Annotated in this window: 70 protein-coding genes, 1 tRNA gene, 32 pseudogenes and 1 other annotated feature (1 of these 104 running past the window's edge); of the genes and pseudogenes, 70 read left to right on the top strand and 33 right to left on the bottom strand. The window is 53.0% G+C overall.

What is annotated here, in order from left to right:
- A protein-coding gene (locus tag ACMZI0_RS06210; RefSeq protein WP_415672294.1) for a GrxA family glutaredoxin crosses the window boundary here: on the bottom strand, window positions 1-151 show its 5' portion. It extends 113 nt beyond the left edge of the window; only the first 151 of its 264 coding nucleotides appear in the window; the start codon lies at window positions 149-151; its stop codon lies beyond the left edge, outside the window.
- A 263-nt stretch (window positions 152-414) separates the two neighbouring features.
- Here ACMZI0_RS06210 and nfsA point away from each other — a divergent pair, with 263 nt between their 5' ends.
- The 6 genes and pseudogenes from nfsA to ACMZI0_RS06180 all read left to right on the top strand — a co-directional run bounded on the left by nfsA (window position 415) and on the right by ACMZI0_RS06180 (window position 5,411).
- On the top strand, window positions 415-1,137 hold the full coding sequence (gene nfsA / locus ACMZI0_RS06205) for an oxygen-insensitive NADPH nitroreductase (protein WP_415672363.1): 723 nt from the start codon (window positions 415-417) through the stop codon (window positions 1,135-1,137).
- A gap of 79 nt (window positions 1,138-1,216) precedes the next feature.
- Window positions 1,217-1,447, top strand: a pseudogene (locus ACMZI0_RS06200) (30S ribosomal protein S6--L-glutamate ligase); the annotation flags it as partial.
- 107 nt (window positions 1,448-1,554) lie between these two features.
- Window positions 1,555-2,031 carry a YbjN domain-containing protein gene (locus ACMZI0_RS06195; protein WP_415672362.1) on the top strand — a complete coding sequence of 159 codons (477 nt, stop codon included), beginning with the start codon at window positions 1,555-1,557 and terminating at the stop codon, window positions 2,029-2,031.
- 385 nt (window positions 2,032-2,416) lie between these two features.
- Window positions 2,417-3,526, top strand: coding sequence for a spermidine/putrescine ABC transporter substrate-binding protein PotF (potF, locus tag ACMZI0_RS06190; RefSeq protein WP_415672293.1), 1,110 nt, complete (start codon window positions 2,417-2,419; stop codon window positions 3,524-3,526).
- Window positions 3,527-3,712: 186 nt separating this feature from the next.
- Window positions 3,713-4,342: pseudogene (locus ACMZI0_RS06185) on the top strand (ATP-binding cassette domain-containing protein); the annotation flags it as partial.
- A gap of 22 nt (window positions 4,343-4,364) precedes the next feature.
- Window positions 4,365-5,411: a glycosyltransferase gene (locus ACMZI0_RS06180; RefSeq protein WP_415672292.1), complete on the top strand. Its 1,047-nt coding sequence runs from the start codon at window positions 4,365-4,367 to the stop codon at window positions 5,409-5,411.
- 29 nt (window positions 5,412-5,440) lie between these two features.
- Here ACMZI0_RS06180 and ACMZI0_RS06175 read toward each other — a convergent pair.
- Window positions 5,441-5,609: pseudogene (locus ACMZI0_RS06175) on the bottom strand (2Fe-2S iron-sulfur cluster-binding protein); the annotation flags it as partial.
- A gap of 333 nt (window positions 5,610-5,942) precedes the next feature.
- Between ACMZI0_RS06175 and ACMZI0_RS06170 the strand changes: the two are divergent.
- Window positions 5,943-7,606 (top strand): annotated as a pseudogene (locus ACMZI0_RS06170) (DUF2813 domain-containing protein).
- A gap of 108 nt (window positions 7,607-7,714) precedes the next feature.
- Here the strand turns inward: ACMZI0_RS06170 and cspD are convergent.
- Window positions 7,715-7,936 (bottom strand): cold shock-like protein CspD, encoded by a 222-nt coding sequence (gene cspD, locus ACMZI0_RS06165; RefSeq protein ID WP_415672291.1) that lies wholly within the window; start codon window positions 7,934-7,936, stop codon window positions 7,715-7,717.
- Between the two features lie 356 nt (window positions 7,937-8,292).
- Between cspD and ACMZI0_RS06160 the strand changes: the two genes are divergently transcribed.
- Both ACMZI0_RS06160 and clpA read left to right on the top strand, forming a co-directional pair.
- Window positions 8,293-8,430, top strand: coding sequence for a hypothetical protein (locus ACMZI0_RS06160; protein ID WP_415672290.1), 138 nt, complete (start codon window positions 8,293-8,295; stop codon window positions 8,428-8,430).
- Window positions 8,426-10,601: pseudogene (gene clpA / locus ACMZI0_RS06155) on the top strand (ATP-dependent Clp protease ATP-binding subunit ClpA). The gene ACMZI0_RS06160 and the pseudogene clpA overlap by 5 nt, the downstream one beginning before the upstream one ends.
- Window positions 10,602-10,780: 179 nt before the next feature.
- Here the strand turns inward: clpA and infA are convergent.
- From infA to trxB, 5 genes and pseudogenes are all read right to left on the bottom strand, one after another.
- Complete coding sequence (infA, locus tag ACMZI0_RS06150) at window positions 10,781-10,999, bottom strand: translation initiation factor IF-1 (RefSeq protein ID WP_415672289.1); 219 nt, start codon at window positions 10,997-10,999, stop codon at window positions 10,781-10,783.
- Window positions 11,000-11,130: 131 nt separating this feature from the next.
- Window positions 11,131-11,827: pseudogene (gene aat, locus ACMZI0_RS06145) on the bottom strand (leucyl/phenylalanyl-tRNA--protein transferase).
- A pseudogene (cydC, locus tag ACMZI0_RS06140) lies at window positions 11,827-13,415 on the bottom strand (thiol reductant ABC exporter subunit CydC). The pseudogenes aat and cydC overlap by 1 nt, the downstream one beginning before the upstream one ends.
- A gap of 19 nt (window positions 13,416-13,434) precedes the next feature.
- Window positions 13,435-15,127: pseudogene (gene cydD / locus ACMZI0_RS06135) on the bottom strand (thiol reductant ABC exporter subunit CydD).
- A 234-nt stretch (window positions 15,128-15,361) separates the two neighbouring features.
- Entirely contained in the window at window positions 15,362-16,321 is a 960-nt protein-coding gene (gene trxB, locus ACMZI0_RS06130) for a thioredoxin-disulfide reductase (protein WP_415672288.1), read from the bottom strand.
- Window positions 16,322-16,886: 565 nt separating this feature from the next.
- Between trxB and lrp the strand changes: the two genes are divergently transcribed.
- From lrp to ACMZI0_RS06075, 11 genes and pseudogenes are all read left to right on the top strand, one after another.
- Complete coding sequence (lrp, locus tag ACMZI0_RS06125; protein ID WP_195312891.1) at window positions 16,887-17,381, top strand: leucine-responsive transcriptional regulator Lrp; 495 nt, start codon at window positions 16,887-16,889, stop codon at window positions 17,379-17,381.
- A 117-nt stretch (window positions 17,382-17,498) separates the two neighbouring features.
- Window positions 17,499-18,150 (top strand): annotated as a pseudogene (locus tag ACMZI0_RS06120) (DNA translocase FtsK 4TM domain-containing protein); the annotation flags it as partial.
- 479 nt (window positions 18,151-18,629) lie between these two features.
- A pseudogene (locus ACMZI0_RS06115) lies at window positions 18,630-20,891 on the top strand (DNA translocase FtsK); the annotation flags it as partial.
- Between the two features lie 132 nt (window positions 20,892-21,023).
- Window positions 21,024-21,635 carry an outer membrane lipoprotein chaperone LolA gene (gene lolA / locus ACMZI0_RS06110; protein WP_415672287.1) on the top strand — a complete coding sequence of 204 codons (612 nt, stop codon included), beginning with the start codon at window positions 21,024-21,026 and terminating at the stop codon, window positions 21,633-21,635.
- Between the two features lie 7 nt (window positions 21,636-21,642).
- Entirely contained in the window at window positions 21,643-22,986 is a 1,344-nt protein-coding gene (locus ACMZI0_RS06105) for a replication-associated recombination protein A (protein ID WP_415672286.1), read from the top strand.
- Between the two features lie 212 nt (window positions 22,987-23,198).
- Entirely contained in the window at window positions 23,199-24,494 is a 1,296-nt protein-coding gene (gene serS, locus ACMZI0_RS06100; RefSeq protein ID WP_415672285.1) for a serine--tRNA ligase, read from the top strand.
- A 164-nt stretch (window positions 24,495-24,658) separates the two neighbouring features.
- A pseudogene (locus tag ACMZI0_RS06095) lies at window positions 24,659-24,814 on the top strand (MFS transporter); the annotation flags it as partial.
- A 25-nt stretch (window positions 24,815-24,839) separates the two neighbouring features.
- Window positions 24,840-25,349 carry a DUF917 domain-containing protein gene (locus tag ACMZI0_RS06090; protein WP_415672284.1) on the top strand — a complete coding sequence of 170 codons (510 nt, stop codon included), beginning with the start codon at window positions 24,840-24,842 and terminating at the stop codon, window positions 25,347-25,349.
- A 33-nt stretch (window positions 25,350-25,382) separates the two neighbouring features.
- The gene (locus ACMZI0_RS06085; protein WP_415672283.1) at window positions 25,383-25,508 is read left to right on the top strand and encodes a hypothetical protein; all 126 of its coding nucleotides are present in this window, start codon (window positions 25,383-25,385) and stop codon (window positions 25,506-25,508) included.
- Between the two features lie 14 nt (window positions 25,509-25,522).
- Window positions 25,523-25,951: pseudogene (locus ACMZI0_RS06080) on the top strand (hypothetical protein).
- 9 nt (window positions 25,952-25,960) lie between these two features.
- A pseudogene (locus ACMZI0_RS06075) lies at window positions 25,961-26,820 on the top strand (hydantoinase/oxoprolinase N-terminal domain-containing protein); the annotation flags it as partial.
- 57 nt (window positions 26,821-26,877) lie between these two features.
- Here the strand turns inward: ACMZI0_RS06075 and pflA are convergent.
- The 4 genes and pseudogenes from pflA to ycaO all read right to left on the bottom strand — a co-directional run.
- Window positions 26,878-27,536, bottom strand: a pseudogene (gene pflA / locus ACMZI0_RS06070) (pyruvate formate lyase 1-activating protein); the annotation flags it as partial.
- A 251-nt stretch (window positions 27,537-27,787) separates the two neighbouring features.
- Window positions 27,788-30,038, bottom strand: a pseudogene (gene pflB, locus ACMZI0_RS06065) (formate C-acetyltransferase).
- A gap of 54 nt (window positions 30,039-30,092) precedes the next feature.
- Complete coding sequence (gene focA / locus ACMZI0_RS06060; protein WP_415672361.1) at window positions 30,093-30,950, bottom strand: formate transporter FocA; 858 nt, start codon at window positions 30,948-30,950, stop codon at window positions 30,093-30,095.
- 477 nt (window positions 30,951-31,427) lie between these two features.
- Window positions 31,428-33,179 carry a 30S ribosomal protein S12 methylthiotransferase accessory factor YcaO gene (ycaO, locus tag ACMZI0_RS06055; protein WP_415672282.1) on the bottom strand — a complete coding sequence of 584 codons (1,752 nt, stop codon included), beginning with the start codon at window positions 33,177-33,179 and terminating at the stop codon, window positions 31,428-31,430.
- Window positions 33,180-33,468: 289 nt separating this feature from the next.
- Here ycaO and serC point away from each other — a divergent pair, with 289 nt between their 5' ends.
- From serC to ACMZI0_RS06025, 6 genes are all read left to right on the top strand, one after another.
- The gene (gene serC, locus ACMZI0_RS06050; protein ID WP_415672281.1) at window positions 33,469-34,554 is read left to right on the top strand and encodes a 3-phosphoserine/phosphohydroxythreonine transaminase; all 1,086 of its coding nucleotides are present in this window, start codon (window positions 33,469-33,471) and stop codon (window positions 34,552-34,554) included.
- Between the two features lie 152 nt (window positions 34,555-34,706).
- Window positions 34,707-35,993, top strand: coding sequence for a 3-phosphoshikimate 1-carboxyvinyltransferase (gene aroA, locus ACMZI0_RS06045; protein WP_415672280.1), 1,287 nt, complete (start codon window positions 34,707-34,709; stop codon window positions 35,991-35,993).
- Window positions 35,994-36,179: 186 nt separating this feature from the next.
- On the top strand, window positions 36,180-36,869 hold the full coding sequence (gene cmk / locus ACMZI0_RS06040; RefSeq protein WP_415672279.1) for a (d)CMP kinase: 690 nt from the start codon (window positions 36,180-36,182) through the stop codon (window positions 36,867-36,869).
- Between the two features lie 145 nt (window positions 36,870-37,014).
- Complete coding sequence (rpsA, locus tag ACMZI0_RS06035) at window positions 37,015-38,670, top strand: 30S ribosomal protein S1 (RefSeq protein WP_415672278.1); 1,656 nt, start codon at window positions 37,015-37,017, stop codon at window positions 38,668-38,670.
- Window positions 38,671-38,770: 100 nt separating this feature from the next.
- Entirely contained in the window at window positions 38,771-39,055 is a 285-nt protein-coding gene (gene ihfB / locus ACMZI0_RS06030) for an integration host factor subunit beta (RefSeq protein ID WP_195312909.1), read from the top strand.
- 237 nt (window positions 39,056-39,292) lie between these two features.
- Window positions 39,293-40,909: a methyl-accepting chemotaxis protein gene (locus ACMZI0_RS06025; protein ID WP_415672277.1), complete on the top strand. Its 1,617-nt coding sequence runs from the start codon at window positions 39,293-39,295 to the stop codon at window positions 40,907-40,909.
- Window positions 40,910-40,973: 64 nt separating this feature from the next.
- Here the strand turns inward: ACMZI0_RS06025 and hisIE are convergent.
- The 9 genes and pseudogenes from hisIE to hisL form a co-directional block, all read right to left on the bottom strand.
- Window positions 40,974-41,587 (bottom strand): annotated as a pseudogene (gene hisIE, locus ACMZI0_RS06020) (bifunctional phosphoribosyl-AMP cyclohydrolase/phosphoribosyl-ATP diphosphatase HisIE).
- Window positions 41,581-42,357, bottom strand: a complete 777-nt coding sequence (gene hisF, locus ACMZI0_RS06015) for an imidazole glycerol phosphate synthase subunit HisF (RefSeq protein WP_415672276.1) — start codon at window positions 42,355-42,357, stop codon at window positions 41,581-41,583. Before hisF ends, hisIE begins: the two are co-directional and overlap by 7 nt.
- A complete protein-coding gene (gene hisA, locus ACMZI0_RS06010; protein ID WP_415672275.1) occupies window positions 42,339-43,076 on the bottom strand; it encodes a 1-(5-phosphoribosyl)-5-[(5-phosphoribosylamino)methylideneamino]imidazole-4-carboxamide isomerase in 738 nt (245 codons plus the stop codon). Before hisA ends, hisF begins: the two co-directional genes overlap by 19 nt.
- A 5-nt stretch (window positions 43,077-43,081) precedes the next feature.
- Window positions 43,082-43,672, bottom strand: a complete 591-nt coding sequence (gene hisH / locus ACMZI0_RS06005; protein ID WP_415672274.1) for an imidazole glycerol phosphate synthase subunit HisH — start codon at window positions 43,670-43,672, stop codon at window positions 43,082-43,084.
- A complete protein-coding gene (gene hisB, locus ACMZI0_RS06000) occupies window positions 43,672-44,739 on the bottom strand; it encodes a bifunctional histidinol-phosphatase/imidazoleglycerol-phosphate dehydratase HisB (RefSeq protein ID WP_415672273.1) in 1,068 nt (355 codons plus the stop codon). Before hisB ends, hisH begins: the two co-directional genes overlap by 1 nt.
- A gap of 15 nt (window positions 44,740-44,754) precedes the next feature.
- Window positions 44,755-45,825 (bottom strand): histidinol-phosphate transaminase, encoded by a 1,071-nt coding sequence (gene hisC / locus ACMZI0_RS05995; protein ID WP_415672272.1) that lies wholly within the window; start codon window positions 45,823-45,825, stop codon window positions 44,755-44,757.
- On the bottom strand, window positions 45,822-47,141 hold the full coding sequence (hisD, locus tag ACMZI0_RS05990; RefSeq protein ID WP_415672271.1) for a histidinol dehydrogenase: 1,320 nt from the start codon (window positions 47,139-47,141) through the stop codon (window positions 45,822-45,824). Before hisD ends, hisC begins: the two co-directional genes overlap by 4 nt.
- 5 nt (window positions 47,142-47,146) lie before the next feature.
- Entirely contained in the window at window positions 47,147-48,046 is a 900-nt protein-coding gene (gene hisG, locus ACMZI0_RS05985; RefSeq protein WP_415672270.1) for an ATP phosphoribosyltransferase, read from the bottom strand.
- Between the two features lie 95 nt (window positions 48,047-48,141).
- Window positions 48,142-48,263, bottom strand: a sequence feature (His leader region).
- On the bottom strand, window positions 48,239-48,289 hold the full coding sequence (gene hisL / locus ACMZI0_RS05980; protein ID WP_415672360.1) for a his operon leader peptide: 51 nt from the start codon (window positions 48,287-48,289) through the stop codon (window positions 48,239-48,241). (Overlaps the previous feature by 25 nt.)
- A 363-nt stretch (window positions 48,290-48,652) precedes the next feature.
- Between hisL and ACMZI0_RS05975 the strand changes: the two are divergent.
- A pseudogene (locus tag ACMZI0_RS05975) lies at window positions 48,653-49,499 on the top strand (SDR family oxidoreductase).
- A gap of 53 nt (window positions 49,500-49,552) precedes the next feature.
- On the opposite strand, the pseudogene ACMZI0_RS05970 reads toward ACMZI0_RS05975, so the two are convergent.
- Window positions 49,553-51,476, bottom strand: a pseudogene (locus tag ACMZI0_RS05970) (methyl-accepting chemotaxis protein).
- 618 nt (window positions 51,477-52,094) lie between these two features.
- Between ACMZI0_RS05970 and ACMZI0_RS05965 the strand changes: the two are divergent.
- The 3 genes and pseudogenes from ACMZI0_RS05965 (at window position 52,095) to ACMZI0_RS05955 (ending at window position 56,147) form a co-directional block, all read left to right on the top strand.
- A pseudogene (locus ACMZI0_RS05965) lies at window positions 52,095-53,488 on the top strand (2-hydroxycarboxylate transporter family protein).
- Between the two features lie 194 nt (window positions 53,489-53,682).
- Window positions 53,683-54,435: pseudogene (locus ACMZI0_RS05960) on the top strand (flagellar brake protein).
- 347 nt (window positions 54,436-54,782) lie between these two features.
- Entirely contained in the window at window positions 54,783-56,147 is a 1,365-nt protein-coding gene (locus tag ACMZI0_RS05955) for an APC family permease (RefSeq protein WP_415672269.1), read from the top strand.
- An 87-nt stretch (window positions 56,148-56,234) separates the two neighbouring features.
- Here the strand turns inward: ACMZI0_RS05955 and sbcB are convergent, their stop codons facing one another.
- Complete coding sequence (sbcB, locus tag ACMZI0_RS05950) at window positions 56,235-57,662, bottom strand: exodeoxyribonuclease I (RefSeq protein WP_415672359.1); 1,428 nt, start codon at window positions 57,660-57,662, stop codon at window positions 56,235-56,237.
- 248 nt (window positions 57,663-57,910) lie between these two features.
- Between sbcB and ACMZI0_RS05945 the strand changes: the two genes are divergently transcribed.
- The 9 genes and pseudogenes from ACMZI0_RS05945 to ACMZI0_RS05905 all read left to right on the top strand — a co-directional run bounded on the left by ACMZI0_RS05945 (window position 57,911) and on the right by ACMZI0_RS05905 (window position 65,848).
- Entirely contained in the window at window positions 57,911-58,771 is an 861-nt protein-coding gene (locus ACMZI0_RS05945; protein ID WP_415672358.1) for a siderophore ABC transporter substrate-binding protein, read from the top strand.
- 72 nt (window positions 58,772-58,843) lie between these two features.
- Window positions 58,844-59,683, top strand: a pseudogene (locus tag ACMZI0_RS05940) (ABC transporter permease); the annotation flags it as partial.
- 120 nt (window positions 59,684-59,803) lie between these two features.
- Window positions 59,804-60,461, top strand: a pseudogene (locus ACMZI0_RS05935) (ABC transporter ATP-binding protein); the annotation flags it as partial.
- A gap of 65 nt (window positions 60,462-60,526) precedes the next feature.
- On the top strand, window positions 60,527-60,991 hold the full coding sequence (locus tag ACMZI0_RS05930; RefSeq protein ID WP_415672268.1) for an MBL fold metallo-hydrolase: 465 nt from the start codon (window positions 60,527-60,529) through the stop codon (window positions 60,989-60,991).
- Window positions 60,992-61,028: 37 nt separating this feature from the next.
- The gene (gene msbA / locus ACMZI0_RS05925) at window positions 61,029-62,777 is read left to right on the top strand and encodes a lipid A ABC transporter ATP-binding protein/permease MsbA (RefSeq protein WP_415672267.1); all 1,749 of its coding nucleotides are present in this window, start codon (window positions 61,029-61,031) and stop codon (window positions 62,775-62,777) included.
- Window positions 62,774-63,766, top strand: a complete 993-nt coding sequence (gene lpxK / locus ACMZI0_RS05920) for a tetraacyldisaccharide 4'-kinase (protein WP_415672266.1) — start codon at window positions 62,774-62,776, stop codon at window positions 63,764-63,766. Before msbA ends, lpxK begins: the two co-directional genes overlap by 4 nt.
- Before the next feature lie 43 nt (window positions 63,767-63,809).
- Window positions 63,810-63,992: a Trm112 family protein gene (locus ACMZI0_RS05915; protein WP_291971880.1), complete on the top strand. Its 183-nt coding sequence runs from the start codon at window positions 63,810-63,812 to the stop codon at window positions 63,990-63,992.
- Window positions 63,989-64,735 carry a 3-deoxy-manno-octulosonate cytidylyltransferase gene (gene kdsB, locus ACMZI0_RS05910; protein ID WP_415672265.1) on the top strand — a complete coding sequence of 249 codons (747 nt, stop codon included), beginning with the start codon at window positions 63,989-63,991 and terminating at the stop codon, window positions 64,733-64,735. The genes ACMZI0_RS05915 and kdsB overlap by 4 nt, the downstream gene beginning before the upstream one ends.
- 231 nt (window positions 64,736-64,966) lie before the next feature.
- A pseudogene (locus ACMZI0_RS05905) lies at window positions 64,967-65,848 on the top strand (YcbJ family phosphotransferase).
- 5 nt (window positions 65,849-65,853) lie between these two features.
- Here ACMZI0_RS05905 and elyC read toward each other — a convergent pair.
- Window positions 65,854-66,642 (bottom strand): envelope biogenesis factor ElyC, encoded by a 789-nt coding sequence (elyC, locus tag ACMZI0_RS05900; protein WP_415672264.1) that lies wholly within the window; start codon window positions 66,640-66,642, stop codon window positions 65,854-65,856.
- A gap of 19 nt (window positions 66,643-66,661) precedes the next feature.
- On the opposite strand from elyC, the gene cmoM reads away from it, so the two are divergent.
- From cmoM to ACMZI0_RS05865, 7 genes and pseudogenes are all read left to right on the top strand, one after another.
- Window positions 66,662-67,405: a tRNA uridine 5-oxyacetic acid(34) methyltransferase CmoM gene (gene cmoM, locus ACMZI0_RS05895; protein ID WP_415672263.1), complete on the top strand. Its 744-nt coding sequence runs from the start codon at window positions 66,662-66,664 to the stop codon at window positions 67,403-67,405.
- The gene (mukF, locus tag ACMZI0_RS05890) at window positions 67,402-68,724 is read left to right on the top strand and encodes a chromosome partition protein MukF (RefSeq protein WP_415672262.1); all 1,323 of its coding nucleotides are present in this window, start codon (window positions 67,402-67,404) and stop codon (window positions 68,722-68,724) included. Before cmoM ends, mukF begins: the two co-directional genes overlap by 4 nt.
- Window positions 68,705-69,427 carry a chromosome partition protein MukE gene (mukE, locus tag ACMZI0_RS05885; protein WP_415672261.1) on the top strand — a complete coding sequence of 241 codons (723 nt, stop codon included), beginning with the start codon at window positions 68,705-68,707 and terminating at the stop codon, window positions 69,425-69,427. Before mukF ends, mukE begins: the two co-directional genes overlap by 20 nt.
- Window positions 69,428-69,429: 2 nt before the next feature.
- Window positions 69,430-73,863, top strand: coding sequence for a chromosome partition protein MukB (gene mukB / locus ACMZI0_RS05880; RefSeq protein WP_415672260.1), 4,434 nt, complete (start codon window positions 69,430-69,432; stop codon window positions 73,861-73,863).
- Window positions 73,864-74,193: 330 nt separating this feature from the next.
- Window positions 74,194-75,925 (top strand): annotated as a pseudogene (ldtD, locus tag ACMZI0_RS05875) (L,D-transpeptidase).
- 181 nt (window positions 75,926-76,106) lie between these two features.
- Window positions 76,107-76,644, top strand: a pseudogene (locus tag ACMZI0_RS05870) (DUF882 domain-containing protein).
- 82 nt (window positions 76,645-76,726) lie between these two features.
- Window positions 76,727-77,359 carry an MBL fold metallo-hydrolase gene (locus tag ACMZI0_RS05865; protein ID WP_415672259.1) on the top strand — a complete coding sequence of 211 codons (633 nt, stop codon included), beginning with the start codon at window positions 76,727-76,729 and terminating at the stop codon, window positions 77,357-77,359.
- A gap of 43 nt (window positions 77,360-77,402) precedes the next feature.
- On the opposite strand, the gene ACMZI0_RS05860 is transcribed toward ACMZI0_RS05865, so the two are convergent.
- The 4 genes from ACMZI0_RS05860 to pncB form a co-directional block, all read right to left on the bottom strand.
- A complete protein-coding gene (locus ACMZI0_RS05860) occupies window positions 77,403-78,593 on the bottom strand; it encodes an amino acid aminotransferase (protein WP_415672258.1) in 1,191 nt (396 codons plus the stop codon).
- A 230-nt stretch (window positions 78,594-78,823) separates the two neighbouring features.
- The gene (locus tag ACMZI0_RS05855; RefSeq protein ID WP_415672257.1) at window positions 78,824-79,915 is read right to left on the bottom strand and encodes a porin; all 1,092 of its coding nucleotides are present in this window, start codon (window positions 79,913-79,915) and stop codon (window positions 78,824-78,826) included.
- 311 nt (window positions 79,916-80,226) lie between these two features.
- Window positions 80,227-81,627 carry an asparagine--tRNA ligase gene (asnS, locus tag ACMZI0_RS05850; RefSeq protein WP_415672256.1) on the bottom strand — a complete coding sequence of 467 codons (1,401 nt, stop codon included), beginning with the start codon at window positions 81,625-81,627 and terminating at the stop codon, window positions 80,227-80,229.
- Window positions 81,628-81,789: 162 nt separating this feature from the next.
- Window positions 81,790-82,995 (bottom strand): nicotinate phosphoribosyltransferase, encoded by a 1,206-nt coding sequence (gene pncB, locus ACMZI0_RS05845; protein WP_415672255.1) that lies wholly within the window; start codon window positions 82,993-82,995, stop codon window positions 81,790-81,792.
- Between the two features lie 243 nt (window positions 82,996-83,238).
- Between pncB and pepN the strand changes: the two are divergent.
- The 3 genes and pseudogenes from pepN to ACMZI0_RS05830 all read left to right on the top strand — a co-directional run bounded on the left by pepN (window position 83,239) and on the right by ACMZI0_RS05830 (window position 87,647).
- Window positions 83,239-85,686 (top strand): annotated as a pseudogene (pepN, locus tag ACMZI0_RS05840) (aminopeptidase N).
- A 159-nt stretch (window positions 85,687-85,845) separates the two neighbouring features.
- Window positions 85,846-86,856 (top strand): quinone-dependent dihydroorotate dehydrogenase, encoded by a 1,011-nt coding sequence (gene pyrD / locus ACMZI0_RS05835; RefSeq protein WP_415672254.1) that lies wholly within the window; start codon window positions 85,846-85,848, stop codon window positions 86,854-86,856.
- Between the two features lie 224 nt (window positions 86,857-87,080).
- Window positions 87,081-87,647, top strand: a complete 567-nt coding sequence (locus ACMZI0_RS05830) for a cell division protein ZapC (protein ID WP_415672253.1) — start codon at window positions 87,081-87,083, stop codon at window positions 87,645-87,647.
- Between the two features lie 12 nt (window positions 87,648-87,659).
- Here ACMZI0_RS05830 and ACMZI0_RS05825 read toward each other — a convergent pair.
- Window positions 87,660-88,762: pseudogene (locus ACMZI0_RS05825) on the bottom strand (YcbX family protein).
- A gap of 117 nt (window positions 88,763-88,879) precedes the next feature.
- Here ACMZI0_RS05825 and rlmKL point away from each other — a divergent pair.
- From rlmKL to ACMZI0_RS05750, 15 genes and pseudogenes are all read left to right on the top strand, one after another.
- Complete coding sequence (gene rlmKL, locus ACMZI0_RS05820) at window positions 88,880-91,021, top strand: bifunctional 23S rRNA (guanine(2069)-N(7))-methyltransferase RlmK/23S rRNA (guanine(2445)-N(2))-methyltransferase RlmL (RefSeq protein ID WP_415672357.1); 2,142 nt, start codon at window positions 88,880-88,882, stop codon at window positions 91,019-91,021.
- A gap of 3 nt (window positions 91,022-91,024) precedes the next feature.
- Window positions 91,025-92,953 carry an ABC transporter ATP-binding protein gene (locus ACMZI0_RS05815; RefSeq protein ID WP_415672252.1) on the top strand — a complete coding sequence of 643 codons (1,929 nt, stop codon included), beginning with the start codon at window positions 91,025-91,027 and terminating at the stop codon, window positions 92,951-92,953.
- A gap of 184 nt (window positions 92,954-93,137) precedes the next feature.
- The gene (gene pqiA, locus ACMZI0_RS05810) at window positions 93,138-94,376 is read left to right on the top strand and encodes a membrane integrity-associated transporter subunit PqiA (RefSeq protein WP_415672356.1); all 1,239 of its coding nucleotides are present in this window, start codon (window positions 93,138-93,140) and stop codon (window positions 94,374-94,376) included.
- Window positions 94,363-96,012, top strand: coding sequence for an intermembrane transport protein PqiB (pqiB, locus tag ACMZI0_RS05805; protein ID WP_415672251.1), 1,650 nt, complete (start codon window positions 94,363-94,365; stop codon window positions 96,010-96,012). Before pqiA ends, pqiB begins: the two co-directional genes overlap by 14 nt.
- Window positions 96,009-96,572: a membrane integrity-associated transporter subunit PqiC gene (pqiC, locus tag ACMZI0_RS05800; RefSeq protein ID WP_415672250.1), complete on the top strand. Its 564-nt coding sequence runs from the start codon at window positions 96,009-96,011 to the stop codon at window positions 96,570-96,572. Before pqiB ends, pqiC begins: the two co-directional genes overlap by 4 nt.
- Before the next feature lie 235 nt (window positions 96,573-96,807).
- Window positions 96,808-97,710: a MurR/RpiR family transcriptional regulator gene (locus ACMZI0_RS05795; protein ID WP_415672249.1), complete on the top strand. Its 903-nt coding sequence runs from the start codon at window positions 96,808-96,810 to the stop codon at window positions 97,708-97,710.
- Window positions 97,711-97,722: 12 nt separating this feature from the next.
- On the top strand, window positions 97,723-98,301 hold the full coding sequence (gene ddpX, locus ACMZI0_RS05790) for a D-alanyl-D-alanine dipeptidase (RefSeq protein ID WP_415672248.1): 579 nt from the start codon (window positions 97,723-97,725) through the stop codon (window positions 98,299-98,301).
- A 47-nt stretch (window positions 98,302-98,348) separates the two neighbouring features.
- Window positions 98,349-99,901: pseudogene (locus ACMZI0_RS05785) on the top strand (ABC transporter substrate-binding protein).
- A gap of 116 nt (window positions 99,902-100,017) precedes the next feature.
- A pseudogene (locus tag ACMZI0_RS05780) lies at window positions 100,018-101,015 on the top strand (ABC transporter permease).
- A complete protein-coding gene (gene ddpC / locus ACMZI0_RS05775) occupies window positions 101,015-101,911 on the top strand; it encodes a D,D-dipeptide ABC transporter permease (protein ID WP_415672355.1) in 897 nt (298 codons plus the stop codon). Before ACMZI0_RS05780 ends, ddpC begins: the two are co-directional and overlap by 1 nt.
- Window positions 101,911-102,897, top strand: coding sequence for an ABC transporter ATP-binding protein (locus ACMZI0_RS05770; protein ID WP_415672247.1), 987 nt, complete (start codon window positions 101,911-101,913; stop codon window positions 102,895-102,897). The genes ddpC and ACMZI0_RS05770 overlap by 1 nt, the downstream gene beginning before the upstream one ends.
- On the top strand, window positions 102,890-103,846 hold the full coding sequence (locus tag ACMZI0_RS05765; RefSeq protein ID WP_415672246.1) for an ABC transporter ATP-binding protein: 957 nt from the start codon (window positions 102,890-102,892) through the stop codon (window positions 103,844-103,846). The genes ACMZI0_RS05770 and ACMZI0_RS05765 overlap by 8 nt, the downstream gene beginning before the upstream one ends.
- Window positions 103,847-104,116: 270 nt before the next feature.
- On the top strand, window positions 104,117-104,284 hold the full coding sequence (gene rmf, locus ACMZI0_RS05760; protein ID WP_415672245.1) for a ribosome modulation factor: 168 nt from the start codon (window positions 104,117-104,119) through the stop codon (window positions 104,282-104,284).
- 260 nt (window positions 104,285-104,544) lie between these two features.
- Window positions 104,545-104,811, top strand: coding sequence for a hypothetical protein (locus ACMZI0_RS05755; RefSeq protein WP_415672244.1), 267 nt, complete (start codon window positions 104,545-104,547; stop codon window positions 104,809-104,811).
- 61 nt (window positions 104,812-104,872) lie between these two features.
- Window positions 104,873-105,295: a hypothetical protein gene (locus tag ACMZI0_RS05750; protein ID WP_415672243.1), complete on the top strand. Its 423-nt coding sequence runs from the start codon at window positions 104,873-104,875 to the stop codon at window positions 105,293-105,295.
- A gap of 61 nt (window positions 105,296-105,356) precedes the next feature.
- Here ACMZI0_RS05750 and ACMZI0_RS05745 read toward each other — a convergent pair.
- Window positions 105,357-105,446: transfer RNA gene (locus ACMZI0_RS05745), tRNA-Ser, on the bottom strand.
- Between the two features lie 244 nt (window positions 105,447-105,690).
- Between ACMZI0_RS05745 and ACMZI0_RS05740 the strand changes: the two genes are divergently transcribed.
- A complete protein-coding gene (locus ACMZI0_RS05740) occupies window positions 105,691-106,428 on the top strand; it encodes a phosphatase (protein ID WP_415672242.1) in 738 nt (245 codons plus the stop codon).
- A 51-nt stretch (window positions 106,429-106,479) separates the two neighbouring features.
- Window positions 106,480-107,061, top strand: coding sequence for a TorD/DmsD family molecular chaperone (locus tag ACMZI0_RS05735; protein ID WP_415672241.1), 582 nt, complete (start codon window positions 106,480-106,482; stop codon window positions 107,059-107,061).
- 38 nt (window positions 107,062-107,099) lie between these two features.
- Here the strand turns inward: ACMZI0_RS05735 and ACMZI0_RS05730 are convergent.
- Together ACMZI0_RS05730 and mdtH are read right to left on the bottom strand one after the other, a co-directional pair.
- Window positions 107,100-107,660: pseudogene (locus tag ACMZI0_RS05730) on the bottom strand (lipoprotein).
- 183 nt (window positions 107,661-107,843) lie between these two features.
- Window positions 107,844-109,049 carry a multidrug efflux MFS transporter MdtH gene (mdtH, locus tag ACMZI0_RS05725; protein ID WP_415672240.1) on the bottom strand — a complete coding sequence of 402 codons (1,206 nt, stop codon included), beginning with the start codon at window positions 109,047-109,049 and terminating at the stop codon, window positions 107,844-107,846.
- Window positions 109,050-109,404: 355 nt separating this feature from the next.
- Between mdtH and rimJ the strand changes: the two genes are divergently transcribed.
- From rimJ to murJ, 4 genes and pseudogenes are all read left to right on the top strand, one after another.
- Entirely contained in the window at window positions 109,405-109,989 is a 585-nt protein-coding gene (rimJ, locus tag ACMZI0_RS05720) for a ribosomal protein S5-alanine N-acetyltransferase (protein ID WP_415672239.1), read from the top strand.
- A gap of 11 nt (window positions 109,990-110,000) precedes the next feature.
- A pseudogene (locus ACMZI0_RS05715) lies at window positions 110,001-110,653 on the top strand (YceH family protein).
- A 41-nt stretch (window positions 110,654-110,694) separates the two neighbouring features.
- Window positions 110,695-111,628 (top strand): annotated as a pseudogene (locus ACMZI0_RS05710) (Gfo/Idh/MocA family protein).
- A gap of 113 nt (window positions 111,629-111,741) precedes the next feature.
- Window positions 111,742-113,277 (top strand): murein biosynthesis integral membrane protein MurJ, encoded by a 1,536-nt coding sequence (gene murJ, locus ACMZI0_RS05705; protein WP_415672238.1) that lies wholly within the window; start codon window positions 111,742-111,744, stop codon window positions 113,275-113,277.
- A gap of 48 nt (window positions 113,278-113,325) precedes the next feature.
- Here murJ and argS read toward each other — a convergent pair whose 3' ends face one another.
- Entirely contained in the window at window positions 113,326-115,056 is a 1,731-nt protein-coding gene (argS, locus tag ACMZI0_RS05700) for an arginine--tRNA ligase (RefSeq protein ID WP_415672237.1), read from the bottom strand.
- Window positions 115,057-115,343 lie beyond the last annotated feature (287 nt).

The raw sequence follows: 115,343 nt of genomic DNA, 5'->3' as shown, positions 1-115,343 counted from the left end.
TTTTAGACAGGTCGTCTTTAGTGATTCCCTCTGCGTGAATATCAACGTAACGGAAACTGAAGTCGTCACGTTGTTCCGTCAGCTTTTCCGCCAGCGCTTTAGCGCGAACACAGTAAGGGTAGCCAGGGCGGCCAAAAATAACAGCAAACATGTTAACTCCTTATCAAAACAAAAGGCGGTAAAACGATATTGTCCTCGTCTTTATGTGGGTTACTATGCCCCTATCCGCAGTGAAAAAAAAGCAGTAAATCCCTGTTGCAATAATATGTGATGGCTATCAAACTTCATAACCTGAGGTTAGGGGCATTGGTGCGCCGCCACGGCTGGCTTATGCTGCCTGTTAAGCGCCTGGCTATCCGGTTCAGAGAGCCAACCTCGCGATCTTCAGGACACACCATCAGAAGGACAGGAAGAGTGACGCCAACCATCGATCTGCTGCTTAATCATCGATCCATTCGTTCTTTTAGCACGCAACCTATTGCACTGGATGCGCGTGCTGTCATTATTGCTGCCGCCCAGAGCGCTTCCAGCTCGAGCTTTTTGCAATGCAGTTCCATTATTCGTATTACCGATCCCGCGTTGCGCCAGACGTTGGCCGACTATTGTGGCGATCAGCAGCACGTCGCTGACGCGGCGGAGTTCTGGGTGTTTTGCGCCGATTTTCACCGCCACCTGCAAATCTTTCCTCAGGCGCAAACCGGGCTGGCAGAGCAATTGCTGCTGGGGTGTGTTGACACTGCGCTGATGGGGCAAAACGCGCTGGTCGCGGCGGAATCGCTGGGGCTGGGCGGTGTCTTTATCGGCGGTATTCGTAACCATATTGCCGACGTCACGTCGCTGCTGTCACTGCCGCAGCAGGTTTTACCGCTGTTTGGCCTCTGCCTGGGTTACCCTGCCGCCACGCCCGATCTTAAACCGCGTCTGCCCGCGTCGCTGGTGGTACATGAAAACGGTTATCAGCCGTTGGACAAAGCCGTGTTGGCTCAGTATGACCAGCAGTTGGGCGATTACTACCAGCAACGTGGTAGTAATCGCCGCCGTGACACCTGGAGCGAGCATGTGCAGCGCACGCTGCAAAAAGAGTTGCGGCCCTTTATTCTGGACTACTTGCATCAGCAAGTGTGGGCAATCCGCTAAAGGTGGGTGAAAAACTGATGAAAATCGCCATTTTATCGCGGGACGGCAGCTTGTACTCCTGTATGCGGCTGCGCGAGGCGGCGGTACCGCGCGCGCTGTCACGACTATCGCTCGTGAGCGTGCGATTGCCGTGAAGGCGACCAAAACGCTGGGGCTAAGTGTGGCTGGGGTGGATATCTTACGCGCGGCGCGCGGGCCGTTAGTGATGGAGGTGAACGCTTCGCCCGGTCTGGAAGGGATTGAACGTACAACTCAAATGGATATCGCTGATATGATGATGGCGTTTATTGAGCAGCATGCGCGCGGTTGAGTGTGGCCAGCAAGTGGGCTAATCCCGCTTTTCTATGGGTATCGAGCGCGAATTTTACGTAAGCTAGTAAGGTTTTCACGTTACAGGCACAAATGAGGCACATTATGATGGATTCACTCATCGTTCCGGATCTGAATCTGCTGCTGCGGTGGTTGGATCAACTCAATATTCTCTATTTCGAATGTGACTCTTGTCAGGCGTTGCATTTGCCCCATATGCAGAATTTTGACGGCATCTTCGATGCCAAAGTCGATCTGGTTGACGGTGTCATTCTGTTTTCTGCGCTGGCGGAAGTGAAGCCCAGCGCGTTGATTCCGTTGGCCAGTAACCTGAGCCAAATCAATGCCAGTTCATTGACGGTGAAAGCTTTTCTTGATGTGCAAGACGATAATCTGCCGAAGCTTATTGTGTGTCAGACGGTAGGCGTGGCGGCAGGCATTACCATTGAACAGTTCCGCCACTTTATGCGGCAGTCTGAGGAGCAGATCTCCATGGTTATTCTGGAAGCTTGCGCCAACAATATGCTGTTTCTTGGTGAAGAAGAGGCCTCTCCTGCGCGTGGCGTCTCTCACAGCCTGCATTAATCCTGTTGCTGCCTGCGGGCAGCAATCACTTTTTCTTATTTGCTGGTTATCTTTGGTTTATGCTGCCAGTGAGTAAGTTTTCGATATATTCCACCGGTCAGAGTAAAGACTTCCCGTGCACCGCGCCAACTCCTGCATAATTAATCGATAAAAGCCGTTTTTTACGTTACGCATATAGCACCGCGAAGACGAGGCGGTTATGCTAACTTCCTGTGACCGTCAGGCGATAGTGATGCATTTATGTCTGTGTGTACTATGATTATTTTTAGTGCATAGCCATTCAACGTCCCCGCCCATCGGCGCAATAAGTTCAGGTATGTGTCCGGTATCGTCCTGATACGGATTTTATTCCATGATTCACCCCCTGGTATGGAGGAAGGAACGGATGTTCACCCAACGTAAAACATGGCTCTCGGGTGTTGTTGCCGGCTTAATGATGGCCGCGTCCGTCACCGCATCTGCGGAAGAAAAAACGCTGCATGTGTACAACTGGTCAGATTACATTGCGCCGGACACTCTGAGCAATTTCCAGAAAGAAACAGGCATCAAAGTCGTCTATGACGTGTTTGACTCAAATGAGGTTCTGGAAGGCAAATTGATGGCGGGCAGCACCGGTTTCGATCTGGTCGTGCCTTCTGCCAGCTTCCTGGAGCGTCAGCTTGCGGCGGGCGTCTTCCAGCCGCTGGATAAAAGCAAACTGCCTAACTACAAAAATCTCGATCCGGAATTGATGAAGCTGATTTCTCAGCACGATCCGGACAATAAATATGCCATTCCGTATCTGTGGGCTACCACGGGTATTGGCTTTAACATTGATAAAGTCAAAGCCGCATTGGGCACTGATGCACCGCTTAACAGCTGGGATCTGGTACTGAAACCGGAAAACCTGGAAAAACTGAAAAGCTGTGGGGTTGCATTCCTGGATGCACCGGAAGAGATTTTCGCCACTGTGCTGAATTATCAGGGTAAAGATCCGAACAGCACCAAGGCAGATGATTACAGCAAAGGCGCAACTGACCTGCTGTTGAAATTGCGCCCGAGCATTCGTTATTTCCACTCTTCCCAATACATCAACGATCTGGCTAACGGCGACATCTGTGTGGCTATCGGCTGGGCCGGAGACGTGCAACAGGCGGCTAACCGTGCCAAGGAAGCGAAAAATGGCGTTAACATTGGTTACAGCATTCCGAAGGAAGGGGCTCTGGCATTCTTTGACGTGCTCGCCATGCCAGCCGATGCCAAAAATACCGATGAAGCCTACCAGTTCCTTAACTACCTGATGAAACCGGAAGTGATTGCCAATATCAGTAACTATGTGTTCTATGCCAACGGGAATAAGGCCTCCGTTCCGCTGGTTGATGAAGCAGTACGTAACGATCCAGGTATCTTCCCGCCGGCTGATGTGCGTGCCAAGCTGTTTACGCTCAAAGTGCAATTACCGCAGATTGACCGTGCGCGTACACGCGCCTGGACCAAGGTAAAAAGCGGCAAGTAAGCGTTTTTATACGTTGAGATTGTGTGATAATCCGCAGGCGGCTAATCCCCGCCTGTTTGTGCTGTATGTGGTGTAACCCATGGCTGGATAAAGGGGGGAGGGCGAATCGCACGGCGTGCGTGTCGCGCATCCCTTTTTCACTGTGGGTTATTCGTTTGTTCTGCTTTTGCCGGAGAGCAATGCTAAGTGAATGATGTAATTTCCCGTCCTCAGCCTAAAACCCAAAAGGCCGTAACGCCACTGTTGGAAGTGCGCAATTTGACCAAATCATCTGACGGTTAGGCGGCCGTGGATGATGTGAGTCTGACTATCTACAAAGGTGAGATTTTCGCGCTGCTGGGGGCTTCCGGCTGCGGTAAATCCACGCTGTTGCGTATGCTGGCTGGTTTTGAACATCCCACCCAGGGGCAGATTGTGCTGGATGGACAGGATCTATCGCTGGTGCCGCCTTATCAGCGCCCCATCAATATGATGTTTCAGTCCTATGCGTTATTCCCGCATATGACGGTTGAGAAGAACATCGCCTTTGGTTTGAAGCAGGACAAGCTCTCCCGCGCTGAAATTAAAGATCGGGTTGAAGAAATGCTGACGCTGGTGCATATGCAGGAGTTTGCCGGACGCAAACCGCACCAGCTTTCCGGCGGTCAGCGGCAGCGTGTAGCACTGGCGCGTAGTCTGGCGAAGCGCCCTAAACTGCTGCTGGATGAGCCAATGGGGGAGCTGGACAAAAAGCTGCGCGATCGTATGCAGTTGGAAGTGGTTGATATTCTTGAGCGCGTAGGGGTGACCTGCGTGATGGTGACCCACTATCAGGAATTGCAGGCAATGATGCAATTACATGCCTTGCAACAAACATTTGGGGTTCGAGGTGCTGCTGGCGTGTCGGCCTGACAGTGAAGTTGCTACACTTGCTGCTGAAAAGCATATTCCAATATATCCCATTACATTTAGAAATAGTTATCATTTCCCGTCGCTGTGGCGGATAAGAAAGCTTATTAACGAATATCATCCTTTATTCATTGTTAGTCACAGCGGACATGACGCAAATATTGCAGCACTGGCAACCAGGCTGGTCTGGAATAAACCGACATTGGTACGGCAAAAAACCTATCTAACCAGCCGGATTAAACCGTTTAGCACCAATTATCTGGCCGATCAGGTGATTGTTCCCAGCAGCGGCATGAAGCGTGCAATGGTGGCAGGTGGGTGTCGAGACGAAAAAATTGAGGTGGTAGCACCAGGATTTGACTTTGCCGCATTATATGCCCAAAGCGAGCAGGCTTTGCTTGTTGTGCTGCAACGCTGGCTGAGTGCCGATACTTCGCCGGTGATTGCTCAAGTCGGCATGCTACGCGGCGAAAAAGGACATGATACTGCGTTGGCGGCGTTGGCTGCGCTCAGGCAGGCCGGTTATGTGTTTCGTTACCTGATCGTAGGTGATGGCCCTGAGAACAAGGCCATTGAGGCGACGATTACACGTTACGGTTTGCAAGATAACGTCATGATGGCAGGTAAGGTGTTTCCAGCATCGGCCATCTATCGGCATGCGGATTTGGTGCTGATGCCTTCACGTAACGAGTCATTTGGGATGGCGTTGGTAGAAGCAATGTTTTTCAACGTGCCGGTGATGGCGAGCGCGGTGGGGGGCATCCCTGATGTTATCCGTCATCAGGAAAACGGTGTGTTGTTGCCTTGTGACGATGTTGCAGCCTGCCAGGCTGCCATTGCAGATTTCCTTATACATCCTGAGCCTTATCGCCAGAGAGCTCGCCACGCCAGTGATGATGTCGTGTTGCGCTATTCTATCGATGCCTGTGTGAAAAAAATTATCTCGCTGGCCCATAAGGGGCCCACACCCGCGGTTGCGGGTGTGGCAACGCCTTAACCTTTTTTGCGCCCCACATTTTCTGTGCGTTATGCCAGCACAGTATCCCTGTGCAGTTGGCAACTGCACGCCAACACATAGCCCTGAGCGATCGATCTCTTCTGATGTTAATGTCATGGTGCTGCTGGTGGTGTAGTTGCCGGAAAGCAACTTTGTTTTGCAACTGCCACATACGCCTGCGCGAACCAACTCTACGACGAATTCACTATTGCACAACGCATTTTCCTGACAGCCATGATGGTCAAATTACATCAATTCTGGCAGACATATCCGCCCGCCAACCTTGACAGGCAGGAGGTCGATAAGGTTATAAGGTCGTACGTCACGCTGCTTCGATCAGGGAATGATGTGTTAGCGAAATGTAAGGCAATGAAGATAAACAATGCTTATAAAACAATTACTAAACCGTAAGGGATCACAGAAAAGACATCTTGTGGATGACACATCTGTCTTGGTGAAGCACGCTCGTTATGGTTTAAAATGAAAACGTAGGCCAGCGGATCCGTGTTGCGTAAACATCAGGAGGTGTGCATATACCTTGAAAATGTTGAGATTCTTGGCTTTCGCGGCATCAACCGGCTGTCGTTGGTACTGGATCAGAATACGGTGTTGATTGGCGAGAATGCCTGGGGGAAATCAAGCCTGCTGGATGCGCTTTCACTGCTGCTGTCACCGGCCTTGCCGCCGTACCATTTCTCTTTGCAAGACTTCCATTTTACTCCTGGTGATGAAACCAGCCGGGAACGCCACTTGCAGGTTATTTTTACATTTTGTGAAAGTGGCGTAGGGTATCATCTTGGGCCGCGTTATCGTGGGTTGGCACCCGTTTGGGTTAAAGGAGAGGGGCGATTGCAGCGCATTTTCTATCGCCTGGAAGGTGAAGTGGATGAAAGCAGTGCGGTGTGCACCTGGCGCAGTTTCCTCGACGCCGATGGGCAGCCGTTGGTACTGGCTAACATTGATGTGCTGGCGCGTGAGCTTATCCGTTTGCATCCGGTTTTGCGACTGCGTGATGCGCGTTTCACAAGACGCAAGCGGGCCGATGTCGTGCCATTGCCGGTGCGGGATAATAACAGCGAAGACCTGACTCAGCACCTAAACCAACTGATGCAGGAACTCATCCGCAATCCGCAACGATTGACCGATCAAGAGCTGCGTCAAGGGATTGTGGCGATGCGTCAGCTGTTGGAACACTATTTTGCCGAGCAGGGAGAGGAAGATTTCACCCCGCGCCACCACCACCACGCGCGCGCAATGGAAAATCCTGGCGCTCTCTGGATAACATCAACTGGATGCTGAGCGACCCCAACAGCCGTAGCCGTCGTATCATTCTTTTGGAGCTCTTCTCAACGCTGCTGCAGGCCAAAGGTGCAGTATCGCTGGATACGGAATCTCGGCCGCTGTTGCTGGTGGAAGATCCTGAAACTCGATTACATCCGATCATGCTATCAGTCGCCTGGGAACTGCTGATGCATTTGCCTTTGCAAAAAATCACCACCACCAATTCCGGCGATCTGCTGTCGCTGGTGCCCGTCGAGCAGGTGTGCCGTCTGGTGCGGGAATCCTCGCGTGTGGCAACCTATCGTATTGGGAAGCAAGGCATGAATCCTGAGGATAGCCGCCGTATTGCGTTCTATATCCTCTTTAATCGCCCGTCATCGCTGTTCGCACGCTGCTGGCTGCTGGTCGAGGGTGAGACCGAAGTCTGGATGCTCAGTGAGCTGGCGCGCCAATGTGGACATCATTTTGAAGCGGAAGGGGTGCGTGTTATTGAATTTGCGCAATCCGGGCTACGACCGCTGCTGAAATTCGCGCACCGTATGGGCATTGAGTGGCACGTGCTGGTAGATGGTGATGATGCGGGGAAAAAGTATGCGGCAACGGCGCGCAGCCTGCTGACCCAGCAGGGGGAAAGCGAGCGCGACCACATCACCATGCTCTCTGCGCCCGATATGGAGCATTTCATGTATCGCAACGGCTACAAGGATGTTTTTCACCGCATCGCGCAGGTGCCGGAAAATGCGCCGCTCTCGGCCGCGAAAGTAATTGTGAAGGCGATTCATCGCGCTTCAAAGCCGGATCTGGCGATCGATGTGGCAATGAGCGCTGCTGAACGCGGCAATGAGGCCATTCCAGTTTTGATCCGCACGCTTTTTTCACGCGTACTCTGGTTGGCGCACGGGCGGGCAGATTAAGCGGCTTTGATGCAATCTGTTTTCAAACCGCCTTTTCTGACGTCAGAATAAATAAAAATGCCGGTCGTGAAACCAGCATTTTCTTCTGTAAAGAATAGGGTGACTTGCTCAGACCACCGCTTCGGCTATCAGCGGGACGATCAAACTGGCGTGGTTTCCTTTGGGGCCTTTATGAACATAAAATCTGACCGCCTGGCCTGCCTTCAGCGTGCGATAACCGTCCATTTGAATCGTCGAGTAGTGAGCAAAGATATCTTCACCCCCACCTTCGGGACAGATAAATCCAAAGCCTTTGACATTATTGAACCATTTAACAGTACCTGTCTCCATGCATTTACGTCCTTCGCAAGAGTGTTATCAAAACTAGAGGTGAGGTTATTTGGTTGACATGCATGCGAATTGATTAAAACCCAGTCAATTCACCTGTACACTCTAGTGAAATCGAAAAGAGCGTCAAGCCATCCCACGCGGGGAGGGCGAAACAGTTTGTCAAAGTTTGATGCAGGTAACGCAATTGGTGATTTCCATGCACGGTTGTTGCGCCAATACGTGTGCTGTTACCGATGACATAACCTGACGATTTCTTGCTTCCTGGCAACACAGTGCGCGTGCAGGTGATAAAATAAAGAGTAAATGGCTGGTGTGGGCAATCAGCACGTCGTCGCATTAATCAAGATGGAAGAATAATGGGTAAGCGCAGTTTGGAGATTGAAAATGAGTGGGTGCGACAGCCTCACCTTGATGCAGCAGCGGGGATCAGTATGGAAAGCCGCCCCTGGACGCATTCTGACAGCGATCTGTTAGAGAAACGGCAGAAAAATTAGCAACTCGGCGGCGCGTGAAGCGTTGGAGGCTTGCTCGGTGGATTTGGCGGCATTGCGCCAGGAACTGGAAACGTTCATCGAACAGACCACCCCGACGTTACCGCGAAATAATGAAGAACGTGAAACGCAGCCGACGCTGAGTTTTCAGCGCGTACTGCAACGCGCCGTGTTTCACGTTCAGTCTTCCGGCCGCAGTGAAGTGTCAGGCGCTAACGTGCTGGTGGCGATTTTTAGCGAGCAAGAGTCGCAGGCTGCCTATCTGTTACGTAAGCATGATGTGAGTCGGCTGGATGTGGTGAATTTCATTTCCCACGGCACGCGCAAAGAAGAGTCCGGTCAGGCACCGAATTCGGAAAACCCTGTCAATGAAGAGCCGGTAGGAGGGGAGGATCGTATGGAGAACTTCACCACCAACCTCAATCAATTGGCTCGCGTTGGCGGCATTGACCCGCTGATTGGTCGCGAAAAAGAGCTGGAACGCACCATCCAGGTGCTGTGCCGTCGCCGCAAGAACAATCCGCTGCTGGTCGGGGAGTCTGGGGTAGGGAAAACGGCTATTGCTGAAGGTCGGGCCTGGCGCATTGTTCAGGGTGACGTGCCGGAAGTGATGGCGGGTTGCACCCTCTATTCGCTTGATATCGGCTCGCTGCTGGCGGGCACCAAGTACCGTGGGGATTTTGAAAAACGTTTTAAAGCACTGCTCAAGCAGTTGGAGCAAGATCACAGCGGCATCCTGTTTATCGATGAGATCCACACCATCATTGGTGCGGGCGCGGCTTCCGGTGGGTAGGTTGACGCGGCCAATTTGATCAAGCCGTTGCTCTCCAGCGGTAAGATTCGGGTTATCGGTTCTACCACCTATCAGGAATTCAGCACTATTTTTGAGAAAGACCGTGCTTTAGCGCGCCGTTTCCAGAAAATCGATATCACTGAGCCGAGCATCGAAGAAACCGTGCAGATCATTAACGGGTTAAAACCGAAATATGAAGCTCACCATGACGTGCGTTACACGGCAAAAGCTGTGCGCGCCGCCGTTGAGTTGTCGGTGAAATACATCAACGATCGCCATCTGTCCGATAAAGCTATCGATGTGATTGACGAAGCTGGGGCGCGTAGTCGCTTGATGCCCGTCAGCAAACGCAAAAAGACGGTTAACGTCTCGGACATTGAATCGGTGGTGGCGCGCATCGCCCGTATTCCGGAGAAAACCGTCTCGGCCAGCGACCGCGATGTGCTGAAAAACTTGAGCGATCGCCTGAAGATGCTGGTGTTCGGTCAGGATAAAGCCATCGAAGCGCTTACGGAAGCGATCAAGATGAGCCGTGCTGGATTAGGCAGCGAGCGCAAGCCAGTTGGCTCTTTCCTGTTTGCCGGACCGACTGGCGTTGGGAAAACTGAAGTGACAGTGCAGTTAGCCAAAGCGATGGATATTGAGCTGCTACGCTTCGATATATCTGAATATATGGAGCGTCACACCGTGAGTCGCCTGATAGGTGCGCCACCGGGATACGTTGGCTTCGATCAAGGCGGGCTGTTGACGGATGCCGTGATCAAACATCCGCAATTCGGTACTGCTGCTTGATGAAATAGAAAAAGCGCACCCGGATGTCTTCAACCTGCTGTTGCAGGTGATGGATAATGGCTCGCTGACTGACAATAACGACCGTAAGGCCGATTTCCGCAACGTGATTGTTGTCATGATCACCAACGCGGGTGTGCAAGAGACTCAGCGCAAGTCTATTGGCCTGATTCAGCAGGACAACAGCAGCGATGCGATGGAAGAGATTAAAAAGATCTTCACGCCGGAGTTCCGTAACCGTCTGGATGGCATTATCTGGTTCAATCACCTGTCAACGCAGATTATCCAGCAGGTGGTGGATAAGTTTGTGGTCGAACTGCAAGCACAGCTGGATGCCAAAGGCGTTTCACTGGAAGTCAGTGAAGACGCGCGCAACTGGCTGGCAGATAAAGGCTATGACAAAGCGATGGGCGCGCGCCCAATGGCGCGAGTGATACAGGAAAACCTCAAGAAGCCGCTGGCGAACGAACTACTGTTTGGCTCGTTAGTGAACGGTGGTTCCGTGAAGGTGGAACTGGATAAATCAGCACAAACGCTGACTTACAGTTTTCACAGTGCGCAAAAGCAAAAAGAGGAAGGGACTGTGCACTGATAGTGGCTGCTGAGCGGTGAAGGAAAAAGCAGTGCGAGAGCACTGCTTTTTTTGTCTGGATTGCTACAAGTACAACCGTTTGCAACGAGTACCAAAAAACAAAAGCCCTCACCTGAACAGGAGAGGGCATAAGGAAGGGACATCCTCAGGTGTCGCAGCTTCTGCGACAGGCAAACCGATTAACGGCTACGGAAGACAATGCGGCCTTTACTCAGGTCGTACGGGGTCAGCTCTACAGTCACTTTGTCACCCATCAGGATGCGGATATAGTTTTTACGCATTTTACCGGAGGTATGAGCGGTAACCACGTGCCCGTTTTCCAACTCAACGCGGAACATGGTGTTAGGCAGTGTATCAAGCACGGTGCCTTGCATTTCAATATTGTCTTCTTTGGCCATCGAATCCTCTAGGGTTAACTACCTTTACTTTTTGACGGGCACGATAATGCCGAAAAACCGGCATTATGTAAAGGAGCGTTGATGATCTCAACAGCAACTGTCGGATAAGAGGGGCGCAAGGGCATGCTTTATCATTCGCCGATCGGCGCAAGCGCTTGTGGCTGCCAGCAGGATAGGGCGATGGGCGTATCCTGTAATGCGCGTAGCGCCGTCAGATACGTCGAGCGCGGCACCTCTGTCGCGCCCGAGAGGCCGTATGCGCGTTGAGTACCAATTGCCCTCCATATAGCGCATAAAATGCGTTACCAGGGCAACCAGCGCGCATTTGGAAGCGTTATCGCGAGTGCTGAACATGGATTCACCGCAAAACAGCGTACCTTGCGCAATGCCGTACAGCCCACCGACCAGTTCATCCTCGTACCACACCTCAATCGAATGCGCATACCCCAGCTCATGAAGCTTGCAGTATGCGGCGATCATCGCGGGGCTGATCCAGGTACCTTCCTGGCGCGCGTTGGCGCAGGCGTGTATCACAGAACTGAATGCGTAATTGAGCGTAATATGAAAGAGCTGCTTGCGCATGAACTTGCGCAGACTGCGGCTGATATGAAGCGCTTGGGGATGCAGTACTGCTCGTGGGTCCGGAGACCACCACAAGATGGGGTCGCCGGGCGAGTACCAGGGAAAAATGACGTGTCGGTACGCCGCCGCCAGTAATCTGTCTGGCGAAAGATCGCCACCAAAGGCCAATAAACCGTTGGGGTCAGCCAACGCTTTTTCCACCGGAGGAAAAAGCGTGGTATTCGGTGAGAGTTGAAATAACTGCATTATATTTGCCGGGCAGCGTGTTGATGGAACTGCCAATAGCGACCTTGAGCCTCCAGCAGCTCGGCGTGGCACCCTTGCTCGACGAGGCGACCGTTATCCAGTACGCAAATACGATCCAGATACGCCATATCGTGCAGGCGATGGGTAATGATGATAACCGTTTTGCCCTGGGTATTATCACGCAGCAGATGCAGAATTTTTTGTTCGGTATCGGCATCCAACCCTTCGGTGGGTTCATCCAGCAGCACCAGAGGGGCTGGGTGGAGCAGTGCGCGTGCCAGCCCGAGTCGACGCTGTTCCCCGCTAGACAGTTGGCGTCCGCCTTCACCGATCCAGGCATTGAGGCCTTCTGGCGTTTTCAGCAGATTACCTAATCCTACCTGTTCCAGTTGCTGACTCAGTTGGGCATCGCTGTCCCAGGCGCGGGTCAGCAATTGTAATAGCGTTGATTTACCACAACCTGTACGTCCCAGTAGCGCGATATGTTCGCCCGGGCGATATCCAGCGTAATGTCCTGCAATACCGACTGCGGCTGGACTGGATAGGTGAAGCTCACCTGCTGTAATGACAGTATTGCGGTCGTGGTTAAGGCTGAGGCGGGGGGCGTCGTGAAAGCCACCGCAGGCTGCTGACGTAAAATCTGATCAACGCGTGTGGCCGATGCGATGACCTGGCCCATGTGCTGAAACGCGCCGGTGACCGGGCCTAATGCTTCAAACGCAGCCAGTGAGGCAAACACGAACAAGGCGATCAATGCTCCCGGTTGGGAGGCTCCGCCAATCCCTGCCGCAGCCAACCAGAGAATGGTGGTAACGGTAAAACCGGTACAAAGCAGCATAAGCGCCTGCGACATGCCGGTCAGACGCGCCTGTCGCTGTTGCTGTGTTAACCAGGCTTGCTCGGTGTCCGCAAGCTGGCGGCGAACGGTTGCCTGTGCACCAAACAGGGTTAATTCGGCTTGCCCCTGTAACCAGGTGGTTAACTGTGTACGATAACGTGAGCGCAGTTGCGTGAGGTGGATGCCGATCAGTTTGCCTGCACGATAGAACACGGGAGGGAGCAGGGCTAACAGTAGCAGCATGATTGTGCCGAGGATCAACGCTAGCGAGGTGTCCAGCCAGCTCAGTCCGTAAGTCACCACCAGAATGACGACCAACGCGCTGACCAGCGGTGAAATAACACGCAAGTAAAGGTGATCGAGTGTATCGACGTCAGCGACCAGGCGGTTTAGCAGGTCGGCCTGACGAAACCGGGCTAACCCACCCGGTGAAAGCGGAAGAATGCGCGAAAAGGTAAAAACGCGCAGATGTTGCAGTACGCGAAACGCCGCGTCATGGCTCACCAGACGCTCGGCATAGCGCCCGGCGGTACGCAGGATGGCCGCGCCGCGCACCCCCGCCGCAGGCAACATATAGTTGAAGGTAACCAACCCGGCAAGACCCGCCAGTGATGCATCCGCGAGAAACCAACCGGAGAGCGTCAGCAGCCCAATGCTTGCCAGTAGAGTGATAATGGCCAGCACAACGCCGATGCTGAGACGCCAAATGTGGCGGCGATACAGCAGGAGAAAAGGTTTTAGTACCTGCAACGGTGTATTCTGCGACATATCAATAAACTCCATGACGCTGTGCCAGAAGATCGGCAAACGGTCCCGGCTGTTGGCTCAGCGTGTTGTAGTCCCCCTGCTGTGCCAGTTGTCCTTTTTCCATCACCCATACGCTGTCGTAATGGCGCGTGTCATCAAGGCGATGCGTCACCAGTAACGTTGTGTGCTGATGTGCGGCGTTTTCCAACGCTTGCATCACGCGTTGTTCACTGTGAGCATCGAGGCTGGCCGTCGGTTCATCCAATAGCAGCAGTTGTGAGGGTTTTAGCAATGCCCGAGCTACCGCAACGCGCTGCGCCTGTCCGACAGAAAGTCGTGCTGCGCCATCGCCAACAGCGGTATCAAGGCCTTGTGGCAACAGGGGAAGAAACTCGTGTACGTAGGCCTGTTCGACCGCATTTTGCAGCGTGTCGTCGGTGGCTGCTGGATTCCCCAACAAAATATTGCTGCGCAGCGTTTCTTCTGGCAGATGCGGATTTTGCCCCAACCAACTGATGTGTTTACGCCAGGCATCGGTATTCAGCGAATGCAGTTCCTGTCCGTTAATACACAGCGAGCCGCGATAGGGTAAAAAACCGAGCAGCGCGTTAAGCAACGAACTTTTACCTGCACCGCTGACGCCGACCAGCGCCACGCGCTGTCCCGGTTCGATCGTAAAAGTGAGCGGTTGGGTTAATGCGGTGCCGGTGGGGGAGAGCACCACCCATTGTTCGGCACGGATGGCAATGGCGTCCGCTTGAAAAGGCTGTGTGCCCAGGCCCACTTCTTCTGCTTCGGCAGTAAGGAAGCTCACCAGAGACTCCGCTGCGCCAACGGCTTGTGCTTTAGAGTGGTAAAAGGTGCCCAGATCGCGCAAGGGTTGGAAAAACTCTGGCGCAAGGATTAAGACCAGGAAGCCGGCAAACAGCGTGAAGCCGGTGCCATAATGGCCGAAATCCAGCTCGACGGAGGATAGAAACGCCATGCGCAGCACTTCCATGGTTCGGCTGCGAAAATCTTCCGATGCCCAGCGAATGTCATCGACTTCTGCCGCACCGCGATGAAACAGCCGCAACGTTTCCATACCGTGCAGCCGATCGAGAAAGTGACCACTCAGACGGGCCAATGCCTGAAAATTACGGCGATTGGCATCGGCCGCCCCCATGCCGACCAGTGCCATAAACAGTGGTATTAACGGAGCTGTGACCAGCAAGATCAATGCTGCGGCCCAGTTGATGGGAAAAACAGCGGCCAGAATCAACAGCGGAATCAAGGCGGCAAGATACATTTGTGGCAGATAGCGCGCATAGTAATCCTGCATATCTTCGACTTGTTCAAGAATAAGCGTTGCCCAGCTTCCCGCAGGTTTTCCCTGTACCCAGGCCGGCCCTAACCACTGTAATTTATCCAGTACCAGATGACGGATTTGTCGCCGTGCCGCTTCACCACAGCGAAAGCCGACTTGCTCACGCAGCAGATGATTGAGCGCGCGCGGTAAACAGCCCAATAAGCAGCATAAACTCGTTGATAAGCGCCTGACGCGGAACATGCTCGATGATTAAGGCATGCAGCAATGTTGCCAAAACCCACGCCTGCGCCACGATCAGAAGGCCGCTGATAAAGCCCAGCAGTAATGAAAGGAGGAGCCAGCGTTGTGCCAATTTGCTCTGCTGTTTTAACCAACGTGCGAGTTGTTGCTGTCGAGTCTGTTTCATAGAGTATCAGGCCGCGCTAGGGAAAAAGGGAATACCAAAAACCAACCTTTATGTAACTGTTATATAACAAAAAGCGGGCGGGTATTCAGCGTGGGCCCATGTTACCGCGCTAAAGTGCAGGAGCAAACCAAAGGGAGAAAATGCGGGGAGAGATCAATTTTTCCCAAAAGGAAGAGAAATGAATCTCCCTTATTCCGACAGATATGACCTGAATAAGGGAGACAGGGCAGTGCATTATTTGGCGGCGAGACCGTCCAGATAGCGTTCTGCATCCAGCGCAGCCATACAGCCTGTACCCGCTGAAGTAATGGCCTGACGGTAGATATGATCCATCACATCGCCTGCTGCAAACACGCCAGGGATACTGGTTTGAGTGGCGTTGCCGTGGATGCCGGATTGTACGTTGATGTAACCGTTTTCCAGCGCCAGTTGACCATCGAAAATGGCGGTGTTAGGGCTGTGGCCGATGGCGATAAAGACACCCGCCAGCGCCAGTTCTTCGCTCTCATCGGTGCGGGTGTTGCGTAAACGGACGCCGGTTAGGCCCATTTCATCGCCCAGCACTTCATCCAGGGTGCGATCGGTATGCAGCACGATATTGCCGTTTTGCACTTTGTCCATCAGACGGTCGATCAGGATTTTCTCCGCACGGAAGCTGTCACGACGGTGAATCAAGTGTACTTCTTGCGCGATGTTGGACAGGTACAGCGCTTCTTCCACCGCAGTATTGCCGCCGCCGACCACTGCAACGCGCTGGTTACGGTAGAAGAAACCGTCACAGGTTGCACACGCAGAAACCCCTTTACCTTTAAAGGTGTCTTCGGAGGGTAAGCCGATATAACGCGCAGATGCGCCAGTCGCGACAATCAGGGCATCGCAGGTGTATTCATCGCTGTCGCCAAACAGGCGGAATGGACGCTGTTGCAAATCAACGCGCTGAATGTGATCGAAAATGATCTCGGTGTTGAACTTCTCTGCATGAGTATGCATGCGGTCCATCAGCAACGGTCCGGTAAGACCTTCCGTGTCGCCTGGCCAGTTTTCCACTTCCGTCGTGGTCGTCAACTGTCCGCCTTTTTCCATCCCGGTAATCAGAACCGGGTGCAGGTTGGCGCGCGCGGCATACACCGCAGCGGTATAGCCCGCAGGGCCAGAACCTAAAATCAACAGCTTGTGGTGCTTGACGGTACCCATGTCTTCCTCTTTTTTGCAACGGTCTACTTTATGGCGATTGTAAGGAAATTACCCGGCTAAAAAAAGTAGGCAGCAAAATTGTTACCTATTTGTTTAATCGGTTAGGCCTATAACCCATACAATTCACTGATGACACAGCGTCATTTATTAGAAAAATGATTGAAAATGGTCTTAGCCAGCGAGCAGTAGGGTTTTATTTGGCAGTTTCTTCTGATTTTCATTGTTTTGCTTTGACAATCGGCTACCGTTTTGCGAAAACATCTAGGGAAGAGGAAACTATTTGTATGTGAATAGAATGGTTGAAAGCTCGGTTTTTCTTTATGTTGTGGCTCTCACCGTGCGACCAGTCGATGGTGTGTTTATAACAGGACAGACAGGGTATTATGAACGCCGGGATGACATCGCAGTGTGTCGTGGCGGTGAGAGGAAAGCGATGTAAAGCGACCCTTGATATACAAAATAGCCAGCACGTCTTCTTTTAGGGCTGCTCTGATACATTGATGTGGGTCGGAGTGTAGCAAGGGCAAGGAAGTAGTCAAGGAAGTAGTGAAGAGAGACAATAAGAATGGTAGACACGAAAAAACGACCGGGAAAAGATCTTGATCGCATCGATCGCAATATCCTGAATGAATTACAAAAAGACGGCCGAATCTCCAACGTTGAACTTTCCAAACGCGTGGGTCTTTCTCCTACGCCGTGCCTGGAACGCGTTCGTCGCCTGGAGCGCCAGGGATTTATCAATGGCTACACCGCATTGTTGAACCCGCATTATCTCGACGCTTCACTGTTGGTGTTCGTTGAGATCACGTTAAACCGCGGTGCGCCGGATGTGTTCGAGCAGTTCAATGCTGCCGTACAGAAACTGGAAGAAATTCAGGAGTGCCACCTGGTCTCCGGAGATTTTGACTATCTTCTGAAAACACGCGTACCGGATATGTCCGCATACCGCAAACTGCTTGGTGAAACGTTGCTGCGCTTGCCGGGGGTGAACGATACCCGTACCTACGTGGTGATGGAAGAAGTGAAACAGAGCAATCGTCTGGTCATCAGAACACGCTAAACGCAGGGGTGCAAAGCCCGTTAATTTCAGCTATACTCCTGTGAATATATACAGTCACAGCGCCGAGTTCGCCTCGGCGTTTTGTCATGAACATGAACAGGACCCCTGGAGAGACGCTTGAGCCAGGAATATACCGAAGACAAAGACGTGACGCTGAAGAAACTCAGTGGCAGCCGTCGTTTATTGGAAGCGATTTTCATCGTTGTGGCGCTTTTTGCCGTTTATCTGAGCGTTGCGCTGTTAAGCTTCAGCCCTTCTGATCCGAGCTGGTCGCAAACCGCCTGGCATGAACCGATTCACAATCTGGGCGGCGGCGTTGGTGCATGGCTGGCCGATACGCTGTTTTTCATTTTTGGCGTGCTGGCCTATGCCATACCGCCCATCATGCTGTCGCTGTGCTGGGTGGCCTTTCGCCAGAGTGATAACCAAAGTGCCGTAGATCTCTTTACCCTTTCTTTGCGCCTGATCGGCACATTGGCGCTGATCCTCACCTCCTGCGGTCTGGCTGCACTCAATGTGGACGATCTCTACTATTTTGCCTCGGGTGGGGTGCTGGGGAGTTTGCTGAGCAGTTCCATGGTGCCGCGTTTCAACAGCATGGGGGCAACCCTGATTCTGCTGTGCGTCTGGGTGGCCGGATTGACGCTGTTTACCGGCTGGTCGTGGCTGACCATTGCGGAAAAAATTGGCGGTGCAGTATTAGGCTGTCTGACCTTCTTTTCTAATCGCTCGCGCGCGGAGGATATTTACCGCGATGATGATGCTCGCGATGATGCAGAACGTGAAGATGAACTGCCGCAAGCGCTAGCCTCTTCTGCCGATGCGAGAGCGGTCACAGATGACGCGGATGCCGATGATATTTTGCTGGCACCTGCTGTGCGTCAGCACGCACCTGATAACGTAGCGCAGAGCAGCACGGCCAGTGGTACTGGCGATGCGGACAAAGCTGCTCATACCCATGAGTCAGCGCCGGTTGATGCGCTTCAGGGCCAGGAGGCTGCGCTCAACGCATTCAATCCTGCGCTCAGCAAAACGACACTCAGTGATGACAGTCACACGCAGGATGCCTTGCCGCCGCTTTACGCATTTGAGTTGCCCGGTGCTGCTGTTCTAGAAAATAAACCGCTGTCGACATTTTCACCCACGGTAGCGCCGGATCGCGATCGCACGCCGCCGCTGGGTTCTTTGCATGAGCAGGGTGCTCCTGCTATTGCCGCCGCTACCACAACGGCTAGCGATCCTGCGCCTTTTATGCCCGCTTTTACTGCTGCGGGTGACGATAATCCCCAAGTGAAACAGGGAATGGGACCGGAATTGCCGCGTCCGAATCCGGTGCGTATTCCTACCCGACGCGAACTAGCCTCTTATGGCATCAAGTTGCCGTCACAGCGCCAGGCAGAAGAGCAGGAGCGTGAAGCGCTACGTCAGGCACAGTCCATCCCCGAAACGGTCGAAATGACGGCTCCAGGCGATGATGAGGTTGACGATGCAGCACAAGAGGCTGCGTTGCGTCAGGCCTATCTGGAACAGCAAGAGCAGCGTTACGGTGAGGCCTATGCTGAACGTGAGCAGGATGAAGAAGCGCTGTTGCAGGCACAACTGGCACAGGCGTTTGCTCAGCAGCAACAGGTACGCTATGGCGCAAGTGCCGAGCCAGAAAGCCCGGTTGTTGCGCCTGCCGTGAAGCCAGTGCTTTCAAACGAGATTGCCCCAGCCAGTGCTGCGGACGCGGCGGCCTTTATGGCTGGCATCACTGCCGATGCTGATGCCGATGAACCGGCGTTCTCTTTCTCGCCGTTTATCGATCTGGTGGATGAGTCGCCGAAAGAGCCGCTGTTTACCCTGTCGCCTGCCGATGAGGATGCTATTGCAGCAGCGCCCGTGCATCAGGCGTTACAACCTCAACAAAACGTGCATTCTGACTCTGATGACGAGCAAGAGAATGATGCCGCGCCTTCGCTGATGGATAGCCTGATTCACCCCTTCCTGATGCGTAACGATCAGCCGCTGCAAAAGCCAACGACGCCGCTGCCTACCTTGGAATTGCTCACGGCGCCGCCGGAAAGTGAAGCGCCGGTTGATCATTTTGAACTTGAGCAGACGGCGCGTCTGATTGAAGCGCGTCTGGCGGATTACCGTGTTTCCGCAAGCGTAGTCGGTTACGACGCAGGCCCGGTGATCACGCGTTTCGAATTAGACTTGGCTCCCGGTGTGAAAGCCGCGCGCATTTCTAACCTGTCGCGAGATCTGGCGCGTTCGCTGTCAGTTGTGGCGGTACGCGTAGTGGAAGTTATCCCCGGCAAGCCGTATGTGGGTCTGGAATTGCCGAACAAACTTCGTCACACCGTTTATCTGCGCGAAGTGCTCGATTGCAAGGCATTCCGTGATAACCCGTCGCCGCTGGCGGTGGTATTGGGTAAAGACATTGCCGGTCAGCCGGTGGTCGCCGATTTGGCGCGCATGCCGCACCTGCTGGTCGCAGGGACGACAGGTTCGGGTAAGTCTGTCGGCGTGAACACCATGATTATCAGCATGTTGTATAAAGCAATGCCCGAAGATGTGCGTTTTATCATGATCGACCCCAAAATGCTGGAACTCTCGGTGTATGAAGGTATTCCACACCTGCTGACCGAAGTGGTCACCGACATGAAAGATGCCGCGAATGCCTTACGCTGGTGCGTCGGTGAAATGGACCGGCGTTATAAGCTGATGTCAGCGCTGGGTGTGCGTAATCTTGAAGGTTACAACGAGCGAGTGAAAGCGGCGGAGGCGATGGGGCGTCCGGTGCCCGATCCGTTCTGGAAGCCCGGCGATAGCATGGATACCACGCCGCCGGTGCTGGAAAAGTTGCCTTTCATCGTGGTGATGGTGGATGAGTTCGCTGACCTGATGATGGCAGTCGGCAAAAAAGTGGAAGAACTGATCGCCCGTCTGGCACAAAAAGCGCGTGCAGCGGGGATCCATCTGGTGCTGGCGACGCAGCGGCCTTCTGTTGATGTTATCACCGGCCTGATTAAAGCCAATATTCCGACGCGCATCGCGTTTACTGTATCGAGCAAGATCGATTCGCGTACCATTCTTGATCAGGGCGGCGCGGAGTCGCTGCTGGGGATGGGGGATATGCTCTATATGGCGCCCAACTCCTCCATTTCGGTGCGTGTGCACGGTGCATTCGTGCGCGATCAGGAAGTCCACGCCGTGGTGCTGGATTGGAAAGCGCGTGGGCGTCCGCAGTATATTGACAATATCACCAGCGCCAGCGCCAGCGATGACGGTGAAGGCGGTAACCTTGAGTTTGGTGGTGATGAAGAGCTGGATCCGCTGTTCGATCAGGCGGTGGCCTTTGTTGTAGAAAAACGACGAGCCTCAATTTCAGGCGTGCAACGCCAATTCCGCATCGGTTACAATCGTGCCGCGCGCATTGTGGAACAGATGGAAATGCAAGGTATCGTCAGTGAACCGGGGCATAACGGCAACCGTGATGTTTTGGCTCCACTGCCAATGGAATGATGCCATTTACAGACAATTCGCCTACCGAATCCCAGGATTCTCTGGCAATAGTGACTGTAGTGCGGCATGTGCAGAATACGATAGTCAGACCGCGATGGCGGTCTTTTAAATCGACAGCAAAGGATGTAAATAATGAGACCAGGCTTAGTGGCAGGCGTGCTGATCGCCGGGATGACGTCCAGTTCGGTTTATGCCGATGCGGCGAGCGATTTACAGAGCCGACTGAACAAAGTGAACAGCTTCCACGCCACGTTCACACAGAAAGTCACTAGTGCTGAAGGGATGGCGGTGCAGGAAGGCCAGGGGGAACTCTGGTTGAAGCGACCGAATCTGTTTAATTGGAAAGCCACTGCGCCGGATGAAAGCGTCCTGATTTCTGATGGCAAAACGCTATGGTTCTATAACCCGTTCGTTGAACAGGTGACGGCGACCTGGTTGAAGGATGCCACCGGCAATACCCCCTTTATGCTCATCACCCGTAATGATGCCAGCGAATGGGGACAGTATAACGTGCGCCAGCAAGGCGATGATTTTGAGCTGACGCCTAAAACCGCCAAGGGCAATCTGAAACAGTTCGCGATCAATGTGAATGCGACTGGCACCATCAAGAGCTTTACGGCGACGGAACAGGATGGTCAACGCAGCAGCTATACCCTGAAAAATCAGCAAAACGGTGCCGTTGATAGCAGCAAATTTACCTTTACGCCGCCAAAAGGCGTAACGCTGGACGATCAACGGCAGTGAGGCCATCGTGAGTAACCTGTCGCTGGATTTCTCGGACAACAGCTTTCAGCCACTGGCCGCACGTATGCGGCCAGTGACGTTAGCGCAATATATCGGTCAGCAGCATCTGTTAGGGGCTGGCAAGCCCTTGCCACGAGCGATAGAGGCCGGGCAGTTACACTCCATGATTTTATGGGGACCGACGGGCACTGGGAAAACCACGTTAGCTGAGCTGATTGGCCGCTATGGACAGGCAGATGTGGAACGGATCTCCGCCGTGACTTCCGGCATCAAAGAGATCCGCGAAGCGATAGAACGCGCCCGGCAGAATCGCGATGCTGGGCGGCGCACGATTCTGTTCGTGGATGAAGTACACCGCTTCAACAAAAGTCAGCAGGATGCCTTTCTGCCGCATATTGAAGACGGCACCATTACCTTCATTGGCGCAACCACCGAAAACCCTTCTTTTGAGTTGAATTCGGCGCTGTTGTCGCGTGCGCGTGTCTATTTGTTGAAAGCGCTCACCGCAGAAGACATCGAGCATGTGCTGCAACAGGCGATGACGGACACGGCGCGGGGTTTTGGCGGGCAGAACATCGTCTTGCCGCTAGAGACGCAGCGTATGCTGGCAGAGCTGGTGAATGGCGATGCGCGGCGCGCGTTAAACAGTCTGGAAATGATGGCAGATATGGCTGAGGTCGATGCGCAGGGCAACCGCGTGCTGACGCCAGAACTGCTGCGTGAAGTGTCAGGCGAGCGTAGCGCACGCTTTGATAACAAAGGCGACCGCTACTATGACCTGATTTCCGCGCTGCATAAATCGGTGCGCGGCTCAGCCCCTGATGCAGCACTCTACTGGTATGCACGCATTATCACCGCTGGTGGCGATCCGCTCTATGTCGCACGCCGTCTGTTGGCGATCGCCTCTGAAGATGTGGGCAATGCCGATCCGCGCGGAATGCAGGTGGCGATCGCTGCATGGGATTGCTTTACGCGCGTAGGCCCGGCTGAAGGCGAGCGTGCCATCGCGCAGGCGATCGTCTATTTGGCCTGTGCACCGAAAAGTAATGCGGTCTATACCGCGTTTAAAGCGGCGATGCAGGATGCCAGAGAAAAGCCGGATTATGACGTGCCGGAGCATTTGCGTAATGCGCCCACCAAACTGATGAAAGAGATGGGGCTGGGGGCTGAATACCGCTATACCCATGACGAACCCAATGCGTATGCGGCGGGTGAGAATTATTTCCCTCCTGCCATGGCGCAAACGCGCTACTATCAGCCAACCTCTCGGGGGCTGGAAGCCAAAATTGGTGAAAAGCTGGCCTGGCTGACCGCCCAGGATCAAAATAGCCCGACAAAACGCTACCGCTGAACTAGGCGTTGCGGTAAGGTTATTTCTGCCGCGCGACGGGTGTCGCGCAACGTAATATTTTACCAAGTTACCCTAAATAATTCGCGTTGTAGGAAGGCGGAAAGCGAAGAAATCCCGATGAGCTTATAACCGTAAGTGATTCGGACGAATGCGTGCAGCCAACGCACCTGCAGCGTGAAGTATGACTGGTAAATCACTAAAACAGGATTAGCATGCTTGACCCCAATTTACTGCGTAATGAGCTAGACGCAGTTGCCGAAAAGCTACTGGCTCGCAGAGGTTTTAAACTGGATGTGGACACGCTGCGTCAACAAGAAGAACGCCGCAAAGTGCTACAAGTAGAAACGGAAAGTCTGCAAGCAGAGCGTAACTCCCGATCGAAAGAGATTGGTGCTACTAAGGCCCGTGGTGAAGATATTGAACCGCTGCGTCGTGAAGTAAACTCGCTGGGTGAAAAGCTGGATGCGGCCAAAGCAGAGCTGGATGCGCTGCAAAATGCCATTCGTGAGTTGGCGTTAACCATCCCGAACATGCCGGATGATTCTGTGCCGTTGGGTAAAGATGAACACGATAATAAGGAAATCAGCCGCTGGGGAGAACCGCGTCAGTACGATTTCCCGGTGCGCGATCATGTTGATTTAGGCGAACTGGCAAAAGGCGTTGATTTCGCTGCGGGTGTGAAACTGACTGGCGCACGTTTTGTGGTTATGAAAGGGCAGATTGCCCGCCTACAACGTGCATTATCACAGTTTATGCTGGATCTGCACACCGAGCAGCATGGCTATCAGGAAGCCTATGTACCTTATCTGGTCAACCATGCCACGCTGTACGGCACAGGACAATTGCCAAAATTTGGTGAAGACCTGTTCCACACCCGCCCGTTGACGGAAGAAGCGGGCAGCAGCAACTACGCGCTGATCCCGACGGCGGAAGTGCCGCTGACCAATCTGGTGCGTGATGAAATTCTGGATGAAGAGTCGTTGCCGATCAAAATGACGGCGCACACGCCGTGTTTCCGCTCCGAAGCTGGCTCCTACGGGCGTGATACCCGTGGCCTGATTCGCATGCACCAGTTCGACAAAGTGGAGTTGGTGCAGATCGTGCGTCCAGAAGAATCGATGGATGCGCTGGAAACGCTGACAACCCACGCGGAAACCGTATTGCAATTGCTGCAACTGCCTTATCGTAAAGTGCTGCTGTGCACCGGTGACATGGGCTTTGGCTCCTGCAAAACCTACGATCTGGAAGTGTGGCTGCCGGCACAAAATACCTACCGTGAAATTTCCTCTTGCTCCAACATGGGGGACTTTCAGGCTCGACGCATGCAAGCGCGTTGTCGCAACAAGAGCGACAAGAAAACACGTCTGGTGCATACGCTGAACGGTTCCGGTTTGGCGGTTGGCCGTACACTGGTTGCAGTGTTGGAAAACTTCCAGCAGGCGGATGGTCGTATTGCCATTCCTGACGTGTTACGTCCTTATATGGGCGGGTTGGAATTTATCGGCTAACACGTCATTGCGCCGTTGTCAAAAGCGCCTCTCGGGGGCGCTTTTTGTATTACCGGCTGGAATATCACAAAACGTGCGGCCAGCGAGAGCACCGATTGACTTTTAAATGCGCAGTGGCATGATGCGCTCACACTTCTCTGCTGTATTGGTTACCCACGCCCACTATGTCTGCTTTCTCACGCCCAGTGCTGCTATTGCTCTGCGGCCTTATGCTGCTGACGATCTGTATCGCCGTTCTAAATACACTAGTCCCGTTATGGCTCAACTATCAACGTGCCTCCGTGTGGCAGGTGGGCGTAGTGGGGCCATCTTATTTTGCACTGTAAAAATATGTGAGAATGTGCAATGACGAAATACGTCGATGAGCAAATGATCGATGATATAGCATTGGGTGCATCCGTATTGGGTACAGGGGGCGGGGGCGATCCTGTCATCGGTGTACAGATGGTGAAATACGCATTAAAGGTGTTTGGACCGATTATGCTCACACCACTTTCTCAAGTACATGATGATAAGACGTTTGTGCCTTGCGGTATGATTGGCGCGACAACCGTGATTATGGAAAAAATCATGACGCCCGGTCAGTTTTTACGCGCCATTGATGCGATGGCCTGTACGTTAAAAGAACGTATCGCGGGGACATTCCCTATTGAGATAGGTGGGGTGAATGCTTTAATTCCGTTTATCGTCGCTGCGCAAAAGCAGATCCCTGTGGTTGATTGCGATGGTATGGGACGCGCGTTCCCTGAAGCGCAAATGGTTACCTTCTATCTTAATGAACTTCCTTCGGGGCCAAATACCCTTGCTGATGAAAAAGGTAATACTCTCGTTTTATACCCGATTGATGGTATGTAGTCCGAACGCTTTGCCCGCGTCATCACGGAGCAAATGGGCGCGGCGGCGGCAATGTGCGATTATCCATTAGCAGGGAGGGCGTTAAAAAAGAGCGCAATCCCCGGCACCCTCACCTTGGCGCAACATATCGGACAAACGTTACGTCTGGCGTTGCAGTAGGGCAGCAATCCCCCATTCAGGCCATCACCCAGGCGCTTAACGGCCATGTTATTGCTTCCGGCAAGATTGTAGACGTTAAGCGCCAGACCTCGGGCGGTTTTGCGCGTGGCAACGTGCATATCGAGGGGATGCGCAACCATAAGGGTGAACACTTTACCGTATTGTTTCAGAATGAGTTGTTACTGGCATACCGCGCATCTGCCACCTGTGAACCCACGCCGGAGAATCTGCTGGCGGTGGTGCCTGATCTGATCTCGATTCTTGACAGTGAAACTGGTCGCCCCATCGTAATCGAGTACCTTCGTTACGGGTAGCGAGTTGATGTGGTGGCATCACCTTGCCACGCCAAGTGGCGCAGTGTAAGAGGTTTGTCTGTCGTTGGCCCCAGATATTTTGGCTATCCCGTAGACTATGTCGCTATTGAACAGTTAGTGAAACGATAAGGCGATGTTATGGTGCTAAGAAGTCACTATCGTCTCGGTATTGATGTGGGTGGGACTCACACCGATGCTGCCATTCTGGATGGCGAACTGCGCTGTGTGGCCAGCGCGAAATCTCCGACCAGCGAGGATGTGTATAGCGGTATCTTGTCAGCAATTGCACAGGTATCCGTTATGCTATGCTCGGCACCACTCAGTGCACCAACGCTGTGGTATCACGTCACAGGTTGAACCGCGTAGGCTTGCTGCGGCTTAGCTTGCCGAGCCGCGATAGCGTCCCTCCCTTGTGGGGATGGGACGCAGCATGGCGAGCGATTGTGGGAGAGCATCGCTATCAGTTGCACGGCGGTTATGAGATTGATGGACGAGAGATTCATTCTCTTATCTACGAGGAGGTGATCGCTGCCTGCGAAAAGATGCATGGGCAGGTAGACTGCATCGCAATTTGTGGTGTGTTTGCACCAATCAATGCGAGTCAGGAGCAACAGGTAGCTCGGTGGGTCAGTGAGGCGCTGCCCGGTGTCGTGTTATCGTTGTCGCACCGTATTGGCAACATAGGGCTGTTGGAACGCGAAAATGCTACTGTCCTTAATGCAGCACTGCATACTACAGCGGATCGCTTCGTTAATGGCTTTATTGATGCATTAGGGCACCACGGTATCTCGGCCATGCCTTATTTTAGCCAAAATGACGGAACGCTACTGTCGATGGAGGCTGCTAAACTCTATCCCATCCTGACCATGGCCTGTGGACCAACCAATTCTCTTCGCGGTGCGTGTCGCTTGTCGGGGCTGAAAGAAGCGCTGGTGATTGACGTGGGCGGTACCACGACCGATATCGGGGTCTTGACCAATGGTTTTCCGCGAGAGTCCTCCCTCGCGGTGAATATCGGTGGCGTACGTACGCATTTTCGAATGCCGGATATTCTCTCCATCCAACTTGTACTCTTCACCCATGGCGACCCACTTATGCTTGCCCAGTTCATGGTAGGGCAGCATTTCGATTTTCTCGATGTTGGTCATGTCTTTGGTGAAATCTCCCAGCAGGTGCGCAGAGGCATCATCGTCTGACCAACCGGGCACGACCACGTAGCGGATCCAGGTGCGTTGGTTACGTTTGGCCAGGTAGCGCGCAAACTCCAGCGTGCGATGGTTAGAAACACCCACCAGATTTTGATGGATGCTGTCGTCCATTTGTTTTAAATCCAGCATCACCAGATCGGTAACATCTAAAGTTCATCAATCACCGGGTCGTAACGACGTACGAAACCGTTGGTGTCGAGGCAAGTATTGATTCCTTCTGCCTTGCAGGCCCGGAACCAGTCGCGCACAAACTCAGCCTGAAGGATGGCTTCGTCGCCCGATGCCGTGACACCCCCGGATGCATTCATAAAGTGGCGATAGGCCACTACTTCTTTCATCAACTCTTCAACTGTGATCTCTTTACCGCCGTGTGTATCCCAGGTATCGCGGTTATGGCAATACAGGCAACGCATCAGGTATCCCTGGAAGAAGACGATAAAACGGATGCCGGGACCATCGACGGTTCCGCAGGATTCAAATGAGTGAATGCGACCGATTACTGACATTGCAAGGGGTTCTCCAAATGTGGCCGATCAATAGCAGCCGGTGTTAACACGAACAGGGAAACGCAACGGTGTGTCATCGCTATGTAAGACGTGTAATAAACGAATGGCATACCGTATCGCCAATGTCGTGTTGAATCTGTTTTGCCAGCCCGCCACGGTGGAAGGAGCAGGCTGGCAAAACAGGTTATGAGGGCGGGGTGAGAAAAAGGCCCCACCAGTGTGGAGCCTTTATTTTACGACTTTTCAAACCATTACATTGACTGAGTGAAAGTACGGGTAATAACGTCTTGCTGCTGTTCTTTGGTCAGCGAGTTGAAACGTACGGAGTAACCAGAAACACGGATGGTCAACTGCGGATATTTTTCCGGGTGTTCCATCGTATCCAACAGCATTTCACGGTTCATCACGTTCAGGTGTTGACCACCTTCGATGCTGGATTCGTGGTGGAAGTAACCGTCCATCAGACCTGCAGGTTGGTCTTACGCACGCCATCATCTTTACCCAATGCATTAGGCACGATGGAGAAGGTGTAAGAGATACCGTCTTTCGCGTAAGCGAACGGCAGTTTAGCAACAGACGTCAGAGAGGCAACAGCACCTTTCTAGTCACGGCCGTGCATCGGGTTAGCACCCGGTCCGAACGGTGCGCCAGCGCGACGGCCATCCGGTGTGTTACCGGTTTTCTTACCATATACCACGTTAGAAGTGATGGTCAGAACAGACTGAGTCGGAGTAGCACCACGGTAAGTAGTCAGTTTCTGAATTTTCTTCATGAAACGTTCTACCAGATCACATGCCAGGTCATCAACGAGCGGGTCGTTGTTACCGAACTGCGGGTATTCGCCTTCGATGTCGAAGTCAATAGCCAAGCCGTCTTCGTCACGAATCGGTTTCACTTTCGCGTATTTGATAGCAGACAGGGAGTCAGCGGCAACGGACAGACCGGCGATACCACAAGCCATGGTACGGAATACGTCACGATCGTGTAGCGCCATCAGCGAAGCTTCGTAGCTGTATTTGTTGTACATGTAGTGGATGATGTTCAATGCAGTGACATACTGCTTGGCCAGCCAATCCATGAAGTGGTCCATACGGTCCAGCACCACGTCAAAGTCTAGCACATCGCCTTTGATCGGTTCAGATTTCGGTCCGACCTGCATCTTCAGTTTTTCATCCACGCCGCCGTTGATGGCATACAGCATGGTTTTCGCCAGGTTGGCACGCGCACCGAAGAACTGCATTTGTTTACCAACAACCATCGGGCTTACGCAACAAGCGGTAGCGTAGTCATCGCTGTTGAGGTCCGGACGCATCAGATCGTCATTCTCGTATTGCAGAGAAGAGGTGTCGATGGACACTTTGGCTGCGAACTTCTTGAAGTTCAGCGGCAGTTTTTCAGACCACAGGATAGTGATGTTCGGTTCCGGAGACGGCCCCATGGTGTACAGAGTGTTCAGGAAACGGAAGCTGTTTTTGGTAATGTACGACCGTCCAGGCCCATACCTGCCAAGGATTCAGTTGCCCAGATCGGGTCACCGGAGAACAGTTCATCGTATTCAGGCGTACGCAGGAAGCGCACCATACGCAGTTTCATCACCAGGTGGTCGATCAGTTCCTGAGCATCTTGCTCAGTGATTTTACCGGCTTTCAGGTCACGTTCAATGAAGATATCCAGGAAGCTGGATACACGACCGAAGGACATGGCAGCACCGTTCTGAGATTTCACCGCAGCCAGGTAGCCGAAGTAAGTCCATTGAACAGCTTCTTTTGCGTTGGTAGCCGGACCAGAGATATCGCAGCCGTATTTGGCAGCCATTTCTTTGATCTGAGCCAGCGCGTGGTGCTGGCCGGCAATTTCTTCACGCAGACGGATAGTCGCTTCCATGTCTTCGCCGTTTTCCAGTTTGGTTTGCAGAGAAGTGAACTGAGCAAACTTGTCTTTCATCAGGTAGTCGATACCGTACAGCGCAACGCGACGGTAGTCACCGATGATACGGCCACGGCCGTAGGCATCCGGCAGACCGGTCAGTACGCCAGATTTACGGCAGTGCAGGATATCCGGGGTGTAAACATCGAATACGCCCTGGTTGTGGGTTTTGCGGTATTTGGTGAAGATTTTTTTCAGTTGCGGGTCAGTTCACGGCCATAAACCTTACAGGAACCTTCAACCATTTTGATGCCGCCAAACGGAATCAGCGCACGTTTCAACGGCGCGTCAGTTTGCAGACCAACGATTTGTTCCAGGCTCTGGTCGATTGATGGTGGCTGCAACGTTAGTATCGAAGTCAACCGGCGCGTGAGTGCGGTTTTCCTGTTTGATACCTTCCATAACAGCATCCCACAGCTTGGTGGTTGCCGGAGTAGCGCCAGCCAGGAAGGACTCGTCACCTTCATACGGTGCGTAGTTCTTCTGAATGAAGTCACGTACGTTGACGCCATTCTGCCATTCACCTGCGCTGAAACCTTCCCACGCATTAGCCAATTTTTCATTCAGTTCGGTCATATTACACCTACCTTTGGTTTGGAATTCATAACCCGATTTGCAGTTGGCGACAGATTAATGTTTGTCGCCACCGCGCAAATAAATTACCCAATATGTTAACCCTACCAGAAAACCACCGCCGACGATGTTGCCGAGCGTGACAGGAATCAGGTTGTCGACCACAAAATTGTGGGGGGTAAGGTGCTCAAATTGGGACGGCGCTTTGCCAATGGCTTCCCAAAATTCGGGTGCTGCGAAATTCTTGATAACAATCCCCATAGGGATCATAAACATATTAGCAATACTGTGCTCAAAGCCGCTGGCAACGAACATGCCGACCGGCAGGATCATCGCAAACATTTTGTCTGTCAGTGTCCGGCTCGAGTAGCTCATCCATACAGCCAGGTAAACCATCAGGTTGGCCAGCACCCCGAGGCAAAACGCTTCAACAAAAGTGTGTTCCATTTTGTGCTCAGCGGTTTGCAGTACGTTCAACCCCCATGCACCGTTGGCGACCATGTGCTCACCAGCAAACCAGATCAGGGCGACAAAAAACAGTGCGCCAAACAGGTTGCCAACATAGACGTTACACCAGTTGCAGGCCAGTTGTTTCCAAGTGATACGGCCGCTTGCTTTGGCAATCACCGTGAGTACCGTTGAGGTAAACAGGTCAGCGCCGCAGACAACAACCAGCATCAGGCCGAGTGAGAAGCAGATCCCACCAATCAGTTTAGCCATACCGTAAGGCATGGACGCGGAACCGGTTGTGGCTGTGATATAAAAAACGAAGGCGATCGAAATAAAGACACCAGCGGTAATCGCTAAAAAAAACGTGGTCAGGGGTTGTTTCGTAGCTTTATAGACACCAGCATCTTCGGCGACTTTCGCCATGGCTGCCGGTAGTAAAAGTGTAAAGGGGTTGTCAGCTTTCACACTAACGTTCTCCAAGATTTATCCGCGAGAGAATACTAACAAAGCAGTATAAAGCAAAATTTGACTTGGATCATATCGTGAAAATTTAGTGGGGTAAAACCTTCAGTGAAAACCCCTTAAATTCAAATTAACTTATTGAATATAATAAATAAAAAATATTTTAAAAATTATAAAAAATAGTTGAGTGTAGGGGGTAGAATACGGTGAAAAAGAGTTAAATGAAATACGTTTTTGTATCATTTCGGTGTTATGAGTTGCTGCAAATTAATTAAAAATTTACACATTGATAACAATAAGGACATTATTCTTCATTTTTTGAGAAATGCCGAATTATTCGAATTACACAGGCATAAGATAATGGGATGGCTAAATCCACCGTAACGCTGAGAAAATGATCGAAAAAGTGGGGTGGTGCACTTAAGGCGTGGAGTCGGAGTCTCCCCGGCATAAACCGGGGAGAGCGAGCTAGGTGGTGATTTAGCCCCAGAAACGACGCTTCGCGGCTTGCAGTTTTTCGTATGCCGCTAGCAGCGACTGGTGTGCGGGCAACGTGGAGAAAGTGTCATCGACGTCAAACAGCCCGTAGAAGCTCTGCTCACCGACAATAGCCGCACTCGCTGCTTCGACGGTGTCACTGCCGTACATTTTCACAAACGCATCGTAATACTGCGATGGCTCACGCTCTTCGTCCAATGCCAGCTTCAACAGCGTCTGCAAACAGCGGTAGTAGTTGCTGCGCGACGGGCTGAAGACGGAGCCGTTGAAGTCCTGCGTCCATTCGGCCCAGATCAATGCCTGCTCCAAATCGCCGCCTGCCAGTGCCAGCATGGCTTTCAATTCGCCAATGCGCAGCGTGAACCAGCCGTTATCCTTACCGGTTGCCAACCCCAGTAATTCGCGCACACGGGTGAAATCATCAAAACCTTCGTCATCCAACTGAGCGATCAGATCAAGATACGCTTGTTTCTCCCACTGATTGCCGGGCAGAGAGAGAATAGTCTCGCGCAAATGAACGCCCATGTTGTTGTTTGCCAGCAGCAGATCGTCTGCCGGATAAATATCAGACATCCTTGGCACGATAATGCGGCAGGCATAAACTGACAGGTGCTCGTAATCGGCGATATACACCTCTTTGTTCTCTTTGTGGAAAATCGCCATCAAGGTGGCAAATTCCTGCTCGGTGCTGCCTTTAAAGCTCCAGTCGACAAAGGGATAATCCGCATCGGTTTTAAACAAATCCCAGGAGATCAAACCGCTGGAGTCGATAAAGTGGGTTTCCAGATTGGCATGATCGGCCACGTCGTCATTGTCAAAACTCGGCGGGGTAAATACGTCGAGATCTTTCAATCCACGCCCTTGCAGCAGTTCGGTTACGGTACGTTCCAGCGCCACGCCGAAGTCAGGGTGCGCGCCGAAAGAGGCGAAACAGGTGCCGTTGCTGGGGTTAAACAACACCACGCAAATGACCGGATAGTTGCCGCCCAGAGAGGCATCGTAGGCAAGGATCGGGAAGCCCTCTTTTTCAAGCGTTGCGATGGCTTCAACCACGCCAGGGTAACGTTGCAGTACGCTATCCGGGACGGTTGGCAGGCTGATGGCTTCAGCAATAATACGGTTTTTGATATGGCGTTCGAACACTTCAGACAACCCCTGTACACGTGCTTCATTGGCCGTGTTGCCGGCGGACATGTAGAGGTTGCCGATGCCGATAATGTTCATCGGGATGTAGACGGTAGCGTCATCGGATTGCCGAGTAAAGGGCAGGGCGCAGATGCCGCGTTCCGCGTTACCGGATTGCAGATCCACCAGCATGCTGGCGCTCAATTCGTTGTCAGGATCGTAAAACGCACGCAGGTGAGCATCCAGAATCCCCTGCGGCAAGCTGTCGTCGTCGGGCTGTGGGAACCACTGCTCGTTCGGGTAATGTACGAAGTCGCCGTTGGCGATCGACTTACCCAGATAATAGTCGGCAAAAAAATAGTTAGTGGAAAGACGCTCAAAGTATTCGCCTAACGCTGAGGCGAGGGCTGCTTTTTTACTTGCGCCTTTGCCGTTGGTAAAACACAGCGGGCAATCTTTGTCGCGAATATGCACGGACCAGACGTTAGGCACCGGGTTTAGCCAAGAGGCTTCTTCGATGTTGAACCCCAGGTCACGGAGTTGTTGTTGAAAACGGGCGATGGAGTCTTCCAGGGCGGCGTCTTTGCCTGGGATGAACGTTTGGCTCATGATTGTCACTTTTCTCTTTTATGGAATGTGCATCTCTCTTTTATGGAATGTGCATCATACGGACTTTTCACCGACAACTCCACGTTGTCATCGTGCGGGTTTTATCAGGGAAAGCGTAATAAGCATTGCAGCGGGAGGGAGCCAGTGATAAAAACAAATGATGACGGTTGCTGCAAAAACGAGATGGCTACAGCAAAAAGCCAGGACGGTTGTTGCAAAAAATCATAATAGTCGCTGTAAAACAGACAAAACGTTAAAAATAGTCGTACTAAATACGTGGTGAAGGGAAATGACACAAGTTTTCAATTTTAGCGCCGGTCCAGCCATGCTGCCGGTTGAAGTGTTGCGTCGTGCCGAGCAAGAGCTGTGTAACTGGCGTGGTCTGGGGACTTCTGTAATGGAGATCAGCCACCGCAGTAAAGAATTCATGCAGGTGGCGGCGGAAGCCGAACAGGATCTGCGCGATCTGTTAAAGATCCCCTCCAACTATAAAGTGCTGTTTTGCCAGGGTGGCGCGCGCGCGCAGTTCGCCGCGGTGCCATTGAACCTGTTGGGCGACAACAACAAAGCTGACTATATCGACGGCGGCTACTGGGCACACAGTGCGATCAACGAAGCGGAAAAATATTGCAAACCGAACGTCATCGACGTGAAAACCCGCGTTGACGGTTTGCGCGCGGCCAAGCCAATGCGTGAATGGGCGCTGTCTGACGATGCGGCGTTTGTGCACTACTGCCCGAACGAAACCATTGACGGTTTGGCCATCGAAGAAACGCCTGATTTTGGCGACAAAATTGTGGTGGCTGACTTCTCCTCCAGCATCCTTTCTTGCCCGATCGATGTCAGCCGTTTTGGCGTGATTTACGCCGGTGCACAGAAAAACATTGGCCCGGCAGGGCTGACGTTGGTAATTGTGCGTGATGATCTGCTGGGCAAATCCCGCAGCGTACTGCCTTCCGTGCTGGATTATAAAATCCTGGCAGACAACGATTCCATGTACAACACACCGCCGACCTTCGCCTGGTACCTTTCCGGTATGGTGTTCAAATGGCTGAAAGAGCACGGCGGCCTGGTAGAGATGGAAAAACGCAATCGTGAGAAAGCGGATCACCTCTACGGAGCCATCGACAGCAGCGATTTCTATCGTAACGACGTGCTGGCCGCTAACCGTTCACGCATGAATGTTCCGTTCCTGCTGGGCGACGATGCGCTGGACAAACTGTTCCTGGAAGAGTCCAAAGCTGCCGGGCTGCATGCGCTGAAAGGCCACCGCGTCGTGGGTGGCATGCGTGCATCTCTGTACAACGCCATGCCGCTGGAAGGCGTGCAAGCCCTGACCGCCTTTATGGCTGATTTTGAGCGTCGCCACGGTTGATGCAACGGCGATTGACGCCGTAGTCTGACTGCGGCGTTGACAGTGTGCTGTTGGTATTATCGTTGCCGCTGCGCGGGTAGTGGCAACCCGTTTCCAGTAAACCCCGGTTTGCACCGGGGTTTCTTATGTTGATGACCGGAGTTGAGTGTTACATGCAGGAATCCCTTACCCTACAACCTATTTCCTTGATTGACGGTGTGATTAACCTTCCCGGTTCGAAAAGCGTTTCCAACCGCGCTTTGCTGCTGGCCGCATTGGCAACGGGAACGACGCGTTTGAAAAACCTGCTTGATAGTGATGACGTGCGACACATGTTGGACGCGTTACAGGCGTTGGGTGTGCAATACCAGCTTTCGCCCAGCCGTACCGAGTGTGATATCACCGGGATTGGTGGCCCGTTCACCGCAACGCAGCCATTGGAGCTGTTTCTCGGCAATGCGGGCACCGCGATGCGCCCGCTGGCGGCCGCGCTGTGTCTGACGCAGGGGGATATCGTGCTGACCGGCGAGCCGCGCATGAAAGAGCGCCCGATCGGTCATTTGGTTGATGCATTGCGCCAAGGTGGCGCGACCATTGATTACCTCGAGCAGACCAACTATCCACCCTTGCGCCTGCACGGAGGTTTTCAGGGTGGCGAGATCGCCGTGGATGGCAGCGTGTCCAGCCAGTTCCTGACCGCGTTGCTGATGACGGCACCGTTGGCGCATAAAGACACCCGCATCAGTATCAAAGGCGAGCTAGTGTCCAAACCTTACATCGACATCACGCTGCGCATGATGAAAGATTTCGGCGTGGACGTACGCAACGAAAATTATCAGCACTTCAGCGTACAGGCTAACCAGCAGTACCGCGCGCCGGGAGAGTACCTGGTAGAAGGTGATGCATCTTCAGCTTCCTACTTCCTGGCTGCCGCTGCGATCAAGGGCGGTACGGTGAGCGTCACTGGCGTGGGGCGTAACAGCGTACAGGGTGATATTCGCTTCGCCGATGTGCTGGAGAAAATGGGCGCGATTATCCGCTGGGGTGATGATTACATCGAGTGTCAGCGCGGTGAGCTACATGCCATTGATATGGATATGAATCATATTCCGGATGCGGCCATGACCATTGCCACCGCAGCGCTGTTTGCCCAGGGCGGCACCACGACGCTGCGCAATATCTATAACTGGCGCGCGAAAGAGACCGATCGTCTTGCAGCGATGGCGACAGAGCTGCGTAAAGTCGGTGCCACGGTGGAAGAGGGTAATGACTACATTCGTATTACGCCTGCGGCACAGTTACGCTTTGCCGAGATTGGTACCTACAACGATCACCGTATGGCGATGTGTTTCTCACTGGTCGCGTTATCTGACACACCGGTTACCATTCTCGATCCCAAGTGTACGGCAAAAACTTTCCCGGACTATTTTCAGCAGTTGGCGCGTTTGAGCCACAGTTGATAAATCCCTCGTAGTGGTTTTTTTCTGTAGGGCGGGCATGTGCCCGCCCTCTGTTTTTGCAAGGCATCTGCTGAAATTTTCTCGTTACCAGGGTGTTAGGTTAACGGTTTTGCTCGTTGACGCGTATAATGAGGCACCGTAAGTCGTAACAGACCTCACGGTTGACCCGAGTAATAGGAGAAAGAGATGGCGGTAACGGCACCGGTAATAACGGTTGATGGGCCGAGTGGCGCAGGCAAGGGAACGCTGTGCAAGGCATTGGCAGAAACATTGCAGTGGAATTTGCTGGATTCTGGCGCAATCTATCGCGTGCTCGCCTTGGCTGCCTTGCATCATCAGGTTAATATCGGTTCGGAAGAAGCATTAGTGCCGCTGGCTTCGCACCTTGATGTGCGCTTCGTTGCTGAAGAAGGGCAACTGAAAGTGATTCTGGAAGGTGAGGATGTCAGCAACGAAATTCGCAATGAGACCGTGGGCAATACCGCCTCACGGGCAGCGGCTTTCCCGCGCGTTCGAGAAGCCTTGCTGCGCCGTCAGCGCGCGTTTCGCGAGGCGCCGGGCCTGGTCGCTGATGGCCGGGATATGGGGACGGTGGTGTTTCCGGATGCGCCAGTGAAGATTTTTCTGGATGCCAGTGCGGAAGAACGCGCACAACGACGCATGCTACAGTTGCAGGAAAAAGGCTTTAATGTTAACTTTGAACGTCTTTTATCCGAGATAAAAGAACGTGATGCGCGCGATCGCAATCGCTCGGTAGCGCCGTTAGTTCCTGCCGCGGATGCGCTGGTGCTGGATTCGACGGATATGTCTATTGACGACGTTATTGCGAAAGCACTGGCGTATGCACGTGAAATCCTTGCTCAATCACAGGGTTGATTGTTGATTGTTGATTGTTGATTGAGGAAAGGTATAGAATTGATTTTTTTAACCTTGTTGCAAGGATAACAGCAGGGCATGTGAAACAACCCCATCAAGCAGGATGCCAGATGGACGTTAAATTGAAACCCTTAAGATTAACAACATGACTGAATCTTTTGCCCAACTCTTTGAAGAATCGCTGAAAGAAATCGAAACTCGTCCGGGTTCCATCGTTCGCGGCGTTGTCGTTGCTATTGATAAAGATGTCGTACTGGTTGACGCCGGTCTGAAATCTGAATCTGCCATTCCGGTAGAGCAATTCAAAAATGCACAAGGCGAACTCGAAATCCAGGTGGGTGACGAAATTGACGTTGCCCTGGACGCGGTAGAAGACGGTTTCGGCGAGACGCTGCTGTCCCGCGAGAAAGCGAAACGCCACGAAGCCTGGCTGATGCTGGAAAAAGCTTACGAAGAAGCTGCGACCGTTACCGGTGTTATCAACGGTAAAGTGAAAGGCGGTTTCACCGTTGAACTGAACGGCATCCGTGCGTTCCTGCCGGGTTCTCTGGTTGACGTTCGTCCGGTTCGCGACACGCTGCACCTGGAAGGCAAAGAGCTTGAGTTTAAAGTGATCAAGCTGGATCAGAAACGCAACAACGTTGTGGTTTCCCGCCGTGCCGTTATCGAATCCGAAAACAGCGCTGAGCGCGATCAACTGCTGGAAAACCTGCAAGAAGGCATGGAAGTTAAAGGTATCGTTAAGAACCTCACTGACTACGGTGCATTCGTTGACCTGGGTGGCGTTGATGGTCTGCTGCATATCACTGATATGGCGTGGAAACGCGTTAAACATCCGAGCGAAATCGTCAATGTTGGCGATGAGATCACGGTGAAAGTGCTGAAGTTCGACCGCGAGCGTACTCGTGTGTCCCTGGGCCTGAAACAGCTGGGCGAAGATCCGTGGGTTGCTATCGCTAAGCGCTACCCGGAAAACACCCGTCTGACCGGTCGTGTGACCAACCTGACTGATTATGGCTGCTTCGTAGAAATCGAAGAAGGCGTAGAAGGTCTGGTACACGTATCCGAAATGGATTGGACCAACAAAAACATCCATCCGTCCAAAGTGGTTAACGTGGGCGACGTGGTTGAAGTTATGGTTCTGGATATCGATGAAGAACGTCGTCGTATCTCCCTGGGCCTGAAACAATGCAAATCTAACCCGTGGCAGCAGTTCGCTGAAACCCACAACAAGGGTGAACGCGTTGAAGGTAAGATCAAGTCTATCACTGACTTCGGTATCTTCATCGGTCTGGATGGTGGCATCGATGGTCTGGTGCACCTGTCCGACATCTCTTGGAACGTGGCTGGCGAAGAAGCCGTTCGCGAATACAAGAAAGGTGACGAAATCGCCGCTGTTGTGTTGCAGGTTGACGCAGAGCGCGAGCGCATCTCCCTGGGCGTTAAGCAACTGGCCGAAGACCCGTTCAATAACTATCTGTCACTGAAAAAAAAAGGTGCGATCGTAACGGGTAAAGTCACTGCAGTTGACGCGAAAGGTGCTACAGTTGAATTAGCAGATGGCGTTGAAGGTTACCTGCGCGCTTCTGAAGCTTCTCGTGACCGCGTAGAAGATGCTACGCTGGTTCTGAACGTGGGTGATGAAGTTGAAGCGAAATACACCGGTGTAGATCGCAAAAACCGCGTAGTAAGCCTGTCTGTACGTGCGAAAGACGCTATCGCTTCCGTAAACAACAAGCAGGAAGAAGGTAACTTCTCCAGCGCAATGGCTGAAGCATTCAAAGCAGCTAAAGGCGAGTAATAGGGTGGAGTGAGCCGGTCATACGGCTGGCTCACTCTGTTACGGTAGTAAGTCAATCGTGGCTATCCAATATTGATATAACCACGCACTTGGAGGAATTATGACCAAGTCTGAACTGATCGAAAGACTTGCTGGACAGCAATCTCATATCCCGGCCAAGGTGGTTGAGGATGCAGTGAAAGAGATGCTCGAGCAGATGGCGGCAACGCTGGCTGATGGCGATCGTATTGAGATCCGAGGGTTCGGCAGTTTTTCACTTCACTACCGTGCACCGCGCGTTGGGCGTAATCCGAAAACGGGTGAGAAGGTGGAACTGGAAGGTAAATATGTTCCCCATTTCAAACCGGGTAAGGAACTGCGCGATCGTGCAAATATTTATGGCTGATATGCCGAGATAATTTGCGCGGAAGACCGTGGTATTACTTGCAGTAGACTGTAATGTATGGATTTTCTAAAAGGCACCTGTTAACAGGTGCCTTTTTTATTGCCACTAAACCCAACTATCTTGCAATCGTTATCGATATTGCGAGGTTTCCGTCAAAAGCGCAAAGCTTCGATAAACCGTCTTGTAACGCCAATCGATAACCTTATTAAGCATATGTCTACTTGATAAGGAAGTATCATGTCGAAAAATATATCGATTCGTACAGGGTTATTAGCATTGCTTGGGGTAATGGCGGTGCTGCTGCTGGTTAGCGCCACAGGTATCATTGCCATCAATAAAAGCTACGATGCACTTCAGGTGATAAATCGTATTCAGGGCGTGGAGTTGGGCAACCTGGCAAGCAGTAATACCAATATGCAGCGTGTGCGCGTTGCAGCCTCTTTCGCTATTCGTGCATTGGAAACTCAACAGTGGGATGAAGCCATGGCAGCGGCTGGCCGTTCTGGACAGTATGCCATCGCAGCCAAAGAAGATTTGGACCGATTTTTCGCCGCAACCAAAGGCACCGGGCAGGGTGAGGTACTGGCTCAGGACATTGCTCAAGCCTACAAAAGTTATTACGAAAACGGCATTCTGCCGATGCTGGATGCATTAAAAAGCCGCGACATCGAGCGTTATTATCAATACCAGGTCACCCAGCTCAAGCAACTGAGGACGGTGTTTGATAAAGCTAACAAAACCTATTTTGACTATGAGCAACAGGCTGGGCTCAATCAGCTTACGCAGGCCTCTGAAGGACGGATGCATATGCTGTGGCTCATTGGTGCGTGCTGTGCCGCCGTGGTGGCACTGATTGTGATCTCATGGTTGATGCTGCGCGCTCTGCTGCTCAAGCCGCTTACCAGTGCCATCAGCCATCTGGAGTTTGTGGCAGGGGGAGATTTAACCCAAACGTTGCCAGCGTCAGCGAGGAATGAGCTGGGACGGTTAAACAGCGCGTTGCACGACATGCAGCGGTCGTTATCTGATTCCGTGGTGCGCGTGCGGGAAGCCAGCGAACAGATAGATGTAGGCAGCCGCGAACTGGCGCAAGGCAGTGAAGATTTGTCACGCCGCACCGAAGAGTCTGCTGCTTCGTTGCAGGAAACGGCGGCCAGTATGGAGCAACTAACGGCTACGGTGCGGAACAACGCGGACAATGCTCGTCAAGGGCATGCTCTAGCTGAAGATGTGGCGGAAACGGCGCAGCAGGGTAACAAAGTGGTGCAGGAAGTGATGGCGAAGATGCAGGAGATTGCGACCAGTGCCAACAGTATTGGCAACATTCTTGGGGTGATTGATGGTATTGCCTTCCAGACCAACATATTGGCGTTGAATGCCGCCGTGGAAGCGGCGCGCGCCGGAGAGCAAGGGAGCGGGTTTGCGGTGGTCGCCAACGAAGTGAGAACACTGGCACAACGCAGTGCGCAAGCCTCAAAAGAGATTCATGCCTTGATTGTGGATTCCAATGCGCGTATCAGCGAAGGCTCGCGCCTGACAACCCAGGCCAGTGAAACCATGTCCGCGATCTCCACGCAGATCGTTAACGTCAATGCATTGATGAAGGAAATCGCACAGGCATCCCAGGAGCAGAGTCACGGTATTGATCAGGTGAATATTGCGGTCACGCAGATGGAAGTGGTCGCGCAGCAAAATGCATCACTGGTCGAGGAGGCGACGATGGCAACCCGTTCGCTGGAAGATCAGTCAAGACAACTGATTCTGGCAATGGATACCTTTAAAGTTCGGCGTACACAACCGCTGCCGGGCACAGCATTGGCGTCATCGGCGCTGCTGGCGCACGCTTCATTGTAGTGACGTTAGCGCGTGAAAGATGGAAATTCCGGGTTAGGCCGGAATTTCCTGTGTGGCAATGTGGCTATTTGGTATGACGCGTTTTCAGACGAGCAATGATGGTTGCCAGATCCAAATCCTGATCTTGCAACAACACCAGCAAGTGGTACATCAGGTCAGCGGCTTCGTTCGTCAATTCTTCCGTATCATGCACCGTAGCGGCGAGCGCCGTCTCGAGCCCTTCTTCTCCAACTTTTTGTGCAATACGTTTGGTACCGCTGGCATACAGTTTTGCCGTATAAGAGCTGGCCGGATCCGCCTGTTTGCGACCTGCCAACAATTGCTCAAGCTGATGCAAGAACAGCCACTCGTGCTGTGCGGGTGAGAAACAGCTGCTGGTGCCCTGATGGCAGGTGGGGCCAATGGGATTCGCCAACACCAGCAGGCTGTCGTTGTCGCAGTCCGGCGTGATGCTCACTACGTTAAGGAAGTGGCCGGAAGATTCCCCTTTGGTCCACAACCGCTGTTTGGTCCGAGAAAAAAAGTGACCTTACCGCTCTGCTCAGTGACATCCAGCGCCTCCTGATTCATGTAACCCAGCATCAACACTTCGCCGGATACCGCATGTTGCACAATGGCTGGGATCATCCCGCTGGTCTTTTCCCAATCGAGTTGGGCTTTCTGTTGTTGGCTTAACACGCTCTGATCTCCACACCTTGTTGCTTAAGGTATTGCTTTAATTCGCCAATGTTTATGATTTTCTTATGGAATACCGAGGCGGCCAGCGTGCCGTCAACCTGAGCCTGCTCAAACGCATCCAAGAAATGCTCAGGCGTACCGGCGCCACCGGAGGCGATCAACGGAACATGGCAGCGTTCACGCACCAATTTTAGCTGTTCCAGATCGTAACCGTTACGCACGCCATCCTGATTCATCATATTGAGCACAATTTCACCGGCGCCGCGCTGTTGCACTTCCTGTACCCAATCCAGCGTTTCCCATTGTGTGACTCGGGTGCGGCTTTCATCGCCGGTGTACTGATTGACATGATAACGCCCGGTAGTGCTGTCGTACCAGGTATCGATCCCCACCACAATGCATTGTACGCCATAGCGATCGGCCAGGCGGGTGATCAAGGTAGGATCGGCCAGGGCCGGAGAGTTAATCGAAATTTTATCGGCACCGAATGAAAGGATTTGTCCGGCGTCTTCGACACTTTTGATGCCACCGGCCACGCAGAAGGGAATATCAATCACTTCTGCCGTGCGTGATACCCAGCTTTTATCCACTACGCGACCGTCAGAGGAGGAGGTGATATCGTAAAAGACCAATTCGTCTGCGCCTTCCTGGGTATAACGCTGCGCCAACGGGACGATATCATCGATGATTTCGTGGTTGCGAAACTGCACCCCTTTCACCACCTGGCCGTTACGTACGTCGAGACAGGGAATTATCCGTTTTGCCAGCATGTGATAGCCTCCGTTACGTTAAATTTTCCTTCCAGCAGCGCACGGCCTACGATAACGCCTTGCACGCCACTGCCGCGCAGGTTAGCAATATCTTGCAATCCATCAATGCCGCCGGAGGCCTGAAAGGAGACCTGTGGATAGCGTTGGCATACCGCGCGATAAAGTTCAACGTTGGAGCCGCTGAGGGTTCCATCACGGGAAATATCGGTACACAGTACGTGTTTAAGACCGACCGGCAAATACTGCTCAATAACACTTTCCAGCGTGGCACCGGAGTTTTCTTGCCAGCCGCTGACGGCAACCTGCTTCACGCCCTGCGCATCGATGCGCACATCCAGCGCCAATACCAGCGCATCGGCACCGTAACGGCTGAACCATTTCTGCACCAATTCAGGCTGTTTTACTGCGGTGGAGCCAATCACCACACGGCTTGCGCCCGCTTCCAGCAACGCAACGACATCCTGTTCGGAACGAATGCCGCCGCCGACTTGTACCGGAACGCTGACGCCAGCCAGCAGGGTTTTTAACAACGGGATCTGTCGTGCCGACGGATCTTTAGCGCCGGTTAAATCCACCAGATGCAGCACTTCAGCGCCCTGTTGCTGATAGGCTTGCATGCGCGGCAGGGGATCGCTGCCATACTGGCGTTGCTGACCGTAGTCGCCCTGATGAAGACGAACCACCTGTCCGTCGATAAGATCGAGTGCGGGGATAATCATGCTGATTACATCTCCAGAAAGTTTTTCAGCAACTGAGCGCCTGCGGCCCCAGAGCGTTCTGGGTGAAATTGCACGCCGTAGAAGTTGTCCTTCTGTACAGCGGCGGTAAAGGCCTCACCGTACTCTGCTTGCGCGACAGTATTGGCACACACTGGCATGGCATAGCCGTGAACAAAATAGAAGTAGGCGCCATCCTCAATCCCTTGAAACAGGCGGTGTCCCGCCTGCGGCGTTACCTGATTCCAGCCCATATGGGGAAGGGGCAGGCCGCGGTCTTGCATTCTTTTCACCGCTGCCGGGATGATGTTTAACGTGTCAATTCCGCCGTTCTCGTCGCTGGCGGAGCCGAGCAACTGCATGCCGAGGCAGATGCCGAGTACCGGTTGGGTGCAGGCTTTGATCAGCGGAATCAAGTCACGGGCGGTAAGCTGATCCATGGCTGCTTGCGCGGTACCTACACCTGGCAGAAACAGTTTGTCGGCGCGCAGCACCACTTCTGCATCGCGGCTTACCACCGGGTCATAGCCCAGATGGCGCACCGCGTAGGTGACGGAAGCGAGATTGGCGCAACCGGTATCGAGAATCACCACGTTCATCACAGCACCCCTTTCGAACTGGGCAGCGTATCGCCATCCACGCGAATGGCTTGACGCAGCGTGCGACCAAACACCTTAAACAGACTCTCTACCCGGTGGTGATCGTTACGCCCTTTGGTTTTGAGGTGCAGCGTGCAGCCCATGGCGTAAGAGAGTGAGCGGAAGAAGTGCTCGACCATTTCAGTGCTTAAGTCGCCTACGCGCTGGTAGTTGAATTCTGCTTTATATTCCAGATGTGGGCGCCCGGAAATATCCAGCGCGCAGCGCGCCAGACACTCGTCCATCGGCAGGACGAAACTAAAGCGACCAATGCCTCGCTTATCACCCAGTGCCTTGTTAAGCGCTTCGCCTAATGCCAGGCCGGTGTCTTCCACGGTGTGGTGATCGTCAATATAGAGATCGCCTTTGACATCAATATTCATACGGAAACCGCCGTGGGTGGCGATTTGGTCAAGCATGTGGTCGAAGAAGCCGACACCCGTGTGGATCTTGCTGCCGCCTTCCTGATCCAGCCACACCTCCACGTTAATCGACGTTTCCCGCGTCACGCGATTCACCACCGCATGACGGTTACGCTGTGTGAGCTTGTCGGAGATAGTCCGCCAGTTAAGGCCATCACGCTGGTAGCGTAATCCGGTGATTCCCATGTTTTGTGCCAACTGTACATCCGTTTCGCGATCGCCGATCACGTAGCTGTTGGCGCTGTCCATCAGGTTTTGCTGCAAAAAGGCATCCACCAGCGCGGTTTTGGGCTTGCGACACGCGCAGTTATCAGCCGGGAGGTGTGGGCAAATCAACACCTCATCAAACTGAATGCCCTGTGAGGTGAGAATCTGCATCATTAGCTGATGTGGCGGATCGAAGGTTTCCTGCGGGAAACTGGGCGTGCCAAGCCCGTCTTGGTTGGTGATCATCACCAGCTTGAAACCGGCTTTCTGCAAGTTCAGCAGGGAAGGGATGACGGCAGGCTCCAGCGCCAGCTTATCCAACCGGTCAATCTGGAAGTCTTGCGGCGGCTCGGCAATCAACGTGCCGTCGCGGTCAATAAAAAGAAATTTCTGTCCCATGTCTGCTCCTGAAGCTTACTCGTTAGTGCCGGATAAGGCGCGCAGCGCCGCAACCACCTGTTGGCATTCACCACGACTGCCAACGGTGATGCGCAGGCATCCGGAAAGGCCGGGCTGTTTGTTCTGATCGCGTAAAATAATGCCCTGATCCCATAGCGTTTTAAATACATTACTGCTGGCAGTGAAACGCACCAACACATAGTTGCTGGCGCTATCGAACACGCGTTCCACACAGGGTAAGGGAGCCAGCGCGGCCATCAGCCAGGCGCGGTTTTCTGCGACTTCGGCGACACGTTCGCGCATTTCGTTGATACCTGCGTCGTTGAGCGCTTGTGCGGCGATATCTGCCACTGGCGTTGAGAGCGGGTAGGGGGCGATCACTTTTAGCAGCAGCTCAATCACCGGCTCATTCGCCAGCGTAAAGCCGCAGCGCAATCCTGCCAGCGCAAACGCTTTGGAAAGGGTGCGCAGCACCACCAAATGTGAATAGTCCGCCAGCCACCCTGCAACCGTGGAGCCGGGATTGAATTCGATATAGGCTTCATCCACGACCACCAGCGCCTTCCCCGCAGCCACTGCCAGCAGCTTACGCAAATCTTCTGCGTTAAGAACATTACCGGTAGGGTTGTTGGGGCTGCATACGTAAATCAGTTTTACGTTGCTGAGATTTTCTGCAATCGCTGGCAGGTCTAACTGCCAATCCGCTTTGCTGGGCACAGTGCGTCGTTCAACGCCCAATGTTTCCGCACTCACGCCATACATGCCGTAGGTGGGCGGACAGTAAAGCACTGCATCTTGTCCCGGCTCGCAAAAGGCGCGGATCAGCAGTTCGATGCCTTCGTCTGCGCCGCGACTCACCAGCACCTGTTCAGGCTTCACTCCCGCGTAGGCAGCATAGCGCTCAATCACAACGGGGGGCTGACATTCGGGATAACGGTTCAGCGTCTGTGCAGTGAGATGAAACTCCGGTGCCTGAAAGTATTCGTTGGCATTGAGCCAGACATCGCCCTTACCGCCCAGGCGGCGCGCAGATTGATACGGCGTGAGTGTGCGTACGTTGGCTCGAGCCAGTTGTTCGATGCTCATTGGGACTCCTTCTGTTTCAGGGCGGCGACTCGCAGCGTGACGGTATTTTTGTGGGCAACCAGTTGCTCTGCCTGTGCCAACACCTCAATGGTGGGGGAAAGACGCAGAAAACCTTGCGGCGTTAACTGTTGAACGGTCATCCGTTTCTGGAAATCCGCCAGTCCCAGGCTGGAATAGGTCGCCGTGTAGCCATAGGTCGGCAGCACGTGGTTGGTGCCGGAAGCGTAATCCCCCGCCGATTCTGGTGACCAGTCACCCAGGAACACGGAACCTGCACTGGTGATGTGCTCGACCAGCGCTTCGGGCTCGCGGGTTTGAATAATCAAGTGCTCCGGGCCGTACTGATTACTGATTTCAATGCACTGTGCTAAATCGCGCGCCACAATCACGCGGCTGCTGTCCAGCGCCTGACGCGCAATCTTTGCGCGTGGCAACTGGGCTAACTGCTGCTGCACGGCCTGCGCCACGGCGCGGGCCAATGCCGCATCAGGCGTGACCAGAACCACCTGCGAATCCGGGCCGTGCTCTGCCTGCGACAACAGATCGGAAGCCACAAACGCTGGCGTTGCGCCGCTGTCGGCGATCACCAGCACTTCAGAAGGGCCAGCAGGCATATCGATGGCTGAGCCGCCCAAACGTTGACTCACCTGGCGTTTGGCTTCGGTCACATAAGCATTGCCGGGGCCAAAAATCTTGGCAACGCGGGGCACGCTCTCTGTGCCGAACGCCATCGCGGCAATTGCCTGCGCACCCCCTAGCTGAAACACTTCCTGTACGCCACACAACCGGGAGGCATACAGAATTTCATCCGCAATAGGCGGTGGAGAACAGAGAATCACACGGCGACATCCGGCGATGCGCGCCGGGGTTGCCAGCATCAGTACGGTGGAGAACAGCGGGGCTGAGCCACCGGGAATATAGAGGCCAACGCTGTCGATAGGGCGAGTCACCTGCTGGCAACGCACGCCGGGCTGCGTTTCTACGTCGACGGGCGGTAAACGCTGCGCGTTGTGAAAGGTCTCAATATTGCTCACGGCGACAGCCATCGCCTGTTTGATGTCGTCGCCCAGTCGTGCGGCCGCGGCAGAAATTTGTTCCGGTGTAATGCGAATCTCCTCCACGTTAACCTTATCAAACTGGGTACTGAAGGCTCGCAATGCGCTGTCGCCTTCTGCTTTTACCCGGTCGAGAATCTCGTTCACGCTACGGGTGATACGGTCGGAGGCAGAAATGGCTGGACGAGTCAGCAACTGTTGGCGCTCCTGCGCAGGACACTGTTCCCACTCAATAAGCGTATCGAAATTGCGGCTGGTCATGGCGGTTACTCCATCATCTTCTCGATTGGCAGCACCAGAATGGAACTGGCACCCAGCGTTTTCAGCCGCTCCATGGTTTCCCAGAACAGGGTTTCGCTGCTGACCATGTGCATGGCAACGCGGCTCTGATCGCCCGCCAGCGGCAGGATAGTCGGGCGCTCTGCGCCCGGCAGCAGAGCAATCACCTCTTCCAGACGCTCGCTGGGTGTGTGCAGCATGATGTATTTCGATTCACGCGCCTGAATGACGCCTTGCATACGGGTCAGCAGTTTGTCGATCAGTTGCTGTTTTTCAGCCGGCATTTCGCCATCGCGTTGAATCAGGCAGGCTTTCGAGCGGTAGATCACGTCAACTTCACGCAGGCCGTTTGCTTCCAGCGTGGCGCCGGTAGACACCAGATCGCAAATCGCATCGGCCAATCCGGCGCGCGGCGCGACTTCCACTGAGCCGTTTAACAGGCAGGATTTAAAATTGATCCCTTGTTTATCGAAATATTTTTTCAGCAGGTGCGGGTAAGAGGTGGCGATACGCTTGTTATTGAGGCACTGAGGGCCGGTGTACTCTTCATCCAGCGGCATGGCCAGTGACAGGCGGCAAGCACCAAAATCGAGGCGACGCAGCATAAAATAGCGCGGGTCTTCCCCTTGTGCCCGGCGGTTGAGCAGCTCTTCTTCCAACACGTTCTCACCGATAATGCCCAGATCGACCACGCCATCCATCACCAGACCGGGGATATCGTCATCACGCACGCGCAGGATATCGATAGGCATATTTTCCGCAAAGGCGATCAGTCGCTGTTGCTGCAAATTGATCTTAATGCCGCAGCGTGCCAGCAATTCCCGTGAGTCATCACTCAGTCTGCCTGATTTTTGCATTGCAATGCGTAAACGTGTTTTATCCAGCATGGAAACCTCTTTTACCTGTCAAAATGGATGCGCTGCCAACTACCACTTTCTGAAAGCCGTTCTTTTGAAAACTGTTCTTCTAAAAACAAAGGGCAATAAAAAAGCCCTCGGAAGTTGATCTTCCGAGGGCTCTCTTTAGGTTCTGCGCCACTGGAAGATCCGAACGTCTTCCAGCACCAACTGCCTGAAAGACTAATCAGGATGATGATGGTGATGATGGTGGTTAAACAGAACGCGTAACATAAAAAACTCTCTTAAATAAATAGCGATAATTGCGTTGTCAATAAACCTAAACTATCTCACTGCCGTTGTGCAACCCTTTTTTTGCTGTGCATGGCGTCGCAATGTTTTTTTGATCGAAATGCACGAGCGAATTTTGTAACTGCCATGATAAATAGTTACATTATCGTCGGTAAGTCAGGTATTAAATAGGATAATCCGCCAACTAACGGTGTGGGTTAGAACGATGCTATGGTTTTATAGGTAAAGGCATTTTTCGCCGTCGTCGGTGATGGCTGACGAAACAAAAATAGTGTCTTATCGGATACGAGGGGTCGTTTCGAGAGTAGACTAGAAAGTAACCTCAGACAGCCGGGAGTGATGTCGATGAAAAAGGTGTCAATCGTAGGGTTAGGGTGGTTAGGCATGCCGTTAGCGCTGGCGCTCAATGCGCGTGGTTATCAAGTTACGGGCACGAAAACCACAGCTGATGGTGTAGACGCGGCGCGCATGAGCGGTATTGCCTGCTATGAGCTGCGTTTAACGCCGGAGTTAGTGTGTGATGCCGACGATCTCGACAGCGTGCTGAATGTTGATGCATTAGTGATTACGCTCCCTGCCAGTCGAACCGCGCAGGGCGGAGAAAACTATTTGCTGGCCGTTCAGCAATTGGTTAACAGCGCACTGGCGCATGGGATTCCACGAATCTTGTTTACCAGTTTCACCTCCGTGTATGGCAAAGGTGCGGGTAAAAGGTGCGGGTAAAGGTGCGGGTAATATGCGTGAATCGTCCCCTTTGCATCCAGAAACGGCGGCGGGCTATGTGCTGGTGCAGTTAGAGCAATGGTTGCATGCGTTGCCGAATACGTCGGTGGATATTCTGCGTCTGGCTGGACTCGTGGGGCCAGAGCGGCATCCCGGACGATTTCTTGCCGGGAAAACCGATCTGCCCGATGGTGATGTTGGCGTGAATTTGGTACATCGCGATGATGTGATTGCCGCCATTGAACTGCTGCTGCAACTGCCGACGGGCGGTCACCGTTATAATCTTTGCGCGCCGCTGCATCCTGGCAAGCGTGAGTTTTACACGGAACAGGCGCATCGTCTCGGCGTTGCGGCCCCCCAATTCAATGCCAAGAGCGAGCCAGGGGGGCGTATTATCGATGGACAGCGTATCTGTCGCGAACTGGGGTTTGAATACCAATACCCCGATCCGATGACTATGCCCTGGTAATCCCCCGGTCATGCGGATGTAGAGCGCCGCGGGTAAACCCCGCGGCTTCGGTGTCAGAAGTTCGTCCAATCCTGCTGACTGCCAGATGCTGGTGCTTTCGCGGGCAGTGCTTGAACGGTTGGGCGTGCAAGCCGCGATGGGTGAGACGTTTCTGTCTTGCTAAGCCGGAAAGTCGCCACCAGTTGCTCCAATAAGAGCGCTTGCTCTTCCAGCGTATTGGCGCTGGAGGATGAAGCGGAAACCAGTGTGGCATTCTGTTGCGTCGTGCTGTCCAGTTCTGTAATGGCGCGCGAGATTTGCTCAATGCCGCGGCTCTGCTCTTCCGATGCTGACGAGATTTCTTCCATGATATCATTGACTCGTGCCACCGAGTTGACGATGCTTTCCATAGATTGTCCGGCTTCAGCCACCAATTTACTGCCCACCCCAGTACGCTCTACGGATTCGTTGATCAACGCGGCAATATCCTTGGCGGCCTGAGAGCTGCGCTGAGAGAGCGCACGCACTTCGCCAGCAACCACGGCAAAACCGCGCCCTTGCTCGCCAGCTCGTGCTGCTTCGACCGCTGCGTTGAGCGCCAGAATATTGGTCTGAAATGCGATGCCGTTAATCACCGTCGTGATATCGGCGATCTTTTTGGCGCTAGCGGCAATGTCATCCATTGTTGTCACAACGTTGCGTACCACCTCTCCGCCTTTCTGGGCATTTTGCGCCGCTTCGGACGCGATCTGGCTGGCGTGCCGTGCGTTATCCGTGTTGTTTTTTACCGTGGAGGTCAGTTGTTCCATGCTTGCGGCGGTTTCGACCACGGCGGTAGATTGTTGCTCGGTGCGCGAGGCCAGATCGCCATTGCCTGCGGCTATCTCTGCGGCAGAGGAGGAGACTCGGCGCGCACATCGGTAATCATGTGATGTAATCGGCTGTTCATTTGTGCCATGGCTGCCGTAAGTTTACCCAGCTCATCGTTACTGTCGGGCTGAATCGTGGCGGTCAAATCGCCGCTGGCAATACGCTCTGCCAGCGCCAGGTTGCGCAATACCGGGCGCGAAATCTGACGCACGATATAGACGGTGATCAAAATACCGATCAACACCGCGATTGCACCAATGCTCAGGGTGATATAGGTAGAGCCATAGGCCAGCCGGTCGTTTTGGTCTTTGATGGATGATATCAGGGATCTAATCTCACCGCACTGCTTTTGTCACCACCCACTTTTACCGCATTTTCCGCCTTCTTCAATGCTGCCATTGCGGTGTGGTGCTCCTGATGCAGAGCGACGTAGCGCTGAGTATAACGCCAGAGGTCGTCAAGCAGCCCGTGGGTTTCTGCGGGGAGCGTCGGCAGTACCGTCTGGTAGGTCTTTTGCACGGCTTGATAACGCGCGTCTAGTGCTTTTGCCGCGTCGTCAGTGTCGCTTTGGTAGAGCGCAGTGGCCAACTGTTTGAGTGCAGCACTCAGGCAGGCGATATCATCCGTGCGTTGATACTCTGAAAGCCCTAATGGCTGCGTTGCGATGCCATCACGAAAACGCTGAATAGCGTCCTGACCATCAAGCTCGGCAATCTGTTTTTTCAGCGCGACAGTATTTTGTGAAGCCTGTGACATCTCTTTTATTGCCTGTTGGAAATCGGCCAGAATACGTTCCAGCTCTTGCAGATAATTCTGTTCTTCAGGGTGTCAGGGTAGCGTATGTGCGCTCTGGGTCAGTTCGGCGGCATGTTTGACGAAATTGCTCAGCACCGTCTGGGTAGCATCATCAGGGGTGTAAAAATACTTGAGTCGATTGATTTTCGCCTGAAAGACTTCGATGTTGATGTTGTAAATCAGATTGGTTTTTTCATAAATGATGCGAATGTAGTGAAAGCGCATGGCGCTGAGCGAAGAAGCCAACACCACTAACAGCAATACCACGCCAAAACCTAAATAGAGCTTGTGCGAAATTTTAATGTTTTTCACTGCGTTGTTGAATAAACCCATAGCCGTGCCCCTTGCGTGACGGTGTTGATTGGCCGATGTAACGGGCCTTTTGTTGTCATTGCTTAGGGTTATCGGAGGGTCTTGGCGGCAAATTTAACGTGTAGCATTAGCTGGTGATGAATCTGTGACAGAGGTTGATCTTTCCAGTTGGGTGCCCAGTCGGCACTGAGCAAATGCACAGTTACCCATGAGTAAACGGTCAGAGGGTCGAGCGCAATATTTTAAAAGTAACACGCTATTCCACTGAAAATGTATTCCATGGCATCTATTATTCTCATTTGAATAATTAGAAGGGTTTTCTCGACATTTTTCTGTTGTCTCTAATTCAATTAATATTTTGACAATTTTCGGTAATATTCGTTTTCTGAAAGAAAATGATGAGAATTAATATAGTGTTATATCAAGCGATGAACAACCTCTTAGTGCCTGTGCATTCGTAAATAAAAACTATTTCGTCATGCAATTACCCTATTATTTTATGAAGATAAGGGCCTGACATAAGCCATCGAAAAAGAATTCTTGCGGTTATAGCGCTCGCAATGAGAAATAAAAACAGAGACAGGGCATGAGTCTGTTTCAACTAATGGACCAATACGAACCCCTCTCGCTCATATTGAGATGATTATCTTTACTGCAATGGCGGTTAACATGAAAGATGATTCTAGTTATGCAGGTCGGGGCGACGCGGGCCCTTTACTGTCTTTACCTAAAGATAAAGGGTGGCATCTTTGGCATCGCTATAAGGTTGGTATACTCCCTTTACCGCTTTTTATTCTGGCAGGTGGCTTGGTTGCCCTGAACTGTATTAACGACACGCTATCGAGCGATAGCGATATTGTGGTGATGGTGGTCACCCTGGCATTTTTTGGTTTTGCCTGCGGCGAGTTTGGTCGGCGGCTACCGCTAGTGGGTAAAATAGGCGCCGCTGCCATTTGCGCAACCTTTATCCCCTCCGCGCTGGTTTATTACGGGTTGTTACCTCAGGCGGTGGTGACGTCAGTAAGTGCTTTTTATCACGACACTAATATTCTGTATCTCTATATTTGCTGCATCATTGTTGGCAGTACCCTCAGTATGAATCGCCACACGTTGATACAGGGATTTCTGCGTATCTTTGTTCTCATGCTGTGCGGTGAGATTGTGGGTATGCTCGCGGGGATGACGGTAGGGATTGCGCTGGGGATGGATCCGTTTCAGCTGTTTTTCTTTTTGATCTTACCCATCTTGGCGGGAGGGATTGGCGAAGGGGCTATTCCGCTCTCTATCGGCTATGCGGTCCTGCTGAACCAGAATCAGGCTGAAGTGCTTGGCCGTATGTTACCCATCGTGATGTTAGGAAGCCTCACTGCTATTGTCCTTGCCGGAATATTGAATCAACTGGGCAAACGTTTTCCGCATCTGACCGGAGACGGAGAGCTGATGGCCAATAAGGGAAGCGCGCCAACCCTGTCAGCGCAGCCCGTGGTCGCCAGCGGCAAGCCCGATTTGGCATCTATCGCGGCGGGGGGCGTTGCTTGCCATGTTGCTCTATATGGTGGGGTGGAAATATATCGCGTGTCCGGGCTGCCAGCGCCGGTCGGCATGCTGTTCCTGGCAATCTCGCTCAAGCTGATAAATGTAATTTCACCGTCTCTGCTGGCGGGATCGCAGGTCGTGTATAAATTTTTCAGACCGCCGTGACCTATCCCATTCTGTTTGCCGTGGGCGTAGCGATGACATCATGGCGAGCGCTGGAGGAAGCATTGACGTTGGCGAATTTACTGGTGATTATTTCCACCGTGTTGGCGTTGGTGGTGATCGGATTTTTGGTGGGTAAAAAAACCGGTATGCATCCTATTGATGTGGCGATTATCTCTTGTTGTCAGAGTGGGCAGGGCGGCACGGGTGACGTCGCGATTTTAAACGCCGGAGAACGCATGTCGCTAATGCCGTTCGCACAGGTGGCTACCCGTGTTGGCGGTGCATTGAGCGTATCACTTTCGCTGCTGATGCTGAATAATCTGCTGGCGTGAACGCTCAATGTTTATTGGCTTGACGCCGGGCTCATCCGCACCGTAACGTTATGGTGCTCGGCGTCACCACATTTATGTTCTGTGATTATGGCGCTGCCGGCGCTGAGCTAAAGTTTACTTATCCGCTGCCGATACCCATATGATGTTTTTTTCATGCGATTGGCTGCCGATGTGCATAGACCATTCATTTCATGATGGGGATAGGTGTGGTGGAACAGAATTCCAAAGAGCAGTTTGTTAAGCGTAACAAACTGGCTATCTGCGCAACATTACGCGACTTATAAAAAAATGATATCACTGTGGTGGTTAACCATGCGCGTGGGCAATTTATCAGCAAAATTCTGGATGTATTGCCAGACGGCAACCTGTTCGTCTTCGATTTAGGTGGCGTTGAAACCGAAAACAGCCGTGCATTATACGCAGGCGATCTTGCCTTCGTGGCTGAACCGGCTGGGGCCAAAGTAGAATTTAAGTCAAGCATTGCCGCACGGTGGATTTTCAGGGCTTACCGGCATTCATCGCTCAGGTTCCGCCCGAGCTCTTCTATATTCAGCGCAATTCAGCGCAGAAACTACTTTCGAATCACCACGCCCGTGTGGCCTCCGCTGTTATGCCGTGGCGAACTGGCGGACAAGACACCGTTTCAGTTCGAAATTAAAGATATTTCTCTCGGTGGGCTGGGGCTGTTTACCGAGCGCGACATGAGCGACGTGATATCTCCAGGCGATATTCTGGAAAATGTTGAGATGGATCTGGATGAATACGGTTTTTTCTGCGTCGACATGCAACTTGTGGGGCAGGCTGACAGCAAAGGGGAAGTGAAAGTAATGAAGCGGCTCAGCTTCAAATTCCCGGCGCTATCTGCGTCTCAGGAGCGCGATTTACAGCAGGTGATTTACGAACTGGAACGCTTGCAAATCCAAAAAAGAAAGCGCTTTCAAGATTGATTTCTGACTGCACACAGCAAAAAAATAATTTATTACATTTAGGTCGGCGTGAATCGCGCCAAATGTCATTAAGAATAACAGTATAGCTTGTCAGAATGCTCCGATTAGGGCAGGATATGCGCCCTGTAAATAGCCGACGCTTCATTAGCGTCGGCTATTTTTTGCATCAATAAACGATGCAACACCTGTGTTTTCAACCAAGAGGCCGGACAACGATCCGGATAGATAATCAGTATTGTGTGTGCCAAGCGGCCACGATGAGGAAAGGAAAATGGGGCAATTTCTCAATAGGGTACCGACGTTTGTCGGTCCAGCGTTGTCTGTTGTGGGAATAGGAGGGGCTTATTATGTCCGTTAACAGTGCCGCTCCGGCTTCACAACGTGCGCAGTTAAGAAAAACCCTGACATTGTGGCAGGTGGTTATGATGGGGCTGGCGTATATGCAGCCGATGACCATTTATGACACATTCGGCATCGTGACCAATTTGACCGATGGCCATGTCGCTACCGCTTATGGCTTTGCGCTGATTGGTATTCTGTTTACTGCTGTCAGCTATGGCAAATTGGTGCGCCGTTTTCCTTCCGCAGGCTCCGCTTATACCTATGCGCAAAAGGCGATCAGCCCGCACGTCGGTTTTATGGTCGGCTGGTCTTCTCTGCTCGATTATTTGTTCATGCCAATGATTAATATCCTGTTGGCAAGAACCTATCTGGAAGCGATTTTCCCCGGCGTGCCTGCCTGGATTTTTGTGGCCGTGTTGGTCGGGCTGATGATGCTGTTTAACCTGCGCGGTATCAATATCGTTGCCAACCTTAACTCGATTATCGTTGTGGTGCAGGTCGCCATCATGGTGGTCTTCCTGGGGCTGCTGATTCACGGCGTTTCGCAAGGTGAAGGGGCCGGTACGTTGGTCAGCACACGCCCGTTCTGGTCGGAGAACGCCCATCTGGTGCCGATGATTACCGGTGCGACCATACTCTGTTTCTCTTTTCTGGGGTTTGACGGTATCAGTTCTCTGTCTGAAGAGACGCCGGATGCCGGGCGCGTGATCCCGAAAGCGATTTTCCTGACGGCTTTGATTGGCGGTGTGATCTTTATCGTGGTGTCTTACTTCCTGCAACTCTATTTCCCGGATGTTGCACGATTCAATTCGCCAGAATCTTCTCAGCCGGAAATTATGCTGTACGTGGCGGGTAAGTTCTTCCAATCGATTATTCTGGTGTTCTCCTGCGTCACCGTTCTGGCTTCGGGGATGGCCGCTCATGCGGGGGTTTCTCGCTTGATGTATGTGATGGGACGTGACGGTGTGTTCCCAGAGCGCTTTTTTGGCTATATCCACCCACAGTGGCGTACGCCGTCGCTGAACGTCTTGCTGGTAGGTGTAGTCGCACTCTCTGCGGTCTCTTTCGATCTGGAAGTGGCAACGGCGTTGATTAACTTCGGCGCACTGGTCGCCTTTACCTTTGTGAACCTGTCGGTGATTTCGCAGTTCTATCTGCGTGAAGGGCGCAATCGCACGTTGAAAGACACCTTCCACTATCTGGTGTTGCCGCTGTTGGGCGCACTGGCGGTAGGCACGCTGTGGCTCAATCTGGAGAAAAGCTCCATGACGTTGGGACTGATCTGGGCCTCTATTGGCTTGATCTACCTGGCGTTTGTGACTCGCACCTTCCGCGAGCCGGTGCCGCAGTGCAGCGAAGAACTGCTGTAAGCGCGTAGTCAGTAACTGCACCACTCTGCTATCCGCTGGTTCATTCTTTGAACCGGCTTTTCTATCCTTCTCGATGGTAAACCCGCATTAGCTCACTAAGGCTTGCGTATACACAAACAGGGCTTTTAGCAGCTCAGTTTTGCGCTTGTCATCTCCATGTAGCGCATAAAGCTCATTCAAGTGCGAGACATAGTCCTGAAGGCGCTCGGGCGTGAATACCGCATTACGATGTTGCAACCAACGCTGCTGCTCGCCGTCATCCAATGTGCGCGGAAAATTTCTGGCACGATAACGGAATAATAGGGGAGCGATACGATTGTCATTAAACGCGAGATCCAACGCGGGCAGGTTTTGCGCCGCCGTCTGTTGAATAATCTTCATGGCAGCCCGGTCGGCATCGCCAAAAAAGCCGTCATATAACCGCATATCCACGTCACTTTCTGGCGTGAATGGGGGGGCGTCGGCATAGAGTGCGACCACTTTTTCACGAATATCCGTGTATTGGCGTAATATCGCCAGGTTGTCGAGACAGCACTGGCGATCGATACCAAGCCGCGCGGCATCTTCAGGACGAAGCGTGTTAGCAGGGGCCAGCACCGGGCATTTATTGATATGTACCAGCTTGATCGGTGCCGGGCTTTGCCCCGGTTCCAGACGTTCACGCGGGGTATAGAGCCGTTCACGCAACGCGTCGGCATCCAGCTCAAGCAACGGGGCAATATCTCCGGCCAGATCGCACACAATCACTGCGTTACGGTTTTCCGGGTGCCAGGCCAATGGTACCACCCAACTGGCATTGCCGCGTTCGGCACCAAACATGCCGCTTACGTGCACCAGCGGTTTCATTTGTGGAATATCGATAAGCTGGTTGACCTTGTTTTTATTTCGCAGCGCAAACAGATACTCGAACAGCTTCGGCTGCGCTTGCTTGAACAGCTTCGCCATGGCAATGGTGGCGTAAACATCGGACATCGCGTCATGGGCGTGTTCATGTGCCACGCCATTGGCCTGTGTCAGATGCTCTAAACGGAAACTGGGCAAGACATCGTCATTGAGCGGCCATTCGATTCCGTCTGGGCGCAAGGCATAGCAGGCGCGCAGTGCATCCAGCAAATCCCAGCGCGAGTTCCCGTGCTGCCAGCTGTAGGCATAGGGATCGTAAAAATTGCGGTAGAAGATATTGCGGCTCACCTCATCATCGAAGCGAATATTGTTGTAACCCATGATGCATGTGTTCGGTTCGCTGAAGGCGGCGTGAATCTGACGTGCAAATTCTGCTTCGCAAACCCCTTTAGCCTGAGCGATTTGAGGGGTGATACCGGTAATGAGTACCGCTTCCGGTTCGGGCAAATAGTCATCCGTGGGCAGGCAGTAAATCACCAGCGGATCGCCGATGATGTTGAAGTCCATATCGATACGTACGCCGGCAAACTGCGCCGGTCGATCGCGAGCGGGATGCTTACCGAAGGTTTCATAATCATGGATGAAAAATGTGGGTTGCGTGGTATCGACCATATTCACTGTCGCTCGAATGTCCTTGTGTGCCGTTTGTGCCCAGAAGCCTCAAGAATACCATTGAAATGAGATTCTGTGCGGGTTTCCTGATGTGCATCAATTCCTGAGCGGCGGGAATCCCTATGCATACGCATCGTCATTCGTTACAATTTCGCAATTTAATGCGAATGATAATTAAATTCCTTCTAACACGCAGTGCAGTGGAGGAAGGCAATTAAAAAGGAGACGATGATGCGGTTAAAACGACTCTGTTAGCTTCCCTGCTGGTAGTGGCAGGATGCGATCAGTCAGATACGTCATCTACGGCGAGCTCAACCCTAACCGTTGAGCATGCGCAAGGGGTGACAAAGGTACCGCAGCATCCGAAAAAAGTTGTTGTGTTTGATCCGGCTATTCTGGATACGCTGGATGCGTTGCAGATTCCCGTTGCTGGTGTGCCGCAAAGCAGTGCGCACCTTCCTCTGTTCCTGGCAAAGTATTCCGGCAGTGAATACCTTAATGCGGGAACCTTGTTTGAACCCAATTATGAAGCGCTGAGCAGCGCCAAGCCGGATTTGATTATTGCCGGCGGTCGCGCCCGTGATGCCTATGAAAAACTCAGCGGCATTGCACCGACCATTTCTCTGGATGTCGATGAACAGCAATTTATGCCGAGTTTCATCCACCGCACTGAGCAGTTGGGCGAGATCTTTGGCAAGCAGGACGAAGTGAAAGCTAAACTGGCGGATTTTAAACAGCGTGTTGAGCAAACCCGTGAAAAAGCCGGGCAGGCGGGCACGGCCATGGTACTGATGGTCAACGGTGGCAAAATTTCTGCCTATGGCCCGAAATCTCGCTTCGGCTTCGTGTTTGATGAGTTGGGCTTTGCACCCGCCACGGAATTCCCCGATCCGGGCCGTCATGGCAACGTCGTTACCGCTGAGTTGCTGCTGAGTATTAATCCTGAATGGCTGTTTGTGTTAGACCGTGACAGAGCTATCGGTACCACGGGTGGGTTTCCTGCCCAGCAGGTGTTGGATAACCCGTTGGTGACTAAAACCAAGGCGTGGCAGAACCAGCATGTGGTTTACCTTGATTCCGCATCGCTCTATATCGCGGGTGGTTTGTAGAGTTATTCGCGTCTGATTGATGACGTTAATAAAGCGTTAGACAAGAAGTAATCAGATAGCACGATGCTTGCCATGAAACCTGTCTATTTGTCGGCGGTATTTGTCCTGTTGGCGGGGATGATCGTTGCCAGCCTGTTTGTCGGTGCGGGTCAGGTGACCTTTGATGCCGTATGGCGCGATCCTATCATGCGCGATATCTTCCTGATCAGCCGCGTTCCGCGCACGCTGGCGCTGCTGCTGGCGGGCAGTGCCATGAGCGTGGCAGGCTTGATCATGCAGTTGTTGACGCAGAATCGCTTCGTTGAGCCGTCGTTGGCGGGCACCACACAGTCGGCAAGCCTTGGCTTGCTGGTGGTGATGGTATTAATGCCCTCGGCCTCTCTGCTGGTGAAAATGACCGTAGCCAGTCTGTTTGCCATGGCGGGTACCGTGCTGTTTATGCTGTTATTGCGGCGCATTGTGCTGAAATCGGCACTGGTGGTGCCGCTGGTTGGCATTATGCTGGGCTCGGTGATCGGCGCAATCACTACCTTTGCCGCGATGCACTTCGACCTGTTGCAGTCGCTCAGCGGCTGGGAATCGGGAGATTTCTCCGGTGTGTACGGTGTGCTGCGCGGTCGCTACGAATTGTTGTGGCTGGTGGGCATTCTCACCCTGATTGCCTGCTGGACGGCGGATCGCTTTACCGTTGCGGGCATGGGGCGCGAGTTTTCTGTCAATGTCGGGCTCAACTATCGGCAAGTGATGCTGCTGGGGTTGGCGATTATTGCGATTATCAGCGGGGTGGTAATGGTGGTGGTCGGCCCGCTGACTTTCCTGGGTTTTATGGTTGCCAACCTGGCTTATCTGGTAGCCGGTTCCAGCCAGCATCGCATTTTGTTACCCACCGCGTTTCTGCTCGGGGGTGATATCCCTGGTGGGGGGACAACTGATATTGGAGCACCTGCTGAACATGGCAGGTGCTTTGTCCGTCGTGATTGAGTTTATCGGCGGGACACTGTTCATCTTGCTGTTATTGAAAAAGGTTGCTGTGTGATTGAGATCGAGCATCTAACCAAGGCCTATTACGATCAAGTGGTGCTGAATGACATTACCGCGACCATTTCCCGTGGTGGCGTGACGTCAATCATTGGGCCCAACGGGGCAGGGAAGTCAACGCTGCTTTCAGTGATAAGCCGCTTGTTGGCGGCTGACAGCGGTCGCGTTACCGTTAATGGTATGGACAGCGCAACCACGCCCGGTGAACAGATGGCGACCTGCCTCTCTGTGTTGCGTCAGGAAAATCGCTTTACCAGTCGCCTGACGATGGAAGAGTTGGTCGGCTTTGGGCCGCTACCCTTATACCAAAGGGCGTTTGAACGCCGATGACCATAAACGCATTGCCGATGCGCTGGCCTTTCTCAATTTAACCGAGTTTAAAGACCGTTTTCTGGACGAACTGTCTGGTGGCCAGCGCCAGCGCGCCTATGTGGCGATGGTGTTGATGGTGTTGTGCCAGGACACAGAATACGTTCTGCTGGATGAACCGCTGAATAACCTGGATATGAAACATGCGGTCGCGATGATGAAACAGATTCGTCGGGCGGCGGATGAGCTGGGCAAAACCATCGTTCTGGTGATTCACGATATCAACTTTGCTTCTGCCTACTCGGATTACATTATCGCGATGCGCAAAGGGCAGATTGTGTATACAGCCCATTCACGCAACTGGGACACCGTGATTGCGTTCAGGGAGCATCCTGGCAGTGGCGCAATTTGACGTTTAGTGTATTGTGGCCACCGAAGCGGGTGGAATATGCCGGCAACGATGATTCCTGTGTTGTACGTATCGACGATGGTCGGCACCGTGTGCTATTGACTGGTGACATTGAAATGAACGCAGAGCGACGTCTGGTGAGCATGGGGCGAGAAGCGCTAGCTGCTGATTTGTTACAAATTCCCCATCACGGCAGCAAGACATCGTCGACCGGGCCATTCATACGCGCGGTGAATCCCCGTTATGCGCTCGCCTCCACGGGGCGCTACAATCCATGGCGTCTGCCGTCTGCTGCGGTGATCGCGCGTTATCGCAAGGGCGGGCATAAATGGGTAGATACGGTGCAATCAGGGCAAGTTAGCGTACGTTTTTTCAACGAAAGCTTGCAAGTTCGGCGCTATCGTGAGCAGCTGTCGCCGTTTTGGTATCATCAGTGGTTTGGCGTAAAGCGCGATAGTGAGTAGAATAAGCGGCTATTTATAAATAATTCAGGTTTATTGCATGCTGAATGATAAAGACCTCTCCACCTGGCAGACCTTCCGTCGCCTGTGGCCGATGATTTCTCCCTATAAAGCGGGTCTGGCTGCTGCGGCGATTGCGCTTATTATCAATGCGGCGGGCGACACTCTGATGCTCTCGCTGCTAAAGCCATTGCTGGATGAAGGGTTTGGAAAAACAGATCGCAGCATCCTGCTGTGGATGCCATTTGCGGTGATGGGACTGATGCTGGTTCGCGGTGTGACGGGCTATGTGTCTGCTTACTGCGTTTCCTGGGTTTCGGGCAAGGTGGTGATGACGATGCGCCGCCGACTGTTCAGCCATATTATGGGCATGCCCGTAGGCTTTTTCGATCAGCAGTCAACGGGAACGCTGCTCTCGCGCATCACCTATGATTCTGAACAGGTGGCCTCTTCCTCCTCCGGGGCGCTGATTACGCTGGTGCGTGAAGGAGCATCGATTATTGGTTTGTTTGTGCTGATGTTTTACCACAGCTGGCAACTGTCGATTATCCTGATTGTTATCGCGCCTATCGTGGCAATTGCGATTCGCTTGGTGTCTAAACGTTTTCGTAACATCAGCAAAAATATTCAGAACACCATGGGGCAGGTTACGGCCAGCGCCGAGCAGATGCTGAAGGGCCACAAAGAAGTGCTGATTTTCGGTGGTCAGGAAGTGGAAGTCGCGCGTTTTGATAAAGTCAGTAACCGCATTCGTACTCAAGGCATGAAAATGGTCTCGGCCTCAGCCATCTCTGATCCGATCATCCAACTGATTGCCTCCCTGGCATTGGCGTTTGTTCTTTATGCCGCCAGTTTCCCGAGCGTTATGGACACGCTGACGGCCGGGACCATCACCGTGGTGTTCTCTTCGATGATTGCCTTGATGCGTCCGCTCAAATCGCTGACCAACGTCAATGCGCAGTTTCAACGTGGGATGGCGGCCTGCCAAACGCTGTTTGCCATTCTGGATATGGAACAGGAAAAAGATGAAGGCACACGTGTGCTGGAAAGAGCTGAAGGTGATTTGGAATTCCGCAACGTCACGTTTTCCTACCCGACCAAAGAGACGCTGGCGCTGAAGAACATCAGTTTGCACATTCCTCCCGGCAAAACCATCGCACTAGTCGGCCGCTCGGGTTCCGGCAAATCGACCATTGCCAACCTGATAACGCGTTTTTACGACATACAATCCGGTGAGATTCTGCTGGATGGACATGATCTGCGCGAATATACGCTGGCTTCTCTGCGTCGTCAGGTCGCGCTGGTATCGCAACACGTGCATCTGTTTAACGATACCATCGCCAACAATATCTCTTATGCGTGCGGCGATCGTTATTCGCGGGAAGACATCGAGCATGCGGCTAAAATGGCGCACGCGATGGACTTTATCAGCAAAATGGATAACGGCCTGGATACGATCATCGGTGAAAATGGTGTATTGCTCTCGGGTGGGCAACGTCAGCGTATCGCCATTGCCCGTGCGTTGCTGCGTGATTGTCCTATTCTGGTACTTGATGAAGCGACTTCCGCGCTGGACACCGAATCCGAAAGAGTGATTCAGGCAGCATTGGATGAGTTGCAAAAAGACCGTACTGCGCTGGTGATCGCACACCGTCTTTCTACCATTGAGAATGTGGATGAAATTCTGGTGGTTGAAGAGGGGCAGATTATTGAGCGTGGGCCGCATGCAGAGCTGCTGGCGAAAAATGGCGCTTACGCACAGTTGCATAAAATGCCGTTTGGCGAATGATTGCACGTATCTGGTCTGGCGCGTCGCGGCTCTACTGGCTGCTGATCCCTTTCTCATTGCTGTATGGCGCAGTTACCGCCGTTATTCGCTACAGCTACCGTACCGGTTGGCGCCGCTCTTGGCGTGCGCCGCTGCCGGTGGTGGTGGTGGGGAACCTTACGGCCGGGGGCAACGGCAAAACGCCGCTGGTGATCTGGTTTGTGGAACAACTGCAACGACAGGGCTATCGCGTTGGGGTGGTGTCGCGTGGTTACGGCGGTAAGGCCGAACGTTATCCGCTGGTGGTGGATGCTTCGGTGTCCACTGCGCAAGCGGGGGATGAACCAGTGCTGATTTACCAGCGCACCGGCGCTGCGTTAGCGGTATCTCCTTCGCGGCGGGATGCCATTGAAGCACTGCTTGCCCGCCAATCGCTCGATGTGATTGTGACGGATGACGGCTTGCAGCACTATGCGTTGGCGCGAGATATCGAGATCGTGGTGGTGGATGGTGAACGCCGATTCGGCAACGGCTGGTGGTTGCCCGCCGGGCCGATGCGCGAACGCGCCGCGCGCTTACATAGCGTGGATGCCATTGTGGTTAACGGCGGCCAACCTCAATCAGGCGAAATCGCCATGCATTTGCAGCCGGGTAACGCGGTTAACGTACTCACGGGCGAAACCTGCCCGGTTGCTGCGTTGACGGAAAGCGTCGCCATGGCCGGAATTGGCCATCCACCCCGATTTTTTGCCACGCTGCGAGCGCAAGGCGCTAGTGTTGTGCGTGAAGTCACGTTTGCCGATCACCAAACTTATGTGCCAGAAGCAATTCAGGCGCTGACCGAGGATAATCAGCAGCCATTGCTGATGACGGAAAAAGATGCGGTGAAGTTCAGCGCTTTTGCACAGGCTAACTGGTGGTACTTGCCGGTAGATGCGCAACTTGCTGAGCCGGGCGCGTCGATATTGCTGGATAAGATAATGTCGTTGCTGCCCTCACCACGCCCGTAATGTGGCTACCCATTTTGTTTGTAAGCACCTTAATGGAGGATGCATGGATCACCGTTTACTCGAGATCGTTGCCTGTCCGGTATGCAACGGACGGCTTTACTACAACAAAGAGAAGCTGGAACTGATTTGTAAAGCGGATGCCCTGGCCTATCCGGTGCGTGATGGCATTCCGGTGCTGCTGGAAAACGAAGCGCGTAAAATTCCCGCCGATGAGATAACACAATGAGTTTTACTGCGATCATACCTGCGCGCTATGCCTCGACGCGCTTACCGGGAAAACCGTTGGCCGATATCAACGGTAAACCGATGGTGGTTCATGTGATGGAACGTGCCTTGGAGTCCGGAGCCAGCCGCGTTATCGTCGCGACGGACCATCCTGACGTTCAACGTGCAGTGGAGCAGGCTGGCGGCGAAGTGTGTTTGACCAGCTCCGATCATCATTCTGGCACTGAACGTTTGGCGGAGGTCATTGAACGCTATCAGTTTCCGGATGATGAAATCATCGTTAACGTGCAGGGAGATGAGCCTTTGATTCCCCCAGTGATTATTCGTCAGGTGGCGGATAATCTGGCCGTGTGTCAGGCAGGGATGGCCACGCTTGCGGTACCGATTACCACGGCAGAAGAAGCGTTTAACCCTAACGCGGTGAAAGTGGTGATGGATGCGCAAGGTTATGCGCTCTATTTTTCTCGTGCGACCATTCCCTGGGAGCGTGAGCGGTTTGCCCAAAGCAGAGAGACCATCGGCGATCATTTCTTACGCCATATCGGTATCTACGCCTACCGCGCGGGTTTCATTCGTCGTTATGTGACCTGGCAGCCCAGCAGCCTGGAGCAGATCGAACTGCTCGAACAGTTGCACGTGCTATGGTACGGCGAGAAGATTCATGTCGCAGTGGCGCAGGCCGTGCCGAGCGTCGGCGTAGATACGCCGGAAGATTTACAGCGTGTGCGTGCTGCAATGGTGTAGCGCGGGTTGTTGCCACACGGCTATCGACAAATTATTGTCTTGAAAAATCCCCGTTTGACGGGGATTTTTATTGAATACAACCCATCAGGTTGATATCAGGTTTCGCGTTGCGTCAATCCGGGAATACAGCGTGCCGATGGCACTTTATTTGATCTATATTGAAGAAATTGACCGCGGTCCACCGCATGATGACACGCGGGATCCTGAAGCAGGAGCGAGGTTTATCACAGTATGGAACATTTGAAGGCTGAATTAAGCACGGTATTGGGTGAAAAGTTAAGTCGGCTCGAACGTATTAGTGAGTAGCCTTACGCGCATTTGTACGCGCTGTATGACAATAATGGCAACGCCATGCTACTGTTGGCGAAAAGCTATGTATGTCAGGGCATTGCGCAGCAGGAAGCGTACAAGCTTTCCATGCTGGCGCGCGAAGGGGATGTGCGCCTGCCCACGGTGTACGGTGTAGTGATCACCCAGGAAGCGCCCTACAAGGAATTGCTGCTGATTGAGCGGTTACGTGGCGTCTAAGTGGAAGCGCCGACGCGTACTCCCGAGCGCTGGGCGTCGCTGATGGATCATATCGTCGAAAGCGTGCTGCTCTGGCACCGCATCGACAGTCACGGCTGTTGATAGCACTCAGGACAACGACTGGCTCAGTTGGTATGGACAACGCCTGGAAGTGCTTTGGTCAACGTTATTGAACGTGGGCGCGCCGCTATTGACTCAGGACGATCGCAGCCTGCTATACCGCTCCCGCCAGTGTCTTGAGGCCTTGTTTGATGATTTTGATGACGGTTGCTGTTGGTGCACGGTAATTTATCGCTGCGCAGTATGCTGAAAGACCCACGCAGCGATCAGTTGCTGGCAATGATCAACCCCGGTATGATGCTGTGGGCGCCCAGGGAATATGATATGTTTCGCCTGTGTGAATCAGGCATGTCGAAAGCGCTGCTCTATCGCTACCTGCAAAAAGCGCCACTGGCAGAAAATTTTGTTTATCGCCGTTGGCTCTACGTCATTTGGGAAGCGGTTTCTCGCTATCTTCACACCGGGCAATTGGATCGCGCACTGTTCGACCGCGCCACGCGCGAATTAACCCCCTGGCTGGAATAATCCCCTCAATGTGATGCCGCTTCTGGCGGCGTTTCGGTGCCTTTCAACCTTTGCCACAGCAAACCCAGCGTCTCATACCAGGCGCGTTCGCTGTGAGGCAGGTAAAATGCGGAAGGGAATACCCGTTCCCACGGATTCAGCGGGCTGGTAATCGCCAACTGATTGGCGGGAGCGGGCGTTGGATGTAGCCCCTGCGCCTGGAAAAACACCATGGCACGCGGCAGGTGGCTGGCCGAGGTGACTAACAGAAAAGGTTGCTGTCCGACGATCGCTGCGGTGCCAGCTGCTTCTTCTTCCGTGTCGCGCGGTGTATCCAGCGTGATGATATTCTCTTGAGGAATACCCAGACTCTCCGCGACCAATGCAGCGGTTTGCGCGCTGGTCATCGGATTTTCCTGCGCCGCTGCGCCAGTGAAAATCAGTTTCGCACCGGGATTGGCATGGTAGAGACATACACCTTCAGTCACCCGCGACAGGCTGTTGCCTATCAGATTGGCGCTCGGCGCCCACTCGGGGTTGTAGGTATAACCGCCGCCCAGCACCACGATATACGGAATCGGTGCAGCACTTGCGTGCCAGGTGGAATAGCGGGTTTCCAATGGCAACAGCAGTTTGTCTGCCACCGGTTGCAAACTCAACAGCAATAAGGCTAGCCAGCTAAACGAAATAACGATTTTTCTCCCTCTTTGCCAGCGTGAGAACCACAGCAGCGCCAGACCGACCCCCATCAGCACGAGTAACAACGGGAGCGGTTGCAGCAGACCGCCAACGACTTTTTTGAGGGTGAATAGCATGAATTCAGCTTCCCTTTGAGTGAAAAAAACGGCATCCGGCAAAATATCGTGCGGTCAGGCGGTGCTGTGGCAGGATCTGGAAGCGCTGCTGAAAACGTTGCCTGCACGGCCTTTGCGGATTTTAGATGCAGGAGGTGGGGAAGGGCATATGGCCTGCCGCCTGGCCGCTTTAGGACATCAGGTCTTGTTGTGCGATGTTTCAGATGAGATGATTCACCGCGCCCGCACAATCGCTCAGGAACAAGGCGTGGCCGATAACATGCGCTTTGTGCACTGTGCGGCGCAGGATATCGCCGGCTATATGACGCATCCGGCAGATTTGATCTTGTTTCATGCGGTGCTGGAATGGGTTGCAGAGCCTCAGGCGGTATTGCAGACGCTATCGGATTGTCTGGCGCCGAGCGGTGCCTTTTCGCTGATGTTTTATAATCATCATGCGCTTTTGCTGCGTAATGTCGTGTTGGGTAATTTTGCCTATGTGCAAGCTGGCATGCCAAAGCGCAAACGGCGTTCGTTATCGCCGGATCACCCCCTCGATCCTCAGCAGGTTTACGGGTGGCTTGATACGCTGGGGATGACGATTGAAGGAAAGACCGGTGTACGGGTGTTTCACGACTACTTGCAGAACAAGCAGCAACAAATCGATAATTTCGAGGAATTGTTAGCGTTGGAACAGCGCTATTGTCGCCAGGAACCTTTTGTTAGCCTGGGACGCTATATTCATGTCATGGCGCGTAAACGCCCTATAAAGGATGCACTATGAGTGATTTTTCCCAGACAGTGCCGGAACTGGTTGCCTGGGCGCGAAAAAATGATTTTTCCCTGTCACTCCCTACCGAGCGTCTGGCATTTCTGCTAGCGATCGCGACGCTGAACGGAGAGCGGATGGATGGCGAAATGAGCGAAGGGGGTCTGGTGGATGCTTTTCGTCACGTCAGCAAGGGATTTGAACAAACCCATGAAACGGTGGCAATGCGCGCCAATAACGCCATCAATGACTTGGTGCGCCAGCGCTTGGTGAATCGTTTTGTCAGCGAAGTGGCAGATGGCAATGCCATCTACCGGTTAACGCCGCTCGGCATTGGCATCACCGACTACTACATCCGCCAGCGCGAATTTTCGACGCTGCGCCTGTCTATGCAGCTCTCCATTGTAGCGCAAGAACTGTTGCGTGCTGCGGAGGCCGCAGAAGAGGGCGGCGATGAGTTCCACTGGCACCGTAATGTGTTCGCGCTGCTCAAATACTCGGTGGCGGAAATTTTTGACAGTATCGATCTCTCGCAGCGCGTGATGGATGAGCAGCAGCAGGGCGTGAAAGACGATATTGCTGCGCTGCTGACGCAAGACTGGCGTACCGCCATTTCCAGCTGTGAACATCTGCTGACAGAAACATCCGGTATCTTGCGCGAATTGCAAGACGCGCTGGAAGCGGCGGGCGATAAGCTGCAAACCAGCTTGTTACAGATTCAGGAAGCGACAATGCAGCATCCTGAACTGGAGTTTGTCGATAAACTGGTGTTCGATCTGCAGGCTAAGCTCGATCGCATCATTAGCTGGGGTCAGCAGACCATCGATCTGTGGATTGGCTATGACAGGCATGTCCACAAGTTCATCCGTACCGCCATTGATATGGATAAGAATCGCGTATTTGCCCAGCGCTTGCGTCAGTCGGTGCAAAATTACTTCGACCAGCCCTGGGCGCTGACCTTCGCCAATGCCGAGCGCCTGTTGGATATGCGTGACGAAGAGCTGGCGTTACGCAGCGATGAAGTGACTGGTGAGCTGCCGCTGGAACTGGAATATGAAGAATTCAGTGAAATGCGCGAACAGATCGCCGCGCTGGTGGAAGCAGCACTGCAAAAATATAGAACCGAGCGCATCCCGCTCAACCTGGCGGACGTGGTACGCGATTACCTGACCCACTATCCCCGGGTGCAGCATTTTGATGTGGCACGAATCGTGGTCGACCAGGCGGTGCGTCTGGGTGTGGCCGAAGCGGATTTCACCGGATTGCCTGCGCTATGGCAGTCAATCAATGATTACGGAGCCAAGGTACAGGCCCATGTCATCGACAACTATTGATAAAATCATGCCAGCTAAACTGGCAACGGCGTTAGCCAATACCCTGTTTCCCGCGCTCGACAGCCAACTGCGTGCGGGACGGCATATCGGAGTGGAAGAGCTGGAGAACCATGCTTACCTGATGGATTTTCAGGACGTGTTGGAAGAGTTCTACGCGCGCTATAACGTGGAATTGATCCGTGCGCCAGAAGGTTTCTTCTATTTACGTCCGCGATCGACCACGCTGATCCCGCGTTCTGTGTTGTCTGAGCTGGACATGATGGTGGGAAAAATTCTCTGCTATCTCTACCTCAGCCCGGAACGAGTGGCGCAAGAGGGCATTTTTAGTCAGCAGGAGCTCTATGAAGAGTTACTGGCACTGGCCGATGAAAGCAAACTGCTTAAGCTGGTGAACCAGCGTTCAACCGGTTCGGATCTCGACAGACAGAAATTGCAGGAGAAGGTCAGAACCTCGCTGAACCGCTTGCGGCGCTTGGGAATGGTCTACTTCATGGGCAATGACAGCAGCAAATTTCGCATTACCGAAGCAGCGTTCCGTTTCGGTGCCGACGTGCGCAGCGGTGACGATGCACGTGAAGCACAATTACGCATGATCCGTGATGGCGAAGCGCTGCCGTTAGACAGTGGCCTGTCGTTGAACGATAAGGTGGAAGAGGGCGAAAGTGCGCAAGACAATGAGGTTGAGAGTGGAGAGGAAGAATAACAATGATTGAACGCGGTAAATTTTGCTCACTGACGCTGGTCAACTGGAACGGTTTTTTTGCTCGGACGTTCGATCTGGACGAACTTGTTACCACTTTGTCCGGCGGCAACGGTGCAGGAAAATCGACGACGATGGCGGCCTTTATCACTGCGCTGATCCCCGATTTGACGCTGCTGCATTTCCGTAACACCACCGAAGCTGGAGCAACCAGCGGCTCACGCGATAAAGGGTTGCACGGCAAGCTGTGCGCTGGCGTTTGTTATGCCACGTTGGATGTCGTGAACTCTCGTCATCAGCGCGTGCTGGTCGGGGTGCGTCTGCAACAGGTGGCCGGGCGCGATAAAAAGGTCGATATCAAACCCTTTGCGATTCAAGGTCTGCCGACCACGTTGCAACCGACGCAGGTGCTGACCCAATCGTTGGGTGAACGTCAGGTTCGGGTGTTGATGTTGCAAGAACTGAAAGAGCGCGTTGAAGAGATGGAAGGCGTGCTGTTCAAGCAGTTCAACTCTATTACCGATTACCACGCGCTGATGTTTGATTTGGGCGTGGTGCCGCGTCGTTTGCGCTCGGCATCCGACCGCAGCAAATTCTATCGCCTGATCGAAGCCTCGCTCTACGGTGGGATCTCCAGCGCCATAACCCGTTCACTGCGTGATTATCTGCTGCCCGAAAACAGCGGCGTGCGTAAAGCGTTTCAGGATATGGAAGCGGCACTGCGTGAAAACCGCATGACGCTGGAAGCCATCCGTGTCACTCAGTCGGACCGCGATCTGTTCAAACATCTGATTTCTGAAGCCACTTCTTATGTTGCCGCCGACTATATGCGTCATGCCAACGAGCGGCGCGTTCACCTGGACGGTGCGCTGGCGTTGCGTCATGACCTGTTTGGCAGCCGCAAGCAGCTGGTGCATGAACAGTATCGCCATGTGGAAATGGCGCGTGAGCTGGCGGAACAAATCGAGGCCGAAAGCGATCTGGAAACCGATCACCAGGCCGCCAGCGATCAGCTCAATCTGGTGCAGACCGCGTTACGCCAACAAGAGAAGATTGAACGCTACGACAGCGATCTGGAAGAGCTGCGCTCACGTTTGGAAGAGCAGGATATCGTCGTCGAAGAGGCGCGCGAGCAACTCGAAGAGAATGATGCGCGAGCACTGGCCGCCGAGCAGGAAGTGGATGAGCTGAAAAGCCAGCTTGCCGACTACCAGCAGGCGCTGGATGTGCAACAGACCCGTGCGATCCAGTATCAACAGGCGCAGCAGGCATTGGAGCGCGCCTGTGCGCTGTGCCAGTTGCCGGATTTAACGGCAGATAACGCCGACGAGTGGCTGGAAACCTTCCACGCCCGGGAGCAGGAAGCGACCGAGCTGCTATTGCAACTGGAACAAACCCTGAGCGTCTCCGACGCGGCGCATAACCAATTTGAGCAAGCGTATCAGTTAGTCTGCAAGGTCGTGGGTAACGTCTCTCGCAGCGATGCCTGGCAGGCGGCGCGCGATGTGCTGCGCGATAGCACGTCTCAGCGCTATCAGGCAGAGCGCGTGCAGCCGCTGCGCGGCCGTCTGGCCGAATTGGAGCAGCGCCTGCGCGAGCAGCAGGAAGCAGAACGTCTGTTGCAGGAATTTGGCAAACGCTATGGTCAACCCTGTGAGCCAGAAGCTTTGGACAGCTTGCAGCAGGAATTGGACGCGAAGATTGAAACCCTCTCTGCGCTGGTCGCGGAAGCTGGGGAGCGCCGTTTGGCGCTGCGTCAGGAACTGGAGCAGATTCAGCAACAAATCCAGACATTAACCGCGCGCGCACCGATGTGGCTGGCGGCGCAGGAAGCCTTGACGCAACTGAGTGAACAAAGCAGCGCAACCTTTGCTGATGGTCAGGAAGTGACCGAGCATTTGCAGCAACTGCTGGAGCGTGAAATCACGGTAGAACGTGATGACGTGGCGGCACGTAAGCGTCACATCGACGATCAAATCGAACGATTAAGCCAGCCGGGTGGTGTGGAAGATCCGCGCATGACTGCACTGGCAGAGCGTTTTGGCGGCGTGTTGCTCTCCGAGATTTATGATGACGTCACGCTCGATGATGCGCCTTACTTCTCTGCGTTGTACGGGCCGTCTCGTCACGGCATCGTTGTGGCTGACCTGTCGTTGGTGCGTGAGCAGCTTGAAGGGCTGGATGACTGCCCGGAAGATCTCTATCTGATCGAAGGGGATCCCCAATCGTTTGATGACAGCGTCTTTGCGGTTGAAGAGCTGGAAAAAGCGGTGGTGGTGAAAATTGCAGATCGCCAGTGGCGCTATTCGCGTTTCCCCGAGGTGCCGTTGTTTGGTCGTGCGGCGCGTGAAAGCCGTCTGGAAAGCTTGCGCGATGAGCGTGAAGCCTTGGCAGAGCAGTACGCCACGCTGTCGTTTGACGTGCAGAAGACCCAGCGTTTGCATCAGGCATTCAGCCGCTTTATCGGTTCTCACCTGGCCATCGCGTTCGATAGCGATCCTGAAGCGGCGCTGCGTCCCTTAAGTTCGCGTCGCGGTGAGCTGGAACGCGCCATCAACAACTTTGATGCGGAAAATCAGCAGCAGCGCCAGCAGTACGATCAGGCCAAAGAGTGTATCTCGTTGTTGAACCGTTTGATCCCGCGTATCAGCTTGTTGTGTGATGATACGCTGCTCGATCGGGTCGAAGAGATTCGCGATGAGCTGGATGCCGCAGAAGAGGCCTCGCACTTCATTCAGCAGCACGGCGCATCGTTGCTGAAGCTGGAGCCGCTGGTGTCGGTGTTGCAAAGTGACCCGCAGCAGCATGAACAGTTGCGTGAGCAATATGCACAGGCGCAAAGCGCGCAACGTCAGGCGAAACAGCAGGCGTTTGCGTTAACAGAAGTGGTGCAACGTCGTACCCATTTTGGCTATAGCGACTCAGCGGAAATGCTGGGGGAAAATGCCGATCTGAATGACAAACTGCGTCAGCGCTTGGATCAGGCAGAAACAGAGCGTACCCGGTCGCGTGAACAATTGCGTCAGCAGCAGGCGCAGTTAACGCAATACAGTCAGGTGCAGGCATCGTTACGCAGTGCGCATGATGCGAAAAACGAGATGCTTAAAGAGCTAATCCAGGAGTTGCAGGAGATCGGCGTGCGCGCCGATGCGGATGCCGAAGCGCGGGCGCGTACCCGACGTGACGAATTGCATGCCGCCCTGAGTGCCAACCGGGTGCGTCGTAATCAGCTAGAGAAGCAGATTACCTTCTGTGAAGCGGAAATGGATGGCTTACAGAAGAAATTACGCAAAGTGGAACGCGATTATCACCAGATGCGTGAACAGGTGGTGACGGCAAAAGCGGGCTGGTGTGCCGTCATGCGACTGGTGAAAGACAACGGCGTGGAGCGCCGCTTGCACCGTCGCGAACTGGCTTATATGGATGCCGATGAATTGCGCTCCATGTCGGATAAAGCGTTGGGCGCATTGCGCCTGGCGGTAGCGGATAATGAACATCTGCGTGATGTGTTACGCGCATCGGAAGATCCGAAACGGCCTGAGCGCAAGGTGCAGTTCTATATCGCTGTATATCAGCATCTGCGTGAGCGTATCCGTCAGGACATTATTCGCACTGACGATCCGGTCGAAGCCATTGAGCAGATGGAAATTGAGCTTAATCGTTTGACGGAAGAGCTGACCGCGCGTGAAAAAACGCTGGCCATCAGTTCCAAGAGTGTGGCGAACATTATCCGTAAAACCATCCAGCGTGAGCAGAACCGCATACGCATGCTGAACCAGGGTTTGCAGGCGGTCGCCTTTGGGCAGGTGAAAAGCGTGCGTTTGAATGTCAATGTGCGCGAAACGCACGCCACGCTGCTCAACGTGCTCTCGGAGCAGCAAGAGATGCACCAGGATCTGTTCAGCAGTAACCGGCTGACTTTCTCGGAAGCGCTGGCGAAGCTTTACCAACGCCTCAATCTTGAAGTCGATATGGGCCAACGCACGCCGCAAACCATTGGCGAGGAGTTACTGGATTACCGTAACTACCTGGAGATGGAAGTAGAAGTGAATCGTGGTGCCGATGGCTGGCTGCGTGCCGAGAGCGGCGCGCTCTCCACCGGTGAAGCCATCGGGACCGGGATGTCGATTCTGGTGATGGTGGTGCAGAGTTGGGAAGATGAATCCAAGCGCCTGCGCGGCAAAGATATCATCCCTTGTCGTTTACTGTTCCTCGATGAAGCGGCACGCCTGGATGCGAAATCCATCGCCACGTTGTTCGAACTGTGCGAACGGTTGGAAATGCAGCTAGTGATTGCCGCACCGGAAAATATCAGTCCGGAGAAGGGCACTACCTATAAGCTGGTGCGTAAAGTGTTCCAAAATCACGAGTATGTACACGTGGTGGGGCTGCGTGGTTTTGGCAGTGAAAATGAAACCCCGCAGGTGCAGGCATCATAGCGACAATCTTGTGACCCGATGTGTAGAGGCCGTGTTAAACGGCCTCTTTTTTTTGTCTCTTATTTTCCAATATTCATACCACGCACATGACGGACCAGTGAAATAATCTTGCGGGAAGTGGCGAAAAAAACTTTGTCTCTTTATATACTAACTGTAATGATGAGCGAATAATTGTAGTGGCAAGTCATCTCACCGTTTTGCGCTATTTTATGACAATCAGTTTCTGCATAACGTGAATTGGGGTGTCATATCCATTGGACCTCGTGGCTTTCATTGCTGATAAAAATATCGTGGCTGATATTGCGTTTATTGAATACAGGGGATAAATGGATGTTGTTATGTGAGCAAAAAGCGCAGAGCAAGCTGTGTCGCATTGGTACGCTGTGGGCCTTGAGCCTGTTTTCTTCCTGTGCGTTGTTGGCGACTGGGCAGGCGACGGTAATAACCCATGCACCGCCGAGCGTCTCTTCGCTTCCCGCTGGCAGCGTTTCTCATGAAAAAAGTACGGCGGCGTTACAGGCGCTGTCGGCGAAAGGCATTAAACCGCATTACCTGTCAGAAATTACCGCACTCTACGCATTGCATCCTGCACAGTTGCTGTGGGCTGATGAACGCGCCGTGGTGCAACTTCAGCAGCAACTGGCCGAAGTGGCACTGTCAGGGGTTCAGCCACAGTTTACGCAATGGGTAACCTGGGTAACCTGGGTAACCTGGTTGACCGATGCCAGTATAAAAGGGATGGCGCGCGACATTATTTTGTCGGATGCCATGCTGGGCTATCTGCAATTTGTGGACGGCGTGGAACGTAACGGCACCGACTGGCTCTACAGCAGTGTCCCGTACCGCTTGCAGCCGCCTGCCTCTGTGCGCGTGGATCAATGGCGACAGGCGATCTCCACCGGTAACAGCGCTGGGTTTGTGACTTCTCTTGCGCCACATCATTCTCAGTATGCCAAGATGCATCAGGCGTTAAAGGCATTGCTGGTGGACACGCGCCCCTGGCCGGTATTAACGATGTCGGAAACCCTGCGTCCTGAACAGCAAAGCCAGGATCTGGCTGTACTGCGTGAAATACTGCAACGCACCGGTATGCTTGTGACAGCAGAGACCATTACCCTGTTCAATGAGCAAAGTGCTGCTGCCGACAATGCTGCGCCGTCACCAGATACCTACACGGGTGATCTGGTTGAAGCGGTAAAACGTTTCCAACAATGGCAAGGGCTGGAGGCCGATGGCGTTATTGGCAAGCGGACGCGGGATTGGCTGAACGTCTCGCCGCAAACCCGCGCAGCTCTGTTGGCGCTCAATATTCAACGCTTGCGTCTGGTGCCGGATAACGTCACCACCGGCATTATGGTGAATATTCGTTGAACTACTACCAGAACGGTACACAGAGACTCTCTTCGCGCGTGATTGTCGGTCAACCGAAGCGCAAAACGCCACTGATGAGCAGTTCACCGTATAACGTGGTGGTTAACCCGCCGTGGAATGTGCCGACGACGCTGATTCGGCAGGATATTGTTCCAAAAGTCATCAAAGATCCCAGCTATTTGCAACGGAATAACTACACGCTGCTCTCTGGCTGGCACTCAGAAGCGGAAACCATCGATCCGACGATGATTGACTGATCAGTGGTGTTGGCCGATCGTTTCCCGTATCGCATTCTTCAGGCACCGGTGCGAACAACTCGCTGGGGCGATATAAATTCAATATGCCCAATTCCGAAGCGATTTACTTGCACGATACGCCGAATCACGGGCTGTTCCAGCGTGACATCCGTGCGCTCAGTTCAGGCTGTGTTCGCGTGAATAAGGCTTCAGAGCTGGCCGGATTATTATTGCAGGACGCAGGCTGGAACGATGCGCGCATTTCCTCCACGCTGGCGCAGGGAAACACCACCTATGTGCCGGTAAAACAACGTATTCCCGTCAATCTGTACTATTTGACGACCTGGGTGGCCGACGATGGCAAACCCCAGTTCCGCACAGATATTTACAATTATGATGACACGGTAAAACGGGGGGCGGGCATCCTGGGCAAGGCAGGGCAATTGCTCCAGTAACCGCTGATATTCTAGGAAGTTAGCGCTGTCGCAGGGTTTGCATCCCGGCGGAGGATCAACGAGATCCTCCGCATACCCTGTGGTAAAGCGGGTTGACTCAGCGGCATTGCACGGTTAAGGTGAACATAATGGCGCCTTTTTTGTCGCCATTATGTTCACCTTTTAAACTGGGGCATATTACATGGAATTCATCGATCATCATCGCCGCAGATGGCTGGCGCTGCGTTAGGAGCGCCATGCTGCCGGGTCAGGCGTTTGCGACACTCTCCACGCCGCGTCCGCGTATTTTAACGCTGGCAAATCTCAATACCGGTGAATATCTCAAAACTGAATTCTTCGATGGTCGCCGTTACAACAAAGATGAATTGTCCCGCCTGAACCACTTCTTCCGTGATTACCGCGCCAATAAAATCAAAACTATTGATCCTGCGCTGTTTGACCAGCTTTATCGCTTACAGATGATGTTGGGCACAAATAAACCGGTACAGCTGATCTCCGGCTATCGCTCTGTGGATACCAACAACGAAATGCGTAGCCATTCACGCGGTGTGGCCAAACAGAGCTATCACACTAAAGGTCAGGCGATGGATTTTCACATCGAAGGCGTGCAGTTGGCGAATATCCGCAAAGCGGCGCTGAAACTGAAAGCGAGCGGCGTAGGCTACTATCCGAAAAGTAATTTCGTGCATATCGATACCGGACTGACACGCAGCTGGTAACCCTTCACGCTAATGGATCCTGACGTCTGACCGTGTCATGATAACGGTCACGTAGGGGTTCTTTTTCGTGAAATGGAGTGCTATGAAATACCAGATTGTTCCCGTGACGGCGTTCAGCCAGAACTGCACGCTGCTGTGGTGTGAGGAAACGCGCGACGCGGCGATTGTTGACCCCGGCAGCGAAGCAGAAAAAATCAAACGTGCCGTTGCGCAGTGCGACATTAAGGTGTCGCAAATTCTGTTGACGCATGGCCATCTCGATCACGTCGGCGCTGCTCAGCAACTGACCGATCACTATCAGGTGCCGATTATTGGCCCACACTCCGCTGATGCCTTTTGGCTCGATGGTTTGCCCGCACAGAGCCGCATGTTTGGCCTTACAGAGTGTGCGCCACTAACGCCGACGCGTTGGCTGCAAGAAGGGGACACGGTGACCGTGGGGAATACTGTTCTGTCTGTGCTGCATTGTCCGGGCCATACGCCGGGCCACGTGGTGTTTATCGATAAGGCATCACGTTTAGCACAGGTGGGAGATGTGATCTTCAACGGTGGTGTAGGGCGCAGTGATTTTCCACAGGGCGACCATCAGGCGCTGGTTACCTCTATTCGCACCAAGTTGTTCCCGCTCGGGGATGATATTACTTTTATTCCAGGGCACGGCCCGATTTCAACGCTGGGGCATGAGCGTAAGACCAACCCTTTTGTGCATGATTGATGCAAATGCATCCCCCGTGTAGCAGGGGATGCATCAAGGGATATTACAACACGACCACGATGGCTTCGCACAGCGGAGCCATGTTTTCCGGTGTCATACCTGCCACGTTAACCCGTCCAGAGTTCACCGCATAGACCGCAAATTCATCGCGCAGACGCAATACCTGCTCTTTGGTCAGGCCGCTGAATGAGAACATGCCATTCTGCTGAATGATAAAGGAGAAATCCTGTGTGGCACCTTTTTCCTGCAAGGTGTTGACGAACAGGTGACGCATGCGCTGGATACGTTCACGCATGGCCGTCAGCTCTTGTTCCCACAGGGTGCGCAACGCGTCATTGCTGAGGATGGTGGCGACTACTGCCGCACCGTGTGCCGGTGGGTTCGAGTAGTTGGCGCGGATGATGGATTTCACCTGGCTGAATGCTTTATCCGCCACATCGGCATTGGCCGCAACCAGGGTGCAGGCACCGACACGTTCGTTATACAGGCCAAAGTTCTTCGAATAGGAGCTGGATACCAGCAGTTCTGGATGGGATGCAGCAAAAATACGCAGCCCCTCAGCATCCTCTTCCAAACCGCGGGCAAAGCCTTGGTAGGCGAAATCAAACAGCGGCAGCCAGCCTTTCTGAGCGGAAAGGTTGGCCAGGGTTTGCCACTGCTCAGCGGTAGGATCGATCCCGGTCGGGTTATGGCAACAGCCGTGGAACAGCGCCACATCGCCCGCCTGAACGGCTTCCAGGCTTTTCAGCAAACCATCAAAGTCCAGAGCATAGTTTGCGGCATCGTAGTATTGATAATCACACACTTCCAGCCCGGCGGTCTGGAACACGTTCTTATGGTTGGGCCAGCTTGGGTTACTCACCCAAATGCGCTTGGCAGACGTCTGGCTAGCGATAAACTCTGCGGCGATACGCAGGCCACCCGTGCCGCCCGGCGTTTGTGCGGTACGCGCACGTTTTTCGCTGATAATCGCGCTCTGCTTGCCGAACAGCAGTTCCTGTGTGCAGTGGGCGAACTCGGGCAGGCCATCGATCCCAAGATAGTTTTTGGTGGCTTCATTTTCCAGCAAAAATTGTTCTGCTTTTTTTACGCTGGCCAACACCGGTGTCTTTCCGGTTTCATCTTTGTATACGCCGATACCCAGATTTATTTTTTGTGGACGATGGTCGGCGCGAAACAGATCGGCCAGGCCAAGGATGGGGTCAGCGGCAGCGGCAGTAATATGTTCAAACATTGATGGCTATTCCATGACAGAGGTTAGGCAAGAGCCTTCAGGTTACCGCTAGCCATAAGCTTTGCCAACCGTTTGCGATCAAAATGCAGGTGAAATAACAGGAAAATTTGTGGCAGGAGCGGTAGCCATAAATGGCGCTAATAATAGGGAAGCAGAAAACAGAAAGACAGGGCATAAAGCCCTGTCTTTCACGTTATCAGACTGCGTAATGCAGTGATGATAGCGGGTAATTAGAACTGATAAGTTACACCAACAGCAACTTTGTCATCATCGTTGATACCGTAAACGTTGGTATCTTTGATCAGATTGATATCGTATTCGCTGTAAACAGAGAAGTTCTTGTTGAACGCGTAGGTAGCACCAATGCTCACATATTTAGTGACGTAACCGTTACGGTTGTTGTTGTCATCTTTAGCTTTACCAGAAACGTAAGCCAGAGAAGGTGTCAGACCGAAATCGAAGTTGTATTGAGCAACAGCTTCAAAGATTTTGGTTTTGTCAGCAAAATCAGTATGCACACCACCAACAGTCTTGTTGATGTAGGTGGCGTTACGCAGTTCAGAGTAAATGGCTGCAACGTAGATGTTATTTGCATCATACTTCAGACCAGTACCCCAAGCTTCAGCTTTCTGACCGCGGCCAGAGGTAACTGTTGAGGCGTTTTGCTCTACAGTGCGGTTAATTGCAGCATAGTTAGCTACAACACCTACGCTAACCGGAGATACGTATTCCAGAGAAGTACCCCAGCCGTCACCGTTCTGGGTATCCATGGCGGTACGCTCGTTCAGCGTATCCTTGCTGTTCTTGCCTTGGTATTGCAGGCCAAAGTTCAGGCCATCAACCAGACCGAAGAAATCTTTGTTACGGTAGGTCAGAACACCAGTAGAACGGCCAGTCAGGAAGTTGTCAGAGTTGGACTGATCGCCGCCCCGCTCAGGCAGAACGTTAGTATATGCCAGAGAATCGTAAGCGATACCCATGTTACGACCGTAGTCGATAGTACCGAAATCAGTGATTTTCAGACCAGCAAATGCATAATGAGTAGCAACGTCAGAACCTTCTTCTTGGTTGCCAGCGAATTTAGCTTCGTAACGACCATAACCAGTTACGTCACTGGTGATCTGAGTTTCGCCCTTGAAGCCAAGATGTGCATAAGATTTGTCGCCGTCTTGACTGTTGTTATCAGAGAAACGGTGTTTAGCGGTAACTTTACCGTACAGGTCCATTTTGTTGCCGTCTTTGTTGTAAACTTCTGCTGCGTTTACTGCGCCCGCAGCCAACAAAGCCGGGATTACTACTGCAAGAATATTGCGTTTCATCATTATTACCCTCATTGGTGTTTTAAGACACTCGTCGCTGCCATTAACAATTCTCGAAAAAAGTAATAAAACTCTTACGGAACTATCACTGGAAGTTTGGTGCCCTCCTGTATCTGAACGCAGTGTTCCATTCACTCGCCCGTTAATCTACCCTAAAAATGATACTAAGTCCGTAATTATGTAACAAAAAGAAATAATTTGTTTCAACTTGTAAATTTCAGGGAGCTTTGTGAGCCTTATCCGAAAGAAAAAAGACCGCGATTTATTCGCGGTCTTTTTTCTAGTTATTTGTTTTACTTATGTTTAATGCGTATTTAGAAACTAGCGTTGCGCGGAGTGCGTGGGAAAGGGATGACATCGCGCACATTTTGTACACTGGTAACATAGGCAATCAAACGCTCAAAGCCGAGCCCAAAACCGGAGTGCGGAATGGTGCCGTAGCGACGCAGATCGCGATACCACCAGTAATCTTCTTTATTAAGCCCCATCTCTTCCAGACGACTATCCAGCTGTGCCAGACGCTCTTCACGCTGGGAACCGCCGATGATTTCGCCGATGCCCGGTGCTAACACATCCATAGCAGCTACGGTTTTACCGTCTTCATTCATACGCATATAGAAAGCTTTGATGTCTTTCGGATAGTTTTTCACCACTACGGGCGCTTTGAAGTGCTGCTCAGCCAAGTAACGTTCATGCTCGGAAGCGAGATCGACACCCCAGAATACCGGGTTTTCGAAGGTGTGACCGCAATTAAGCAGGATCTCGACGGCATCGGTGTAGTCTACCTGTGCGAAATCTTTGCTGATAAAGCTTTCCAGACGACTGATCGCTTCTTTATCTACACGCTCAGCAAAGAACGCCATGTCGTCGGCGCGTTCATCAAGCACCGCTTTGAACACATATTTCAGCAGGCTTTCTGCCAGCGCCGCCGCATCGTCCAGCGTTGCAAAGGCCACTTCCGGTTCGATCATCCAGAATTCCGCCAAATGGCGGCTGGTGTTGGAGTTCTCAGCGCGGAACGTCGGGCCAAAGGTGTAAACCTTAGAGAGCGCAGACGCATAAGTCTCACCGTTCAACTGACCGGAAACGGTCAGAAAGGCTTCTTTACCGAAGAAGTCCTGATTGAAATCCACTTTGCCGTCGGCAGTACTCGGCAGGTTTTCCAAATCCAGCGTAGAAACGCGGAACATTTCACCGGCACCTTCGGTATCAGATGCGGTGATAAGCGGCGTAGACACCCAGAAATAGCCGTTTTCATGGAAGAAACGGTGAATGGCCTGGGCCAGCGTATGGCGCACGCGAGCCACGGCACCAATCAGGTTAGTACGCGGGCGCAGGTGCGCCACTTCACGCAGGTATTCAATGCTATGGCGTTTTGCCGCCATCGGGTAAGTGTCCGGATCGTCCACCCAGCCGACCACTTCAACGGCGGTCGCTTGAATTTCGAACGATTGACCTTCCCCCGGAGACGCTACAACGGTGCCGGTGATGATAACCGAGCAACCGGTGGTCAATTTCAGAATATCATTCTGGTAATTGGGAAGATTATTATTTACGACCGCCTGTAACGGATTAAAGCAGGAACCGTCATAGACGGCGATAAAGGAGATACCGGCTCTAGAATCTCTCCGGGTACGTACCCAGCCGCGCACGGTGACTTCACTGTCAACGGCGACACGGCCTTGCAGTACGTCGACTACAGGCACTACGCTCATAAAATTCTCTCTTTTCAATGAATGATATTTAACGGGTCAACCCCATAGGGGTGATTTGCTATGTTACTTGCCGTCTGGCAGGACACAAGCAGAAATTACCGGAATGCGCTAAGTTTTCCGCATTCCGGTGAAGTTGGGTTAAATCCTGAGCAGTACAGTGTACTAACTGGCTTTTCTGACGCGTGGCAGATCGAAGGCTTTGCGCAACGCAGAGACAAACGTGGCGTCGTGGCAAATGGTTTTGCCGGGGCTGTCGGAGAGTTTCGCGACCGGACGGCCATTGCACTCCACCAGCTTGATAACAATGTTCAGCGGCGTGACGCCTGGGATATCACAGGTCAGGCGTGTGCCGATACCAAACACTAGATTAATCCGCTGAGAAAAGTGGCGATAGAGCGCGAGCGCTTTTTCCAGATGCAGGTTATCAGAGAACACCAGCGTCTTGCTCATCGGGTCTATTCCTAAGCGCTGATAATGCGCAATGGCTTTTTCACCCCAATCGATCGGGTCCCCTGAATCATGACGTAGCCCCTGATAGGCATTGGCGAAATCGAGATCGAAATCGCGCAGGAACGCATCCATGGTAATGCAATCTGTCAGGGCGATACCGAGCTGATCCGGGTATTCAACCAGCCAGGCGTGCAGGGCTGCGCGTTGACTGTTGGCAAGCGTTGCACTGAGCTGCTGATGTGCCTGAAACCACTCATGCGCCTGCGTTCCTACCGGTGTCAGCCCCAACTGACGCGCCAGATCGTAGTTGCTGGTGCCAATCAGGTAAGGAAACTCTTGCTGCAACACGCTCACGATTTGGTGTTGCACTTCGCGGGAGAAACGCCGCCGGGTACCGAAATCCATCAGCTTAAAATGACGCAAGTCGATGCCCTGGCTGTGTTCACGAAACTGCGCCAGCGTACGACGCAGTTGCGCCACCGCGTGTACCGCAGTGACGTCCGGAGTGCGTGCGCGGTTTACCACTTCGCTGATCACTGCCAGCAGCGACACTTCCCACAAAATCACCTCGCGCCAGGGGCCACGAATGCGAATGTCCAGCTTGCCGTGATGGTTTTTTACGGTGACCTGCAGTGGGTTAAAGCGGAATTGACGCAGCCACAGTAGATAATCTGTCGTAAAAAACGGCAGCGTGGAGAGATAAGCGAACTCGTCATCGCTGAGTGACAGCTGACTCATCAGTGCAATCTGCGCAGTGATAGCCTCAGCATAACTCCCTAACAGCTCATCGCCGCGGCAGCGGAATTCCGCTGTAACATCCACATCGTAATAATGATGGAACACCGCTTGCTGCATATGAAGCTTATAAGCATCGGTATCCAGCAATGAGTTCAAAATCGGGGAAGGGTGTAAAGTCATAATGCGTTACAGCATCCTCGTCAGACGCGTTTCCACTATCAAAATCATCAGCAACGTCCAGTGAGTATACCTTGATTCTCTCTTGGTTGTCGCTATTAGGTCATCACATCATAATTCGGCCAGAAAAGGGAGGACCATTCGTGCTCACGCATGGTTATTATTCTCATTCACTTAGTCATGGCAACATCGTTGTAACAGGCATAAGCTGAACTGTCAAAGCAAAGAGTGAGGTGTAAACATCCTATGAATCAACAGCCGCAAGTAAAATACCGTCATGATTACCGTGCGCCGGACTATACCATCAGCGATATCGCGCTTGATTTTGTTCTGGATGCACAGAAGACGCACGTCACGGCAGTGAGCCAGGTGGTTTGTCAGGGAGAGGCGGGGGCGCCGCTAAAACTGGACGGTGAAGGGCTGACGCTGTTAAGTCTGAAAGTGAACGACCAGGCGTGGCCGCACTATCAGGTTGAGGATGATGGCTTGGTGTTAACGCAACTGCCCGCCGCTTTTACGCTCAGCATAGCAACAGAGATCAATCCTGCCGCCAACAGCGCACTCGAGGGACTATACCAATCCGGTGGTGCGCTTTGTACTCAGTGTGAATCGGAAGGGTTCCGCCACATTACCTATTATCTGGACCGCCCCGACGTCTTGGCGTGCTTCACTACCCGCATCACTGCGGATTCGGTTCGCTACCCTTATTTACTCTCCAATGGCAACCGTATTGCGCAAGGTGAATTGGACGATGGCCGACACTGGGTTGAATGGCAAGATCCGTTCCCGAAACCGTGCTATCTGTTTGCGCTGGTCGCAGGGGACTTCGATGTGCTCCGCGATAGCTTTATTACCCGTTCGGGACGCGAAGTGGCGCTGGAGCTGTATGTCGATCGCGGCAACCTCGATCGTGCAGGCTGGGCGATGACCTCACTGCAAAACGCCGTGAAATGGGATGAAACCCGTTTCGGTCTGGAGTATGACCTCGACATCTATATGATTGTCGCGGTGGACTTCTTTAATATGGGGGAGATGGAGAATAAAGGTCTCAACGTCTTTAACTCCAAATACGTGCTTGCCAAGGCGGAAACCGCTACCGATAAAGATTACCTGAACATTGAAGCGGTGATCGGCCATGAATATTTCCGCAACTGGACCGGTAACCGCATTACCTGTCGTGACTGGTTCCAGCTCAGCTTAAAAGAAGGGCTGATGGTGTTCCGCGATCAAGAGTTCAGCTCCGATCTGGGATCGCGCCCGGTAAACCGTATTGATAACGTGCGCGTGATGCGCGGTGCCCAGTTTGCCGAAGATGCCAGCCCGATGTCACACCCGATCCGCCCGGATCAAGTGATAGAAATGAATAACTTCTATACCTTAACGGTGTATGAGAAAGGCTCGGAAGTGATCCGCATGATGCACACGCTGCTGGGCGAGGAGAAATTTCAGGCGGGTATGCGCCTTTATGTAGAGCGCCATGACGGCAGCGCCGCCACCTGTGATGATTTTGTTCAGGCGATGGAAGATGCCTCGGGTGTGGATTTGACGTTGTTCCGCCGTTGGTACAGCCAGTCGGGTACACCGGTGGTGACGGTGCGTGACGATTATAATGCCGCAACGCACCAATATCTGCTGTCGGTCAGCCAAAAAACACCCGTGGGTGCCGATGTCAGGAAAAGCGTCCGCTGCATATCCCGTTGGATATTGAGCTGTACGATCAGCAGGGCAACGTTATTCCGTTGCAATATGCCGGTCAGCCGATCGATTCGGTGCTAAATTTGACCGAAGCAGAGCAAACATTTGTGTTCGATAACGTGCCGAGTCAGCCGATCCCTTCTTTATTAAGGGAGTTTTCTGCGCCGGTTAAGCTCAACTACGCGTGGAGCGATGCGCAACTGACCTTCCTGATGCGCCACGCACGCAATGATTTCTCGCGTTGGGATGCAGCACAAAGTCTGCTGGCGAACCATATTCGTCTCAACGTGGCGCGCTATCAGCAACAACAACCGCTCTCGCTGCCGCTGCATCTGGCGGATGCGTTCCGTGGGGTATTGCTGGATCCTGCGCTGGATCCGATGTTGGCTGCGCAGATTCTGACGCTGCCAAGCGAAAACGAGATGGCTGAACTGTTTGATATTATCGATCCATTAGCCATTGCGGCGGTGCGCGAAGCGATGGTACGCAAGCTGGCCACAGAACTGGCCGATGAATGGTTAGCGGTGTATCGCGTTAACGCCACCCCCGAGTACCGCATTAAACATGCTGATATTGGCAAACGTGCGCTGCGTAACACTTGCCTCTATTATCTGGCGTTTGGTGAAACGGCTCAGGTGGACGCGTTGGTGAGCACGCAGTACCAGCAGGCGGATAACATGACCGATGCGCTGGCGGCACTCTCAAGCGCGGTCAGCGCACAGCTGCCTGCGTGCGCTGGTCGGGGCGTTTGCCAGTGCCAACCCGGCAGCGTTTCATGCCGCTGATGGTGAGGGCTACCGCTTCCTGGCCGAGATCCTGACCGATCTCAATACGCGCAATCCGCAGGTGGCTGCACGTCTGATCGAGCCGTTGATCCGTCTGAAACGCTATGATGCGCCGCGTCAGGTGTTGATGCGTCAAGCATTAGAGCAATTGAAAACGCTGGATAACCTGTCTGGCGATCTGTTCGAGAAAATCAGTAAAGCGTTGCAAAGCTAACCTACTCTCAAGGTTCCCGTGTCAGGCGGGAACCTGTTTTCTGTGATAAACGTTTTACTTTCCTTCGCGATCTCATTACCATTCCCCGCCGTGCGTCAGGAAGTCACCCGCTCTATTCTTGTTTTTTGCATGCATGACTTTGGGATCTCAGGAGACACTATGTTCTATCCCGTAATCAAGAAGGCACTCTTCCAGCTCGATCCAGAACGGGCTCACGAATTTACCTTCCAGCAGTTACGTCGTCTATCTAATACACCGTTTAAATTTTTTATTCGCCAATCTGTTCCCACCAAACCTGTTAGCTGCATGGGCCTCTCATTTAAAAATCCACTCGGTTTAGCCGCAGGTCTGGATAAAGACGGCGATTGCATTGATGTGCTTGGGGCAATGGGCTTTGGCTTTATTGAAGTCGGCACGGTAACACCGCGTCCGCAGCCCGGTAATGATAAACCGCGTCTGTTTCGCGTTGTGGAGGCGGAAGGGTTAATTAACCGCATGGGTTTTAATAACCACGGCGTTGATAACCTGGTAGAGAACGTTAAAAAATCCCGTTTTGGCGGTGTGCTGGGAATTAATATTGGCAAGAATAAAGACACGCCGGTCGAGCAGGGTAAAGACGACTATTTGATTTGCATGGACAAGATCTATGCTCACGCTGGATATATTGCGATCAATATCTCTTCACCGAATACGCCGGGGTTGCGCTCTTTACAATATGGCGAAGCGCTGGACGATCTGTTACAGGCGGTTAAAAATAAACAGGAAGCCTTACATCAGCAGCACCAGAAATATGTGCCAGTTGCCGTGAAGATCGCTCCGGATCTTTCTGAAGAAGAATTGATCCAAATTGCTGACAGTCTGGTGCGTCATAACATTGATGGGGTGATTGCCACCAATACCACACTGGATCGCGATTTGATTCAGGGATTGAACCATTGTGGGCAAACCGGTGGTTTAAGCGGGCGACCATTACAACAGCGCAGCACTGAAGTTATTCGCCGTCTGGCGCAAGAATTGAATGGCCGCTTGCCGATTATTGGCGCTGGCGGGGTAGATTCGCTGATAGCAGCACGAGAAAAAATGGCGGCAGGGGCAGCGTTGGTGCAGATATATTCCGGCTTTATTTTTCACGGACCGCGCCTGATTAAAGATATCGTTACGCATATTTAATCCTTTCATCACATCATTTCTCACTGGGGGTTTATTTATTCCCCCAGCTAGTCTATATTTTACTCGTTTGTGCAATTAATCTTCTGTTCTACTAAAACGCAGCCAACGCACATACAACTCGACGTATGACGGGTATAAACCGTTTTTTTATCAGGGATGGCTAAGGTATGTGCCGAGCAGACGCAATTGCGTCGATGAATAACTCAGGGGGGAAGGTGAATAATATGAAGTTAAAACCTGACGACAATTGGCGCTGGTATTTTGACGCGGAACACGATCGTATGATGCTAGATTTAGCGAATGGCATGGTATTTCGTTCTCGCTTCTCTGCCAAAATGTTCACGCCCGATGCGTTTGCCCCTGCATCATTTTGCGTTGATGACGCAGCGTTATTTTTCACCTATCAGGAAAAATGTCAGCCTATTTCATTGCGACATGAATTACAGGAGGAACTGGTATTAAATGCGCTGGTGGCTCACCGTTATTTAAAACCCCTGATGCCAAAGAGTTGGTATTTTTCCCAGCAGCCCCACGAACAGCAGGCACCGCAATTGGGCGATGCAGTATGGGTGATGCTGGCAGAAAGTCAGGAAATTGCCTGTTTTATGGTGGTGGAGCACGGTGAAAAAGCTAGCCTGTGCGTGCTGGCGCAAGAGACATTAATGCTTAATGGCAAGACGATGCAGCTCGGTGAAGCGATTAAAATCATGCATGATCGCTTGTTGCCCCACCAGAGCACCCTGGCAGGTGCGATGCCATCCGCATCTTTCCCTTATGCCAAGGTGGTGTAGGCGCGTTATGTGTCAGGCAAGTACGATATCCCCTTGTGGTACGCAACTGCACGCCAGAATAGTGCCATCCTCGCGCACGGTACCTTGTTTCAAGGGTGACACCTCACCGCTGACCAGCATCATTTTGCAACAACCACACACCCCCGCGCGGCACGAATAGGGCTCGCGGACGCCATGCTGTTCCAACTGCTCTAACAAGATTTGCTGATTATTGCCCGGCAGCATTTTGCCTTGGTAGTACAGGGAAAGCCCTTGTGCAGATTGCGCGGGGCTTCAAGCGTAGCGGCCGGCGTTCCTGCTCCATAGACGCGCGGCGGCTTGGTTGCCAGCACGTCGACGCGATCGCCCACCCGAATGATGCCACTTTGGCGAGCCACCATATTCTGGCCAAAATCCACATCACCGTTTTCCGCTGTGCGGAAGGCTTGCAGTGTTGCGAGCGGCTCTCCCGAGGGATGCTTGCGCCCGCGCTCGGTGCTCACGGTGGTCAGCACACAGCGGCTGCATGGCTTGACCACATTGAAGATCACATCACCGATACGCAGCGTCTGCCAACTGTTTTCAGCAAAGGCATCGGCACCGGTCACGACAATATTGGGGCGGAACTGAATCAATTTGATACCGGCGTTGCAGCGCTGACGCACGGCTTGAAAAGAGGCTTCATTAACCAACAGATAAGGATAACCATCGGCAAAACCCAATGGGATTTCGGGAAAACGCTTCACGCGCCGCGACGGCGTATCACCCACCCAACGTAACTGTACCGGCCGTTTGAAATAGCCGCTCAGCCACTGGTTGACGTTATCGGGGGCAATACAGGCAGAAAAGTGGGTACCCCATACTTCAGTAGGCTGCGGCATGCCGGTGAAATCCGCATAGCGTATCAACGCGTGCTCGCCGTCGGGTGCGGTAAGAAACAGGCCATCAGGCAATATTGCCGGCGTAAACAGCACCATTTCGGGAAACTGCCGCGCAGTAATAAAGGTTCCATCGGGTTCAGTCACCATAAATGAACGGTCATACGCCAGACCACTTGGCGTGGCCAGCGCATGGGAAAGTTGCAAGCCGCGCAAGGATTTGACCGGGTGAACGTACAGTTGGGAAACGCCAATCATCAAGAGTACCTATCTGCTCAAAGGTATTTAACGCGGCAACTTTATGACAAGTCGACTGGATTAGCTATAATGCGGCTCAATTTTCTCTGTCATCCTTATATTGGTGATCGTCGTATTATGAATTCTCTGTTTGCCAGCACGGCGCGTGGTCTGGAAGAACTGCTTAAAAGCGAACTCGAAGCGTTGGGCGCGCAGGATTGCAGCCTGGTACAAGGCGGCGTGCATTTTCGAGGCGACGACCGCTTAATGTATCAAAGCCTGCTGTGGAGTCGTCTGGCATCACGCATCTTATTGCCGCTCGGCGAATGCAAGGTATACAGCGATCTGGATCTCTACCTGGGTGTTCAGGCGATTGACTGGACGTCGGTCTTTTCGGTAGATAGTGCATTTGTCGTTCACTTCACTGGCACCAACGAAGAAATTCGAAATTCGCAGTATGGCGCGCAAAAGGTGAAAGATGCCATTGTGGACAGCTTTGTGCGTAAAACCGACGAGCGGCCCAGTGTGACCAAACAGCAACCGGACATCCGGATTAACGTTTTTCTGCAACGCGAAACGGCCAGCATTGCGCTGGATCTCAGCGGTGAAGGCTTGCACCAGCGTGGCTATCGTGAAGGCACCGGCACGGCACCGTTGAAAGAAAACCTGGCGGCGGCTATTGTGCTGCGCTCGGGTTGGCAGCCGGGGACGCCGATGATCGATCCACTGTGCTGTTCCGGCACGCTGCTGATTGAAGCTGCGATGATGGCATCGGATCGCGCGCCGGGTCTGCGCCGCAATCATTGGGGATTCAGCGCCTGGCTAAGCCATAACGCTGAGCTGTGGCGTGACGTCCTGGCCGCGGCGCAGGTGAGGGCCAAACAAAGCCTGCAAACCACCACTTCCCGCTTCTATGGTTCAGACAATGACAGCCGGGTGATTGAACTGGCGCGCGCAAATGCGCGCCGTGCCGGCGTCAGTGAATTGATAACGCTTTCCGTACAGGATGCGGTGCAACTGCGTAATCCGCTGCCGCAAGGGCCGACCGGAACGGTGCTAAGTAACCCGCCTTACGGTGAGCGTCTGGAAAGTGAACCGGCGCTGATCGCGCTGCACAATATGCTGGGACGCAAGCTTAAAAGTGAGTTTGGTGGCTGGACGCTGTCATTGTTCAGCGCGTCGCCAGAGTTGTTAACCAGCCTGCCGCTGCGCGCTGAGCGCCAGTTTAAAGCCAAAAACGGGCCGCTGGATTGCGTACAAAAAAACTATCGCATCAGTGCGGCACCCGACGTTGCTGCGGATGAAAGCACTGCGCCACGTGTCAGTGCGGAGATCGCCCCCGATTTTGCCAATCGCCTGCGTAAAAACTGTCGCAAACTGGAAAAGTGGGCCAGGCAGCAGGGTATCGAATGTTATCGCTTGTATGATGCCGATCTGCCGGAATATAACGTCGCTATCGATCGCTACGGCAGTTGGGCGGTGGTGCAGGAGTACGCGCCGCCAAAAACCGTCGATCCGCAAAAAGCGCGTCAGCGCGTGTTTGATATCATCAATGCGATGCTGCATGTGCTGGAACTACCCGCCAATCGTCTGGTGCTGAAAACCCGCGAACGGCAAAAGGGCAAAAGCCAATATGAAAAACTGGCGCAGAAGGGCGACTTCCTGCTGATGCAGGAGTATAACGCCAAACTGTGGGTTAACCTGACGGATTATCTCGATACCGGCCTGTTTCTCGATCACCGTATCGCACGCAAGATGCTGGGTGAGATGAGCAAAGGTAAAGACTTTTTGAACTTATTTGCCTATACCGGCACGGCCAGCGTCCATGCGGGCCTCGGCGGTGCGCGCACCACCACGGTGGATATGTCGCGCACCTATCTGGAGTGGGCGGAGAGGAACCTGAGCAGCAATGGGCTGGCAGGGCGTCAGCACCGCCTTATTCAGGCGGATTGTCTGGGGTGGATGCGCGAAACACGGGAACAGTTTGATCTGATTTTTATCGATCCTCCCACGTTTTCGAACTCGAAACGCATGGCGGACGCCTTTGACGTGCAGCGTGACCATCTGGCGCTGATGAAAGATTTACAGCGTATGCTGCGTCGGGGCGGCACCATTCTGTTTTCCAACAACAAACGCGGTTTCCAGATAGATACGGCCGGCATTGCTGCCCTTGGGCTTAGCGCCACGGAAATCAGCGAGAAAACCCTTTCATTAGATTTTGCCCGCAATCGCCAGATCCACAACTGCTGGCTGGTACGACACGCGGGTGAGGATAAGTAAGTCATGTCATTAATTAGCGTCTCGGATGCCTGGCTGTCGTTCAGCGATGCGCCTTTGCTCGACAACACCGAACCGCACATTGAAGAAAACGAACGCGTCTGCCTGGTCGGACGTAACGGTGCAGGGAAGTCTACTCTGCTGAAAATTCTGGCGCGCGAAGTGCGGTTGGATGATGGGCGTATTGTTTATGAGCAGGATCTGATCGTTTCCCGTTTGCAACAGGATCCGCCGCGTGACGTAGCGGGCAGCGTATTTGATTTTGTGGCGGAAGGGGTAGCCGAGCAAGCGGATTACCTCAAACGTTATCACGATACTCTTCGTCTGGTCGAACAGGATCCCAGCGATAAGAACCTCAATCAGTTGGCGGTGCTCCAGGAAACGTTGAAAACCCAAGGGTTGTGGCAGCTGGAAAATCGTATCCACGATGTGCTGGCGCAATTGGGGTTGATGGCGGATGCGCCGTTGTCTTCGCTCTCGGGCGGCTGGCTGCGTAAGGCTGCGCTGGGGCGCGCGCTGGTCAGCGGGCCGAAAGTCTTGTTGCTGGATGAACCCACCAACCACATGGATATCGAAACTATCGACTGGCTGGAAAGCTTCCTGAAAACGTTACAGGGCAGTATCGTCTTCATCTCCCACGACCGTTCCTTTATTCTCAATATGGCGACACGCATTGTCGATCTCGATCGCGGTAAGCTGGTCTCCTGGCCTGGCAATTACGACAAGTACTTGCTGGGTAAAGAAGAGGCGTTGCGCGTGGAAGAGCTGCAAAATGCCGAGTTCGATCGCAAACTGGCGCAGGAAGAGGTGTGGATCCGTCAGGGCATCAAGGCTCGTCGCACGCGTAACGAAGGCTGGGTACGTGCGCTCAAAGCAATGCGTCAGGAGCGTTCACAGCGCCGCGAAGTGATGGGTTCTGCCAAGATTCAGGTGGAAGAGGCGGCTCGCTCCGGCAAGATCGTGTTTGAACTGGAAAACGTCGATTATCACATCGGGGATAAAAACCTGGTGCGGGGATTCTCTGCGCAGGTGTTGCGTGGCGATAAGATAGCGCTGGTCGGGCCAAATGGCTGCGGTAAAACCACGCTGCTGAAACTGCTATTGGGCGATCTGCAAGCGACACACGGTCGCGTTCATTGCGGCACCAAGCTGGAAGTCGCTTATTTTGACCAGTACCGCGCAGAACTCGATCCTGAACGTACGGTGATGGATAACCTGGCCGAAGGCAAACAGGAATTGATGGTCAACGGCCGTTCGCGTCATGTGCTGGGCTATCTGCAAGATTTCCTGTTTCATCCGAAACGGGCGATGACGCCAGTAAAAGCCCTCTCAGGCGGTGAGCGTAACCGACTGTTGCTGGCGCGCTTGTTCCTCAAACCCAGCAACCTGTTGATCCTTGACGAACCCACCAACGATCTTGATGTGGAAACGCTGGAGTTGCTGGAGGAGTTGATCGACAGTTATCAGAGCACTGTACTGCTGGTGAGCCATGACCGTCAATTTGTTGATAACTCGGTTACCGAGTGCTGGATATTTGAAGGTGACGGGTGTATTAACCGTTATGTGGGCGGTTATTATGACGCGCAGCAACAGCGTGCAGAAGCGGTGCTGCTGCGTAAAGTAACGCCTGCTGTGGCAGAAAAAACCGCAGAGCCAAAAGAGGTAACACAAAGCGCACCAAGCGCTAAACGTCAAACAGGCAAACTCAGCTATAACCAGCAGCGTGAATTGGAGCAGCTACCCCAGAAGCTTGAGCAACTGGAGCAGTCCATTGCGGCGTTACAAGCACAAATGAGCGATGCCGATTTCTTTACCCGCCCGTATGATGAAACGCAAAAGGTATTGAATGCATTGGCTGCATTGGCAGAAGCGGAGCAGGAGCTGGAAGTGTGTTTTGAACGCTGGGAAGCCTTGGAAACGCAGAAAAACGGCTAACTTTGCGTATACTACCAGAAGGTAGACGCCTTCTAACGGTAACCACGGCGTACGATATACCGTGCCGTGGGTAGCACGTGCCTTCTACAGGTTAACGGCGGCGGCGCTTCTCAGGGAAGCGCCGTGCGGCGAAAGATAAAGGAGACGGTGCGTGTGCGATCATAACGCGAAACATGACGATTACATGCTGTGCCCGCAGTGCGACATGCTGGTGGAATTGCCCGCGTTGGTGCATGGGCAAAAAGCAGTGTGTCCACGCTGCGAATCAACCTTGACCCATCGGCAGAATCAGGCGCACCAGCGTTCCATTGGTTTCGCCTTTAGCGCTTTGCTGATGCTGGCGCTGGCGAACGCCTTCCCGTTTGTTTATATGCGTGTAGCGGGCATCACCAGCGAAATATCGCTGTTCGAGATCCCGCAGGTGATGGTGTCTGATAATTACGCCAGCGTCGCCTTTCTGTTTTTGTTGTTTGTTCAGGTGGTGCCCGCGATCTCCATGGTGATGGTGGTCATGCTGTCGCTGCGATCTGCCCTGCCATTGCTGATAAAACGGCTGATGGTAACCTGGCTGTTCTGGTTGAAAAGCTGGGGAATGGCCGAAATTTTTCTCGCCGGCGTACTGGTGAGTTTCGTTAAGCTGATGTCTTACGGCGATATTGGCGTGGGCACGGGCTTTGTGCCTTATGTGTTGTTTTGCCTGCTGCAATTGTTGGCTTATCAGAGTCTGGATCGGCGGCGCGTCTGGAATGATGTGGTACCCGTGCCGCAACTGCCGTTTGCGCCTCAGACCGGGCGATCGGGTCTGGCGCAAGGGTTACGCTCCTGCACCTGCTGCACGGCGATTTTACCCGCCGACCAGTGGGAATGCCCGCGCTGCCATCGTCACGGGCACGCTCGGCGCAAAAACAGCCTGCAATGGACGTTGGCGCTGTTGCTGACCTCGGTACTGCTCTATGTTCCTTCCAACCTATTGCCGATCATGATCACTGAAGCGTTAGGCAGCAGTGAAACATCTACCATCATGTCTGGTGTGGTCTTGCTATGGGGAATGGGCTCTTACCCGGTCGCGCTGGTGATCTTTATCGCCAGTATTATGGTGCCATCGCTAAAGATGCTGGCTCTGGCGTGGCTGTGTTGGAGTGCGGCGGGTAAAGGGCGGCAGGATAATGAACGCCTGCACGTGGTGTACGAAATTGTAGAGTTTGTCGGGCGCTGGTCGATGATCGATGTGTTTGTGATTGCCGTATTGTCGGCCATGGTGCGTATCGGCCAGCTCATGAGCGTTTATCCGGCAATCGGTGCGGTATTGTTCGCGCTGGTGGTTATTTTGACCATGTTTGCCGCCATGACTTTTGATCCCCGCTTGTTGTGGGATCGCCAGCGTGATGATGACCAGGAGGAATCAGCCATTGGCGAAAAATAATTATACAGTCGCAAACGTGGAAGCGATTAAACGCTGGTCGCCAGTGTGGATTGTGCCCATTGTGACGGTGCTTATCGGTGCCTGGATTTTATTTTACCACTTCAGTCATTTGGGGCCGCAGATTACGCTAACCACGCAAAGCGCCGAAGGGATTGTTGCCGGTAAAACGACTATCAAAAGCCGCAGCGTTGATGTGGGCGTGGTGGAGAGCGTGGTATTGAGTGACGACCTGCGGCAGGTTGAGATCGTGGCGCGTTTACATACGGGGATGAGCAAGTTGCTGCGCCATGACTCCGTGTTCTGGGTGGTGAAACCGCAGATTGGCCGTGAAGGCGTCTCAGGACTGGGCACGTTGCTGTCTGGCGCGTTCATTGAACTCCAGCCAGGTGTGAGCAGTGAAGCGCGCAGCGAATTTGCGCTGTTGGGTTCACCGCCGCTGGCGCCGCCGCACGCCAAAGGGATCCGTATTTTGCTCGACAGCGAACGTTCGGGCCAATTGAATGCCGGTGATCCAGTACTGTTTCGCGGTTATCGCGTCGGCTCGGTAGAAACGAGTGAATTCGATACCAACGCACGACAAATGCGCTATCAGCTGTTTATTACAGCGCCTTACGACAGTCTGGTGACCAGCAATGTTCGCTTCTGGAAAGACAGCGGTGTCACGCTGGATATGTCGGCGCAGGGCATGCGGGTGGAAATGGGGTCGTTAACCACCTTGTTCAGCGGCGGTGTCAGCTTTGACGTGCCGGCTGGTTGGGAACTGGGTGAGCGAGTGAAAGATCGTGCGCAATATCAGCTCTTTGATAACGAGCGCAGCATTCAGGATTCGCTCTACACGGATTACAAGGAATATGTGATGTTCTTTGATGAGTCTATTCGTGGGTTGCAGGTGGGTGCGCCGGTGGAGTTTCGTGGCATTCGCCTGGGCACGGTAGCACAAGCGCCGCTGGTGACGACCAACTTCAAACAGGATATGGACAGGGATTACCGTATCCCGGTGCTGATCCGTGTTGAACCTGCACGGTTTGAAAAGATTATCGGCAAAGAGTTTGATTACCAGAAGCAGCTTGCTGATGCGCAGGCTATGGGGCTGCGCGCCTCCCTGAAGACGGCCAACCTGCTCACCGGTGCCTTGTTTATCGATCTCGACTTCTATCCCAAAACGCGTGGCAACAGTACGGGACCTTTGCGTGTGGTTGATGGGTATCCGGTGCTGCCGACCATGGGCGGCGGCCTGTCGCAGATCCAGCAAAAACTGATGGCGGTGCTGGATAAGATTAACGACCTGCCGTTAACGCCAATGGTGAGCGAGGCGACCAAAACGCTGGCAGAAAGCCAGTCAACGCTGCGTGAGCTGAAAAAGACGCTCGCCTCGTTAAACCAGATAACCTCCAGTAAAGCGATGCAGGCGCTGCCGCAGGAGATGCAGCAAACCTTGCAAGAACTGAACCGCAGCATGCAAGGGCTACAGCCTGGCTCGCCAGCCTATAACCGACTGGTGGCGAACATGCAACGTCTGGATCAGGTGCTAAGAGAATTGCAGCCAGTATTGCGCACGCTGAATGACAAAAGCAATGCATTGATCTTCCAGGCACCAGAGAGTGAAGATCCCCAACCGAAGAAGGCGAAACCATGAGTAAAGGATGGCTGGTGGGGATGGCGTTGCTGTTAAGCGCATGCAGTAGCACAACGCCAAAAACCTATTATCAACTGCCATTGCCGCCCGTGGCGGTGGCAGGGAAAACGGATTTAACCGCCGCCCGCACGCTGTGGCTTTCCCACGTTTCGCTGGCGGATTATCTCAGCACCTCGGGTCTGGTTTACCAGACCAATGATGTCCGTTATGTCATTGCCAGCAATAACCTGTGGGCCAGCCCGCTGGAGCAGCAGTTGCAACAGACATTGCAAAGCAGCCTGAATGCGGGCTTGCCGGGGTGGGCAGTCAGTGCGCAGCCGTTGGGCGCTGCGCCATCAGAACTGGCCGTGACAGTCAAAGCTTTCCATGGCCGCTATGATGGGAAAGCCGTGGTGCAAGGCGAGTGGACGTTGCAGCGCGGCGATCGATTGCTGCGCCAGCCGTTCAGTCTGGTGCTGCCTGTGAAAGAAGATGGCTATGATGCATTGGTGAAAACCCTGGCACAAGGCTGGCAGCAGGTCGCACAATCCATTGCTGTGCAGATTCAACGCAGCGAGTAACATTCTGCTATAGGAAAGAATTATCTAACACACTGTAATTTAAGGTGTTATTGATTGTCACTTAGCACCGTTTTTATGCATTTTCTTGTTTGCAGTGCGCCATGATGGCGCGCTGTGCCTTCCTTAGTTATCCCTGAATGCCATTTTCACCTTGTGTATCAATCGCTTATTTTTTGGCACGAATGCTGCAATGTTAATCGCATAACATTATGACTGCGAATGACAGGGCACTAACATGCAGCAAGACGATGCCTCTTCCGCTACACCTGACGCCAATGTGCGCATTGATCTCATCGCACGTATCGAAGCGTCATTCAGTCAGCAAACCCCCAGCGGTAAGCGTATCGCTAGGTGGCTGCTCAATAATCTGGCGCAAATTCCGTTTGAATCGGCTGACAGTATTGCCGGTTATACCGGCAATACAGGGATTACCGTGGGGCGCTATCTGCGCAAGCTGGGCTATCGCAATCTGGAAGATGTCAAAGCGAGCCTGCGTGCCGATGCGCTGGCACCTTACCGCCCTTGGGGGGTCACCGACCGTCTGGATGCCTGGCAACAACAGCGCACTCTGTCGGATCTCCTTAGCCAGTCTCTGCGTCTGGAGGTCGATGCCATTCAGGACGTTTATCGTCTGGCGCAAACGGATACCTTCGCGCGCATCAGCCAACAACTGGCCGAAGCGGAAGCCGTGTTTATTCTCGGTATCCAGTCTACGCGCGGTATTGCCAACGCGTTTTTTAGCCACCTGGAATATTTGCGCCCACGCGTGAGCTATGTAGATGGGCTTTCTGGCACCTGGGTGGAGTCGCTCAACTCAGAGTACCAACGCCCTTATGTGGTAGTGACCGATACGCGCGCCTATTCCACGGTGGCCCGACAATATTGTCATGCGGCCAGTGACCGGCAGATTCCTCTGGAGCTGATTACCGATCTCTGGTGCCCCTGGGCACGTGATTACCCGATGGATTTATTGCAAGTAAAAACCGATACTGGCCATTTCTGGGATTCGCTGGCGCCGATTACCTGTCTGTTTAATCTGCTGCTCTCTGCGGTAGTGGAACAGTTGGGTGACAAGCTTTCAGCGAGACTGGCGCTTAACCGTGCCTTGCAAACGGAATTTAGCCAATTTGAACAGTAAACAGGACAACACATGACGGATGCTATCGAACTGGTGGATCTGGCGCAGACGCTACCCCAGCTGATTATCGATATGAAATATGCCACGGCTGATAACCTGACTGGTTATCCCATTTATGCCGAAGCGCTGTGCCTGTTGCACCCGGACGCAGCGCAGGGGTTGGCGCGCAGCGTCGCCGTTGCCGAACAGAGCGGGTATCGGCTGCAACTTTACGATGCTTATCGACCCCATGCTGCGCAGATACGTCTGTGGGATGCCTGTCCCGATCCGCGCTTTGTAGCATCGCTGGCGGTGGGTTCGCACCACAGTCGCGGCGTGGCGGTGGATGTCACTCTGTTGGATGAACAGGGCAAGGCGCTGGATATGGGCACTGGCTTCGATGAAATGAATGAAAAGTCCTATGCGTGGTGTGCGGCTCTGCCCGTCACCGTGCAACGTAACCGGCTGCAACTCTATGCCGTGATGGCGGCAGGTGGCTTCGTCGGTATTGAAACGGAATGGTGGCATTTTGAACTGCCGGATGCTGACCGTTACCCCCTGTTGCCCGATCGGTTTGGTTGCACGTTGCCGAACTGCCGGACCGCTGTTTGATTGTTGCGCTATGCGCTAACCGTTTGACTATCACCAGGAGCTGAATCATGAAGACGCACCACACTGCATTGTTACGACCTCTGCTGTTGGCTACCGCCATGGCTGCCGTATTACCTGCCTGGGCCGCAGTACCGAAAGATATGCTGGTGATCGGCAAAGCAGCCGATCCGCAAACGTTGGATCCTGCCGTCACCATCGATAATAACGACTGGACCATTACCTATCCCTGTTATCAACGTCTGGTGTAGTACAAGACGGAAAACGGCAAAGGCGCTACCGATGTAACCGGGGATTTGGCCCTGAGCTGGGAAGCGTCACCGGACCAAAAAGTATGGACCTTCAAGCTCGATCCCAAGGCAAAATTTGCTGATGACAGTGCGGTTACCGCCGATGCGGTAAAAATCTCTTTCGAACGGCTGCTGAAAATTGGGCAAGGCCCCGCTGAAGCCTATCCCAGCGATTTAAAGGTTGAAGCCGTAGATGCCCATACTGTGCGTTTTACCTTGAGTGCGCCTTTCGCACCGTTCCTGTATACGCTGGCCAATGACGGGGCTTCTATCATCAACCCTGCGGTACTGAGCACGCACAGTGCGGATGAAGGTAAAGGATGGTTGGCAGAAAATACCGCCGGTTCAGGGCCTTATATGGTGCAGTGTTGACAGAAAGGACAACAGGTGGTGCTGGTCCATTACAACGGCAGTGCCCCCGCGTTTAAACGCGTTTCGGTAAAAATCATCGGCGAAAGCGCCATCCGCCATCCGCCGTCTGCAACTGGAACGTGGCGATATTGATATTGCCGAGTCTTTGCCGGTAGATCAGCTTGCTACGCTGAAGGCGAAAAACAGCGTATCGGTACAGGAATATCCTTAACTGCGCGTGATTTATCTCTACCTTAACAATGGAAAAGGGCCGTTGAGTCAGGTTGAGCTACGTCGCGCCGTGTCATGGGCAACGGATTAGCAGGGCATGGTGAACGGCATTTTGGGCGGTAACGGCAAACAGATGCGTGGCCCGATCCCGGAAGGCATGTGGGGCTACGACAAAGATGCCATGCAATATAGCCTCGACAAAGATAAAGCACAGGCGGCTATGAGCAAGGTGGCACAAAAACCACAGCAATTAACCTTCCTCTATTCGGACAACGATCCTTCCTGGGAACTCATAGCCATCTCGACGCAGGCAACGCTGAAATCGCTGGGTATCAACGTCGGTTTGGAAAAACTGGCGAACGCGACGATGCGTGAACGGGTGGGTAAGGGGGACTTTGATATCGCCATTGGTAACTGGAGCCCGGATTTTGCCGATCCCTATATGTTTATGAACTATTGGTTTGAATCCAACAAGAAAGGGCTGCCGGGTAACCGCTCATAATTACGAAAACCCGGCAATAGATGCCTTGCTGAAAAAAGCGATGGCAACCACCGATCAGGCAACATGCACTGAGGATTATCAGCAGGCCCAACGCATCGTTATCGATGAGGCTGCCTATGTTTACCTGTTCCAGAAAAATTATCAGGTGGCGATGAACGAAGCGGTAAAAGGCTTCGTGTTTAACCCGATGCTGGAGCAGGTGTTCAACATAGGAACGATGTCGAAATAAGTTCCGTGGAGTAACAGGCGGCGTGACTGTCAGGATCGCCGCGTGATAATCAGCCCGGTGCGAGAAGCTGGGATTGGCTTTCGCACTTTCGCATTGCGTGTGCGTGGAGTAACACTATGACGTTTTGGAGTATTTTGCGGCAGCGCTGCTGGGGGTTTGTGTCATCACCTTCATCATTTCACACCTGATCCCAGGCGATCCTGTGCGCTTGCTGGTAGGCGACCGTGCCAGTGATGAAATTGTACGCCATATTCGCCAGCAGCTCGGGCTGGATCAACCGCTCTATGTGCAGTTCTGGCGTTACGTTACGGCACTTTTTTCCGGTGATTTAGACACATTAATTCACACAGGGCGTCCGGTGCTGGATGATATCCGTACCTTTTTCCCGGCCACGCTCGAACTGGCGTTTTGTTCTCTATTACTGGCATTGGCGGTTGGTATTCCCCTGGGCGTGCTTTCCGCGGTGTATCGCGATCGCTGGTTGGATCATTGCGTGCGGTTATTGGCGATTGGTGGGATATCCACGCCCGCTTTTTGGCTTGGGCTGGGCGTTATCGTCCTGTTCTATGGCCATCTCGATATACTGCCCGGTGGCGGACGGCTGGATGACTGGCTGGAACCGTCTGCGCATGTCACCGGATTTTACCTGTTTGATAGCCTGTTGGCGGGTGACCATGAAGCGTTCTGGAATGCGGCACGGCACCTGATATTGCCGTCGCTCACCCTCTCTTTTGTTCATCTCGGCATTGTTGCTCGTCAGATTCGCTCCGCCATGCTGGAGCAGCTCAGTGAGGATTACATTCGCACCGCGCGGGCGAGCGGCTTAACGCCGTGGCGTATTGTCGTTTGCCATGCACTGCCTAATGCGCTGATCCCGTCGGTGACCGTGTTGGGGCTGGCATTGGGCGATCTACTCTATGGCGCAGTATTAACGGAAACGGTTTTCTCCTGGCCGGGCATGGGCGCTTACGTTGTGGCGTCGATTCAGGCGCTGGATTTCCTCGCTGTGATGGGATTTGCCGTGGTGATTTCCATGGCCTATGTCGGCGTCAACCTGGTGGTCGATCTGCTCTATCTGTGGCTGGATCCGAGAATTGGACGAGGAGAAGCATGATGAACCTAACGCAAGGACAAGCCGCCCAACTGCGCACGCCATCATCGCGCGTCGCGTATTGGCAAAAGCAGTGGTGGTTGGTGAAACGTAGTCCACTGACGCTGCTGGGTGGAGCGATTATCGCGGTGATTTTGTTGATGATGGTGTTTGCTCCCTGGCTGGTGCCTTACGATCCTAACGGTATCGATTTCTCTGCGCGCTTGCAGCCACCGTCGTCGGCCCATTGGTTTGGTACCGATGAAGTAGGACGTGACCTGTTCAGCCGAGTGGTCATGGGTAGTCAACAATCTGTCGCTGCCGGGCTGGCCGTTGTGGCGATAGCGGCGGTTATCGGCTCGCTGCTTGGGTGCTTTTCGGGCGTGTTAGGCGGCTTTGGCGACGCGATTATCATACGAACCATGGATATCATGCTCTCGATCCCTTCTTTGGTGCTTACCATGGCGTTGGCGGCAGCCCTGGGCCCCAGCTTGTTCAATGCCATGCTGGCGATTGCCATTGTGCGGATCCCGTTTTATGTCCGGCTGGCGCGGGGACAAACGCTGGTAGTGCGTCAGTTTGCCTATGTGCAAGCAGCAAAAACCTTTGGTGCCAACCGTTGGCATCTGATCACCTGGCATATTTTGCGTAATGCACTGCCGCCGCTAGTGGTGCAGGCTTCGCTGGATATTGGCGCCGCGATTTTAATGGCGGCCACTCTGGGTTTCATCAGTTTAGGGGCACAGCAGCCGACGGCGGAGTGGGGCGCGATGGTCGCCAATGGGCGCAGCTACGTGCTCGATCAGTGGTGGTACCGCGCTTTTCCCGGTATGGCAATCCTGATCACGGCAGTTGGATTCAATCTGTTTGGTGACGGCGTGCGCGACCTGCTGGATCCGAAAACCTCAGGAGGACACTGATGGACGATACCCTGCTGGCGATTGATAACCTGGCGCTCAGTTTTCCGGTTTATCGCGGGGAAGTGAATGCGCTCAATCAGGTCTCGCTGAGCGTAAAGCGTGGTGAAATTGTGGGCGTTGTCGGGGAATCGGGTTCTGGTAAATCAATAACATCGATGCTGGTGATGCGCCTACTGAGGCCGGGGAGTTATCGCATTAATAGCGGCAGCGTAACGCTGTTGGGGCAGGATATGCTCAATACATCAGAGCGTACGCTGCGCCAGATGCGCGGAGCCAAGGTTGCCATGATTTTTCAGGAACCGATGACGGCCCTTAACCCGACGCGACGTGTCGGTGATTTGATGCGGGAAGTTATCCAACAGCATCAACCTTTGAACAAACGTGATGCACAAACACACGCACTAGCGCTGCTCGCGGAAATGCAAATTGCCGATGCGGAACGGGTGATGAGGCGCTATCCGTTTGAACTCTCCGGCGGTATGCGACAACGGGTAATGATTGCGCTGGCCTTTTCCTGTAACCCCGAACTGATTATTGCCGATGAACCCACCACGGCGCTGGATGTAACCGTGCAGCGTCAGGTGTTGCGCTTGTTAAAACAAAAGGCGCAGGAGCGCGGTACTGCGGTGTTATTTATCAGCCACGACATGGCGGTGGTTTCCCAACTGTGCGATCGCCTCTATGTGATGTATGCCGGTACGGTGATCGAAAGCGGGGTCACACAGGCGGTCATCCAGCACCCTGCGCATCCTTATTCGCAGGGATTGTTACGCTGTGCGCCGGATGATGCGCTGCCTCGATCAGTGCTGCCTGCGATTCCTGGCACGGTGCCTAATTTATCGCAATTGCCTGAAGGCTGTGCCTTTCGTCCACGTTGCACGGCGGCGACTGAACATTGCTATCAACGTCCTGAGTTGCAGGCGCTGGCGGCATCCTCACAGCAGGTTGCCTGCTGGAATCCACAGTTGGAGGCGGAAAATGAATGACGCATTATTGACGCTGCGTGACGTGCACGTACGCTTCCCTGCCAAGCGTAACTGGCGGGGCAAGGTGGTTGAACAGGTCCACGCCCTCAACGGTCTTGATCTGACTATTAATGATGGCGAAACCTTAGGGGTTGTCGGAGAATCCGGATGTGGTAAAAGCACCTTGTCACAGGTGTTGATGGGGATGCTACCTCCCTCACAGGGCGAATGCGTGCGGGCACGATCGCCAGGGTCCTGGCTGGCAAACGGGATGCAAATGGTGTTTCAGGATCCGCTATCATCGCTCGATCCGAGATTACCCGTCTGGCGCACGATAACTGAACCTGTCTGGTTACAGGGACATGGCAGTGAAGCGGAACGGCGAGCGCTGGCGTGCGAGTTGGCAACGCTGGTAGGTATTCACCATGAATATCTCGACCGTTTGCCGCATGCGTTTTCCGGCGGTCAGCGCCAACGCATCGCAATTGCTCGTGCACTTTCTGCTCAGCCAGATATCATCTTGCTGGATGAGCCCACATCGGCATTGGACATCTCTGTGCAGGCGCAAATTCTCAATTTGCTGGTGGCGCTGCAGCAGCAACGTAAACTTACCTATGTACTGATCTCCCACAACATTTCTGTTATCCGCCATATGAGCGATCGCGTTGCCGTTATGTATTTGGGACAAATTGTTGAGTTGGGTACTGCACATCATGTTTTGAGTCAGCCACGTCATCCTTATACCCGCTTGCTATTGGATTCGGTTCCACGTTTGGATCGGCCGCTGTTACATAACGGCAGTCAAGAAATGCGAACGGGCGAGTTGCCCAGCAATCGTCAACTGCCGCAAGGCTGTTTTTTCCGCGAGCGTTGTCCTTATGCGAGTGCAGATTGTCGTCTGCCACAACGGCTGATGCCCCTGAACGAAACTGATGCGGTTCGGTGCTGGCATGCGGAGTTGGAGGTGTAAGAATATTCCTATTTTTCTGGTTTGTGGGGAGAAGCAATGGTGCACTATTTTAGCCTTGTGAGGGGAACACCTGAGGAAAAGCTAGCCGCAGATCAATAGTCCACGTGCCGGGGAGAAAACGTTCGCTGCGAAGCTTATCTCAGAAATATGACAAGATGGTGAATTTTTAGCCTTGACCTTCGTGCCGGGAATCGTTATTGATACTCTGTGGTTGCTCGAAAAGCAGTCACTGTTTTCTTTCCACCAGATGAACAATGAGGGAAATGAGGCATGAAGAGACAGAAACGAGATCGTTTGGAACGGGCGCAGTCGCGCGGCTATCAAGCAGGACTTTCCGGAAAATCGAAGGAATTTTGTCCTTATCAATCAATTAATGCCCGCTCTGAATGGTTGGGAGGCTGGCGGCAAGCCATGGAGGACAGGGCGATTACCGCGTAGTCTCCTGTTGCACCGGTGCCTATTGCGTCGGTCTCATTGATTTTTCCTAAATGACCTCCGCGACATGCGGAGGTTTTTGTTTTCCCTCACTATTACTGCCTCTTCTACTATTATTTCTAAACAAGTATTCAATAACATAAATAATAACGATGATTTAATCAAATGATTTGTTTAAAACACAATTAAAATCCTCGGATTGGAAATTAGAAGCTAATCTCATCGTGGTAATGGTATTTTTGTTTTTTATAAAAGGACATTATATGAAACCAGCATCGTTACATGATATTTTATTTCAATCAAACAGTTTTCTGCTATCAGCAGACCATTATGGGGTTTCACATCATACGCCCTTAGTGCTAAATTCGTTAAATGAAATAAATAATTCATCAATGAATCTTTATGGTGGATGTGTGGTAGGCGGAGCGGGTTTTTTTCACAACCCGCATCAGAAAAAAAGGGGATGCGAAATATCTCAGCAACGTACTGTCATCCCGCACATCGCCCAGCTGACGGCTATGGAGATATAACCTCTTATTGCAGGGTGGTAGATAATAGCACCCCTCATGCAGTTGGATTGGCGCGAGATGTATGCCCCAGACCTTTGCAGGATGCAATAAGTCGAGAACCGAGAGTCTCTTCCCGCGTATAGAAATATCGGTAACACCTTACGTAATAAAGAAAGGGAAAGGAATCAGATCTCAGTTCTTTATTAAAAATTTATCATCAATAATCATGATGCTTAGCCGTGTTGGGATTAAAATTCCCGATGGGATTTCTCCACATACGATTTACTGTAAGTTAAGATATGAAAAAAGAAAAGCAGAGCAGTTGGGATATAACTTTAACCATGTTGATTTTCAACAACGCATTAATTTCGAGGCTCAGCAAAAGCTGCCCGGCGTCATCAATCGATACTATGCTCGGCGTATTTCGGCATTAGATGGATTTTCAGCATTGTACTCGCGCTCTGCACAAGAAGCGGTCTTACAATCGATGAGACGAGCCCGTTGATAGTGCTGGTGGCATAAAAACAAAACGCCCCTGAGTAATCAGGGGCGTTTTGTTTGGTATGTGGCGGTGAGGGAGGGATTCGAACCCTCGATACGCTTTCACGTATACACACTTTCCAGGCGTGCTCCTTCAGCCACTCGGACACCTCACCGGATTATTCACTGCATGCTGCAGCGACGGGCGCTAATGTAGGTAAATTGCTGCGCAGCGTCAATGAGTTTATGCGACAAAACGCGCGTTTAGCTAAACTTAGCGCAATTTTCTGATTCCCTGACCAATTCTGCCACCGACAAGACATAATGTGTGTGTTAAATTTTCGTTATAACTGCGGTGTAGGCTGCCAGAAAAGGCGAGAAATGGTATGATTAAGGTGAAATACTTAGTCAGGAGAGACCATGTATCCCGTCGATTTACATATGCATACCGTTGCCAGTACCCACGCCTACAGCACCCTGCATGACTATATCGCAGAAGCTAAACGGAAGAATATCCGCCTGTTTGCCATTACCGATCATGGCCCGGACATGGCCGATGCTCCGCACTATTGGCACTTTATGAATATGCGTGTGTGGCCGCGGTTGGTTGATGGGGTAGGGATACTGCGTGGTATTGAATCTAATATTAAAAACCGCCAGGGTGAAATCGACTGCACTGGGTTAATGCTTGAACAAATGGACGTGGTGATTGCCGGATTTCACGAGCCGGTGCTGCCTCCGCAGGATCTCGTTACCCATACTGAAGCGCTGATTGCCACCATGGCCAGCGGCCACGTGCATATCATCAGCTATCCGGGCAACCCCAAATACCCGATTGATATACCCGCTGTGGCGCAAGCCGCCGCGCATTATGACGTTGCGTTGGAACTGAATAACTCTTCGTTTATGCATTCGCGTAAAGGCAGTGGACCGAACTGCCGCGCCATTGCCGAGGCCGTTCGCGATGCGGGCGGCAGGCTGGCACTTGGCTCTGATTCTCATATTGCGTTCACCCTGGGTGATTTTACGCACTGCGAGTGTATTTTGCAGGAAATCGATTTTCCAGAGCAGCGTGTACTGAACGTGACTCCGCGTCGCGTTTTAGATTTTCTGGAACAACGCGTCCGCCCAGCAATAGCTGAGTTGGCGGCGTTATAAATCAAACCGTGACGTTGTCACTTAATTATCATAACTATAACAGGTTATTACATGAACGAATTCTCATTGGTTTGTCGGCTGCTGGGTACGCTATTTAATCGGTCTCCGGACGACGAGGTGGTGGTGCCATTGTTGACGATGATCGAACAGGGCAAACTAAAACCACATTGGCCGTTGAATCAGGATGCATTGCTGAAATGCTTGCAGCAGGGCGTTGATGTCAGTGCATTGACTGCGGATTATCACGCACTGTTTATCGAACAGGGAGGCTCGGTTTCCCCGTGGCGATCTTCCCATGTCGAAAATGAGAACGATGACGCCGTGCGCGTTTTTCTGCAACAGCTTGGCATGCCGCTCAAAGCGGGTCCGGCAGACCATTTCGGTGGGTTATTGCTGGCAGCATCTTGGCTTGAAGATCAGGCACAAGAGGATGAAAGTGCCGCGCAGTTGGCGTTGTTTGACCAGTTGCTGTTGCCGTGGAGTGACCGCTTTCTTGGTAAAATGGAGAGCCATGCCACGACAGCCTTTTATCGTACTCTGGCGCTGTTGACACGAGAAGCGCTGGAAGCGCTACGTGAGGATTTGGTTGAATACGAGGACGATGCGGTAGAGCAAGAAAGCAGTGAAGAATAAGTCAGGTGTCAGGGCGGTGGAACCGACCTGACATAGTCTTAGTCGGTCAGTTGAATCGCAATCTGTCCCGGTTTAACGTCAATGCCTTTTGCCAGTTTCTTGGCTAAGGCTTCCGTTTTGCTGTGCTCATCGCTGAGCACATAGGCCGGTTTCTGAATCAAAATAGTTCTTCAATGCCTGATTCAAATAGGGCGTCAGCGTCTTGAATATGGTATCCATCTTCTCTGGCGTCACTTGATAATCCACTAGCTCCATCTCTTTGAGGTAGATGGCGCTGTTTGTTTTATCAAACACCGGCTGTGCTTTCAGGGTAAGCACCGCATCCGCTGACTGGGCACCCAGCAGCGAACTGATATCCACCTTGGCATGACCCGACAGTGTCACCTTGCCCGGTTCGGCGCGACCAATCTGGCTGCTGAGGTCGCTCAGCACGATAGTGGCATCTACCACGCCAGGAATGCCGATCTGTTTTTTGAAATCGTTATGTTTTTGCAGGTAATTGTTTACGTCCTGCTCACTGAGCGAATATTGCGTAAGCCGATCGCAGCCACTAACAAAGTAACGTCAGCGGCAATGGCGGCTATCCCTGATTTTTTCATTAATGTTCCTCCGCGATTGCTGCGTATCTTCGGTATCACGATTTAACGATAGCAGTGCCCTCTGCCTTAACAGAAAACCTGCTGGCCTAACGGGCTGGTGTTTACACTGCCGTATTCGCGCCAGGTAAGCTATCAGATAGCGCTGAAAGCACTGAAACTGTCTGAAAGCGCCAGAATGACACGTTAATGTTCCCCAAGCATAGCGGGTTCTATCTTACGCAGGTTGAACTGCCAATACAGGGCTGCAAGCGTGAGTAAGCCGATAATGCCCGAAATAAACCACGGCAGTTCCGGCATATGAAGCTGGTGCCCGGTATCGAACAACCACCCGCCGCCGCTATAGCCGAGTGCGCCTCCTAGTGCCAGCCCCAATCGACTAAACCCCATGTAACTGCCGCGCGCACGGGCGTCAGCCAGTGAGGCACTCAGCGTTTCCCGTGCTGGTTCAGCAATGATAGAACCCATATAAAACAGGCTGATAAGCATCAGAAGCGAAGGTAGGGTTGTTGTTATGCCAATCGGGAACAGGCTTAGTGTCATGATAAACAGCCCCGCCATCAGACGTTGCTCCAGTCGGAAACGTTTTTCACTCCAGCGCGCGGTAGGATAGAGCAAACTGAGCGACAGCCCAGCTTCAATGGCATACATCCATTTTACCGCAGAGGGCGTGCCTGCAATCTCATTGACCATGATAGGCAGTATCAACAAGACTTGTATGCCGAGCATGTAATAGCCGGTCAGTGTTAGTACATAAACCAGGAAACGCCGATCGCGAATGACGCGCAGCAGGCCTTCAGAAATCGGTGCACGCACGGTGGAGATGCGATACGCGGGCAGCAACCAGGCGTTCAGGGCCGCGGCCAGCACGAACAGTGCCGCACCGCCCCAGCATACGACGGTAAAATCATATTGTAGCAGCCAACTGCCAATCAGCGCGCCAGTGACTGCACCGGCACTGTCTTGCATCATCAGTAACGAATAGAAGCGGCCGCGCTCATGCGGACGAACTAGCTTCACCACCAGCGCCGTACGTGGAGGATCGAGCAGCGTTCCGCCAAGGCCGGACAACGCACACGAAAGCCATAGCAGCCACGGTTCGGTGGCGATAGCCATGAACACGAAACCAGCGGCACGCAGCAACATGCCGGTGATGATCATCGGTTTGGCACCGAACCTGTCGGCAATGGCACCGCCAAAAATACCCAATCCCTGTTGAATAAACTGACGTAAACCGAGTGCGATACCCACCAGCAAGGCTGCCCACCCCAGATCGTCAACAAAACGTATGGAAATAAGCGGGAAAACAACAAAAAACCCCAGAACCACCAGCATATTGTCTAATAAAAGGAAATATTTGCCGAGACTCCGAGCTTGTGACATCAGAGGCATGTTTTCACCACAAGAGAAAAAAGAGAGAAATACAACCCGTCTATTTTGTACCCTAATTTGATGACAGGGTAGTCTTTATAGAACAATATTTTTTTATCGTTCCGATCGCTGAACGAGGCAATCGGAACGGCTTTTTTTTAGCCAAAATACGGCGATATTTTATTAACTGCGCAATAAGTCACCGCTGGAGGTTTTACGTCAGAGAATTGATGCGGTTATAGTAGCGATTATCGGTGTTTTTCGTGGTTACGCGTGTGGTGCCGTGTTTGGGCGCTGTTTTTTTTCAGCAAAACCTGTACTGCAAATTATCGCGATAAATTTTTCTTATCGAACAACGCAAATAAACGAGGCAGAGATGTTTGGCTATCGTTCAACCCCGGCACGGGTATATATGACAACGGACAGGCTGGTCGTACGTTTAGCCCACGAGCGTGATGCCTGGCGGCTGGCGGAGTACTATGCGGAAAACCGTGATTTTTTAAAACCCTGGGAACCCGTGCGTGATGCCAGCCATTGTTATCCTTCAGGATGGCAAGCGCGACTTAGTGTGATCAATGACATGCATAAGCAGGGGTCTGTCTACTATTTCTTGCTGCTCGATCCTAATGAAAACGAGGTACGCGGGGTCACCAATTTCAGCAACGTGCTGCGTGGCTCATTCCACGCCTGCTATCTGGGCTACTCGCTGGGCGAGAAATGGCAGGGGCAGGGCATGATGTATGAAGCTTTGCAGCCCGCACTGCGCTATATGCAGCGCCAACAGCATATGCATCGCATTATGGCAAACTACATGCCGCATAATCAGCGTAGCGGCAATCTGCTCACGCGGCTGGGTTTTGAACGTGAAGGCTATGCCAAAAACTACGTGTTGATCGACGGCAAATGGCAGGATCACGTTTTGACTGCCTTAACGAATGAACATTGGACACCTCAGCGATAGGAGCCCTGACCATGAAATATCAGTTTGATGCCAACGCGCTGCGCGTAGTGGGCTGTTTGTTGGAAAAACAGATCACTACACCCGAGCAGTATCCCATGTCGCTTAATGGCGTGGTAACGGCGTGTAATCAGAAAACCAACCGCGAGCCCGTATTGGAGCTCAGCGAAAACGATGTGCAGCAGACGCTCGATCTTCTGGTCAAGAAGCACGTTGTCAGAACCCTCAGTGGTTTTGGCAATCGCGTGATGAAATACGAGCACCGCTTTTGCAACTCGGAGTTTGGCGATCTGAAATTTTCCCCGCAGGAAGTGGCGCTGGTCACGACGTTGCTGCTGCGCGGTGCGCAAACACCAGGTGAATTGCGCACTCGTGCAGCGCGGCTGTATGAATTCACGGATGTTGAAGAAGTCGAGCAGGCGCTGGCACAGCTGCAATCGCGGGAAGATGGCCCCTTTGTGGTGAGGCTGGCGCGCGAGCCGGGTAAGCGCGAACACCGTTTTATGCATCTGTTTGGCGATGGAGAGCCCGTTGTGGCAACGGCTAGCGGTACGGAGAGCGCGGATGCCACTTCAGCGGATCTCGCGCAGCGTGTAGCCGTGCGCTGGAACAAGAGGTGGCCGAATTGAAACAGCAACTGGCGTACGTGCTGTCCCAACAATCCTGAGCATTGCTCGCAAGACTTGCTCCCTGAGTGTAGGTGACACAATGGATACAGAGAAAACGGATGTAAATCAAATCAGTATCGGCATGGTTGGACTTGGCTCTATCGCGCAAAAGGCCTATCTGCCTGTTCTCAGTCAAGCAACACGCTGGACGTTTTCCGGCGTGTTTTCCCCTGACCAGCAAAAAATGCGCACGCTCTGTCAACAATATCGTCTGTCAGGTTTTTCCTCGCTGGAAGCCCTGGCGAAAGAGTGCGATGCGGTGATGGAGCAGTACCGCCGCCAGTCACTACTATGTTGTCAGCACGCTGTTGCGCTGTGGCGTACACGTGTATGTCGATAAACCGTTGGCGGAAACGCTGTCGCAGGCAGAGGCGCTGTTAGCGCTGGCTAAGCGTCAGGGAAAAATGTTGATGGTAGGTTTTAATCGCCGTTTTGCTCCCAGTTATCAAACATTGAAATCCACGTTGCTGCATCCTGTGTCTGTTCGGGTGGAGAAACATCGAACGGACAGCATTGGCCCGCAATCGGCGCGTTTCACCCTGCTGGATGATTACCTGCATGTGGTTGACACTGCGCTATGGCTGGCGGGCGAAGGGACTGAGTTACAAGGCGGCGTAATTCGTAATAATCCGGCAGGGCAGTTGGTCTTTGCCGAGCACCTGTTTGCTTCGCCGACCTGTCAGATTATGACCAGTATGCATCGGCGTGCGGGAAGCCAGCGCGAGTCGGTCCAGATGATAACGGAAGGGTCAGTGCATCACGTCGATAATCTCAGTGATTGCTGGCAGGAAAGCAGTGGTATCGTCACGCGACACCCTGCGCCGTCCTGGCAAAGTATTCTGGAACAGCGCGGTTTTGTAGGCGCGGTTCACCATTTTGTAGACTCACTTGAAAAAGGCGTTGAACCACAGACCTCAGGCGAGCAGGCGATTTTGGCGCAACGCGTGGTTGAAGCGCTGCTCACATCATGCTGAAAACAGAGGTTGTTCATCATCAAGGGTGGCTATTCCTTCCCTGATGCGTAGACTATCGCCACGACTGGCGGGCTAGGTTCCGCCGCAACCCCGACACCACAGAATCGAATCGGATGAGTTTATTAAAATCATTGGCAGCGGTCAGCTCAATGACCATGCTATCGCGCGTTTTGGGCTTTATCCGTGATGCCATTGTCGCACGGGTGTTTGGTGCAGGGATGGCCACTGACGCCTTTTTCGTCGCGTTTAAACTGCCTAATCTTTTGCGCCGCGTTTTTGCTGAAGGCGCCTTTTCGCAGGCATTTGTCCCGATATTGGCAGAATACAAAAGCCAGCAAGGGGATGAAATCACGCGTACGTTTCTTGCCTATGTATCGGGCATGTTGACGCTGGTGCTGGCGCTGGTGACCGTTGCCGGAATGATCGCTGCCCCCTGGGTTATCATGGTGACGGCTCTGGGATTTGTCGCCACCCCCGATCGCTTTGCGCTGACTTCGGCGCTGTTGCGCATTACCTTTCCTTATATTCTATTGATATCGCTGACATCGATGGTGGGATCGGTGTTAAACACCTGGAATCGCTTCTCCGTCCCCGCGTTTGCGCCGACGTTCCTAAACATCAGCATGATTGGTTTTGCCCTGTTTGCTACGCCCTATTTTGATCCACCGGTGTTGGCGTTGGCCTGGGCGGTGTTATTGGGTGGGGTACTGCAATTGGTTTACCAACTCCCCCATCTTAAGAAAATCGGGATGTTGGTGCTGCCGCGTTTTAAATGGCGCCATCCCGGTGTCGGGCGGGTAATGAAACTGATGGCTCCTGCGATCCTTGGCGTATCCGTGAGCCAAATTTCGCTGATCATCAACACGATATTCGCCTCGTTTCTTAATGAGGGTGCAGTCTCATGGATGTACTACGCTGACCGGTTGATGGAGTTTCCTTCTGGTGTATTGGGTGTCGCGTTAGGGACGATTTTGCTGTCGTCTCTGGCGAAAAGTGTTGCCAGTGGCGATCAGGAAGCCTATTCGCATCTGATGGATTGGGGATTGCGTTTGTGTTTTCTGCTGGCGCTTCCAAGTGCTGTCGCCCTTGGGATTTTGTCGAAACCGTTGATCGTCGCGTTATTCCAGTATGGTAAATTCAACGCGCTGGATGCATTGATGACCCAGCGTGCATTGATCGCCTACGCCATCGGTTTGATGGGACTGATTGTGGTAAAAGTGCTGGTACCGGGGTTCTATTCTCGGCAGGATATCAAAACGCCGGTGAAAATTGCGTTGGTCACGCTGGCACTGACGCAGGTCATGAACCTGATCTTTATTGGGCCGTTGCAGCATGCCGGGTTGGCGCTATCCATCGGGTTGGCCTCTTGCCTGAATGCCGGATTGCTCTATTGGCAATTACGCAAACAGCAGCTTTTTCAGCCGCGTCCGGGCTGGGGCACGTTTCTGATTAAACTGGTGGTCGCGGTTTTGACCATGTCTGCGGTACTGATAGCGCTATTATGGTGGATGCCTGCCTGGGACATTGGCGGCATGACAATGCGAATTTCTCGCCTGATGCTGGTTGTGGTGGTTGGGGCTGGTGCCTACTTTGCGATGTTGGCACTGCTTGGCTTCCGACCGCGTGATTTTGCCCGTCGCGGTCTGTAAACGCGCAAAAAAAACGGTGGCTCGGCCACCGTTTTTTACCACCGTGAATTACATTTTTTCAACGGTTTCAATGCCCAAGGTGTTCAACCCTTGTTTCAGCGTTTCTGCGGTCAGCAGGGCCAGTTTCAGGCGGCTTTGACGCTCGGCTTCACTGTCAGCATTCAGAATCGGGCAATGCTCGTAGAAGCTGGAGAATAACCCGGCAAGATCGTACAAGTAAGCGCACATGACATGCGGCGTTCCTTCGCGTGCCACGGTAGTAATGGTTTCCTCAAACTGTATCAGGCGAGTTGCCAGAGCAGTTTCTCTCCCGTCATTAAGCACAACGGGTTCTGTCAGCGCCGCTTTATCAAGATTCACACGTTTGAAAATAGAGGTGACGCGGGTGTAAGCATACTGCATATAGGGCGCAGTATTGCCTCCAAACGCGAGCATATTATCCCAGTCAAACACATAGTCAGTGGTGCGGCTTTTCGACAGATCGGCATATTTTACCGCACCGATGGACACGACTCGCGCCAGTTCGCGCAATTCGTTTTGCGCCATATCCGGTTTTTTACCAGCGATCAGCGTTAATGCGCGCTCGTAGGCTTCATCCAGCAGGTCTGCCAGCTTGATGGTGCCGCCCGCACGGGTTTTGAACGGCTTACCGTCCTTACCGAGCATCATGCCGAACATATGGTGTTCCAGTGACACCGATTCCGGCACATAGCCTGCTTTACGCACGATAGTCCACGCCTGCATCAAATGCTGATGTTGGCGAGAGTCGATGTAATAGAGAACACGGTTTGCACCCAGCGTTTCATAACGGTACTTGGCGCAGGCAATATCTGTGGTGGTATAGAGATAGCCGCCGTCTTTCTTTTGAACGATGGCGCCCATCGGTTCGCCTTCCTTGTTTTTGAATTCATCAAGGAAAACCACCGTCGCCCCTTCGCTTTCAACGGCCAGACCTTTTGCTTTGAGATCGGCAACAATACCGGGCAGCATATCGTTATACAAGCTCTCGCCCATCACGTCGTTTTTCGTCAAGGTGACATTGAGACGGTCATAAGTGATCTGGTTTTGCGTCATGGTGACATCAACCAGCTTGCTCCACAGCTCGCGGAAATAAACATCTCCGCCTTGCAGTTTCACCACGTAGTGGCGGGCACGCTCTGCGAAAGCAGTATCTTCGTCGTAACGCAGTTTTGCTTCACGGTAAAAGGCTTCCAGATCGGGTAATATCAGCTCGCCAGCGGTGTCTTTTTGTACATCTTCAAGATAGGCGATCAGCATGCCGAACTGTGTCCCCCAGTCACCCACATGGTTAGCGCGGACAACCTTGTGTCCGAGGAACTCAAGCGTACGCACGGCAGCATCACCAATGATGGTGGAACGCAGGTGGCCAACGTGCATTTCTTTTGCAACGTTAGGCGCAGAGTAGTCAACCACAATGGTCTGCGGCGCTACGGGAGTAATACCCAATTTCGGCGAGTTCAAAGCGTGTTCGGTTTGTTGTGCCAGCCACTGCGCATCCAGAAACAGGTTGATAAACCCTGGGTCCGCAATTTCTGTTTTGGCGACGATGCCTTCCAATGCCAGATGTTGAACTACCGTCTCGGCCAGTTGTCGCGGTGCAAGCCCGAGTTTTTTCGCTGCGGCCATGACGCCGTTTGCCTGGTAATCACCAAACTGAGCCTTGGCTGACTGGCGCACCTGCGGGTCTGTGCCGTTGGGCGCACCCGCTGCAACCAATGCCTGGCTGACTTTTTCCGAAAGAAGAGCCTGAATATTCACCTGGATACCTTTAATAAAAAATCAAGCCCTCGCTTATACCATATTTGGGCTGAGACGTCAGCAGGACAAGGCTTCTCCGCGAGAATTTTCCTGAGAAAATGCAGGGGGGATAGAGCACGAAGAGAGGGGGTAAACGCGTCGAAAACAGGAACAGTGAAGAAGAAAAATGCGGCTAGCGTTGACAACATGCGTGCTTAACGCTTTCTTCCCCGATGGCTGGTTCCGATACGTTGGCTTTCCCTTGTTTTAAAATGTTTGAAAATTGCGTATGCCGCGATGGCAATAAG

The sequence above is a fragment of the Symbiopectobacterium sp. genome, assembly GCF_047692315.1.
In the GTDB taxonomy this organism is placed as follows: domain Bacteria; phylum Pseudomonadota; class Gammaproteobacteria; order Enterobacterales; family Enterobacteriaceae; genus Symbiopectobacterium.
Note: the sequence above shows the minus strand (reverse complement) of the source record. Positions and strands in the feature narration are given on the sequence as shown.

Bases quoted from the DNA above. Each gene is read 5' to 3' on its own strand.
- ACMZI0_RS06195 (WP_415672362.1), top strand. From the start codon at position 1,555: ATGGATTCACTCATCGTTCCGGATCTGAATCTGCTGCTGCGGTGGTTG.
- potF (WP_415672293.1), top strand. From the start codon at position 2,417: ATGTTCACCCAACGTAAAACATGGCTCTCGGGTGTTGTTGCCGGCTTA.
- ACMZI0_RS06180 (WP_415672292.1), top strand. From the start codon at position 4,365: ATGCCTTGCAACAAACATTTGGGGTTCGAGGTGCTGCTGGCGTGTCGG.
- cspD (WP_415672291.1), bottom strand. From the start codon at position 7,936: ATGGAGACAGGTACTGTTAAATGGTTCAATAATGTCAAAGGCTTTGGA.
- ACMZI0_RS06160 (WP_415672290.1), top strand. From the start codon at position 8,293: ATGGGTAAGCGCAGTTTGGAGATTGAAAATGAGTGGGTGCGACAGCCT.
- infA (WP_415672289.1), bottom strand. From the start codon at position 10,999: ATGGCCAAAGAAGACAATATTGAAATGCAAGGCACCGTGCTTGATACA.
- trxB (WP_415672288.1), bottom strand. From the start codon at position 16,321: ATGGGTACCGTCAAGCACCACAAGCTGTTGATTTTAGGTTCTGGCCCT.
- lrp (WP_195312891.1), top strand. From the start codon at position 16,887: ATGGTAGACACGAAAAAACGACCGGGAAAAGATCTTGATCGCATCGAT.
- lolA (WP_415672287.1), top strand. From the start codon at position 21,024: ATGAGACCAGGCTTAGTGGCAGGCGTGCTGATCGCCGGGATGACGTCC.
- serS (WP_415672285.1), top strand. From the start codon at position 23,199: ATGCTTGACCCCAATTTACTGCGTAATGAGCTAGACGCAGTTGCCGAA.
- ACMZI0_RS06090 (WP_415672284.1), top strand. From the start codon at position 24,840: ATGACGAAATACGTCGATGAGCAAATGATCGATGATATAGCATTGGGT.
- ACMZI0_RS06085 (WP_415672283.1), top strand. From the start codon at position 25,383: ATGGGCGCGGCGGCGGCAATGTGCGATTATCCATTAGCAGGGAGGGCG.
- ycaO (WP_415672282.1), bottom strand. From the start codon at position 33,179: ATGAGCCAAACGTTCATCCCAGGCAAAGACGCCGCCCTGGAAGACTCC.
- serC (WP_415672281.1), top strand. From the start codon at position 33,469: ATGACACAAGTTTTCAATTTTAGCGCCGGTCCAGCCATGCTGCCGGTT.
- aroA (WP_415672280.1), top strand. From the start codon at position 34,707: ATGCAGGAATCCCTTACCCTACAACCTATTTCCTTGATTGACGGTGTG.
- cmk (WP_415672279.1), top strand. From the start codon at position 36,180: ATGGCGGTAACGGCACCGGTAATAACGGTTGATGGGCCGAGTGGCGCA.
- rpsA (WP_415672278.1), top strand. From the start codon at position 37,015: ATGACTGAATCTTTTGCCCAACTCTTTGAAGAATCGCTGAAAGAAATC.
- ihfB (WP_195312909.1), top strand. From the start codon at position 38,771: ATGACCAAGTCTGAACTGATCGAAAGACTTGCTGGACAGCAATCTCAT.
- ACMZI0_RS06025 (WP_415672277.1), top strand. From the start codon at position 39,293: ATGTCGAAAAATATATCGATTCGTACAGGGTTATTAGCATTGCTTGGG.
- hisF (WP_415672276.1), bottom strand. From the start codon at position 42,357: ATGCTGGCAAAACGGATAATTCCCTGTCTCGACGTACGTAACGGCCAG.
- hisA (WP_415672275.1), bottom strand. From the start codon at position 43,076: ATGATTATCCCCGCACTCGATCTTATCGACGGACAGGTGGTTCGTCTT.
- hisH (WP_415672274.1), bottom strand. From the start codon at position 43,672: ATGAACGTGGTGATTCTCGATACCGGTTGCGCCAATCTCGCTTCCGTC.
- hisB (WP_415672273.1), bottom strand. From the start codon at position 44,739: ATGGGACAGAAATTTCTTTTTATTGACCGCGACGGCACGTTGATTGCC.
- hisC (WP_415672272.1), bottom strand. From the start codon at position 45,825: ATGAGCATCGAACAACTGGCTCGAGCCAACGTACGCACACTCACGCCG.
- hisD (WP_415672271.1), bottom strand. From the start codon at position 47,141: ATGACCAGCCGCAATTTCGATACGCTTATTGAGTGGGAACAGTGTCCT.
- hisG (WP_415672270.1), bottom strand. From the start codon at position 48,046: ATGCTGGATAAAACACGTTTACGCATTGCAATGCAAAAATCAGGCAGA.
- ACMZI0_RS05955 (WP_415672269.1), top strand. From the start codon at position 54,783: ATGTCCGTTAACAGTGCCGCTCCGGCTTCACAACGTGCGCAGTTAAGA.
- sbcB (WP_415672359.1), bottom strand. From the start codon at position 57,662: ATGGTCGATACCACGCAACCCACATTTTTCATCCATGATTATGAAACC.
- msbA (WP_415672267.1), top strand. From the start codon at position 61,029: ATGCTGAATGATAAAGACCTCTCCACCTGGCAGACCTTCCGTCGCCTG.
- lpxK (WP_415672266.1), top strand. From the start codon at position 62,774: ATGATTGCACGTATCTGGTCTGGCGCGTCGCGGCTCTACTGGCTGCTG.
- ACMZI0_RS05915 (WP_291971880.1), top strand. From the start codon at position 63,810: ATGGATCACCGTTTACTCGAGATCGTTGCCTGTCCGGTATGCAACGGA.
- kdsB (WP_415672265.1), top strand. From the start codon at position 63,989: ATGAGTTTTACTGCGATCATACCTGCGCGCTATGCCTCGACGCGCTTA.
- elyC (WP_415672264.1), bottom strand. From the start codon at position 66,642: ATGCTATTCACCCTCAAAAAAGTCGTTGGCGGTCTGCTGCAACCGCTC.
- mukF (WP_415672262.1), top strand. From the start codon at position 67,402: ATGAGTGATTTTTCCCAGACAGTGCCGGAACTGGTTGCCTGGGCGCGA.
- mukE (WP_415672261.1), top strand. From the start codon at position 68,705: ATGTCATCGACAACTATTGATAAAATCATGCCAGCTAAACTGGCAACG.
- mukB (WP_415672260.1), top strand. From the start codon at position 69,430: ATGATTGAACGCGGTAAATTTTGCTCACTGACGCTGGTCAACTGGAAC.
- ACMZI0_RS05865 (WP_415672259.1), top strand. From the start codon at position 76,727: ATGAAATACCAGATTGTTCCCGTGACGGCGTTCAGCCAGAACTGCACG.
- ACMZI0_RS05860 (WP_415672258.1), bottom strand. From the start codon at position 78,593: ATGTTTGAACATATTACTGCCGCTGCCGCTGACCCCATCCTTGGCCTG.
- ACMZI0_RS05855 (WP_415672257.1), bottom strand. From the start codon at position 79,915: ATGATGAAACGCAATATTCTTGCAGTAGTAATCCCGGCTTTGTTGGCT.
- asnS (WP_415672256.1), bottom strand. From the start codon at position 81,627: ATGAGCGTAGTGCCTGTAGTCGACGTACTGCAAGGCCGTGTCGCCGTT.
- pncB (WP_415672255.1), bottom strand. From the start codon at position 82,995: ATGACTTTACACCCTTCCCCGATTTTGAACTCATTGCTGGATACCGAT.
- pyrD (WP_415672254.1), top strand. From the start codon at position 85,846: ATGTTCTATCCCGTAATCAAGAAGGCACTCTTCCAGCTCGATCCAGAA.
- ACMZI0_RS05830 (WP_415672253.1), top strand. From the start codon at position 87,081: ATGAAGTTAAAACCTGACGACAATTGGCGCTGGTATTTTGACGCGGAA.
- rlmKL (WP_415672357.1), top strand. From the start codon at position 88,880: ATGAATTCTCTGTTTGCCAGCACGGCGCGTGGTCTGGAAGAACTGCTT.
- ACMZI0_RS05815 (WP_415672252.1), top strand. From the start codon at position 91,025: ATGTCATTAATTAGCGTCTCGGATGCCTGGCTGTCGTTCAGCGATGCG.
- pqiA (WP_415672356.1), top strand. From the start codon at position 93,138: ATGCTGTGCCCGCAGTGCGACATGCTGGTGGAATTGCCCGCGTTGGTG.
- pqiC (WP_415672250.1), top strand. From the start codon at position 96,009: ATGAGTAAAGGATGGCTGGTGGGGATGGCGTTGCTGTTAAGCGCATGC.
- ACMZI0_RS05795 (WP_415672249.1), top strand. From the start codon at position 96,808: ATGCAGCAAGACGATGCCTCTTCCGCTACACCTGACGCCAATGTGCGC.
- ddpX (WP_415672248.1), top strand. From the start codon at position 97,723: ATGACGGATGCTATCGAACTGGTGGATCTGGCGCAGACGCTACCCCAG.
- ddpC (WP_415672355.1), top strand. From the start codon at position 101,015: ATGAACCTAACGCAAGGACAAGCCGCCCAACTGCGCACGCCATCATCG.
- ACMZI0_RS05770 (WP_415672247.1), top strand. From the start codon at position 101,911: ATGGACGATACCCTGCTGGCGATTGATAACCTGGCGCTCAGTTTTCCG.
- ACMZI0_RS05765 (WP_415672246.1), top strand. From the start codon at position 102,890: ATGAATGACGCATTATTGACGCTGCGTGACGTGCACGTACGCTTCCCT.
- rmf (WP_415672245.1), top strand. From the start codon at position 104,117: ATGAAGAGACAGAAACGAGATCGTTTGGAACGGGCGCAGTCGCGCGGC.
- ACMZI0_RS05755 (WP_415672244.1), top strand. From the start codon at position 104,545: ATGAAACCAGCATCGTTACATGATATTTTATTTCAATCAAACAGTTTT.
- ACMZI0_RS05750 (WP_415672243.1), top strand. From the start codon at position 104,873: ATGCCCCAGACCTTTGCAGGATGCAATAAGTCGAGAACCGAGAGTCTC.
- ACMZI0_RS05740 (WP_415672242.1), top strand. From the start codon at position 105,691: ATGTATCCCGTCGATTTACATATGCATACCGTTGCCAGTACCCACGCC.
- ACMZI0_RS05735 (WP_415672241.1), top strand. From the start codon at position 106,480: ATGAACGAATTCTCATTGGTTTGTCGGCTGCTGGGTACGCTATTTAAT.
- mdtH (WP_415672240.1), bottom strand. From the start codon at position 109,049: ATGCCTCTGATGTCACAAGCTCGGAGTCTCGGCAAATATTTCCTTTTA.
- rimJ (WP_415672239.1), top strand. From the start codon at position 109,405: ATGTTTGGCTATCGTTCAACCCCGGCACGGGTATATATGACAACGGAC.
- murJ (WP_415672238.1), top strand. From the start codon at position 111,742: ATGAGTTTATTAAAATCATTGGCAGCGGTCAGCTCAATGACCATGCTA.